The organism is Streptomyces sp. NPDC056486, assembly GCF_042795295.1.
GTDB lineage: Bacteria > Actinomycetota > Actinomycetes > Streptomycetales > Streptomycetaceae > Streptomyces.
This window is the reverse complement of the sequence record NZ_JBHTSF010000020.1, coordinates 1-86670: the sequence shown is the minus strand read 5'-3', so window position 1 is coordinate 86670 and position 86670 is coordinate 1. Positions and strand designations below refer to the sequence as shown.

General features: G+C 69.5%; 84 protein-coding genes and 1 pseudogene. 34 read left to right on the top strand and 51 right to left on the bottom strand.

The window, feature by feature from the left end; translation table 11 throughout:
• Nucleotides 1-19 precede the first annotated feature (19 nt).
• Nucleotides 20-325 (bottom strand): WXG100 family type VII secretion target, encoded by a 306-nt coding sequence (locus ACFQ7F_RS11635; protein WP_361836889.1) that lies wholly within the window; start codon nt 323-325, stop codon nt 20-22.
• 309 nt (nt 326-634) lie between these two features.
• Here ACFQ7F_RS11635 and ACFQ7F_RS11630 point away from each other — a divergent pair, with 309 nt between their 5' ends.
• Nucleotides 635-5335, top strand: coding sequence for an FtsK/SpoIIIE domain-containing protein (locus ACFQ7F_RS11630; protein WP_383269367.1), 4701 nt, complete (start codon nt 635-637; stop codon nt 5333-5335).
• Nucleotides 5336-5395: 60 nt separating this feature from the next.
• Nucleotides 5396-5995 carry a hypothetical protein gene (locus tag ACFQ7F_RS11625; protein WP_383269365.1) on the top strand — a complete coding sequence of 200 codons (600 nt, stop codon included), beginning with the start codon at nt 5396-5398 and terminating at the stop codon, nt 5993-5995.
• An 83-nt stretch (nt 5996-6078) separates the two neighbouring features.
• On the opposite strand, the gene ACFQ7F_RS11620 is transcribed toward ACFQ7F_RS11625, so the two are convergent.
• Both ACFQ7F_RS11620 and ACFQ7F_RS11615 read right to left on the bottom strand, forming a co-directional pair.
• Entirely contained in the window at nt 6079-7758 is a 1680-nt protein-coding gene (locus ACFQ7F_RS11620) for a serine/threonine-protein kinase (RefSeq protein WP_383269363.1), read from the bottom strand.
• A gap of 148 nt (nt 7759-7906) precedes the next feature.
• Nucleotides 7907-8791 carry a menaquinone biosynthetic enzyme MqnA/MqnD family protein gene (locus ACFQ7F_RS11615; RefSeq protein WP_383269380.1) on the bottom strand — a complete coding sequence of 295 codons (885 nt, stop codon included), beginning with the start codon at nt 8789-8791 and terminating at the stop codon, nt 7907-7909.
• A 335-nt stretch (nt 8792-9126) separates the two neighbouring features.
• Between ACFQ7F_RS11615 and ACFQ7F_RS11610 the strand changes: the two genes are divergently transcribed.
• Nucleotides 9127-9330: a cold-shock protein gene (locus ACFQ7F_RS11610; protein WP_018528239.1), complete on the top strand. Its 204-nt coding sequence runs from the start codon at nt 9127-9129 to the stop codon at nt 9328-9330.
• 220 nt (nt 9331-9550) lie between these two features.
• Here the strand turns inward: ACFQ7F_RS11610 and ACFQ7F_RS11605 are convergent, their stop codons facing one another.
• Genes ACFQ7F_RS11605 through ACFQ7F_RS11580 form a run of 6 tightly spaced genes read right to left on the bottom strand, consistent with a single transcriptional unit; the run spans nt 9551 to nt 16027 of the window.
• Nucleotides 9551-10366 carry an ABC transporter ATP-binding protein gene (locus tag ACFQ7F_RS11605; RefSeq protein ID WP_383269361.1) on the bottom strand — a complete coding sequence of 272 codons (816 nt, stop codon included), beginning with the start codon at nt 10364-10366 and terminating at the stop codon, nt 9551-9553.
• Nucleotides 10366-11331 carry an ABC transporter ATP-binding protein gene (locus ACFQ7F_RS11600; RefSeq protein WP_383269359.1) on the bottom strand — a complete coding sequence of 322 codons (966 nt, stop codon included), beginning with the start codon at nt 11329-11331 and terminating at the stop codon, nt 10366-10368. The genes ACFQ7F_RS11605 and ACFQ7F_RS11600 overlap by 1 nt, the downstream gene beginning before the upstream one ends.
• A 3-nt stretch (nt 11332-11334) precedes the next feature.
• Nucleotides 11335-12204, bottom strand: a complete 870-nt coding sequence (locus ACFQ7F_RS11595) for an ABC transporter permease (protein WP_383269357.1) — start codon at nt 12202-12204, stop codon at nt 11335-11337.
• A complete protein-coding gene (locus ACFQ7F_RS11590; RefSeq protein WP_383269355.1) occupies nt 12204-13151 on the bottom strand; it encodes an ABC transporter permease in 948 nt (315 codons plus the stop codon). The genes ACFQ7F_RS11595 and ACFQ7F_RS11590 overlap by 1 nt, the downstream gene beginning before the upstream one ends.
• 12 nt (nt 13152-13163) lie before the next feature.
• A complete protein-coding gene (locus tag ACFQ7F_RS11585) occupies nt 13164-14831 on the bottom strand; it encodes an ABC transporter substrate-binding protein (RefSeq protein WP_383269353.1) in 1668 nt (555 codons plus the stop codon).
• On the bottom strand, nt 14828-16027 hold the full coding sequence (locus tag ACFQ7F_RS11580; protein WP_383269351.1) for a C45 family autoproteolytic acyltransferase/hydolase: 1200 nt from the start codon (nt 16025-16027) through the stop codon (nt 14828-14830). The genes ACFQ7F_RS11585 and ACFQ7F_RS11580 overlap by 4 nt, the downstream gene beginning before the upstream one ends.
• A gap of 121 nt (nt 16028-16148) precedes the next feature.
• Between ACFQ7F_RS11580 and ACFQ7F_RS11575 the strand changes: the two genes are divergently transcribed.
• The gene (locus tag ACFQ7F_RS11575) at nt 16149-17096 is read left to right on the top strand and encodes a MurR/RpiR family transcriptional regulator (RefSeq protein ID WP_383269350.1); all 948 of its coding nucleotides are present in this window, start codon (nt 16149-16151) and stop codon (nt 17094-17096) included.
• A 109-nt stretch (nt 17097-17205) separates the two neighbouring features.
• Here ACFQ7F_RS11575 and ACFQ7F_RS11570 read toward each other — a convergent pair whose 3' ends face one another.
• On the bottom strand, nt 17206-17832 hold the full coding sequence (locus ACFQ7F_RS11570; protein ID WP_383269348.1) for a helix-turn-helix domain-containing protein: 627 nt from the start codon (nt 17830-17832) through the stop codon (nt 17206-17208).
• A 101-nt stretch (nt 17833-17933) separates the two neighbouring features.
• On the opposite strand from ACFQ7F_RS11570, the gene ACFQ7F_RS11565 reads away from it, so the two are divergent.
• On the top strand, nt 17934-18710 hold the full coding sequence (locus tag ACFQ7F_RS11565; RefSeq protein WP_383269347.1) for an AzlC family ABC transporter permease: 777 nt from the start codon (nt 17934-17936) through the stop codon (nt 18708-18710).
• Nucleotides 18707-19021 carry an AzlD domain-containing protein gene (locus ACFQ7F_RS11560; protein WP_383269345.1) on the top strand — a complete coding sequence of 105 codons (315 nt, stop codon included), beginning with the start codon at nt 18707-18709 and terminating at the stop codon, nt 19019-19021. Before ACFQ7F_RS11565 ends, ACFQ7F_RS11560 begins: the two co-directional genes overlap by 4 nt.
• On the opposite strand, the gene ACFQ7F_RS11555 is transcribed toward ACFQ7F_RS11560, so the two are convergent.
• Nucleotides 18987-21422 (bottom strand): AMP-dependent synthetase/ligase, encoded by a 2436-nt coding sequence (locus ACFQ7F_RS11555; RefSeq protein ID WP_383269343.1) that lies wholly within the window; start codon nt 21420-21422, stop codon nt 18987-18989. The genes ACFQ7F_RS11560 and ACFQ7F_RS11555 overlap by 35 nt on opposite strands.
• Before the next feature lie 174 nt (nt 21423-21596).
• Here ACFQ7F_RS11555 and ACFQ7F_RS11550 point away from each other — a divergent pair, with 174 nt between their 5' ends.
• The 3 genes from ACFQ7F_RS11550 (at nt 21597) to ACFQ7F_RS11540 (ending at nt 24364) form a co-directional block, all read left to right on the top strand.
• Nucleotides 21597-22631, top strand: a complete 1035-nt coding sequence (locus ACFQ7F_RS11550) for an AraC family transcriptional regulator (RefSeq protein ID WP_383269341.1) — start codon at nt 21597-21599, stop codon at nt 22629-22631.
• A gap of 107 nt (nt 22632-22738) precedes the next feature.
• Complete coding sequence (locus ACFQ7F_RS11545) at nt 22739-23896, top strand: lipase family protein (RefSeq protein WP_383269339.1); 1158 nt, start codon at nt 22739-22741, stop codon at nt 23894-23896.
• A gap of 132 nt (nt 23897-24028) precedes the next feature.
• Nucleotides 24029-24364, top strand: a complete 336-nt coding sequence (locus tag ACFQ7F_RS11540; RefSeq protein WP_383269338.1) for a dsRBD fold-containing protein — start codon at nt 24029-24031, stop codon at nt 24362-24364.
• 65 nt (nt 24365-24429) lie between these two features.
• Here ACFQ7F_RS11540 and ACFQ7F_RS11535 read toward each other — a convergent pair whose 3' ends face one another.
• Together ACFQ7F_RS11535 and ACFQ7F_RS11530 are read right to left on the bottom strand one after the other, a co-directional pair.
• Complete coding sequence (locus tag ACFQ7F_RS11535) at nt 24430-25305, bottom strand: GyrI-like domain-containing protein (RefSeq protein WP_383269336.1); 876 nt, start codon at nt 25303-25305, stop codon at nt 24430-24432.
• A gap of 52 nt (nt 25306-25357) precedes the next feature.
• Nucleotides 25358-25789 (bottom strand): ATP-binding protein, encoded by a 432-nt coding sequence (locus ACFQ7F_RS11530; RefSeq protein ID WP_383269334.1) that lies wholly within the window; start codon nt 25787-25789, stop codon nt 25358-25360.
• A 127-nt stretch (nt 25790-25916) separates the two neighbouring features.
• Here ACFQ7F_RS11530 and ACFQ7F_RS11525 point away from each other — a divergent pair, with 127 nt between their 5' ends.
• Together ACFQ7F_RS11525 and ACFQ7F_RS11520 are read left to right on the top strand one after the other, a co-directional pair.
• Nucleotides 25917-26783 carry a Scr1 family TA system antitoxin-like transcriptional regulator gene (locus tag ACFQ7F_RS11525; protein ID WP_383269332.1) on the top strand — a complete coding sequence of 289 codons (867 nt, stop codon included), beginning with the start codon at nt 25917-25919 and terminating at the stop codon, nt 26781-26783.
• Nucleotides 26780-27022 (top strand): DUF397 domain-containing protein, encoded by a 243-nt coding sequence (locus ACFQ7F_RS11520; protein ID WP_383269330.1) that lies wholly within the window; start codon nt 26780-26782, stop codon nt 27020-27022. The genes ACFQ7F_RS11525 and ACFQ7F_RS11520 overlap by 4 nt, the downstream gene beginning before the upstream one ends.
• A 17-nt stretch (nt 27023-27039) precedes the next feature.
• Here ACFQ7F_RS11520 and ACFQ7F_RS11515 read toward each other — a convergent pair whose 3' ends face one another.
• Both ACFQ7F_RS11515 and ACFQ7F_RS11510 read right to left on the bottom strand, forming a co-directional pair.
• Nucleotides 27040-27711: a hypothetical protein gene (locus tag ACFQ7F_RS11515; RefSeq protein ID WP_383269328.1), complete on the bottom strand. Its 672-nt coding sequence runs from the start codon at nt 27709-27711 to the stop codon at nt 27040-27042.
• A gap of 159 nt (nt 27712-27870) precedes the next feature.
• The gene (locus ACFQ7F_RS11510; protein ID WP_383269378.1) at nt 27871-28620 is read right to left on the bottom strand and encodes an SDR family NAD(P)-dependent oxidoreductase; all 750 of its coding nucleotides are present in this window, start codon (nt 28618-28620) and stop codon (nt 27871-27873) included.
• Nucleotides 28621-28720: 100 nt separating this feature from the next.
• Between ACFQ7F_RS11510 and ACFQ7F_RS11505 the strand changes: the two genes are divergently transcribed.
• Entirely contained in the window at nt 28721-29329 is a 609-nt protein-coding gene (locus tag ACFQ7F_RS11505) for a TetR/AcrR family transcriptional regulator (RefSeq protein ID WP_383269326.1), read from the top strand.
• 86 nt (nt 29330-29415) lie between these two features.
• On the opposite strand, the gene ACFQ7F_RS11500 is transcribed toward ACFQ7F_RS11505, so the two are convergent.
• Nucleotides 29416-30159: an SDR family oxidoreductase gene (locus ACFQ7F_RS11500; protein ID WP_383269325.1), complete on the bottom strand. Its 744-nt coding sequence runs from the start codon at nt 30157-30159 to the stop codon at nt 29416-29418.
• A 98-nt stretch (nt 30160-30257) separates the two neighbouring features.
• Between ACFQ7F_RS11500 and ACFQ7F_RS11495 the strand changes: the two genes are divergently transcribed.
• Nucleotides 30258-31160, top strand: coding sequence for a LysR family transcriptional regulator (locus ACFQ7F_RS11495; protein WP_383269323.1), 903 nt, complete (start codon nt 30258-30260; stop codon nt 31158-31160).
• Here ACFQ7F_RS11495 and ACFQ7F_RS11490 read toward each other — a convergent pair.
• Nucleotides 31153-32562 carry an MFS transporter gene (locus ACFQ7F_RS11490; RefSeq protein WP_383269321.1) on the bottom strand — a complete coding sequence of 470 codons (1410 nt, stop codon included), beginning with the start codon at nt 32560-32562 and terminating at the stop codon, nt 31153-31155. The genes ACFQ7F_RS11495 and ACFQ7F_RS11490 overlap by 8 nt on opposite strands.
• Nucleotides 32563-32730: 168 nt before the next feature.
• Here ACFQ7F_RS11490 and ACFQ7F_RS11485 point away from each other — a divergent pair, with 168 nt between their 5' ends.
• Nucleotides 32731-33585, top strand: coding sequence for a helix-turn-helix domain-containing protein (locus tag ACFQ7F_RS11485; protein ID WP_383269319.1), 855 nt, complete (start codon nt 32731-32733; stop codon nt 33583-33585).
• Between the two features lie 37 nt (nt 33586-33622).
• On the opposite strand, the gene ACFQ7F_RS11480 is transcribed toward ACFQ7F_RS11485, so the two are convergent.
• The 4 genes from ACFQ7F_RS11480 to ACFQ7F_RS11465 all read right to left on the bottom strand — a co-directional run bounded on the left by ACFQ7F_RS11480 (nt 33623) and on the right by ACFQ7F_RS11465 (nt 40177).
• Entirely contained in the window at nt 33623-34975 is a 1353-nt protein-coding gene (locus tag ACFQ7F_RS11480) for an FG-GAP repeat domain-containing protein (protein ID WP_383269317.1), read from the bottom strand.
• 132 nt (nt 34976-35107) lie between these two features.
• Nucleotides 35108-36736: an alpha/beta hydrolase gene (locus ACFQ7F_RS11475; RefSeq protein WP_383269315.1), complete on the bottom strand. Its 1629-nt coding sequence runs from the start codon at nt 36734-36736 to the stop codon at nt 35108-35110.
• A 98-nt stretch (nt 36737-36834) separates the two neighbouring features.
• On the bottom strand, nt 36835-38733 hold the full coding sequence (locus tag ACFQ7F_RS11470) for an AMP-dependent synthetase/ligase (RefSeq protein ID WP_383269314.1): 1899 nt from the start codon (nt 38731-38733) through the stop codon (nt 36835-36837).
• Between the two features lie 166 nt (nt 38734-38899).
• Nucleotides 38900-40177, bottom strand: coding sequence for an acetyl-CoA C-acetyltransferase (locus ACFQ7F_RS11465; RefSeq protein WP_383269312.1), 1278 nt, complete (start codon nt 40175-40177; stop codon nt 38900-38902).
• Nucleotides 40178-40249: 72 nt separating this feature from the next.
• Between ACFQ7F_RS11465 and ACFQ7F_RS11460 the strand changes: the two genes are divergently transcribed.
• Together ACFQ7F_RS11460 and ACFQ7F_RS11455 are read left to right on the top strand one after the other, a co-directional pair.
• Entirely contained in the window at nt 40250-41611 is a 1362-nt protein-coding gene (locus ACFQ7F_RS11460; RefSeq protein WP_383269310.1) for a 3-oxoacyl-ACP reductase, read from the top strand.
• 400 nt (nt 41612-42011) lie between these two features.
• Nucleotides 42012-42836, top strand: a complete 825-nt coding sequence (locus ACFQ7F_RS11455) for a MaoC/PaaZ C-terminal domain-containing protein (RefSeq protein WP_383269308.1) — start codon at nt 42012-42014, stop codon at nt 42834-42836.
• 10 nt (nt 42837-42846) lie between these two features.
• Here ACFQ7F_RS11455 and ACFQ7F_RS11450 read toward each other — a convergent pair whose 3' ends face one another.
• The 4 genes from ACFQ7F_RS11450 to ACFQ7F_RS11435 all read right to left on the bottom strand — a co-directional run bounded on the left by ACFQ7F_RS11450 (nt 42847) and on the right by ACFQ7F_RS11435 (nt 45545).
• The gene (locus ACFQ7F_RS11450) at nt 42847-43458 is read right to left on the bottom strand and encodes a TetR/AcrR family transcriptional regulator (protein WP_383269376.1); all 612 of its coding nucleotides are present in this window, start codon (nt 43456-43458) and stop codon (nt 42847-42849) included.
• Between the two features lie 101 nt (nt 43459-43559).
• Nucleotides 43560-43997, bottom strand: coding sequence for an arsenate reductase ArsC (locus ACFQ7F_RS11445; protein WP_383269307.1), 438 nt, complete (start codon nt 43995-43997; stop codon nt 43560-43562).
• The gene (gene arsB, locus ACFQ7F_RS11440; RefSeq protein WP_383269305.1) at nt 43990-45114 is read right to left on the bottom strand and encodes an ACR3 family arsenite efflux transporter; all 1125 of its coding nucleotides are present in this window, start codon (nt 45112-45114) and stop codon (nt 43990-43992) included. The genes ACFQ7F_RS11445 and arsB overlap by 8 nt, the downstream gene beginning before the upstream one ends.
• Nucleotides 45111-45545 (bottom strand): ArsR/SmtB family transcription factor, encoded by a 435-nt coding sequence (locus ACFQ7F_RS11435; protein ID WP_383269303.1) that lies wholly within the window; start codon nt 45543-45545, stop codon nt 45111-45113. Before ACFQ7F_RS11435 ends, arsB begins: the two co-directional genes overlap by 4 nt.
• Nucleotides 45546-45620: 75 nt before the next feature.
• Here ACFQ7F_RS11435 and arsM point away from each other — a divergent pair, with 75 nt between their 5' ends.
• A complete protein-coding gene (arsM, locus tag ACFQ7F_RS11430) occupies nt 45621-46388 on the top strand; it encodes an arsenite methyltransferase (protein ID WP_383269301.1) in 768 nt (255 codons plus the stop codon).
• A gap of 59 nt (nt 46389-46447) precedes the next feature.
• On the opposite strand, the gene ACFQ7F_RS11425 is transcribed toward arsM, so the two are convergent.
• Together ACFQ7F_RS11425 and ACFQ7F_RS11420 are read right to left on the bottom strand one after the other, a co-directional pair.
• The gene (locus tag ACFQ7F_RS11425) at nt 46448-47113 is read right to left on the bottom strand and encodes a response regulator (protein ID WP_383269299.1); all 666 of its coding nucleotides are present in this window, start codon (nt 47111-47113) and stop codon (nt 46448-46450) included.
• Nucleotides 47110-48237, bottom strand: a complete 1128-nt coding sequence (locus ACFQ7F_RS11420; RefSeq protein ID WP_383269297.1) for a sensor histidine kinase — start codon at nt 48235-48237, stop codon at nt 47110-47112. The genes ACFQ7F_RS11425 and ACFQ7F_RS11420 overlap by 4 nt, the downstream gene beginning before the upstream one ends.
• 196 nt (nt 48238-48433) lie before the next feature.
• Here ACFQ7F_RS11420 and ACFQ7F_RS11415 point away from each other — a divergent pair, with 196 nt between their 5' ends.
• On the top strand, nt 48434-48793 hold the full coding sequence (locus ACFQ7F_RS11415; protein ID WP_383269296.1) for a DUF6223 family protein: 360 nt from the start codon (nt 48434-48436) through the stop codon (nt 48791-48793).
• Between the two features lie 61 nt (nt 48794-48854).
• Here ACFQ7F_RS11415 and ACFQ7F_RS11410 read toward each other — a convergent pair whose 3' ends face one another.
• On the bottom strand, nt 48855-50120 hold the full coding sequence (locus ACFQ7F_RS11410; RefSeq protein ID WP_383269295.1) for an APC family permease: 1266 nt from the start codon (nt 50118-50120) through the stop codon (nt 48855-48857).
• Between the two features lie 81 nt (nt 50121-50201).
• On the opposite strand from ACFQ7F_RS11410, the gene ACFQ7F_RS11405 reads away from it, so the two are divergent.
• Together ACFQ7F_RS11405 and ACFQ7F_RS11400 are read left to right on the top strand one after the other, a co-directional pair.
• Entirely contained in the window at nt 50202-50978 is a 777-nt protein-coding gene (locus ACFQ7F_RS11405) for an ArsR family transcriptional regulator (protein ID WP_383269294.1), read from the top strand.
• On the top strand, nt 50975-51361 hold the full coding sequence (locus ACFQ7F_RS11400; RefSeq protein ID WP_383269293.1) for a VOC family protein: 387 nt from the start codon (nt 50975-50977) through the stop codon (nt 51359-51361). The genes ACFQ7F_RS11405 and ACFQ7F_RS11400 overlap by 4 nt, the downstream gene beginning before the upstream one ends.
• Nucleotides 51362-51451: 90 nt before the next feature.
• Here the strand turns inward: ACFQ7F_RS11400 and ACFQ7F_RS11395 are convergent, their stop codons facing one another.
• From ACFQ7F_RS11395 to ACFQ7F_RS11375, 5 genes are all read right to left on the bottom strand, one after another.
• The gene (locus tag ACFQ7F_RS11395) at nt 51452-52816 is read right to left on the bottom strand and encodes a dicarboxylate/amino acid:cation symporter (protein ID WP_383269292.1); all 1365 of its coding nucleotides are present in this window, start codon (nt 52814-52816) and stop codon (nt 51452-51454) included.
• A gap of 430 nt (nt 52817-53246) precedes the next feature.
• The gene (locus ACFQ7F_RS11390) at nt 53247-53537 is read right to left on the bottom strand and encodes a DUF4229 domain-containing protein (protein WP_383269290.1); all 291 of its coding nucleotides are present in this window, start codon (nt 53535-53537) and stop codon (nt 53247-53249) included.
• 124 nt (nt 53538-53661) lie between these two features.
• The gene (locus ACFQ7F_RS11385; protein ID WP_383269289.1) at nt 53662-54186 is read right to left on the bottom strand and encodes a GNAT family N-acetyltransferase; all 525 of its coding nucleotides are present in this window, start codon (nt 54184-54186) and stop codon (nt 53662-53664) included.
• 119 nt (nt 54187-54305) lie between these two features.
• Nucleotides 54306-55469, bottom strand: a complete 1164-nt coding sequence (gene mqnE, locus ACFQ7F_RS11380) for an aminofutalosine synthase MqnE (RefSeq protein ID WP_383269288.1) — start codon at nt 55467-55469, stop codon at nt 54306-54308.
• A 62-nt stretch (nt 55470-55531) separates the two neighbouring features.
• Nucleotides 55532-55987, bottom strand: coding sequence for an Lrp/AsnC family transcriptional regulator (locus ACFQ7F_RS11375; RefSeq protein WP_383269287.1), 456 nt, complete (start codon nt 55985-55987; stop codon nt 55532-55534).
• Nucleotides 55988-56120: 133 nt separating this feature from the next.
• On the opposite strand from ACFQ7F_RS11375, the gene ACFQ7F_RS11370 reads away from it, so the two are divergent.
• On the top strand, nt 56121-56249 hold the full coding sequence (locus ACFQ7F_RS11370) for a hypothetical protein (protein WP_383269285.1): 129 nt from the start codon (nt 56121-56123) through the stop codon (nt 56247-56249).
• Here the strand turns inward: ACFQ7F_RS11370 and ACFQ7F_RS11365 are convergent.
• Genes ACFQ7F_RS11365 through ACFQ7F_RS11355 form a run of 3 tightly spaced genes read right to left on the bottom strand, consistent with a single transcriptional unit; the run spans nt 56246 to nt 59319 of the window.
• Nucleotides 56246-56926: a UbiX family flavin prenyltransferase gene (locus tag ACFQ7F_RS11365; protein ID WP_383269284.1), complete on the bottom strand. Its 681-nt coding sequence runs from the start codon at nt 56924-56926 to the stop codon at nt 56246-56248. The genes ACFQ7F_RS11370 and ACFQ7F_RS11365 overlap by 4 nt on opposite strands.
• A gap of 9 nt (nt 56927-56935) precedes the next feature.
• Nucleotides 56936-57859, bottom strand: coding sequence for a menaquinone biosynthesis prenyltransferase MqnP (mqnP, locus tag ACFQ7F_RS11360; RefSeq protein WP_383269282.1), 924 nt, complete (start codon nt 57857-57859; stop codon nt 56936-56938).
• Nucleotides 57860-57861: 2 nt separating this feature from the next.
• Nucleotides 57862-59319, bottom strand: a complete 1458-nt coding sequence (locus ACFQ7F_RS11355) for a menaquinone biosynthesis decarboxylase (RefSeq protein ID WP_383269280.1) — start codon at nt 59317-59319, stop codon at nt 57862-57864.
• An 89-nt stretch (nt 59320-59408) separates the two neighbouring features.
• On the opposite strand from ACFQ7F_RS11355, the gene ACFQ7F_RS11350 reads away from it, so the two are divergent.
• Nucleotides 59409-59723, top strand: a complete 315-nt coding sequence (locus tag ACFQ7F_RS11350; protein WP_383269278.1) for a PLDc N-terminal domain-containing protein — start codon at nt 59409-59411, stop codon at nt 59721-59723.
• A 45-nt stretch (nt 59724-59768) separates the two neighbouring features.
• Nucleotides 59769-60680 carry a LysR family transcriptional regulator gene (locus tag ACFQ7F_RS11345; protein ID WP_383269374.1) on the top strand — a complete coding sequence of 304 codons (912 nt, stop codon included), beginning with the start codon at nt 59769-59771 and terminating at the stop codon, nt 60678-60680.
• Here the strand turns inward: ACFQ7F_RS11345 and ACFQ7F_RS11340 are convergent.
• The 8 genes from ACFQ7F_RS11340 to hemL form a co-directional block, all read right to left on the bottom strand.
• Nucleotides 60625-61560 (bottom strand): DMT family transporter, encoded by a 936-nt coding sequence (locus ACFQ7F_RS11340; protein WP_383269276.1) that lies wholly within the window; start codon nt 61558-61560, stop codon nt 60625-60627. The genes ACFQ7F_RS11345 and ACFQ7F_RS11340 overlap by 56 nt on opposite strands.
• Before the next feature lie 166 nt (nt 61561-61726).
• On the bottom strand, nt 61727-62833 hold the full coding sequence (gene ccsB, locus ACFQ7F_RS11335; protein WP_383269274.1) for a c-type cytochrome biogenesis protein CcsB: 1107 nt from the start codon (nt 62831-62833) through the stop codon (nt 61727-61729).
• The gene (locus ACFQ7F_RS11330; RefSeq protein WP_383269273.1) at nt 62830-64593 is read right to left on the bottom strand and encodes a cytochrome c biogenesis protein ResB; all 1764 of its coding nucleotides are present in this window, start codon (nt 64591-64593) and stop codon (nt 62830-62832) included. The genes ccsB and ACFQ7F_RS11330 overlap by 4 nt, the downstream gene beginning before the upstream one ends.
• Nucleotides 64594-64596: 3 nt before the next feature.
• On the bottom strand, nt 64597-65388 hold the full coding sequence (locus tag ACFQ7F_RS11325; protein ID WP_383269271.1) for a cytochrome c biogenesis CcdA family protein: 792 nt from the start codon (nt 65386-65388) through the stop codon (nt 64597-64599).
• Nucleotides 65388-66017: a TlpA family protein disulfide reductase gene (locus ACFQ7F_RS11320; RefSeq protein WP_383269269.1), complete on the bottom strand. Its 630-nt coding sequence runs from the start codon at nt 66015-66017 to the stop codon at nt 65388-65390. The genes ACFQ7F_RS11325 and ACFQ7F_RS11320 overlap by 1 nt, the downstream gene beginning before the upstream one ends.
• Before the next feature lie 66 nt (nt 66018-66083).
• Nucleotides 66084-67304 carry a hypothetical protein gene (locus ACFQ7F_RS11315; protein ID WP_383269268.1) on the bottom strand — a complete coding sequence of 407 codons (1221 nt, stop codon included), beginning with the start codon at nt 67302-67304 and terminating at the stop codon, nt 66084-66086.
• A gap of 195 nt (nt 67305-67499) precedes the next feature.
• Entirely contained in the window at nt 67500-68183 is a 684-nt protein-coding gene (locus ACFQ7F_RS11310; RefSeq protein WP_383269266.1) for a histidine phosphatase family protein, read from the bottom strand.
• On the bottom strand, nt 68180-69517 hold the full coding sequence (hemL, locus tag ACFQ7F_RS11305; RefSeq protein WP_383269264.1) for a glutamate-1-semialdehyde 2,1-aminomutase: 1338 nt from the start codon (nt 69515-69517) through the stop codon (nt 68180-68182). The genes ACFQ7F_RS11310 and hemL overlap by 4 nt, the downstream gene beginning before the upstream one ends.
• Before the next feature lie 322 nt (nt 69518-69839).
• Here hemL and ACFQ7F_RS11300 point away from each other — a divergent pair, with 322 nt between their 5' ends.
• Entirely contained in the window at nt 69840-70280 is a 441-nt protein-coding gene (locus ACFQ7F_RS11300; RefSeq protein WP_371750165.1) for a hypothetical protein, read from the top strand.
• A 33-nt stretch (nt 70281-70313) separates the two neighbouring features.
• On the opposite strand, the gene ACFQ7F_RS11295 is transcribed toward ACFQ7F_RS11300, so the two are convergent.
• From ACFQ7F_RS11295 to ACFQ7F_RS11285, 3 genes are all read right to left on the bottom strand, one after another.
• Entirely contained in the window at nt 70314-70910 is a 597-nt protein-coding gene (locus tag ACFQ7F_RS11295; protein ID WP_383269372.1) for an FMN reductase, read from the bottom strand.
• 14 nt (nt 70911-70924) lie between these two features.
• Entirely contained in the window at nt 70925-72016 is a 1092-nt protein-coding gene (locus ACFQ7F_RS11290; protein ID WP_383269370.1) for an LLM class flavin-dependent oxidoreductase, read from the bottom strand.
• Between the two features lie 176 nt (nt 72017-72192).
• On the bottom strand, nt 72193-72798 hold the full coding sequence (locus ACFQ7F_RS11285) for a TIGR03086 family metal-binding protein (protein WP_383269262.1): 606 nt from the start codon (nt 72796-72798) through the stop codon (nt 72193-72195).
• Between the two features lie 81 nt (nt 72799-72879).
• On the opposite strand from ACFQ7F_RS11285, the gene ACFQ7F_RS11280 reads away from it, so the two are divergent.
• Complete coding sequence (locus ACFQ7F_RS11280) at nt 72880-73701, top strand: DUF6597 domain-containing transcriptional factor (RefSeq protein WP_383269260.1); 822 nt, start codon at nt 72880-72882, stop codon at nt 73699-73701.
• Here the strand turns inward: ACFQ7F_RS11280 and ACFQ7F_RS11275 are convergent.
• The gene (locus ACFQ7F_RS11275; RefSeq protein ID WP_383269259.1) at nt 73679-74203 is read right to left on the bottom strand and encodes a GNAT family N-acetyltransferase; all 525 of its coding nucleotides are present in this window, start codon (nt 74201-74203) and stop codon (nt 73679-73681) included. The two genes, ACFQ7F_RS11280 and ACFQ7F_RS11275, sit on opposite strands and share 23 nt — an antisense overlap.
• A gap of 100 nt (nt 74204-74303) precedes the next feature.
• Between ACFQ7F_RS11275 and ACFQ7F_RS11270 the strand changes: the two genes are divergently transcribed.
• Nucleotides 74304-74642, top strand: a complete 339-nt coding sequence (locus ACFQ7F_RS11270) for a YnfA family protein (RefSeq protein ID WP_383269257.1) — start codon at nt 74304-74306, stop codon at nt 74640-74642.
• Nucleotides 74643-74708: 66 nt separating this feature from the next.
• Nucleotides 74709-75488 carry an SDR family NAD(P)-dependent oxidoreductase gene (locus ACFQ7F_RS11265; protein ID WP_383269255.1) on the top strand — a complete coding sequence of 260 codons (780 nt, stop codon included), beginning with the start codon at nt 74709-74711 and terminating at the stop codon, nt 75486-75488.
• 8 nt (nt 75489-75496) lie between these two features.
• Here the strand turns inward: ACFQ7F_RS11265 and ACFQ7F_RS11260 are convergent, their stop codons facing one another.
• Both ACFQ7F_RS11260 and ctaD read right to left on the bottom strand, forming a co-directional pair.
• Nucleotides 75497-75886 (bottom strand): hypothetical protein, encoded by a 390-nt coding sequence (locus tag ACFQ7F_RS11260; protein WP_383269253.1) that lies wholly within the window; start codon nt 75884-75886, stop codon nt 75497-75499.
• Nucleotides 75883-77565, bottom strand: coding sequence for a cytochrome c oxidase subunit I (ctaD, locus tag ACFQ7F_RS11255; protein ID WP_383269252.1), 1683 nt, complete (start codon nt 77563-77565; stop codon nt 75883-75885). The genes ACFQ7F_RS11260 and ctaD overlap by 4 nt, the downstream gene beginning before the upstream one ends.
• A 59-nt stretch (nt 77566-77624) precedes the next feature.
• On the opposite strand from ctaD, the pseudogene ACFQ7F_RS11250 reads away from it, so the two are divergent.
• The 4 genes and pseudogenes from ACFQ7F_RS11250 to ACFQ7F_RS11235 form a co-directional block, all read left to right on the top strand.
• A pseudogene (locus ACFQ7F_RS11250) lies at nt 77625-78125 on the top strand (RNA polymerase sigma factor); the annotation flags it as partial.
• Nucleotides 78126-78453: 328 nt separating this feature from the next.
• Entirely contained in the window at nt 78454-79482 is a 1029-nt protein-coding gene (locus ACFQ7F_RS11245) for a CU044_5270 family protein (RefSeq protein WP_383269250.1), read from the top strand.
• 54 nt (nt 79483-79536) lie between these two features.
• The gene (locus ACFQ7F_RS11240; RefSeq protein WP_383269368.1) at nt 79537-80847 is read left to right on the top strand and encodes an acetyl-CoA carboxylase biotin carboxylase subunit family protein; all 1311 of its coding nucleotides are present in this window, start codon (nt 79537-79539) and stop codon (nt 80845-80847) included.
• A 40-nt stretch (nt 80848-80887) separates the two neighbouring features.
• On the top strand, nt 80888-82918 hold the full coding sequence (locus ACFQ7F_RS11235; RefSeq protein WP_383269248.1) for a hypothetical protein: 2031 nt from the start codon (nt 80888-80890) through the stop codon (nt 82916-82918).
• A gap of 24 nt (nt 82919-82942) precedes the next feature.
• On the opposite strand, the gene ACFQ7F_RS11230 is transcribed toward ACFQ7F_RS11235, so the two are convergent.
• Complete coding sequence (locus ACFQ7F_RS11230) at nt 82943-84136, bottom strand: RtcB family protein (protein WP_383269246.1); 1194 nt, start codon at nt 84134-84136, stop codon at nt 82943-82945.
• A 182-nt stretch (nt 84137-84318) separates the two neighbouring features.
• Between ACFQ7F_RS11230 and ACFQ7F_RS11225 the strand changes: the two genes are divergently transcribed.
• The 3 genes from ACFQ7F_RS11225 to ACFQ7F_RS11215 all read left to right on the top strand — a co-directional run.
• A complete protein-coding gene (locus tag ACFQ7F_RS11225) occupies nt 84319-85188 on the top strand; it encodes a DUF3558 domain-containing protein (RefSeq protein ID WP_383269244.1) in 870 nt (289 codons plus the stop codon).
• Between the two features lie 116 nt (nt 85189-85304).
• The gene (locus tag ACFQ7F_RS11220) at nt 85305-86174 is read left to right on the top strand and encodes a DUF3558 domain-containing protein (RefSeq protein WP_383269242.1); all 870 of its coding nucleotides are present in this window, start codon (nt 85305-85307) and stop codon (nt 86172-86174) included.
• Between the two features lie 173 nt (nt 86175-86347).
• The coding region (locus ACFQ7F_RS11215; protein ID WP_383269240.1) for a DUF2637 domain-containing protein at nt 86348-86670 on the top strand (323 nt) is incomplete at its 3' end.

Genomic DNA, 86670 nt, shown 5'->3' with positions numbered 1-86670 from the left:
CGGGTCATAGGCCGGGGTCTTAGCCCTTGCCCTTGACGCCCCTCGCGAGGTCGTCGTCCAGGTCCTCGTACGCCTTCGCGGCGCTGGTCAGGAACTTGCCCATGCCCGTGAGGCCCTCGATGGTGTCCTTGGCGCCCTTCTTGAACTCCTTGAAGGAGTCCTCGAAGGCCTGCGAACCCTTGCGAGTCGTGTAGCCGTTCTTCACCAGGTTCTCGATGAAGCGCTCGAGAGCGTCGAGCTTCTCATCGATCTTGTCCTTGGCGTCGTTCAGCTTGCCCGCCGCGGTCCGCATCTCCTCATAGGTGATATCGGCGTCTTTGGCCATGTGGCTTCACATCCAATCCAACTCGCCGCAGGGCCATCCCCCTTGGCTCCTCAGTGCGGGCCGCTCGAAGGCTGTGCAGCCGCTCGTACGATCTTCCGCTCTTGAGTCAGCAGCTTACGGGTGGGGCAGAAGTGAGCACACCCCGGTTGAGTCACAGCTCTGCTATGAGCTCACGCACAGCCCGTTGCCTCCGGGAAGGGTGGAGCGGCTATCGTCACAGGCACTGTGGACAGTCTCACAGGCACTGTGAACCAGCCATTGTGACCGCGTTTCGGAAGCGGTCGCAGCGGGCTGAACGGGAGGACGATCGTGCGCCTGACTCTGACCGTCGTCGATCCGCTCGGCGGCGCCAACGCCGACGTCGTGCTCGACGCCGATCCTGAGTCCTCCGTGGGGGACATCGCAAAGGAGCTGGCGTCGCACGTCGGGTACGGCGGCGGCGACGCTCAGATCATTCCGATCGGCGGGCATCAGCTCCAGCCGGGCACCGGCCAGGGCGGGGCACCGATCGTCTTCGTCGACGGGTATCCCATCGACGCCGCCGCCACCATCGGGACCTCCCCGCTGCGCGAGGGCGCCGTCGTCAGCCTGCACGATCCCGCGGGCTGCCTGCCCGGCGAGCCCACCGGCCTCGTCGAGTTGCGCGTCGCGGGCGGACCCGTGGCCGGCGCCGTGCACCGGCTCGGAATCGGCCGCTACGACATCGGCAGCGGGCCCGCCTCGTACATCCGCATCGATGATCCGGAACTGCCCGCGCGCGCCCTGACGTTGTCAGTTGCAACCGATGGAACCTGCCAAGTCGCCGTACATGGTGACATAGACGGCGTGACCCTTGAGGGAAAGCCGTTCGGTGAGGTCGAGGACACCGAGAAGGACGAGAAGGGCGATAAAGCCGCCTCTAAGAGCGGTAAGAAGAATAAGGGTGACAAGGGCGCGAAGTCGCGGGACAAGGGCGACAAGCGGGATAAGGGCGAATGGCCCCTCGGAGCTCAGATCGCCCTCGGCAATACCCTTCTCGAACTCGACCGCTATACCCCGCCCAATGCCGCTCTGAAGTGGTCCGACGACGGTTCCGGACTCGATTACAACCGGCCTCCCCGACTGCGTCCGCCCGAGCGGCAGACCAAATTCAAGCTGCCCAATGCGGTACGCGATTACGAGGCCAGGCCGCTGCCCTGGCTGATGGCGCTCACGCCGCTGGTCGGTGCGGTCGTATCGGCGATGATCTTCCAGCGCTGGTACTACCTGATCATGGCGGCGCTCAGCCCGCTGATCCTGTTCGGCAACTACTTCATGGACAAGAAGCACGGGCGCAAATCCCATGCCAAACAGGTCAAGGAGTACAACGAACACAAGGAGCGGATCGAGAAGGACGCCCAGGAAGCCCTCGTCGCCGAGCGGCTCGACAAGCGGCAGGCCATCCTCAGCCCGGCCGGGATTCTCTCGCTGAGCACCGGGCCCCGTACGCGGCTGTGGGAGCGGCGGCGTACCGACGAGGACCATCTGCTGCTTCGCGTCGGCACGGGACGGCTCGACTCCGAGGTCGTGCTCGACGACCCCGAGCAGGACGACCACAAGCGCGAGGTCACCTGGAAGATCGAGGACGCGCCCGTCGCGCTCTCGCTGCGCAAGCTCGGCGTCATCGGCATAGCCGGGCCCGGCGACTCCGCGCAGGCGCTCGGCCGCTGGGCGGTCGCGCAGGCCTCGGTCCTTCACAGCCCGCTCGACGTCCAGTTCTACGTGCTGACCGAGAACTCCGCACGGCAGACCTGGGACTGGACGCGCTGGCTGCCGCACTCGCGGCCCTCCGGGGCGCAGGACGCCAACGTACTGATCGGGACGGACGCCGAGACCGTCGGATCCCGCATCGGTGAGCTCACCCAGATCCTCGCCGCCCGCCAGAAGGCCGCCAAGGAGAACAACAACCGGCAGGGCGGGGCCTCCTTCGGCGACCCCGACATCGTGGTCGTCTGGGACGGCTCACGGCGCCTCCGGTCCATGCCCGGTGTGGTGAAGCTGCTGCGCGAAGGGCCCTCCGTGTCCATGTTCGCGCTCTGCCTCGACGCCGAGGAGCGGTTCCTGCCCGGCGAGTGCCAGGCCATCGTGATCGCCGAGCCGCGGCCCGAGGAGATCAGCCTGCCGACCCGGGGCGCGGACACCGCAGCCCAGGCTCCCGCCGCCCCCGGCGGCTTCCCCTCCTTCCAGGCCTGGCACTCCACCGAGGCCGAGAGCAGCGAGCAGGACGTCGAGAAGCCCCTCGAACTGCGGCTGCGCGTCGAGCAGACGGGCGCCGCCCGCATCCGTTCCGTACGCCCCGACTTCGTCTCCCCCGCGTGGTGCGGGCGGCTCGCACGTGCCCTCTCCCCGCTGCGCGACATCAGCGGCGAGACCGAGGACTCGGCGCTGCCCAGCTCTAGCCGGCTGCTCGACGTGCTCCAGCTCGAACCGCCGACGGCCGACCAGATCACCGCGCGCTGGCGGATGGGCGGCCAGTCGACGATGGCCGTCCTCGGTGAGTCGTACGACGGGCCCTTCGGCATCGACATGCGGCGGGACGGGCCGCACGGCCTGATCGCCGGTACGACCGGTTCCGGTAAGTCGGAGCTGCTCCAGACCATCGTGGCCGCGCTCGCCGTGGCCAACACCCCCGAGAACATGACCTTCGTCCTCGTGGACTACAAGGGTGGGTCCGCCTTCAAGGACTGTGTGAAGCTGCCGCACACCGTCGGCATGGTCACCGACCTCGACGCCCACCTCGTCGAGCGGGCACTGGAGTCCCTCGGCGCCGAGCTCAAGCGGCGCGAGCACATCCTCGCCGCCGCCGACGCCAAGGACATCGAGGACTACCAGGACCTGGTGCGCCGCGATCCCTCGCACCCGCACGTGCCCCGGCTCCTCATCGTCATCGACGAGTTCGCCTCGATGGTGCGTGACCTGCCCGACTTCGTGACGGGGCTCGTGAACATCGCCCAGCGAGGTCGTTCCCTCGGCATTCACCTGCTCCTCGCCACCCAGCGCCCGAGCGGTGTCGTGTCTCCCGAGATCCGCGCCAACACCAACCTCCGTATCGCCCTGCGCGTGACGGACGGCGCCGAGTCCAGCGACGTCATCGACTCCCCCGAGGCCGGCCACATCTCCAAGAGCACGCCCGGCCGCGCCTACGTCCGCCTCGGTCACGCCTCGCTCGTCCCCTTCCAGTCGGGCCGCGTCGGTGGCCGCAGGCCCGGCGCCACCGACCCGGCACTCCTCGCCCCCTGGGCGGGTCCGCTCGGGTGGGAGGACCTGGGCCGCGCCGCGCTCGTGAAGCCCAAGGCCGAGGCGCGCCAGGAAGAGGAGATCACCGACCTCAAGGTCCTCGTGGACGCCGTGTGCGACGCGAACACGACGATGGGCATCCCCGCCCAGCACAGCCCGTGGCTGCCCGCGCTCTCCGAGACGCTGCAGCTCGACGAGATCCCGCTGCCTGCCGCGAGCGACAAGCCCGGTTCCCTCGCGCCCGCTCCGTACGGCCTCGAGGACATCCCCTCCGACCAGGCGCGCCGCCCGGTCGTGGTCAACTTCGAGACCTTCGGGCACCTGCTCATCGGCGGCGCCCCGCGCAGTGGCCGCTCGCAGATCCTGCGTACGCTCGCGGGCTCCATCGCCCGCACGCACTCCTCGGCCGACGTGCACCTCTACGGCATCGACTGCGGCAACGGCGCGCTCAACGCACTGACCCGGCTTCCGCACTGCGGCGCCGTCGTCAGCCGTAACCAGACCGAGCGCGCGGTGCGCCTCGTCACCCGCCTCAAGGGTGAACTGACCCGCCGCCAGGACCTGTTGGCCGACAAGGGCTTCGCCGACATCGGCGAGCAGCGGGCCGCGGCGCCCGAGGAGGAGCGGCTCGCGCACATCGTCGTACTCCTCGACCGCTGGGAGGGCTGGCTGCCGACCCTTGGCGAGTACGACCACGGCGAGCTGACCGACGAGCTGCAGGCGATGATGCGCGAAGGCGCGAGCGTCGGCATCCACCTGGTCATCACCGGTGACCGCCAGGTCCTCATCGGCCGCATGGCCTCGCTCACCGAGGACAAGTACGGCCTGCGGCTCGCCGACCGCTCCGACTTCTCGATGCTCGGCATGAACGCGCGCAAGGTGCCGGAGGAGATTCCGCCGGGCCGCGGCTTCAAGAACGAGCACGGTACGGAGACGCAGTTCGCGCTGCTCGCCGAGGACTCCACCGGCCAGGGCCAGGCCGCGGCGATCTCCGAGATCGGCGAGGCCGCGGCAGCGCGGGACGCGGACGTGCCGCGCTCGCGCAAGCCGTTCCGCGTGGACAGCCTGCCGAGCCGGATCAACTTCACCGACGCCTGGGAGATGCGGGACCCCGACGCCTCGCGCTCCAAGCTCTGGGCGCTCGCCGGTATCGGCGGCGACGACATCATGGGCTTCGGCCCCGACCTCGCGCAGGGCGTGCCGACGTTCGTCGTCGCGGGCCCGGCCAAGTCGGGCCGCAGTACGACACTGATGAACCTGGCGCGGTCCTATCTGACCCAGGGTGTACGCCTCGTCATCGCCGCACCCCGGCCCTCGCCGCTGCGTGAACTGGACGGCCAGGAAGGCGTGCTGAAGGTCTTCGTGGACGACGACATCGAGAGCGACGACTTCAAGGAGGTCGTCGAGTCGGCGACGCCCGATGAGCCGATCGTGTGGATCATCGATGACGGTGAGGTCCTGGAGGACTGCGACGCCGAGCGCGAGTTCAAGCGGCTCGTGCAGCGGGGCTCCGAGCGTGGTCTCGGGCTCGTCATCGGTGGCGACGAGGAGGAGGTGTGCGGTGGCTTCTCCGGCTGGCAGGTCGAGGCGAAGAAGGGCCGGCGCGGCATCCTGCTCTCCCCGCAGGACTCTTCAAGCGGCGAACTGATCGGCATCCGTACGACCCGGAGCATGGTCGGCGGCCCGATCGCACCGGGCAAGGGCCTGCTGTACACGGGCAGCGGGGAGCCGGTCACCGTCACGACGCCCATGTGACGCGGAGACAGAGGACCTGAGGCAGCGGACGGGGGACGGAGGACGGGGGACGGGAAGCTGATGGCCGGTTCGGCGAAGCCTGCGCGGCGCAAGGCCGCGCGAGCGGCGATCGGTGGAGGCGGCGCCTGGCAGGGCAGACGGCCCCGCGAGCCGAAGCGGCAGGGCCCGCAGGAAGGCCGCTGGGGGAAGGCCGGGTTCGCCTGCCTGGTCCTCCTCGTCGCGATCGCGGCGGGCGGCAGCCTCGTCCTCGGCCCCTACGCCTGGGCCGGCGAGATGTGGCGCGACCTCGCGCCGGTCTGGCCGGGCGAGGGATATGGCTTCGCGGTCACGGCGGGGCTGCTTCTCCCCGTGGCGGGCGCGCTCGCGCTGTTGCCGCTGGGGCGTACCGACTGGAAGCAGCAGAAGGCCCGTTCGGCGGCGTGGACGGCGGCGGCGCTGCCCGGCATCGGCGCCTGCGTCCTGATCCTCTCCATCGCCATGCACACGATCCGCCCCAAGCGGAGCCACCGGAACGGCTACTGCTCCGACTCCGGTGGCGAGTACTGCTGGGTCAGCCTGAACTATCCGTACGTATGGCTGGTCGGCCTGGGAGCTACGGTGCTGGGCGCGGTGGCGATCGGACGGCTGTACGGGGCGTACCGGACGCGGCGGAAGGCGTAGAGGGAGGCTTGCCCTCCCTGTCTGCTCGCCCACAAGCCCCTGCGGGGTGCCGGGCGGGCGGGTGGGAGAAATCCGTTCAAGCCTCACGCACGTGAGAGCCGTGCTTCCGGGTTCCCCGACTCCGCGTTCTCCGAGAGGTAGACCAGATCGTCGCCCTTCGGGCGCAACCGCACCGTGTGCGTGTTCTTCGTGCACTGGGCGGCGCTGTCCGCCTGCCCCTTGCCCTTGGCGACGATCTCCTTCTCCGACACCGACTTCAGGACCAGGTCCACGGCGCAGACGCCGCCAAGCTGGTCCGTCTGCGTCATGACCGCGAACCGTTCGCCGACCTTGCCCTGCTCCACCTTGAGCCTGAACGTACCCATCGGGACAGCGCCGTTCGCCGCGACCGCCTGGCCTTCCCAGGTGCCGCGGTACGAGGCGGGCACCTTGCCGCCGGGCTGGTCGCTCGCGGTGGCGGCCGGGGGCTGCGCGCCCGCGTCCTTCGACCCGTCGTCGTTCCCCGGGAGCAGTCCCAGCACGAAGACGGTGCCGACCGTCACCGCCGCGAGCGCGCCCGCGACGCCCAGGACCAGCGTGCAACTGACCTTGCGGCCACGCCCGTCGGCGCCACTGGGCGTCGACGTCGCGGCGACCGAGACGGACACCCGGCCGGGCGAGCCAGAAGAAGGGCCCGACGGTCTGTCCGACGTCTGCGTGGGAACGTACGCGACAGACGGAGAGGAGGCAGCAGCCCGCACCGGTGCGTACGAAGGATCCGGCGGGCCGAAGGCCCCACCCCCCGACGACTCCACGGACCCCACGGACCCCACCACCGAGCTGCCGAACGGCACCGGCCCCGAGGGCTGTTCCGCGACCCCGGCCCCGTCCGTCTCCAGGTCGAGGATCCGCACCGCACTCCGGCTGACCCGCTCCACCAGCGGCCCGGGCAGCCATCCGGCCGCCACGAGTTCGTCCGCACCCGCGGGCGCGAGCCGCCGTGCGATCTCCTGCGGGGTCGGGCGCTCACCGGCGTCCTTGGCCAGACACTGCCGTGCGAGGTCGCGCAAATCTCCGTCGAGCGCGCCGAGTTCCGGCTCTTCGTGTACGACCTTGTAGAGCAGCGATGCGGAGGAGTCGCCCTGGAACGGGGCTGCCCCCGTGGCCGCGTACACGAGGACGGCACCCAGGGAGAAGACGTCCGCCGCCCCGCCGACGCCGCTGCCGAGGATCTGCTCCGGCGACATGTAGCCGGGCGAACCGACGGAGACACCGCTCGACGTGAGCGAGGCCGTGCCGTCCGTCGCGCGTGCGATGCCGAAGTCGATGAGACGCGGGCCGTCCATCGTGAGCATGACGTTCGACGGCTTGACGTCGCGGTGGACGAGTCCGAGCCCGTGCACATGCGCGAGCGCCTCGGCGAGGCCCGCCACGAGTACGCGTACGGAATGGGTGGGGAGAGGGGTCAGGTCCCGTACCGCCTCCGTCAGTGAAGGCCCCGCCGCATACCCCGTGGCCACCCACGGGACCGCCGCCTCCGGGTCGGCGTCGAGCACCGGCGTCGTCCAGTCGCCGCCCACCCGGCGCGCCGCGTCCACCTCGCGCCGGAAGCGGGCGCGGAACTCCTCGTCGAGCGCGAAGTGCGGATGGACGACCTTCACCGCGACCGTACGGCCGCCCGAACTGCGCCCCAGATAGACCCGGCCCATACCGCCCGAGCCCAGTCGGCCGAGCAGGCGGTAAGGGCCGATGACGGTCGGTTCGCCGGGATCGAGCGGGTGCATGACGAAGGCCTCCCCCTGGCGCGCCGCACAGCCGCGGCCACACGGGCCGCGGGCACTGTCTGCAGCTCAGGGTAGTCCGCGAGCAGACCCGGTGGTCCAGGCAAGCCCTACCGGCTCTGCATGCCCTGTCGCCGGCCCCAGTCGCGTACTAGGGCTGCGACCCCAGCAGCTCCACCCGTACGTCCGCGGGGAAGCCTGTCGTCTCCCCCACCCGGCGCGCGAACTCCGCGACGCCCTCCAACTGCGCGCTCCCGAACCGGAAGTCGAGCGTCGTGAAGTACTGCTCCAGGATCTCCGCGTCGAAGGCCTCCCAGCGCGCGGCCTGCTCGGAGACCTTGCCGACCTCCTCCAGGGAGAGGTCACGCGAGGCCAGGAACGCCTTGTGCACCGCGTCGACGACGGCGGGCTCGCGCTCCGCGTAGTCACGCCGGGCCGCCCAGACCGCGAAGACGAACGGCAGACCCGTCCAGTCCTTCCACATCTGGCCCAGGTCGTACACGTCCAGACCCAGGCGCGGGGCGTCGATCAGGTTCGCCCGCAGCGCCGCGTCCCCGATGAGTACGGCGGCGTCCGCCTCCTGCATCATCAGCCCGAGGTCGGGCGGGCACGTGTAGTAATCGGGCTGCACGCCGTAGCGCTCGGCGAGCAGCAGCTGCGCCAGGCGCACGGAGGTGCGCGAGGTGGAGCCGAGCGCGACCCTGGCGCCGTCCAGCTGGTCGAGAGGGACCTGCGAGACGATCACGCAGGACATCACCGGGCCGTCGCAGCCGACCGCGAGATCGGGAAAAGCGACGAGATCGTCGGCGTTCCTGAGGAACTCGACGAGAGTGACGGGCGCGATATCGAGATCACCCCGCACCAACTGCTCACTGAGCTTCTCCGGGGTGTCCTTCGTGAGCTCGAAGTCGAGCAGCGTTCCGGTCCGCGCGAGACCCCAGTACAGGGGCATGCAGTTCAGGAACTGAATGTGACCGACGCGCGGCCTGGGGGTGCGGTGATGGCCGGAGAGCTGATCTGAGCCCTCCCCGGCGATGGTGCCAACGGGAGAATTGTCCACATCGGGGAGGCTAGCCCCCTTGCGGTACGGTGCAGAAAGCGGGGCCCGATCTCGCCCTTGTCAACCCCTCCGGACCTGGTCCGTCAACCCCTTCAGGGGGTACGTCAAACATCCGGGTGACGTGATCTTGCCCCCTATTGCTTTCAGCTGCCTGCGTGCTAAGCTCACCGCAAGTTGCAGTTTGGTTTCCCTTGCAGTACAGAGCCTGCGGAGCATGTGACCCGCGGGCTCTCGTCGTTTTCAGACTTATGCAGTTGTTTCAACAATCGCAGGTTCTGGAGCAGGGCAACCCTTTGGCCCAAGGAGGGCTTATGGCTACCGGAACCGTGAAGTGGTTCAACGCCGAAAAGGGCTTTGGATTCATCGCCCAGGAAGGCGGAGGCCCCGACGTCTTCGTCCACTACTCCGCGATCAACGCGAACGGCTTCCGCTCCCTTGAGGAGAACCAGGCCGTGAGCTTCGATGTCACGCAGGGCCCGAAGGGTCCGCAGGCGGAGAACGTCACCCCCCAGTAGTGGGGCGTCCCATGCGAATGGGATGTGTGAGAGTTCCGGTGACTTGATCCGGACACGGATAGCAGTACCCAAGGAGCCCCGTCTCCCCGCGTAAGCGGAAGACGGGGCTCCTGCCTTTTCCTGGCGTGGGCGCCTTGGTCCTTTGTTCTCTGCGGGTGCGCCTGTTCTCTGCGGGTGCGCCGTGGCTGGGTGCGCAGTTCCCCGCGCCCCTGAAGGGGCGCTAACTCGACGTCAATGCCGCCCTCGCCGTCGTCACGTCCTGGGGGTTCCAGCCCTCGCCCGGGACCGAGGCGAGCAGCAGGTTTGTATACGGGTCTTCCGGTGCCGTCAGTACCCGGTCCGTCGGGCCCTGTTCCACCACCTTGCCGCGGCGCATCACCAGGACCTCGTCGGTGATGTGCTGGACGACGGCCAGGTCGTGGCTGACGAAGACCAGAGCCACCCCGGTGTCCCGGCGGATCTCGCCGAGGAGTTGGAGGATCTGGGCCTGGATCGACACGTCGAGTGCCGCCACCGCCTCGTCGAGGACCAGGACTTGGGGATCCACCGCGAGCGCCCGCGCGATGGCCAGGCGCTGGCGCTGGCCGCCGGAGAGTTCGCGGGGGCGGGCGCCGGCCTCGCGTGAGCCCAGGCCCACCTGGTCCAGGAGCCCGGCCGCAAGCTCCTCGTCCCTGCCGTGCAGACGCAGGGCCGTGCGCAGGCACTGGGACGAGGTGAGGCGGGGGTCCAGGGAGAGGTAGGGGTCCTGGAAGACCATCTGGATCTCCCTGGCCCTGGCAAGGCGTGCGGCGCGCCTCCGGGGCGTACGGGCTTCGCGGGGGCGGCCGTTCACCGTCACCGTGCCGGAGTCCTGGCGGGCGAGGCCCACCAGCATGCGGGCGACCGTCGTCTTGCCCGAGCCCGATTCGCCCACGATGCCTATGGCTCCGCCGGGGTGGACCGTGAACGTGACCTTGTCCGCCGCCTGGTGGCGGCCGCCGCCCGGCAGTGGGTAGCTCTTGCTGAGGCCCGCTACTGCCAGCAGGTCCTGGGGCATCAGTGGCTCACCTCTGTTGTCTCTGTCGTGTCGGTGCTCGGCATCGTGGGCACAACAGCGCAGGCGGCTGTGCCCCCGTCGGCCAGCTTCAGTTGCTCCGGAGTCCACGTCTCGCATGCCGTCTCCGCGTCCCCGCACCGCGACACGAACGGACAGCCATCAAACGTGTCCGACAGGGACGGCGGGCGGCCCGGGATGGGGCGGAGGGTGTGGGTCGTGTCGCCCAGGGTGGGCGAACAGGAGAGCAGGCCGCGCGTGTAGGGGTGGGCCGGGGCCGCGAACAAGGCTTCGGCCGAGCGTTCCTCCATCACCCGGCCCGCGTACATGACGTACACGCGGTCGCAGTACGCCGCCGCCAGGTGCAGGTCGTGGGTGATGAAGAGCAGGCCCAGGTCCCGGGTGGACCGCAGTTGGCGCAGGAGTGCCAGGATCTCCGCCTGCGTCGTGACGTCAAGGGCGCTGGTCGCCTCGTCCGCGAGGAGCAGGCTCGGCTCGGCGGCGAGCGCGCCCGCGATGACCACGCGTTGCAGCATCCCGCCGGAGAGCTCGTGCGGGCGCTGGCGTACCCGGTGTTCGGGGTCCGAGAGGCCGACGGCGTCCAGGAGCTCGACGGCACGCTCGCGCGTCGCGCCCCTCTCGACCAGGAAGTCACCGATGCGGCGCACCGGGTTGAGGGCGGCGCGGGGGTCCTGGTGGACCATGGCCACCGTCCGCGCGCGGTGCGTCCGCAGGGCCTCGCCCGTCAGGGTCAGGACTTCGGTGCCGTTCACACGGACCGAACCCGATGTCTCCCCCTCGGCCGGAAGGAGGCCGAGCGCCGCCTTCGCCGTGGTCGACTTGCCCGAACCCGACTCACCGACCAGGCCCACGACTTCGCCGGGCCGCACGGTGAGGGACACCGATTCGAGGAGTGGCCGGGCCGCGCCCGGCACCCGCAGGGTGAGGTCTTCGATCTCGAGCAGCATGGGTCACTGCCTCCCTAGCCGGTCGGCGGCCCAGACCCCGACCACGTTGAAGGACACGACGACCAGTGCGATGGCCGTGCCGGGGACGAGCGCCGGGAGCAACGCGCCCTGGACCACGGCCGCCTGCCCCTCCTGCACCATCAAGCCCCAGTCGGATGAGGGTGGTTGGGCGCCGAAGCCGAGGTAGGAGAGGGTCGCGAGCGACATCAGCGCTTCCCCGAAGAGCACCACCAGATAGCCCAGGATCGCGCGGCCCAGATTCGGGACCAGGTGCGCGACGCAGATCCGCGCGCCGCCCATGCCCTGCACCCGGTAGGCGTCGACGTACGGCTTGCGGGACTCCGAAAGGGCCAGTGAGCGGACGTACTTGGCGATGGTGGGCGTGAAGGCGAGGCCGAGCGCCAGTACCGACGTCGTCATTCCCGCGCCGAAGACGGCGATGATCAGGACGGTGAACAGCAGGCCCGGGAACGCGTACATCACGTCCGTGATCCGCGAGACCAGCGCGTCCACCCATCCCCCGCGCCAGGCAGCGAGCACACCGAGCGTGACGCCGAGTACGGCCGCGACGGCGAGGAGCAGGATCGGCGCGATCAGGCTCGTACGGGTTCCGTACAGGGCGCGCGACAGCAGGTCCTGGCCTGACGAGTCGGTGCCCAGGAGGTGGTCGCCCGACGTTCCGACCAGTGATGCCGAGAGGTCGATGGCGTCGGGTGCGTAGGGCGCGAGGAGCGGCGCGAACACGGCGGCCAGTACGACGAGGCCGAGCAGGCCCGCGGCCACCATCACCCCGATGGGGCGTCGACGGCGGCGTACGGCCAAGGGCGCGAGCGCCGCGGGGGAAGCAGCAGTAGAAGCAGCGGTGGAAGCCATCAGGAACGTGCCTCCTTGACTCGCGGGTCGAGGAGCGGGTGCACCACGTCCACCAGGGTCGTCACCACGATGTAGCCGGTGACCATGAGCAGCAGGACCGCCTGCGCCACCGGGAAGTCGTGCGTATTGATCGCGCCCACCAGGAGCGAACCGATCCCGCTGATGCCGAACGCCGTCTCCACGACCACCGTGCCCGCCAGCATTCCCGCCATGACGAGTCCGCACATCGTGATGATCGGCCCGAGCGCGTTGCGCAGGACGTGCCGCCGGATGATGTCGCGCTCCGGTACTCCCGAAGCGCGCGCCGCCTCCACGTGGTCGGACGCGGCGGCGTCCGCCATCGCCTGCCGGGTGACCCGGCTGATGATGGCCAGGGCGCCGAGCGCCAACGACAGTGCGGGCAGCGTCAGATGGTGAAGCGTGCCCCCGAAGCCGTCGCCCGAGCCCGATACCGGGAACCACCCCAGCTGCACGCCGAAGAGGGAGACGAGCGCGATGGCCGCCACGAACGACGGTACCGAGGCTGCGAGCGTCGTGCCGCCCACGACCGCCGAGTCGACCCACGTGGACCGCTTCACGGCGGCCAGGATTCCGGCGCCGACGCCGAATACGACGAACAGCACCGTGGCGTACGCGACGAGTTGGAGTGTCGTCGGGAAGCGGGCCGTCACCAGGTCGGCCACCTGGTCGCTGTACTTGAAGGAGCGTCCCAGGTCGAAGTGGACGCAGTCCCACAGCCACCGGCCGTACTGGACCACCAAGGGCTCGTCCAGGTGGTACTGGGAGCGCACCTGGGCCAGGCGCTCCGGTGTCAGCTTGTCCCGGCCGCCCGCGAGGAACACCGCCGGGTCACCGGGCGCCGCGTACACGGCGGCGAAGATGACGAACGAGGCGGCGAAGAGAGTGGCGACAAGCCCGGCGAGACGCCGTGAGATGCGAGCAAGCATGGTCCGTCTCACCTAGCCCTTCTTCGTCTTGAGGCCAAGGTCGGCCGCCCACGGGTAGTAGAGGTAGGCCTGCGACGCGGGCGGGCCCGTCAGCTTTCCGCTGATGACCAGGGCCGTCGGGACCTGCGCGACGGGGATCCAGACCCCCGCGTCCACGAACCGCTTCTGTACGTCGATCGCCAGCTCGGCCCGCTTCGCGTCGTCGAGGGTGCTCAGCGCCTGCCGGACCTTCTTGTCGTACGCCGCGTCCTTGAAGCCGACCCAGTTGTTGGAGGAGTCGGAGAGGCCGTTGTCGTAGAAGCCCATGGGGTCGGCCTTGGAGATGTACCAGTCGCCGACCAGCAGATCGATGTCGGCCCGCGCGGTGGGATCGCTGTAGAACTCCTCGAACTGGGCCGTGGGAACGGTCTTGATCTGTCCCTTGAGGCCGATCCGCTGGAGCGCGGAGCGCACCGCGTTCGCGACGACCGTCCGTCCCTGGCTGCTGTCCGTGCCGATCACGATGGGGTCGGTCGGCGCCCCCGCCTCCTTCACAAGTTCCTTGGCCTTCGCCAGGTCGTCGGCGGTCGGAGTGTCGGGCGCGGACGCGGACAGCTCCTCCTGGGCCGCCTCGAACTTGTCCTTCTCATAGCCCCAGGCGCCCGAGCCGACGGGTGTGGCCCACGGCTGGACGAGTCCGCCGTATCCCGACTTGGCGATGCCCGTCCGGTCGATCGCGAGGGACAGCGCCCGCCGGATCTGCGGGTCCTTCAGGCCGCCGCGGGCCGTCGGGATGAGCACGAGCGACGCCGTGGACGGGCCGTAGTGCTCGTCGAGCCCCTTGCTGGTGCGCAGGGCGGATGCGGTGTTCGGGGATTCCGCGTACGTCCCGTCGGCCGCGCCCGTCTTCAGGGCATTGACAAGCGCGCTGTCCGAGGCCCAGCGGAAGACGACCTGCCGGGTCAGCGGCTTCTTGCCCCAGTAGCCGTCGTACGCCTCGATGGTGATCGAGTCGCCGGACTTCCAGCTCTTCAGCTCGTACGGGCCGCTGCACGCGTCGCCCTGCCCCGGCGTGCCGAAGTCCTCTCCCGATCCGGTCACTTGCTTCTTGTTCCAGACGATGCCCGCGTCACCGGCGAGTGCCTTCGTGAAGAGCGCGTCGGGAGACTTGAAGCGGATGGTGATCTCGCGGTCGCCGGTCTTCTTCATGGACTTGACGTTGACGAACTCGTCGGCCTGTTCCATGTCCGGATCGGCGTGCCGCTTCAGCGACCACAGCACGTCGTCGGCGGTCAGCTTCGACCCGTCGTGGAAGGTGACGCCGTCCCGGACGGTCAGGACGAGGGTCTTGCCGTCGGGTGCGTGGGCCTTCTCGGCGAGGAAGGGCTTCGTCGTCATGTCCGGCTGGAGCTGGTAGAGCCGCTCGCAGACGTTCGTGAGGACGACGCGGCCCGCGCTCGTTCCCTGGGTGTCGAGGTCCAGCGAGTCCGGCTCGTCCTCAAGGAGCCAGTTCGCCTTGTCCAGGGCGCCCTTGGCGGGGGCGGTCGTCGCGCTCAGCTTCAGCTTCGCGGCGTCGGCGGGCTTGCCGCCGGTGGCGGCGGTGTCGGCGCCGCTGCATCCGGCGGCGGCGGTGAGGAGCGTGACCGCGGCCAGGCCGGCGACCACCGGCCGCTTCAAGATCCTGGGGGTGGTCGTCGTCATCTGTCGTCTCCGTACGGGCCGTCGTAGAGGTTCCAGGGCATGTGCTGGTAGTCGCGGTCGCAGGGGGTGCCCGCGGTGACGTGGTAATCGCCGCTGGTCAGGTCCACGCAGGAGGAGACGAGCGTGGCCCAGTGCTTGACCTCGGGCTGCCGCGGGTCGGGGTGGGTGCAGAGCGACTCGGGGTGGCCGAGGTGGTCGGACATGGCCTGCTTGATGAGCTTGCGCGACTCGTCGGCGCCGGTGGAGGAGCGCAGGGCCTTCAGCCCTTGCTCGGCGCGCGGGACGCGGACGAGCGAGTCCGACGACATGGGGCGGTAGTTGGCGGCGATAGCGGCAGGGACGCCCGCCTGGTAGTGGTTGCCGTGCACGAGGAGCCCGTCCGTGGGGTACATCCAGCCGTGCCCGGCGGGCGTCGTCTCCAGGTCGACGGCGAAGCCCTCGCGGCAGGTAAGGAGGGCGTTGGAGGCGATGTGCGCGCGGGTGCGGCAGAGCACGTCCAGGGCGTCGGTGATGGCGTGCTGGTCAAGGACACTGCGGCGTACGACGGTCTGCGGGAGGCCGATCGCGTCGTTGAAGCGCCCGCCAAGGCCGTTCGCGTTGAGCGCGATGCCCGCCGAGTTGGCGCCCTGGCGCCCGATCTGGCCCGCCTCGACCTGCATGATCAGGGTCGGGTGCGGGGGCTGGACGATGCGCAGCATGACGACGGTGTCGGCGACCCCGGCCCGCCAGTCCCAGTTCTGCCCGGCCCAGACGTGGCCGTCGCCGCTGGCCTCTCCGTAGGCGGCGAAGGAGGTGCAGCCGTCGGCGGCCTCCTCCTCCTTCATCTCCGTGGCCTTCTCGGCTTCCATGGTCGCGAACGAGCGGTCGTAGATGACTTCGCCGCGTGCGTTGAGCGCGAGTACGTCGAGGAGGCCGACCCCGGCGCCGTCGGCTATGCCCTGCATCTCGTCGACGAGGTGGGGCGCGTAGTCGCGGACGGGCTCCAGCCAGCGGGCGGCGCGGTTGGTGACCTGGTCCCAGGTCAGGCCGGACGACTGGCCGAACGCCTCCTCGTAATAGGCGAGGGCGGCGCGCAGCTGGGGGCGGACGGCTTCGCCGTACTGGTGGCCGCGCTCGACGGGGGTACCGGATATCTCGACGAGCGGAAGGGAGCGTTCGGGGGCTGCGGGGGCGTCGGGGGCGGTGCGGGGTGCCATTCTTCTCCTCGCGACGGAGAGCTTCCGGTGACCGTGCTGTAACGTCGATTACGGGAAGCTCTCCTTCTGGAATGCGTTGCCCAGGAGAGTAACGGCCATCACACGAGAGTCAATAGCTGTAATGGAAATTTCAGAGGATCAGACGGGGGCGTCGGACGCGTCGGGACCGACGGGGTCCGGTGCCACCGGCGGTGGGGCGGGGCTCGCGCGGCTGCGGGCCGCGGTGCGCGACCAGTGGGAGACGCTCTCGACGTCCGAGCGTGCCGTCGCCCAGTACGTGGTCAGCGCCCCCGCCGAGTCGCTGCTCTTCGCCAGCGCCCAGGAGCTGGGCACGGCGAGCGGCACCAGCAACGCGACGGTGGTCCGCGCCATGCAGCGCCTCGGTTACGCGGGCCTGCCCGCGCTCAAGCGGGAGCTGGCGTCGGACTTCACGTCGGCGGTGCCGCCCGAGGTACGGCTCCAGCAGCGCATCGCGCATGTGGGCAGGGACCTGGACGACATCTGGGGCGAGGTCTTCGACGAGGCCCAGGAGCGCATCGAGCACGCGCGGCGCCTGACGCCGGGCGAGGCGCTGCGGGACGCGGTGGGGTTCCTCGCCGAGGCCCCGGAGATCCACTGCTACGGCATCGCGGCGTCCGAACTGGCCGCACGTCACTTGGCGTTGGCCCTCGGCAGGATCGGCCGCCGGGCCCGCTACTTCGGCGACACCGGGTTCGCCCTCGCCGACCGTCTGCTCGCCGTGCGGCAGGGCGACGCGGTGGTGATCTTCCAGCCCGGGCGCGCCCTGACCGAACTGACGGTCCTGATAGAGCGGGCGCGGGCGGTGGGGGCGCGGGTGGTCCTGGTCACGGACGAACTGGCGGAGCTGTACGGGCCACGGGTGGACGCGGTCCTGACGGCACCGCACACGCCGACCGGCATCACGACGGAGGCGCTGACCGCGCTGGTGGTGGCGGACGCGCTGCTGCTTGCGCTTGCGACGCTGGACGAGGGACGGGCGGTGGAGACTTCACATCAACTGACGGCGCTGCGAGAGCAGTTGCTGGCCCCTAGGGCGCGGAAGGGGTAGCGCCCGGAGGGGCGGGGGGAACTGCGCGACAAGCCACGACGCACCCGCAGCAGACGCTCGGCGCATCCTGGTGCAGCCCGGCGCATCCCGGCGTAGCCGGGCGAGGCGCCTAGCTGTGCTGCATCACCAGCACGAAAGTCGTGCCCCGCTCCAGCGCCTCATAGAGATGCGGGACATCTCCCCGGAACGACACGTAGTCACCGGCGGCCAGCTCCACCGTCGCGTCGCGCGGCCCCACGAGCAGCCGCCCCGTGGAGACGACCAGATGCTCCATGGACCCCGGGATGTGCGGCTCGGACTCTCGCACGGAGCCCGGCTCCAGCGCCGCGTGATAGATGTCGCGCCGGACGCCGGAGGGGCCCGCCGAGAGCAACGTCCCGGCGTACGAGGCGTGTTCGGCGTGCATGGTCGGCCCCTCCCCCGCCCGGATCACCGTCACGGCGGGGGCCGGTGACTCCACGAGAACACTGAAGGGCACCCCGAGCGCCACGGCGAGCGCCCACAGCGTCTCGATCCCCGGGTTACCGGTGGCCGCCTCCAACTGGGAGAGCGTCGACTTCGCGATCCCGGCCCGCTTGGCCAACTCGGAAAGCGAGATCCCCGCCTTGGCCCGCTCCCGCCGCAGAGCAGCGGCAACCCATTCACGGGGGAGGCGGGAGGGGGGCGTGCGGGGGGTGGGGGGTGCCCCCTCGTCGACGCCCGTACCCGACCCCTCATTCGCCCTGCCCCGCACCATGTCCCGTGCTCCCTCGCCTCTCACCGGCCGCCATTCGTTCGCTACAGCGGACAACTCGTTCGGCTTGACGAACGTGGTCCACTCCACCCATCCTACGACGTATGCGTTCGTCAGACCGAACAGACAGCCCACCAGAGCGAACGAACGATGGATTCGTCCGACTCTCCCACCTTCCCCGCGGTGTCCTGCGCGACATCGCCCTCGTCTGGCTCGCCGACGCCGTCGTCGGTGTCTCCTTCGGTGCGATCGCCGTCGCGGGCGGACTGCCCGTCTGGGTGCCGGTCCTGATGTCGCTGCTCGTGTACGCGGGCTCCGCCCAGTTCAGCGCGGTCGGGATCCTCGCCGCGGGCGGCGGTCCGGTGGCCGCTGCGGCGACCGGCCTGCTGCTCAACTCCCGCACGGCGGCATTCAGCCTCGCCGTCGCCGACAGCCTGGGCCGGTCCTGGGCCGCACGGTTCCTGGGCGCGCATCTGATCACCGACGAGACGGCGGCCTTCGTCCTCGCTCAGCCCGACCAGAAGCAGCGCAAGGCCGCGTTCTGGATATCCGGGCTCGGCCTGTTCGCCGTATGGAACATCAGCGTCCTCGGGGGCGCGCTCGCCGGGTCCGCCATCGGCGACACCGACCGCTTCGGGCTCGACGCCGCGTTCCCCGCGGTGCTCCTCGCCCTGGTCCTGCCCGCCCTGCGCGCCGACAGCATGACGCGGCGGGCCGCGGCCGTCGGTGCCGTGATCGCCGTTGTCGCCGCGCCCGTACTGCCTGCGGGCGTGCCCGTACTCCTCGCCCTGCTCGGCCTGCTCGCCGCCCGGCGCGGACCGGGCAGCCCCGCACGCCCCACACGCCCCGCACACCCCGCCTCCCGGAGGAGTGACTCGTGAACGCCTACCTCGCCTGCATCCTCGTCCTCGCCGCGGGAACGTACGCCTTCCGTCTCGCAGGACCCCTGCTGCACGGGCGCGTCGAACTGCCGCCCCGCGTCCAGGAATTGCTGACCGTCGGAGCCACCGTCCTCCTGGTCGCGCTGCTCTCCACCGGCGCGCTCACCGAGGGGCACGGCTTCGCCGGGTGGGCGCGGCCCATCGGCGTCCTGGCCGGCGGGGTGCTCGCCTGGCGGAAGGCGCCCTTCGCCGTGGTCGTGGTCGGCGCGGCGGCCACTACGGCGCTGTTGCGTCTTGCGGGAGTGTCGTAGCCCGCAAGCCGCCCTTCTCGTACAGTCCCTCGATCACCCCCGCGTACCGCTCCGCCACCGCCCGCCTGCGCACCTTCAGGCTCGGCGTGAGCAGCCCGCCCTCCACCGTGAAGTCCTCGTCGAGGACGGCGAAATCGCGGATGGCGGCCGGGCGCGAGACCGTCGCGTTGGCCGCGTCCACCGCCTCCTGGACGAGGGCGCGGACGCGGGGGTCCCGCGAGAGGGTCGACCAGGTCAGCTCCTCGCCCTCCCTCTCCGCCCAGCCGCTGATCTCCTCCGCGTCCAGCGTGATCAGGGCCACGGGGTAAGGACGCTTGTCGCCCACCATCACCGCCCGGGACACGAACCGCGAGCGCTGTACGGCCAGTTCGCTGAGGGACGGGGTGAGGTTCTTGCCGCCGGAGGTGATGATCAGGTCCTTCTTGCGGCCGGTGATGCTGAGATAGCCGTCGGCATCGACGGCACCCAGATCGCCGGTGTGCAGCCAGCCGTCGCCGTCCAGTGCATCGCGGGTGGAGGCAGGGTCCGCGTGGTAGCCGGGAAAGACCATCTCGCCCCGGGCGAGGACCTCTCCGTCATCGGCGATACGGACTTCGCACCCCTCGACGGGCCTGCCGACCGTGCCGTACCGCACCGCCCCCGGATGGTTGAGGCTGATGACCCCGGCCGACTCGGTCATCCCGTACCCCTCGTAGACCGCGATCCCGCAGGCCCGCAAGAAGTCGATGACGTGCGGCGCGATCGGGGCGCCGCCGGACAGCGCCCACCTCACCCGGCCTCCGAGTGCCTGCCGGACCAGGCCGTAGAGGGCCTTGTCGGCAGCCTCGTACGCCTCCCGGAGCTCGGGCGGCAGCACGCCGTCCGCCGCGAGGACCCCGATGCGTACCGCATCCTCGAAGCGTTCACGCCCCCCGTCCTGGGCCTCCGCGAGGGAGAGAACCACGGAGTACACCTTCTCGAACAAGCGCGGCACGGACGGCAGATGCGTGGGTCGTGCCTCGGCCAGCTCGGCGACGACGTTCTCGATCTTCCCGCCGAAGAAGCAGAGTTCGCCGCCCTCGATGAGGGTCGTGAACTCGATGAGCTGGGCGAGAAGATGGGCGAGCGGGAGATAGAGGTACGTGGAGTCGCCGGGGCCGCCCTGGATCAGGGGGAGCGTGGCGGACTGGACGGCGCCGAGGTTGCCGTGGGTGAGCAGGCAGCCCTTGGGCAGGCCGGTGGTGCCGGAGGTGTAGATGATGGTGGCCAGGTCGGCGGGGGTGCGGGCGCCGGCGCGGGCCAACAGGGCGTCCGGCTGGTCGGCGGGGGCGCGGGCACCGGTGCGGGCCAGCAGGAGGTCCGGCTGGTCGGCGGGGGCGCGGGCGTCAGCGCGGGCCAGCAGGGCGTCCGGCGATACCGGTCCGGCGGGCTGATCGGGGCCGGTGCGCTGATAGGGGCCGTTGCCCTGTTCGCCGTCAGTGTGCGGCTCGCGTGCGGCGGCCTGCTGGCGATCGCCGCGCGGCCCGCCATCGGCGCGCGGCCCGCAATCGCCGCCCTGCACGCCATCGGCGCACGCCTCGCCACCGCCGCCCTGCCCGCCACCGGCGCGCGGCCCGCCATCGGCGCGCGGCCCGCCTCCCGCGCCCTGCCCGCCGTCGCCACCCTGCCCGCCATCGGTGCGCGGCCCGCAATCGCCGCCCTGCACGCCATCGGCGCACGCCTCGCCACCGGCGCCCTGCCCGCCACCGCCGCCCTGCCCGCCACCGGCGCGCGGCTCGCCATCGGTGCGCAGCTCGCCATCGGTGCGCGGCTCGCCTCCCGCGCCCTGCACGCCATCGGCGCGCGGCCCGCCTCCCGCGCCCTGCCCGCCATCGCCGCCCTGGCCGCCATCGGCGCGCGGCCCGCCACCGCCGCGCCGCTCGCCTCCCGCGCCCTGCACGTGCTCGGTACCCTCCTCGCCATCCGCGCCCAGCTCGCGGTCCGTCATGAGCAGTACGTGTCGCACGCCGGGCAGGCCGGGCCGCAGGCGCTCGATCTTTGCCGCCTGCGTGGCGTTCTCACAGATCACCACCGAGGTGTCGGAGTCACCGATGACCCACTCGACCTCCTCGTCACCCGCCGTCGGATACACGGGAACGACCACCGCGCCTGCCGCGAAGACGGCGAAGTGGGCGTAGGTCCACTCGGGGCGGGTCTCGGCGAGGATCGCCACGCGGTCGTCCGGGCGGACGCCGAGAGCGAGCAGCTCCTGGCCGACGTCCCTTACGCGGTCGCGCAGTTGCTCGTACGAGACTTCCTCCCACGCCCCTCCACCCGACGCCCCCTCCCCGGACTTGAAGCGGAGGGCGGGCAGCTTGCCGTGGCGTTCGGCCGCCCACTCGGTGAGGACGGCCAGGGTCTCGGGGCGCTCCGTCGGCTGCATGCCTACGACGCTAGGGACAGTGCGGCCCTTCACGGGATGACGGGAAGCGTCAGCGGGGTTGGCCGGTGAGCTCAGCGGGGCACGCGAAGCAGCGGGGCGCCCGAAGTGAGGAGCGCCCGAAGTGAGGAGCGGGCGCCGAGTTCGAGAAGGTGCCGGACTGGGGAAGGTCACCCCATGCCCAGCCGGACCATCACCGTTCACCACGTCCGCGCCATGCTGCACGGCGCCGAACGCCACGGTATCGACACCGTCCCGCTGCTCCGCACCGCCCAGATCCCCCCGCTCCTCCTCGGCGACGACCGGGCCCGCATCACCGAGGTGCAGTTCGCCCGCCTCTTCCGGGAGCTGTACCGCGCGACCGGCGACGAGTTCCTCGGCCTGGGCTCGGCGGTCAGCAGGCCCGGCACCTTCGCGATGATGTGCCACGCGTCCATCGGCTGCCGCGATCTCGGCGCCGCACTGGAGCGGGGCGTCACCTTCTACGGGCTGTTCCCCGGCGGCCCCGACCTCACCCTTGAGCACCGCGACACCGGCAGCGCCGTCTTCGCCGTACGCAACGACCTCGAACACGACTACTTCCTCGCCGAGTGTCTCGTCATCATCTGGCACCGGCTGTGCAGCTGGCTCATCGGGCGCCGCATCCCGCTCCACTGGGCCGAGTTCGGACATCCGCCGCCCCCGCACAAGGACGAGTACGGCCTCCTCTTCGGCTGCCCGGTCCGCTTCGGCGCGCCGCGCACCGGGGCCGGGTTCGACGAGCACTGGCTGTCGGCCCCGCTGATCCGGGACGAGGCGGCGCTGGAGAGAATGCTCCACCGCGCCCCGTTCGACCTCCTCTCACGGCGCGAGTACGGGACGACGGTCGCCGAGCAGGTGCGCCGCGCGCTCGCCCGCGCCCTGCGGACCTCCCCCCGCCTGCCATCGCTCGGCGAGATCGCCGCCCGCCTCGCGGTGAGCCCCGCGACGCTGCGACGACGCCTCGCCCAGGAGGCCACCTCCTACCAGCAGTTGAAGGACGCCGTGCGGCGCGACGCGGCGATAGCGGGGCTCGCCGAGGGGGCGGAGCCGATCGCCGAGCTCGCCGCGCGGCTCGGGTTCTCCGAGGACACCGCGTTCCACCGGGCGTTCCGGCGGTGGACGGGGACGACGCCGGGCGCGTACCGCTATGAGAACCGAGAGAGCCGGGAGAACCGGGGTCAACAAAGCTGAGCGCTCCCGCCAGCGCCGAACTTACTCACCAGTCACTACGGTCGTCGCCTGCACACCCCAGCCACCGAGTCCCTGAGGACCGCCTTGAGGACAGTTGGGAGAGCCGCATGCACGTACGTACCAGCGCAAGAGCCCTGGCCGTGGTGGCCGCGCTCGGCCTGTCGGTCGTCACCCCGATGACGGCGCAGGCCGCACCGCCGGAAGCCACTGCCCCCGGAGACGTCGTCAACTCCGCACCGAGCAGCTTCCACCCCTTGCCTGGCCAGCCCACCAACACCAAGGCCTGGAAGATCAACTACCGCTCGACGACGGCGAAGGGCGAACCGAACACCGTCTCCGGCACGGTCATCGTGCCGCAGGACGGCAGGAAGGGCCCCCGCCCCCTCATCACCTACGCGGTCGGAACGATCGGCATGGGCGACCACTGCGCCCCGAGCGCGGGCTTCCCCAAAGGCACCACCCTCGAAGCCAACCTCATCCAGCAACTCACCCTGCGCGGCTGGGCGGTGGCGGTGACCGACTACGAGGGTCTCGGCACCCCCGGCGACCACACCTACACCGTCGGCAAGGCCGAGGGGCAGGCCATGCTCGACGCCGCCCGCGCCGCGATCCGCCTCCCGGATGCGGGGCTCGGCGAGGACACGCCGGTCGGCATCATGGGCTACTCGCAGGGCGGCCAGGCAGCAGCGTCGGCGGCCGAGCTGCACGGTTCGTACGCCCCCGACCTGAAGGTGAAGGGCACGGCGACCGGCGGTATCCCGGGCGACCTGATGAAGGTGGCGGACTTCAACGACGGCTCGTACGGCTCCGGCCTGGTCTTCATGGCGGCGATCGGCCAGAACGCGGCCTTCCCCGAACTGAACCTGGAGTCGTACCTCAACCCGGCGGGCAAGAAGCTGATCGGCGCCCTGCGCAACAGCTGCGTGGCGGACGGCGCGGTGCTCGGCTCCTTCAAGAAGATCACCGACATGACGGTCAAGAACCCCCTCGACCAGCCGGACTGGCAGCAGCGCCTGCGCGAGTCGACGATCGGCACGCGGGCTCCGGACGCGCCGGTGTACCAGTACCACGTCATCACCGATGAGCTGATCCCGTACGGCGTGGGCAAGCAGGTCCGCAAGGACTGGTGCGCCGAGGGAGCGAACGTGGAGTGGCACACGGTTCCGCTGGGCGAGCACGTCTCCGGGGTGATCACGCAGTCACCACTGGCGGCGAACTGGCTGGCGGACCGCTTCGCGGGCAAACCGGCGAGGGGCAACTGCTAGTCGCTGTACGGATGTTGACCACCCGCTTGCTCGCCTGCCGTCCGCTGGACCCGGCAGGCGGGCAGGGGCACCCTGGAAGCAGCCGGATCCAGCTGGAATCGGCAGGAGACGGCAGCTCCGGAGGTGAGGGTGATGAGCGAGTCCGCTGGGATCACTGGGACCGATAGGACCGATAGGACCGATGGGACCGCTGAGGCCTGGCACGTGGAGCTGAAGTGCGAGGAGGGCGCCCGCCGCACCCGAGTGGCCGCCCTCGTACGTCTCCCCGACGGGAGCGAGGTGCGAGCCCACGGGCACGCGAGCCGCCACCCGTCCGACTCGTTGCTGCCGAGGATCGGCGAGGAGATCGCGGCGGCGCGGGCGCTGAACGAGGTGGCGATGCAGCTGCTGATGAAGGCGCGCGACGAGCTCGACGGACTCGGCGAGGGCGACGAAGGCTCGGGCAGGTCATTGCACGCGCTGAGGTGAGGCGAGGCGAGGCGAGGCGAGGCGAGGTGAGGTGAGGTGAGGTGAGGCGAGGTCGCGGTCACCGCTCAGACGGCTGCCACCGCCCGCTCCACCGGAATCCACAACTCCGAGTCCGCCCGCGCCCCGTCATCGGAGAGACGGACCCGCAGGATCTCGGGCCCCGGCCTGCTCTGGTACGGATTCGACGGGAACCACTGCGTGAACACGTCCCGCCACAGGTACTGAAGCGTCAGCGGAAACGGCCCCGCGCTCTCGAAGACGGCCCAGGCCCCCGCCACGACCGGCAGCACGACCATGTCATCAGGCACGTCCGCGCTGGTCACCACCCCGTGGTAGTAGTCGAGTTCGGTCCCCTCGGCACGGCTCTCGTGCAACTGGTCGCTCACCGAGATGATCCCCTCCGGCTCCTGGTCTTCCGAGAGACTCTCGATGCGCCGCAGCGTCTCCCGACCGATCCCCCGGATGAACTCGGCGATGTGCGGGTTCGCGCCCTCGTGGACGAGCGGAACCCGCGCCTTCCTGCCGACGACACGGAACGCGTCCTTCTCGACGACCTTGTACGTCATGCTGCTGCTCCCCTCGACGATGAGCCGAAAGGACATCCGAGGCTGGGACTGAAGCGTCGCGCCGCCCCGCCTGGCCTCGCCGGGCCCGACCCCGTGCATGCCACGGAACGCCCGCGCGAACGCCTCGCCCGAGGAGTAGCCGTAACGCACGCCGATCTCCAGCAGCGTCCGCTCGCCGCCGAGCACCTCGGCACCCGCGACGGTCAGCCGCCTGCGCCGGATGTACTCCGACAGCGGGATCCCCGCCAACCCGGAGAACAGCCGCCGGAAGTGGTACTCCGACGTCAGCGCCGTCCGCGCAAGCTCAGCCACGTCGATCCGCTGATCGAGACGCCCCTCGATGTGCTCCATGGCCTGGTTCAACCGCTCAAGCACCCCGGCCCCCTTCCCTCTCACTCCCTCACGTTCACTCCCTCACGCCAGGAAATCAGCACGGAGCCAGGGTGAGCAGCTCGGCCCAGACCGTCTTGCCGATCCGGCGCTCCGTGACGCCCCACGTCGCGGCGGTCGCCTCGACGAGACGAAGCCCCCGGCCCGTCTCCGCCTCGGGGTCCGGCGGGCGGAGTTCCGGGACACGGTCGCCCCGCGCGTCCGACACCTCGATACGCAGCGTGCGCGCCGACTCCGCGTAGACGAGGCGGAGCTCGAAGTCCCTTCCGGGTACGTGGCCGTGCGTGACGGCGTTGGCAGCCAGCTCCGCCGTGATGTGCGCCGCCGCGTCGGAGAGGTCGCTGCCGTGCGGGATTCCCCAGAGGTCCAGCTGGTGGGCGACCAGCCTGCGGGCGAGGCGAGCGCCTCTCCGGGTAGGACTGAGGCGCTGCGCGAACCGCATTTGGGGGGTGGAGATTTGGGATTCCATGTCACTGAGCGTGGTCGTTGCGCTCTACGCTGACCAGGGACAGCGCCAATACTCCGCGTAGCTGTATGAGTGCGGTCAGTTGGGCGTATGAGACGTCGACCGTGACCATGTAAGGGCGGTACGGGGTATGACGAACGCAGATCACGAGGCAAGGCCGGAACGGCCCTCGGAGGCGGACGGTACGGCGCATCTCTTTCGGGCTCTGGGCAAACAGATCAAGGTGCTGCGCGAGCGGGCCGGGTTGAGCCAGAAGGAGTTCGGGGCTGCCGTCCACTGCGGGGAGGCGCTGGTCTCGGCAATGGAGCGGGGAGTTCGGACTCCGCAGCCTGAGTTCCTGCTGAAAGCAGATGAGTTGCTCGACGGCCTAGGTGTCCTGGCGGCGGCTGTGGATGACGTACGAGAGGCACAGGTGAAGGCTCGTACCCGGCACCCGGAGTGGTATCGGAAGTACGCCAGCCTGGAAGCCGAGGCTATTGAGCTGCACGACTACAGCAACCAGGTCGTCCACGGGCTGCTGCAAACCGCAGACTACGCACGGGCAATCTTCTCTCAGCGACGCCCGTTCCTGGACCCGGAGACCATCGAGAAGCGGGTGGCCGATCGTCTCGCTCGACAGCAGATCTTCGAACGCTGGCCCGCACCCGTGTGCAGCTTCATCGTGGAAGAGGCCGCGCTCCAACGGCCGATCGGCGGGCACTCCATTCATGAGGGTCAGCTAAAGCAGCTTCTTCGCGCGGGACGGCATCGCACCATTGAGCTCCAGGTGATGCCTACCGATCGCGAGGAGCACCCCAATGTGGACGGCGTGTTCACACTGCTGACAAGCAAGTCGCGACAGCAGGTGGCTTACACAGAAGTCCAGGGATACCCGCGGCTGATCACGGACGTCGAAGAGGTCAGGCTGATTGCAGCCCGCTATAACATTCTTCGATCGCAGGCTCTCAACGTCAGGGAGTCACTGGTCCTCATCGAGAAGATGCTGGGAGCACGATGAACACCGAGCAGCTCAACTGGTTCAAGTCCAGCCACAGCGGCGGCGAGGGCGGCTCGTGCCTCGAAGTTGCCTACGCCTGGCGCAAGTCCAGCCACAGCAGTGGCGAGGGCGGCGAATGCGTAGAGGTATCCCCCTGCCCCCACGCCATCCACGTACGCGACTCCAAGAACCCCGACGGCCCCAACTTCGCCGTCAGCGCAGCCGCTTGGGTGAGCTTCATCACCCACGCCTCTGCCTAATACCTAAGGGCCGGGCCTCAGCCCCGAGGCTCCCCGTGCCACCGCCATGACGTGAGCCGGGGCCGCCCCGACCCCGGCAACTCCCCGCGCCCGGTGGCCCAGAGCAGCGTCGGCCACGGCTCCTCGTCCGACTCCGGCGGAGCGTCCGGGAACAGGCGGTAGAGGACGCGGGCGCACACGTCGGCGGGCGGGGTCCACTCCAGCCCAAGGCCCTCGGCCAAGTCGTACGTGTGGACCAGCGTCTCCACGATCCCCATCGCCGCGAAGCCCTCCGGGTCCGAGGCGCCGAAGGAGTGGTGGGCGCGGATCGTCGCCGGTGCCGTGCGCACCATGGCGATCAGCATCGCGCCGCTCGCCTCCAGGACCTGGAGCAGTCCGGCGGGGCCCGCCGAGCGGTTCGCGTGGATGGCGTTCGCCGGGCCGCCGGGCCTGCGCGGCTCCCAGATGAATGGCACCTCGCCGTCCAAGGGCGGTTGGCGCGGGCCGAGTTGGGCCGCGTACGCGAAGAGGTCGTCGGCGAGGTGTTCCACCGTCTCCCAGCAGTCCCACTCCAGCGTTCCCGCCTTTCCCTCCCACGCCGTCGGCGGCGCCTCGCGGAGGGTGGTGAGGGCCAGTTGGACCGCTTGGTCGAGGTCGTCGGCGGTGACGGGGCCTGGGGTGTCGGGGTCTTGTTCGGCTTGTCGGCGCATACGGGAACGCTATCGGCGCGACGACGGCGACCCAAGGGGATTCCGGCCGGGGGTATCTGGGGGGCGATGCAGAAAAGTCCCACCGAAAAAGGGCATTTCGCCCTCCTGGATGGGACTTTCCTGCAACCCGCTCACCCACCCCATGGAGCGGGGCCGGGGTCAGACCTGGTTCTCGCCGCCGTCCACGTACAGGTTGGATCCCAGGATGAAGCTGCTCTCGCTTGAGGCCAGGAACGCCACCAGGGCGGCGACTTCCTCCGGGCGGCCCATCCGGCCGATCGCCAGACCCGCGGCGAGGTTCACCCTGGCGTCGTCCGCGTTCTCCTCGCCGAAGACGGCCGTGATGCCGGGGGTGTCGATCGGGCCCGGCGAGATGGCGTTGACCCGGATGCCGCGTGGGGCGAGTTCGTTGGCCCAGGTCCGCGCGTAGGACCGGACCGCGGCCTTGGATGCCGCGTACGTGCCGAACGCCTTCGTGCCGTTGTCGGCGGTGGTGGAGGCGTTCAGGATCACGGATGCGCCGTCGTTGAGCAGGGGGAGCGCCTTCTGAACGGTGAACAGCGTGCCCCGCACGTTGACGTCGAAGGTCTGGTCGAAGTGCTCCTCTGTGACCTGCTCCAGGGTCGCGAACGAGGCGCTCGCCGCGTTCGCGAAGACGACGTCCAGGCCCCGGCCCCGAGCGCGGACCGCGTCGTAGAGCCGGTCCAGGTCGGCCAGGTTCGAGATGTCACCCGCCACCGCGGTGGCACTCGCCGAGCCGATCGTCTCGACAGCCACGTCCAGCTCGGTCTTGCGCCGGCCGGTGATGAACACGTGCGCGCCATCGGCTGCCAGCCGTACTGCGGTGGCCAGGCCGATCCCGGTCCCGCCGCCGGTGACGACGGCGGTCTTGCCTTCGAGCTGTCCGATGCCCATGCGAATGACCTCCACAAAGTTCGGTACCGATCGGTACAGAAAGAGACCGTAGCACCTTCCGCACCGATCGGTACAGAAGGGTATGGTTGGCCTCATGGAGATCCAGCGGAAGGCGCCGATCGGGCGGCCCAGAGGCTTCGACGCCGACGAGGCCCTCGAACGTGCCATGCGGGTCTTCTGGGAGCACGGCTTCGAAGGCGCGGGAATCACTGACCTGACCAACGCCATGGGCATCACCCGCACCAGCATGTACGCGGCCTTCGGCAACAAGGACGAGCTGTTCCGCAAGGCTCTGGAGCGCTACGCCGAAGGCCCCGGCGCGTACGCGGCCCGGGCCCTGCAAGAACCGACCGCCCAACAGGTGGCCACCGCGTTCCTGGGCGGCTCCGTCCGGGCAACCACCCGCCCCGACTGCCCCACCGGATGCTTCGGCGTCCAGAGCGCCCTCGCCGTCGGCGACCCCGGGCGCAACGCCCGCGACACCCTCACCGCCTGGCGCGACGAGGCCATCGCCCTCCTCGGCGACCGGTTCCGGCGAGCCGTCGACGAAGGCGACCTGCCCATCGGGACCGATCCCGGACTGCTCGCCCGCTACCTCATGACCGTGGCGAACGGCATCGCCGTCCAAGCCGCGGGTGGCGCGACCCGCGACGAGCTCCAGCAGGTGGCCGCCATGGCCCTGCGAAGCTGGCCACCCGCCTAGCCTGCCCCTAGGCCCTGGGCCCCTATAGGGCCTGTCTTCAAAGTCCCGCCTGCCCTTCGGGCGACGACGCGACTTGCGCAAACGGCCTAGAGCTGCGACGCCCCTCCGTCGACAGGGAACTCCGTTCCCGTCGAGAAGGTCGCACCGAACGCCAAGTACGCCACCGCGGCGGCCACTTCCTCGGACGTCCCCAGCCGCTGCATCGGGATGGTGCTCCGGTAGGTGTCCTTTATCGTCTCGATGACGTCGGCGGGCAAGGAGCGGTCCAGGATGCCCGAGTCGATCGGGCCGGGGCTCACGGCATTGACGCGTATCTTGCGCGGCAGCAGCTCGCGGGCCAGGGTGCGCGTCATCGACCGCAGGGCTGCCTTGCTCGCCGAGTAGATACTGAGCCCGTCAAGACCCAGGACGTTCACCACCGACGTGGTGAGGACCACGCCGCTTCCCTCGCGCAACAGCGGCGCCAACGCCTGCACCGTGAAGTACGGGCCCTTGGTGTTGATGTCGAACAGCGTGTCGTACATCTCCTCCGTCGTCGACTCGAACGGCGCGGAGTCGGTGACGCCGGCGTTGACGAACAGCGCGTCCACCGCACCCAACCGCTCCTGGACCGTGCCGGCCAGCGCCTTGATGTCCTTCAGGGACGCGGCGTCGCTGCGGACGCCGACCGCCTTGTCCCCCAGCTGCTCAAGCGCGGCGTCCAGAGTGGATCGGGTGCGGCCGGTGATCAGTACGTGCGCCCCACCGTCCGCGAACAACCGGGCCGTAGTGAGGCCAATACCGCTGCTTCCGCCCGTGATCACGATCTTCTTGCCGTCATAAGTGGTCATGCCCTCAAGCCAATATCTACCCGCACACCCTGTCCAAGACCTGTTCCGTATGCCGTCATGCCCCAGGCGTATGACGACACGCGACGTACCCTGGGCGAATGGACGTCGATCTCCGGCTCGTGCGCTATTTCACAGTCGTGGCGGAGTTCGGCAACTTCGGCCGGGCCGCCACCAAGCTGCACCTGGCACAGCCGTCGCTGAGCCGCCAGATCCAGCGACTTGAGGCACAGCTCGGTGTCCGGCTCTTCGACCGCTCGCCGCAGGGCAGCAGCCTCACCGATGCCGGTCAGGCATTCCTTCCCAGGGCCCGGATACTGCTCCACGAGGCCGAGCAAGCCGCTCGCACGGCCAGAGCCGCCGTCCAGCCCCGTACCGTCACCATCGGCTGCGCCGAAGGACTGGTCATCACCGCCTGCGTGCAGGAACTGCGCCGCCGGCACCCCGACGGCCAGGTCCGCACCCGGCACCTCGACTGGCGGGACACGCGCGCCCTCGCCGAGGGGCGGGTCGACGCCCTCGTTGTGTACAGGCCCCTGCCCTTCCCCACGGACGGCCTCCGGGTGACCAAGCTCCATCAGGAATCGCGGGTACTCGTCACATCGACGAGTCATCACCTGGCGAACGAGAAAGCCGTCAGCCTGCGGGCTCTGTCGGACGAGGAACTGGTGGCCTGCGTCAGCACTCCGGTTGTCTGGAGCACGCCCAAGCCGGTCGACGACCGCCCGGCACCGCCCCCGCCCGCGATCGACGACAACTACGAGGACAAGCTGGAACTCATCGCCACCGGCCACTGTGTCGCCATCTTCCCTGCCGCCGATCGACGCGCTGCTGTGCGCGAGGACATCGCCCTGGTGCCCGTCATCGACATCGATCCCTGCGAGCTCGTGCTCGTCACGCGCGCCGGCGACCTGAACCCGCTGCTCGGATCCCTGGAAGACGTCGCACGTACATTGCTCGGCACAGCCTCCCGACAGGAGAACAGCACGCTGCCGATCAGCTGACGCCGTCCCTCGGGAGCAGCCATGCCGCCAGTGCCGTCGTCGCGCACAGCAGCAGGCCCACCGTGAGGAGCGCCGCTCGCATCCCGGGGAGCGAGAAGCCCGTACCGCCGCTGTCCGCCGCGAGGAGCGCGCCGAACAGCGCCACCGCCATCGCGCCGCCCGTCTGACGCAGCGCGTTGAGCAGGCCGGATGCCGTGCCCGCACGGTGGGCGGGGACGGCGTCCATCAGGAGGGCCGTCAGCGCGGGGACCGCGAACGCGCCGCCCATGCCGGTCGGGATGAGCAGGACGAGCACCAGCCAGAGCGGGGTGTCGGCGGCGAGGGGCAGGAGCACGAACATGGCGAGGGCGAGTACCGCCTGCCCGGCCACGATGACCCTGCGGCGGCCGATCCGCTCCGCCATGCGCGGCGAGACGAGGTTCGTCGACGTGATGATCACGGCCAGCGGCACGAACATCAGGCCCGCCGCGATCGCCGACATCCCGCGCAGCTGCTGGAAGTAGAGACCGAGCAGGAAGACGATCCCGTAGAAGCCCGCGTTGACGGCGAAGCCGATGGCGAGGGAGACGCTGACCTTGCGCTCGCGCAGCAGGGGGAGCGGGACCATGGGCGCGCGGTGCCGCTTCTCGGCGGCGTAGAAGCCGAGGCCCGCCACGACGGCGAGGGCGGCGGCGCCGAGCACCGGCGCGCTCGTCCACCCCAGGTGCCCGCCCTCGATGACGGCGAACGCGAGGCCCGCGAGGGTGAGTACGGCGGTGGCCTGACCTGCGAGGTCGATGGGCGCGGGGCGGCGGGGGGACGGGGCCGTGCGGGCCAGGACGGCGAGGATCACGGCGCCGATGGGCAGGTTGAGGAGGAAGACGGCACGCCAGCCCGCCCCCTCGGTGAGTACGCCGCCGAGTACGGGACCCGCGGCCATGGCGACGGAGCCGCCCACCGTCCACATCGCGATGGCGCGTGCTCGGCGGCGCGGGTCGTCGTACGCCTGCCGGATCAGCGCGAGCGAGGCGGGCATGACGATGGCCGCGGCCCCGCCCTGTGCCACGCGGGCGGCGATGAGCGCGCCGATGCCGGGGGCGAGGGCGCAGGCGAGCGAGGCGAGGGTGAAGAGTCCGACGCCCCAGGCGTAGGCGCGCCGCGCACCTGCCCGGTCCGCGAGCGCCCCCGCGGAGAGCATGAGGGCGGCGAACATCAGCGTGTACGCGTCCACGACCCACTGCAGGCCCGCCATGCCGCCGTGCAGGGAGGTGCGGATGGCGGGCAGCGCGATGTTCACGGCGGACACGTCGACGGTGATGACGGTGAAGCCGAGGAGCGAGGCGAGGAGAGCGAGGGTGGGGGGTGCGGTGCTGAGGGAGACGGGGGCGGAGGTGGGGGCGGAGGTGACGACGGTGGGCGGCATGGGAGGGATCTCCTGTGATGCGGGGAAAACGGGCGGGTGGGCGGGAAAGGCTCGTTCGGCCCGGCGGCAGGACAAGACTCCGCCCAGGCCCGCCGCCCAGGCAGACCGCAGCGTTCCTGGCCCTGACACGGCCCCCCACAGCGGCCCGCCGCCGGGGACAATGGGGCAATGGCAGCACCAGAGGGAACAGAGCTGGGCCGGTACCTCCGGGCCAGGCGCGCGCAGATCAGCCCCGCCGACGCGGGCCTCCCGGCAGGGACCGGCCTGCGCCGCACCCCCGGCCTGCGCCGCGAGGAACTCGCCACCCTCGCCGGAGTCAGCGTCGACTACTACACGCGTATGGAGCGGGGCCGCGAGACGAACCCCTCCCCCTCGGTCATCGACGCCCTTGCCCGCGCCCTGCGTCTCTACGGCGACGCCCACGAACGCCTGCACGAGCTGGCCGAGCTGGCCTCCGGCCGCCTCACGGAGCCGCACCCCACCGCCGGGGACACGGTCCGCCCGAGCGTCCAGCGCATGCTGGACAACCTGAGCCCGCTTCCCGCGTACGTGGTCAGCCGCTACAGCTACATGCTGGCCGCGAACCCGGCCGGGCGCCGCCTCATGCCGGGCCTGTGGGACTGGCCCGCCGAGCAGCGCAACGTCACGCGCTATCTGTTCCTGCACCCCGTGGGGCGCGTGCTCTACCAGCCCTGGGAGGAGACCGTCGCCAAGTCCGTCGCGCACCTGCGCGCGGTCGCCGGCGCCGACGTGGACTCCCCCCGCCTCGCTGCCCTTGTCGGCGAACTCCTGCTCAAATCACCGGACTTCGCCCGCCTCTGGGAGCGCTACGACGTCAGCGAGCGCGGCGGCGGCATCAAGTCCTTCGACCATCCGAAGGTCGGCGCGATGACGTTGACGTACGAGTTGATGAAGCTGGCGAGGACGGACGGCCAGCGGCTCGTGGTCTACCAGGCCGAACCGGGCACCACGGACGAGGAAGCGATGCTGCGCCTCGACCCGGCCTCCCGCGCCGCCCGCTAGCCGCCACCGGCCGACAGCGGCCGGTGGCCCAGCTTGCCTACGAATCCTCGTAATTGCTGGGGAGGTCCGGGAAGGATGCCTCGTCGCGGTCCGTGCCGTCGGTGATCCACCACCTGCTCCCGCCGAAAAGGGTCAGTTCCGCGCGGCCGTCGCCGTCCCAGTCGCGGACATCGAAGATCGAGCCGTCGCCGGAGAAGCCGCTGTCGCCATCCGGCTCGGAGCGCTTGGTGGCGCGCCAGGGCTTCGACCCGAGCCCGTGCTCGGAGCCGCCCCGCAGCACCTCGATCCGCGCGTCCCCGGTCTCCTTCTTCTTGGTGAGCTGTACGGCGAGGTCGTCGCAGCCGTCGCCGTTGAAGTCTCCGGCGGCGAGCCTGGTGCCGAAGCCCTCCTTGAAGTCGCCGCCTTCCATGGTGACCCACTCCCCCGGCGCCTTCCCGTAACGGACGCTGACCTGGCCGCGCCGGTGGGGTGTGTCGACGTCGTCGTAGTCGTTGACGAAGCTGCGGCCCACGGCGATGTCCTGCCGCCCGTCACCGTCGAAGTCGCCGAAGACGATGTTCTCGCCCTCCGGCAGCCGCTCGGGCTCCTTGCTCAGACCGCCGACGGTACGGGCGCCGCCGGTGAGCAGCAGGGGCGGATCCCACGGGGAGCCGTAGAGCGCGAGATCGGTGGCACGGTCGTCGTTCGCGTCCCCGGCGACCAGCACGGGGTCCCCGGCCTCGTGGACCGGGCTGGGAATCTCCACGGTCCGGGCGGGGGCGCCGGAGCGCTTGAACGGTCCCTCGAGGACGATCAGTTCCCCGTCCTCGAGGGAGGACCTGTAGACCGCGAGGTCGGTGTGGCCGTCGCCGTCGAAGTCGCCGGCGATCGGCGCGGTGCTGCCGTATCCGCTGCCCGGCAATGGGACGCGCCCCTGCGGTCCGCCGGCCTGCGGACCCTTGGGGCCTCCCCACAACACCTGGGCGGCGCCGCTGACGATGAGGTCGGCATGGCCGTCCCCGTCCAGGTCGGCGACCGTGGGCCGCCACGAGTCGTCGATCGACTGGATGTCATCGGGCACACCGAGGTCGTCGCGGGTGAGGACGGTCGTGCGGTCGTCGTCCGGACCCTGCTCGGAGCCGGGCACGACGATCACGTCGAAGTCGGACTCCGTGTCGGGGCTCTCGTACGTCAGATCGACGGAGCCGTCCCCGTCGAGGTCGGGAGTCGCGGGCGGGTCCTCGCGCGCCGCATCGGCCGGTCGGCAGGCGCTGTCGGGCACCGAGCGCACGTCGTCGGAAGGGCGAAGGACGAGGTACGCCACCACCGCCACCGCTATGAGGGAGGCCAGCACGGCGTGCCACACGCGCAGGTGCCGGAAGAACGGACCGCCTGCTGTCGGAAAGTGCATCAGCCCAGTTCACGGGCGTGGACGCGGCCCGCACAAGGAAGCGGAACCTTTTGTTACGGGGGTGATGCACGACGGACCCGCGCACTTCGGAGACCCTCGATACGGGCTCCAGGGCTCTAGGGCCCTAAGGGCCTAGTCCTCATCCGGCCCGCAGGAACTCCCGTTCGGCGGCATCTCGCCGTACAGCAGGAACCCGTCCACCTTCTCCCGCACGCACTTCGACCCGGAGTAACCGGTGTGCCCGTCACCCTTGTTGTCCAGGACGACGGCCGAAGAGCCGAGCCTCTTCGCGGTCTCCTCGGTCCAGCGGTACGGCGTGGCCGGGTCGCCCCGGGTGCCGACGAGCAGGAAGTCGGGGCTCTTCACGTCGCGTACGTCGTCGCGGATGTAGTCCGTACCGGCGGGCCGCCCGAAGCAGAAGAGCACCGGCATCAGCATCGACTTGCCGAAGATGGCGGACGTCGAATCGAACTCCTCCTGGAGCTTGGCGACTTCCTTCTCGATGCTGCCCTCGTCGGGCCGGTCCGGATCGTCCGCGCAGTTCACGGCCATGAGCGCGGCGGCCATGTTGTCGGCGGGAACGTCCTCCGGAGCGCGCGGACCCTGTTGGGCCAGTGAGCCGCCCATCCGCAGCAAGGCCCTCGGATCCCCGTCCGCGAGGAGCGCGCCGAGCGCCTGCGAGAGGGCGGGCCAGGACTGCCTGCTGTAGAGCGCCTGGCCGAGTACGTCCACGACGTCCTGGCCGGTGAACTCCGCGCCGTCCGACGACTGGAGCGGATACGAGTCGAGCCCCTTGATCAGCTCGGTCATGCTTTCACGCGCCGCGCGCGAGTCGGTTCCGAGCACACAACCCGCGTTGTGCGTACACCACTTGGTGAAGTTGTCGAGGGCGGTCTGCCGACCCTCCGCGCTGACCAGGGCCTGCTCGGCGACGTCCTCGGTCAGCGTGTCCACGCCGTCGAGGACCATCCGCCCGACCTTCTTCGGGAACTGGGCGGTGTACACGGCGCCGAGCCGCGTCCCGTACGAGAAGCCCAGATAGTTGAGCTTCTTGTCGCCGAGCACCTCACGCATGACGTCCATGTCGCGGGAGACGTTGACGGTGCCGACGTACGGAAGGACGGGCCCGGACTTCTTCTTGCACTCCTCGGAGATCTTGCGCATCCGGTCGAGTACGGCGCCGGGGTCGTCGGGGTCACCCTCCATCCCCTGCTCGTCGGCACCGGCGTCGCCGCAGCTCACGGGCGAACTCTCGCCCACGCCGCGGGGGTCGAAGGAGACCAGGTCGTATCCCTTGCCGAGATACTCGAACTCCTTCTGCGCACTGAGCAGCCCGGAGACCCCGGCGCCGCCGGGCCCTCCGAAGTTCAGCAGGAGCGAACCCCGGGGTTCGCCACTGGACTTGATGCGGACCATGGCCACCTTGACCGTGTCGCCCCTCGGTTTCTTGTAGTCGAGAGGAACAGTGATCTTGCCGCACTGGATGCTCTTGTCCTTGGGGACAGGGGTGGCGTCCGAATCGGATTCGAGGAGGCCTGCCCCATCTCCTTCGCAAGCAGCCCACTTGATCTTCTGCGTGTAGAAGCGCGAAAGATCGGGCGAAGGCGAAGGTGAAGGTGAGAGTGAGGGTGAAGTTGTCGATGAAGATGAAGGTGAACGCGAGAGGGAAGGAGAAGCCGCCGCGCTCGCGCCCGGCAGCCATACCCCTGTCCCCATGACGGCCAGCGTGGTCACGCCGGCGAGCGCACCAGCTCTGCGCACGGCAACCTCCCAGGATTCCCAGGGTCGGGTCTGCCCCTCGATCACCCTAAGCGCGGGACAGCGGCCCCGCCCGTTCAGGTGACAGCCAGTGACATCGGTTACCTTCCGTGCCCGTAAAGACCCTCGATCTCCTCCGCGAAGTCCCGCTCGATGGCGTCCCGCTTCAGCTTCAGGGACGGGGTCAGATGGCCGCTCTCCTCCGTGAAATCCACCGAGAGGACGGCGAACCGGCGGATGGACTCGGACCGCGACACGAGCTTGTTGGCCTCGTCGACGGCGCGCTGCAGGGTCTCGCGCAGCTCGGCGTCGTCCAGGAGACCGGGACCCATGTGCACCTTCTTCTTCATACGACACCAGTGCGCGATGCCGTCCGCCTCCAGCGTGAGCAGGGCGGTGATGTAGGAACGGCCGTCGCCGACGACCATGCACTGGCCGACCAGCGGGTGGGCGCGCAGCCAGTCCTCCAGCGGGGCGGGCGCCACGTTCTTGCCGCCGGAGGTGATGAGGATGTCCTTCTTACGGCCGGTGATGGACAGGTACCCGTCGGCGTCGAGGGCACCGAGGTCCCCCGTCGCGAACCACTCCCCCTGCTCGGGCACCACACTCCGCGCCTGCCCGTCCCAGTACCCGCCGAAGACCTGTCCCCCGGCGAGCAGCACCTCGCCGTCGTCCGCGATCCGCACCCGCGTGCCGGGCAGCGGCCAGCCGACCGTGCCGAGCCGTGGCTTCAGCGGTGGGGTCGCGGTCGCCGCGGCCGTGGTCTCGGTCAGGCCGTACCCCTCGAAGATCTCGATGCCCGCCCCCGCGTAGAACGCGGAGAGGCGGCGCCCGAGCGGCGAACCGCCGCAGATCGCGTACCGCACCTTGCCGCCGAGGGCCGCCCGGATCCGCCGGTAGACGAGCGGGTCGTACAGCGCGCGGGCCATCCGCAGCCCGAACGTCGGACCGGGCCCCGTGCCGTGCTGCCGCGCCTCGACCGCCTCGCCGTAGCGGACGGCGAAACGGGCCGCGCGGTCGAAGGACGAGGCGCGGCCCATCTTCTCGGCGGTGGCGCGCCCCGTGTTGAAGACCTTCTCCAGAACGTACGGGATGGCCAGCAGGAAGGTGGGCCTGAAGCCCGCCAGATCACCGAGCAGATCCTCGGTCTGAATGCTGGGCGCGTGCCCGAGCCGCACCCGCGCGCGCAGACAGCCGACGGCGACCATGCGCCCGAAGACATGCGAGAGCGGCAGGAAGAGCAGCGTGGACGCGGGCTCCTTGCTGACGGACTTGAAGACGGGGTGGAGGAGTTCGATCGCGTTGTCGACCTCGGCGAAGAAGTTGCCGTGGGTCAGGACGCAGCCCTTGGGCCTGCCGGTGGTGCCGGAGGTGTAGATGAGCGTGGCGACGGAACTCGGCCGCAACTCCCCCCGCCGCCCCTCGACTTCGGCGTCGGAGACATCGCCCCGCCGCCCCAGCTCGGCGAGCCTGCGCACGTCCCCCTTCTCGAAGGACCACAGATGCTCCAGGTCGGGCATCCGGTCCCGCTCGGGCCCGAGCGACGCGGCGAGCGCGACGGTCTCGACGGCGAGGGCGACGGCGCCGGAGTCCTGGAGTATCCACCGGGTCTGATAGGCGGATGAGGTCGGATAGACGGGCACGGTGACGAGCCCGGCCGCCCAGGCCGCGAAGTCGAGCAGCGTCCATTCGTACGTCGTACGCGCCATGATCGCGAGCCGGTCCCCCGGGGTGAGCCCCTCGGCGATCAACCCCTTGGCGACGGCGAGGACTTCCTCGGCGAACGCCGCGGCCGATACGTCCCGCCACCGCCCGTCATCGCCCTTGCGGGAGAGCACGGCTTCGGCGGGGGCCTCGCGGGCGTTGTCGAAGGGGATGTCCGCGAGGGACCCGCTGCGGACGGCGGCGGCGAACGGCGGCACGGAGACTTCGCGTACGACGCCGTCGAGGTAACGCAGGTGGGGCTCTACGAGGACGGGTTGCGGGGTGACGGGGGGCATGGGGGCGGCTCCTTGTGCGGGTGGGATTCAGCCTGTCCGGCGTTTGAGGACGAACTCGGCGAAGCCGGTGATCAACGGTGCGCGGGGTCCGGCGGAGCCGGCTTCGGGAAGGGGCGGGCTTGGGGAGCCAACGGCGAGTCGTCACCCCCCGGCTCAGAAGAAACCCTCACCCCCGCTCAAGAATCGCCGTCACCCCCAGCCCGCCCGCCGCACAGATCGAGATGAGCCCGCGTCCCGGAGCCCCCCGCTCGGCAAGCAGCTTGGCCAGGGTGGCGACGATACGCGCGCCGGTGGCGGCGAAGGGATGCCCCGTGGCGAGCGAGGACCCGGCGACGTTGAGCCGGTCCCGGTCCACGACCCCGAGCCCCCGCTTCTCCCAGGCGGCAAGGGTGGCGAGTACCTGCGAGGCGAACGCCTCATGGACCTCGACGAAGTCGAAGTCCGCGAGCCCGAGACCCGCCCGCTCCAGCATCCGCGGCACGGCGTACGCGGGCGCCATGAGCAGCCCGTCATCGCCGCCGACGACGTCACCCCCGATGAAGTCGACGGCAGCGGTCTCGTACGCGGTCAGGTGGGCGAGCGGTTCGAGCCCGCGCTCTTCTGCCCACTCCTCACTGGCGAGCAGCGCGACGGCGGCACCGTCCGTCAGCGGGGTCGAGTTCCCGGCGGTCATGGTGGGGTTGGCCCCCTTCGCCCCGAAGACGGGCTGCAGCTTGCCCAGCTTCTCGACACTCGACCCCGGCCGCAGATTCTGATCCCGCTCAAGCCCGCGGAACGGCACGACGAGCCCGTCCATGAACCCCCTGTCGTACGCGGCGGCCAACCGCTGGTGGCTGGTCGCGGCCAGTTCGTCCTGGGCCTCGCGCGTGACGCCCCACGCCTGTGCGGTCACGGCGGCGTGCTCGCCCATCGAAAGCCCGGTACGGGGCTCGGCGTTGCGCGGAATGTCGGGCACGAGGTGTGAGGGCCTTACGCGGGCGAGCGCCTTGACCCGCCCTCCTGCCGTCTTGGCGCGGCGTGCGGCAAGGAGGATCTTCCGCAGGGAGTCGTTGACGCCGAGCGGGGCGTCGCTCGCGGTGTCGGCCCCGCCCGCGACCGCCGACTCCGTCTGCCCCAGCGTGATCTTGTTGGCGGCGGCGATGACGGCTTGCAGCCCGGTGCCGCAGGCCTGCTGGATGTCGTACGCGGGTGTGGTGGCCGCCAGACGCGAGCCGAGGACGGTCTCGCGGGCGAGATTGAAGTCCCGGCTGTGCTTGAGTACGGCACCGGCGACGAACTCCCCCACGACGCCGGGGCCCTCGAGCCGGTACCGCTCCACGAGCCCGTCGAGCGCGGCGGTCAGCATCTCCTGGTTGGACGCGGTCGCGTACGGGCCGTCGGAGCGCGCGAACGGGATGCGGCTGCCGCCGATGACCGCCACGCGGCGGGTGGTGGGCAGATTCATGTCTCGACCAGCTCCTGACCCTTGAGTAACCTTACTCTGAAGTAAATTTACGACCGAGCTGGGAGTTGGACAATGGCCGACCGCTATCTGAACTTCACGGGCACCGCACCCGGCCGCTTCCTCACCCGAAGGCTCGGCCTCCCCCAGCCGTCGGCCCTGCGCCGCTGGAGCCCGGAACACCCGCACCTTGAGGGTGAGTTGCTGCACCTGACGGCAGGAGAGTCGGCCCACGAGGCGGAGGTGGCGTCGATCCTGGCGCGCACGCACCTGAAGCCCACGTCCGATCCTTCTTCCTCCCCTTCCACCTCCCCTTCTTCCTCCCCTTCCTCCTCCCGCCCGGCGGCGGTGATTCTGGACGCGACGGGCATAAGCGACACCCCCGCCCTCTCCGATGTGCACGCGGCGCTGCACCCCGTGGTGCGCTCGGTGGCGGAGAACGGCCGTGTGGTGGTGCTCGGCGCACCGGTCTCGCCATCGGACCACCACCAGGCGGCGGCGCAACAGGCGTTGGAGGGCTTCGTACGTTCCCTCGGCAAGGAGCTGGGCCGTGGCCGCACGGCGACGCTGGTCCGCATGCGCTCGGCGGCGGCCGCGGAGTCGACGCTGCGCTTCCTTCTCTCACCGAGGTCGGCGTACGTCAGCGGCCAGGTGATCGAGGTGGTCGGCGAGGCGGGGCCTGACGCCGCCTGCGACTGGGACCGGCCCTTGTCCGGCCGTACGGCACTGGTCACGGGGGCGGCGCGGGGGATCGGCGAGGCGGTGGCGGAGGTACTCGCGCGGGACGGTGCACAGGTGGTCGTACTCGATGTGCCGTCCGCGCAGGCGGATTTGGTACGGGTCGCGGACCGGCTCGGCGGTACGGCACTCCCGCTGGACATCACGGCCGACGACGCCGGGGAGCGCATCGCGTCGGCGCTCGCCCCCGGCGGCCTGGACATCCTCGTCCACAACGCGGGGATCACACGGGACCGCAAGCTGGCCAACATGCCTGCGGACCGCTGGAACCCGGTCATGGACGTCAACCTGACGAGTGTGCTGCGCACGACGGACGCGCTGCTCAAGTCCGGAACGCTGAACCGGGGCGGGAGCATCGTGGCCACCGCGTCGATCGCCGGGATCGCGGGGAACGTGGGACAGACGAACTACGCCGCCAGCAAGGCGGGCATCATCGGCCTGGTGCGTTCGCTGGCGCCGGGTGCGCTTGCGGAGTACGGGGTGACGTTGAACGCGGTGGCCCCCGGCTTCATCGAGACGAAGATGACGGCGGCGGTGCCTCTCTTCATCCGCGAGGCGGGCCGCAGGATGAACTCCCTGGCGCAGGGGGGTCTGCCGGTGGATGTGGCGGAGACTACGGCGTGGCTCTCCGCGGGGGCCTCCGGCGGGGTTAGCGGGCAGGTGGTGCGGGTCTGTGGCCAGAGCCTGCTCGGGTCGTAGCCCTCGTCGTCGCCGGCCTCTGCGTGCCCTGCGGGGCTGTCCTGCCCGGACGGGGTCCCCCACCCACCCGCCCGGTTACCCCGGGTCTTCCTCTGAACGAACAAGCTCTCCCGCCCACCCGCCCGATCACCCCGCGTCCGCCTCTGAACGAACGAGCTCTCCCGCCCACCCGCCCGATTGCCCCGCGTCAGCCCGTGGGCGAACGTGCAGGGGGTGAGCCCCACGCATCTGCAGTCGGCATCGAGACGCGAGGGGGCGTGTCGGTATGTCTGCCCGGAGCACGGTTCGCGGCGCTCCCCCAGCCGAAGCGGGCAGCGACCAGTAGCGGATAGCGAGGACGGACATACCGGCGCGGCCCCGCCCCCAAGACGGACCCAAACCGAAAGGACCTCCACCACCCATGCTCGCCCCCCTGCTCCTCCGCGGCGCGATCCTCTCCCCCTTCAAGCGGCCCAGCCCGGACGCCCCGCTCCCCAGCTCCCGCCCGACCCTCACCGACGTCCGCCCCAGCCCCGCCCACCTGGCCGCCTACTCCCGCCTCTGCGGCTACCGCACCCCCGAGCACACCCTCCCCCTCACCTACCCCCACGTCCTCGGCTTCCCGCTGGCCATGCGGCTCATGACCACCCGCGCCTTTCCGCTCCCCCTGCTCGGTCTCGTCCACACGTCCATCGAGATCACCCAGCACCGCGCCCTGACAACCGCAGACAGCCTCGAACTCTCCGTCCACGCATCCCACTTGTCCCCGCACCGCCGCGGCACCGAGGCCACCCTCGTCACCGAGGCCCGCGTCGACGGCACCACCGTATGGACGTCCAGCAGCACCTACCTGGCCCGCCATCGCACCAGCACACCAGCCACCCCACGCGAAAGCGGAAACGAACGCGACAGCGTCCCACTCCCCACCCAAGCCGAGTGGCAGCTCCCCCCAGACCTCGGCCGCCGCTACGGCGCCGTCTCAGGTGACCGCAACCCCATCCACCTGTACCCCCTCACCGCACGCCTCCTCGGCTTCCCCCGCGCCATCGCCCACGGCATGTGGACCGTGGCCCGCTGCCTGGCGGAGTACACGGACCACAGCACGAACGAAGCCGTCCACGTACACGCCGACTTCAAGGCCCCCGTACTGCTCCCCAGTACCGTCACCTTCTCGGCCGACGGCCCGGCCTTCCAACTCCGCAGCGCCAACGGCGACACGACCCACCTCAGCGGAACCCTCCACTAAGGGCTAGCGACTAAGGAACCCACCGCCGCCCCTCCATCAAATCCCCGAGCCCCGCCCACGCGAAGTTCATCAGCGTCGCCGCGGCTTCCTTCGCGGACACCGACGCGTCCCCGTTCGCCCAACCGGCGAGCGACTCCGCCGCGCCCACCAACGCCTGCGCAAGGCCCGCGACTTCACGCTCCGCGAGCTCCGGCTTCCGGTGCGCTTCCCGTGCCGCTTCCGCGATCAGTGACGTAACGAACGCCACGATCTCCTCGCGCATCACGGCGACTTCGGCCGCGAACGGCTCCCCCTGCGTACGTGCCTGGTTGTGCAGGACGACCCAAGCGTCGGGCTGCTCCGCGGTATGCGTGAAGAAGGCCCGCAGGCCTGCCCACAGCTGCCGGTCGGCGGGGCCTTCGCCGGTCACCCCGCCCCGCACCGCCGCGACCAACGCCGCGGCCTCCCGCCGGATGCACGCGGTGAACAGCTCTTCCTTGGAGTTCAAGTACAGATACACCAGCGGCTTCGAGACCCCCGCGACCTCCGCGATCTCGTCCATCGAGGCCGCCCGGTACCCCCGTTGCCCGAAGATCCGCACGGCGGCGTCCAGCATCTGCTGCTCCCGCACGGCCCGCGGCATCCGCTTCTGCCGCTTCCCCACAGCGCCATCGGCCTTCACATCGCCCACCCCCGCCACCCACCTTCCACACACCCCGCGCACAGAACGACCAGCCTACGACGTCAGGGCAACAGGTCCGCGACGAGCGCTTCGACCCTCGCCCTGATCGCGTCACGGGTGGGCCGTACCGCAGCGACGCCCCGACCTGCGGGGTCGTCGAGCTGCCAGTCCAGGTAGCGCTTGCCGGGGAAGACAGGGCAGGTGTCGCCGCAGCCCATGGTGATCACCACGTCGGATGCCTGAACGGCCTCGCGGGTAAGGATCTTGGGCACTTCGGCCGAGATGTCGATGCCGACTTCGTTCATCGCTTCGGCGACGGCGGGGTTGATGCTGTCGGCGGGGGCGGATCCCGCAGAACGGACCTCGATGCGATCACCGGCGAGATGAGCGAGCCAGGCGGCGGCCATCTGCGAGCGTCCGGCGTTGTGGACACAGACGAACAGCACGGAGGGACTGGGCCTGGGCTTGGGCTCGGGCTTGGTCCCAGATGTCTCAGACACGGGCGGAGCCTTCCTCGGGAGCGGTCGATTCGGCTGCCGTGAGGCCGGGTTGGGGAAAGTATCGGCGAGCCGCGAGGGCGACATGAACCAGGCCGATCAGCACCGGCACCTCAATCAGTGGACCGACGACCCCGGCAAGGGCCTGCCCCGACGTCACACCAAAGGTGGCGATGGCAACGGCGATGGCGAGCTCGAAGTTGTTGCCCGCAGCGGTGAACGCCAGCGTGGTGGCCCGCGGATAGCCGAGGCCGACGGCCTTGCCCAGGGCCATGGATCCGGCCCACATCACGGCGAAGTACACGAGCAGCGGCAGCGCGATCCGCACCACGTCCACCGGCTGCGAAGTGATCGCGTCTCCTTGCAGGGCGAACAGCACGACGATCGTGAACAGCAGGCCGTAGAGCGCGAAAGGGCCGATCCTGGGGATCAGCCGCGCCTCGTACCAGGCTCGCCCCTTGGCCTTCTCTCCCAGCTTGCGGGTCAGGAACCCGGCCGCCAGCGGGATACCCAGGAAGATCAGCACGCTACGGGCGATCTCCCACACGGATACGTTCAGACCACTGGTCTCCAGGCCGAGCCAGCCCGGCAGGACGGAGAGATAGAACCAGCCGAGCAGGCTGAACGCGAGCACCTGGAACACCGAGTTGAGGGCGACCAGCACGGCCGCCGCCTCGCGGTCACCGCAGGCGAGGTCGTTCCAGATGATGACCATCGCGATGCACCGGGCGAGCCCGACGACGATCAGTCCGGTCCGGTACTCCGGCAGGTCGGGCAGGAAGATCCAGGCGAGCGCGAACATCAGCGCCGGGCCGAGCACCCAGTTCAGCACCAGGGAGGAGATCAGCAGGCGGCGATCCCGGGTGACGGAGTCGAGCCGGTCGTAACGGACCTTGGCAAGGACCGGGTACATCATCACCAGCAGACCGAGCGCGATCGGCAGCGAGACCCCGGTGACCGTCACCTTGGCCAGCGCGTCCCCGAGGCCCGGCACGAGACGTCCCAGGCCCAGGCCGACGGCCATCGCGATCAGGATCCACACCGCGAGGAACCGGTCCAGGAACGACAGCCGCGCCCCGACCGGGCCGGCAGCAGCGGACGTAGTCGGCACATCGCTCATGAGGTGACCCCGGCCTGCCCGGCTGACGCCTCTGCCTCTGCCTCGGCCTCTACCGTCCCCGGGCGGGTGAGGACCGCCGCGAGCTTGTCCGTGGTCTCGGGCAGCAGCCGGTAGTACACCCACGTCCCCCGCCGTTCGGAGTCGATCAACCCGGCCTGCTTCAGGAGCTTGAGGTGGTGGGAGATCGTCGGCTGGGACAGATCGAAGGCCGGGGTCAGATCGCATACGCAGATCTCCCCGCCCGCCCGCGAAGCGATCATCGAGAGCAGCCGCAGCCGCACCGGATCCCCGAGGGCCTTGAACACCTTCGCCAGCTCAACGGCCTGGTCCTCGGCCATGGGCGCGGCCAGCAAGATCGGACAGCACCCCTCACCACTACCGGCACCACCGGCACCGTCCTGACCGATCACCACAAGCTCCTGTTTCGACATACTTCTATATTGACGTTTCTCAATCCAACGCGCAAGCTTGAATCGAAGAACATCAATGCAACCCGAGGAGTGGTCATGAGCGAGCAGTCCAACGACCTGCACGGAACAGACCTGCGCGAAACCGTCCGTCAGCGCTACGCGGCCGCCGCAACCCAAGTCACCGAAGGCGGCACCGCCTGTTGCGGACCGGCCGCGATCGAGATCGACGAGAACTTCGGCGGGACCCTCTACGCCGCCGACGAGCGCGACCAGTTGCCCGCCGAGGCCGTCGCCGCCTCGCTGGGCTGCGGCAACCCCACCGCCGTCGCCGACCTCCATGAAGGCGAGCGCGTCCTGGATCTCGGCTCCGGCGGCGGCATCGACGTACTGCTGTCCGCGCGCCGCGTGGGGCCCACCGGCAAGGCCTACGGCCTGGACATGACCGAGGAGATGCTGGCCCTCGCACTCGCCAACCAGGAGAAGGCGGGCGCCACCAACGTCGAGTTCCTCAAGGGCACCATCGAGGCCGTCCCGCTGCCCGCGAACACCATCGACGTGGTCATCTCCAACTGCGTGATCAACCTGTCCACGGACAAGCCCGCGGTGTTCGCCGAGATGTTCCGCGTCCTGGCCCCCGGCGGCAGGATCGGCATCTCCGATGTCGTCTCCGACGACACCCTCACCCCCGACCAGCGCGCCGAACGAGGCGACTACGTCGGCTGCATCGCGGGCGCGCTCTCCTTCACCGAGTACCGCGAGGGCCTGTCAGCGGCAGGCTTCGCCGACATCGAACTCACCCCGACCCACGCCGTCGCCGACGGCATGCACTCCGCCATCGTCCGCGCCGCCAAGCCCGCCGCCTGACCACCCCCTGCCATCAACAAACGTGCCCCTACGAGCCGACAGCCGACAGCCGACAGCCGTCAGGAGTCGCGCGGCATCACCAGACCGGACTCGTAGGCGAGCACCACGAGTTGGGCGCGGTCGCGGGCGTGGAGTTTGGTCATGGCCCGGTTGATGTGGGTCTTCGCGGTCACCGGACTGATCACCATGCGGTCGGCGATCTGGTTGTTGGACAGGCCCTGGGCGACCAGCGTGACGGCCTCGCGTTCGCGGCCGGTCAGTTCCTCCAGCCGCCCAGTGTCGGCGGCGGTGGGGTGCGGCCGGGTGATGTACTGGTTGATCAGCTTGCGGGTGATGGACGGCGCGAGCAGCGCGTCGCCGCGGGCGGCTACACGCACCGCGTGCACGAAGTCGTCCGGCACGATGTCCTTGACGAGGAATCCGGCCGCGCCTGCGCGCAACGCGTCCAGGACGTATTCGTCCATGCCGTAGTTGGTGAGGATGACGACGTGCACCGGAGCCAGGGACGGGTCCGCGGCGATGCGCCGAGTGGCCTCGATGCCGTCGACGACCGGCATCTGGATGTCGATCAGCACGACGTCGGGCAGGTGCTGCCTGGCCAGGGCCAGGCCCTGCTCGCCGTCGGCGGCCTCGGCCACCACCTCGATGTCGTCTTCGAGGTCGAGGAGTGCCCGGAATCCGCTGCGAATGAGCGGCTGATCGTCGACGAGCAGGACACGGATCATGAGGCTCGTTCCACGGGGAGTTCGGCCTGGACGGTGAAGCCTCGGTCGCTGCGCGGCTGCGCATGCAGCAGGCCTCCGAGGGCGGTGACGCGTTCACGCATGCCGAGCAGCCCGAGGCCGGGCGTCGGCACAGTGTCCGGCGTGGCCCTGCCGTCGTCATCGACCTGAACGGTCAGTGAGGTGGCCCGGTAGTCGATACGGACCGACACGGTCGCGGCACAGGCGTGCCGGACGATGTTGGTCAGCGCCTCCTGAACGACCCGGTAGGCGGTCCGGCCCACGGCGGCCGGCACGTCGGTCCGCTGCCCCTTGATCGTCAGCGTCGCCGCAAGGCCCGCTCTGTTGGTCTGCTCCACCAGCTCCGGGATGTGGTCGAGCCCGCGGGGCGGGGTGGTGTCGTCATCGCGCAGCGCCTCCAGGGTGGCGCGCAGCTCGCGGGTCGCCTCCCGTCCGGCTTCCTGGATCGCCAGCAGCGCCTCGGGCACCTGTTCACCCCGCCTGCGGGCCACGTGGACGGCGACTTCCGACTGCACCTTGATGATCGAGATCTGGTGGGTGAGCGAATCGTGCAGTTCCCTCGCGATGTGCAGGCGCTCCTCGTCCGCGCGGCGCCGCGCGGTCTCCTCCCGGGTGCGCTCGGCTTCGTCCGCCCGTTGCTCGGCCTGCCGCAGCGCCTCTCCCGCAGCGAACGCGGCGATCAGCCAGGCAATCTCCAGAACGTGGCGGGCCTGCGCCAACGCCTCGCCCGCAGGCCCGTCATGGAAGAGCAGGGCAGTGAGGAGAAGCACGGCCAGCATGGCCACGGACGCCGCCGCCGTGACGGCGCGATGCCCGGCCCGCACCGCCCCGTACACCGCGACCAGGTACGAGACGGCGAGCGCGTCGAATCCCGCCGCCTGGTATCCCACCGCACACAGCCCGGTGACGGCCAGGACGGTCAGCGGAGCCCGGCGCCGCGCGGCCAGCGCGAGGCCACCGGCCACCAGCAGCGCGTACCCGAGCATGTCGGGCCCCGTACCGGGGTGCTCCCCGGCCAGCCCGGTGCCCAGCAACAGGGCCGCCACGCCGAGGGCGATCACCCGGTCACCGATACCGGGCGGGACGCTGAACCGTCCTATGTCCATGCGCGCACCTTAACCGGGTGCCGTTACCGGCAACTCCTGCTCGTGGACGAGCAGTCGGCTGCCGCATCCGCGGTATTCGCGCGGCTTCTGCTGCGGATGCGGCAGCGCGAAGTGTCTGCGTCTGCGGGACGACCGGCGGTGCGGTCGGCAGCCATGCTCACGGCACAGCAAAGGGCGAACGAAGAGGGGGAGATACGTGAACACGTCAGATGTTCTGATGGCGGCGGCCGAGGGCGGGATCATCGGCGACGGGCGTACCGGCGCCAACCTGGCTCTCGGGGTCGGGCTGGTCGGTGTGGCCATCGGATGGCTGGCCCTGGCCCGCGCCGCCGGGCGTATCAGCACCGGCAACGCGCGCACCGGCGCCGTCTCGGCCATGGCGGCGGGGCTGGTCGGCACGGCCCTCGGCGTGCTGCACCTGGCCACCTCCAGCGGTGGCCCCGGCACCGGCAACGGCCTTGTCGGAGCCATCGCCGCCGTCCCGCTGGGCCTGATCGCCGTCGTCCTCGGCTGCCGGGCGCTGATCCGCTTTCGCCACACCGTGCCGATCGGCTGACCCCGGCTGGCCCCGGCTGACCTCGGCTGCCCCCGTCTGACCGATGCGCGGCCGGACATGGTCAGCCGCGGGCCGCGAGAGCGCGCCGCGTGCTGTAGACGCCGGCCCCAACAGCCAGCACGGCCGCCCCGAAGATCACCGAGGAGGCGGGCAGGGCGAAGGCCAGAATCAGGCAGCCGACCAGCCCAAGGAGGGGAACGATCCGTGCGGGGCGGCCCTCCTGAGGGGTCAGGGTCCAGGCAGAGACGTTGGCGATGGCGTAGTAGAGAAGCACCCCGAAGGACGAGAAGCCGATCGCCCCGCGCACGTCCGCCGTCGCGGCCACCACCGCCACGACGGCGCCGACCGCCAGCTCCGCCCGGTGCGGCACCTTGAATCGTGGATGCACCGCGGACAGGGCGTGCGGCAGATGCCGGTCGCGGGCCATGGCCAGGGTGGTGCGGGAGACGCCCAGGATCAGCGCCAGCAGCGAGCCGAGCGCGGCCACCGCCGCCCCGGCACGGACCACCGGCCCCAGCCCGTCCGCGCCGGCCGCACGCACGGCATCCGACAGTGGCGCCGCGGCATCCGCCAGCCCCTTCGGCCCCAGCACCGCGAGGACGGCGACGGCAACGGCGGCGTAGACGACCAGGGTGATGCCCAGCGCGAGCGGGATCGCCCGGGGAATGGTCCGGGCGGGATCGCGGACCTCCTCGCCGAGGGTGGCGATGCGCGCGTACCCGGCGAAGGCGAAGAACAGCAGGCCCGCCGCCTGGAGCACCCCGCCGAATGAGGCGTCGGGGCCGACGTCCAGCCGGGCCGGGTCCGCCGCCGATGAGGTGAGGCCGGCGACCACGACCGCCGCGAGCACCGCCAGGACGACGGCGACGATCGCCCGGGTCAGCCATGCGGACTTCTGGATCCCGGCGTAGTTCACGACGGTCAGCGCCACCACCGCGGCGACCGCCACCGCGTGGGCTTGTTCGGGCCACACATACGAGCCGACGGTCAGCGCCATCGCCGCGCAGGAGGCGGTCTTGCCGGTCACGAAGGCCCAGCCGGCCAGGTAGCCCCAGAAGTCACCGAGGCGTTCGCGACCGTAGAGGTAGGTGCCGCCGGAGGCCGGGTAGCGGGCGGCAAGACGGGCGGAGGAGGTGGCATTGCAGTACGCCACCACCGCGGCCACCGCCAGAGCGACCAGCAGTCCGGAGCCGGCCGCGCGGGCGGCCGGGGCGAGCGCCGCGAAAATGCCCGCACCGATCATCGAACCCAGTCCGATGAGGACGGCGTCCATGAGGCCCAGCCGCCGTTGGAGCCGTGGTGACGCTGTCTCAGTGGGCTGACGCATGACGTGCCTCCGATTTCCGGCATGGAGAGCCGGGCCCCCGTAAGCAAAGTACATCAATCTCGTTTGATGTACTTTGGATTCATGAGGTCCCCGGATCCTGCCGCCCCGGTGTTCGTGCAGCTGGCCGCCCACCCGCTGCGCTGGAAGCTGCTGAGCGAACTGGCCGCGAGCGACTACCGGGTTCATGAACTGGTGGAACGGGTCGGCCAGCCGCAGAACCTGGTCTCCTACCATCTGCGGCTGCTGCGCGGCGGAGGGCTGGTCACCGCCCGCCGCAGCAGCTTCGATGCCCGCCACAGCTACTACCACCTGGACCTGGAGCAGTGCCGCCACTCGCTCGCCGACACCGGCAGCGCCCTGCACCCGGCGCTGGGTTCCGCCCCCGCCCCGCCGCCATCGCCGCGGACGGCGAGACGCCCCGCCGTCCTGTTTGCCTGTACGGGCAACAGCGCCCGCTCACCCATCGCCGAGGCGCTGCTGCGCCACCGCACCGACGGCCGGGTCGAGGTGACCAGCGCCGGCAGCCACCCCAAAGCCCGTATTCATCCCGACGCCGTACAGGTCCTGCGTGAGCAGCACGGCATCGATGTCTCGGGGCAGCGTCCTCGGCACCTGGACACACTGCTCGGCCGCCGGTTCGACTACGTGATCAGCCTGTGCGACAAGGTCCGCGAGGTCTGCCCCGACTTCGGCGACCAGCCACGGCTGATCCACTGGAGCATTCCCGACCCGGCTGCAGCCGTCGGCCCCGGCCCGGTCGGGTACGCCGCATTCGTCCACACGGCAGCAGAGATCGACAGCCGTATCCGCGCCCTGCTGCCGCTTCTCGTCCCCACACCACAGGAGGTTCAGCCGTGAGTACACCCGACCAGTTCGCCGGCGTCCGGTACCTCGTCGACGACGTCCAGGCAGCCATCGACTTCTACACCACCCACCTGGGCTTCACCCTGCGCACCAGCGCCGCCCCCGCCTTCGCCGACGTGACGCGCGGACCGCTGCGGCTGCTGCTGTCCGGCCCGGCCAGCTCCGGTGCCCGCGCCACCCCCAGCGACCTCGGCGCCGGGGGCAACCGCATCCACCTGATCGTCGACGACCTCGACACCGAGATCGACCGCCTGCGCAGCGCCGGACTCGCCTTCCGCGGCGACGTGGTCTCGGGCCCCGGCGGACGTCAGATCCTGCTCAACGACCCCGCCGGCAACCTGATCGAACTGTTCGAGCCCGCTACAGCCCGGGCATGAGATCAGCAGCCCCTCAACAAACGTGCCCCGCACCCGGAAACGAATGAACGGATCTAGGTACGGGGCACGCTCGCGACGAGCCGGGGGACGTCAGGCGGCGGCAGGCACCGTCTGCGGCTTGTCGGTGGTGGTTCCGTCGAACTCGTCGAGCGGCGAAGCCGACGCGCTCTCGTAGGCGTCGCGGTCCAGGATCTTCTCGCGGGCGGCGACGATCACCGGGATGGCGGCCTGTCCGGCGACGTTCGTGGCGGTGCGCATCATGTCCAGGACCGGGTCGATGGCGAGCAGCAGGCCCACGCCCTCCATCGGGAGGCCCAGCGTCGACAGGGTCAGCGTCAGCATGACCGTGGCGCCGGTCAGACCGGCCGTCGCGGCCGAGCCCACCACCGACACGAAGGCGATGAGGACGTACTCCTTGATGCCCATCTGCACGTCGAAGATCTGCGCGACGAAGATCGCGGCGATCGCCGGGTAGATCGCGGCGCAGCCGTCCATCTTCGTGGTGGCGCCGAACGGCACCGCGAAGGACGTGTACTCCTTCGGCACGCCGAGGCGCTCGGTGACCCTCTGGGTGACCGGCATCGTGCCGACCGAGGAGCGCGAGACGAAGGCCAGCTGGATCGCGGGCCAGGCGCCCTTGAAGAACTGCAGCGGGTTGACCTTGGCGACCGTGGAGAGCAGCAGCGGGTAGACGCCGAACATCACGATGGCGCAACCGACGTAGATGTCGACGGTGAACGTCGCGTACTTGCTGATCAGGTCCCAGCCGTAGTCGGCGATGGCGAAGCCGATGAGGCCGATGGTGCCGATCGGCGAGAGCTTGATGACCCACCACAGGGCCTTCTGGAGGAGAGCCAGAACGGACTCGCTCAGCTCCAGGATCGGCTGCGCCTTCTCACCGATCTTCAGTACGGCGATACCGGCGACGGCCGCCATGAAGACGATCTGCAGGACGTTGAGCTCGGTGAACGGCGTGATGACGTCCGTCGGGATGATCCCGGTGAGGAAGTCGATCCACGATCCCGCGTGGTCCGGCTTGGCGCCGTCCTTCGGGGTGAGGCCTGTGCCGGCGCCCGGGTTCGTGATGAGCCCGATGGCGAGACCGATGACGACCGCGATCAGCGACGTGATCATGAACCACACCAGCGTCTGCGTGGCGAGGCGCGCGGCGTTGTTGACCTTACGCAGGTTGGTGATCGACACCAGGATGGCGAAGAAGACCAGCGGGGCGACCGCGAGCTTGAGCAGCCCGATGAAGGTGCTTCCCACCTTGTCCAGGGTGGTGACGAGCCAGGACACGTCCTGGCTGCGGGCCAGCCAGCCGAGCAGGACACCGAGGACCAGGCCGCCGAGGATCTGCGCCCAGAACGGCAGCTTGAGGAATCTGGGTATCCGGGAGCCGGACTTCGGCTCGTCGGTCTCGGAGACCGGGGATACAGGGGGGTTCGCGGACACGGACACACTCCGGGTAATGGCGGGGGACGTGAGGGAGCGGCGACCGCGAGGGGGTCAGACGGGACGGCCGTAACGGCGCCGCTGCAGTGCAGATGTCACTTGGTGCTTGTCGTTTGCGCTGTTCGCAGAGGACTCGGAGAACTCAGAGACGGCGACGACAGGCCGCGGACACGCAGCGGCAGAGATCGACATGCAGGCGCGCCACGAGCGGAACGCTCATGAGGATGCGGGGCGCGACGGCTGTCTTCATGTCGAACACGTTAACACTTGAACTTTGAGAACATCAAAGGTCTTGTTTGAGGTAGACGAGGCCGATCAGAGGCGAGAGCCCCTCCGGGACGCAAGAAACCCCGGCCCGGAGCGGCTGCTCCAGTACCGGGGTTGAGGTCTTTGTGACGAAGCTGACGAAGCTGACGAAGCCGAGGAAGACTTACGACTGCGCGCGGGCCGCGTCGTCGGCGACGTCCTCCTGGGTGCGGTTCGCCTCCAGGTTGGCCTTGGTCCGCTCCACGCGCTCGACGACCTGGACCGACGCCCGGTCCCGCTCGCCCCGCAGCACCACGAAGCTGATGGGTGCGGAGATGACGAGGGCGAGAAGGAGCACCCAGAGGAGGTTGGAGTCCCCGAGGCCCTTCGGCAGGATCCCGGCGTAGACAAGGCCCCAGACCGCGAAAAAGCAGCCCACGAAGACTCCGAGGCGCATCAGCGTGTAGCGGAACATGTCAATCCACTCTTCCGTTCCGAAATGGGCCCGAGTAGGACGAGCACCTCCAGTGAAGCATGGGAGGGGTCGCGTCCGGCAAGGGGGTGAGCCCTCACGGCCTCGCGGCCCCTTCCGCGAACCGTCAGCCGAGCGGGAGCAGCATGGTGATGTCGTCGCGGTCGTCACCGGGGGCGACGCGGATCGCGCCGGGCACCCGTCCGACCTCCTTGTATCCGCAGGACTCGTAGAACCGGTCGACTCCCGTGCCGCCCCGGCAGGTCAGCCGGATCGCCTCGATGCTGTCGATGCCGCGGGCGGCGTCCGCGGCGGCGGCCATCAGGTCGCGCCCGTATCCCTTGCCCTGGTGCCTGGGGTGCACCATCACCACGTACAGCCAGATCCAGTGCCTCATGAGGCGGTGCGTGTTGTACGCGAGGAAGGCTGTCGCGGCGACGGCGCCGTCCTCGTCGTAGCCGACGAGCAGCCGGGTGTGCCCTTCGCTCAGCTGGGTCAGGCGCTTCAGCCACTCGGGGCGTATGTCCTCGACCGTCACCGGCGGTACGAAACCGACGGCTCCGCCGGCGTTGGACACGTCGGCCCAGAGGGCGAGGACGCCGTCACGGAGGGCGGGATCGATCTCCGGGTCCAGCCGGAAGGTAAGTGCCATGGAGCAAGATTAACCATTACTTACTTCACGCCTCAACCGTGTTTCGCATGCCGGACAACGCGACGAGCCCCGGCCGAAGCAGCCGGGGCTCGTCACATCGTCCGTACGCAGGTGACCCGTCAGACCCGCATCGCCTGCGGGGTCTCACGAAGCGACCGGTCAGGACCCTCGTACTCACGGATCGACTCGTAGCGCGTGTTCCGCTCGATCGGACGGAAGCCCGCCTCGCGGATGAGGTCGAGCAGGTCCTCACGCGTCAGCTTGTTCGGCGTACCGAAGTTGTCCGCGTCATGCGTGATCTTGTACTCGACGACCGAGCCGTCCATGTCGTCCGCGCCGTGCTGCAGCGCGAGCTGCGTCGTCTGCAGGCCGTGCATGACCCAGAAGACCTTGACGTGCGGGACGTTGTCGAAGAGCAGCCGCGAGACCGCGAAGGTCTTCAGGGCCTCGGCGCCCGACGCCATGGTCGTCCGCGCCTGGAGGCGGTTCCTGACCTTGCCGTCCTTCATGTCCACGAAGTCGTGCTGGTAGCGCAGCGGGATGAAGACCTGGAAACCGCCGGTCTCGTCCTGGAGTTCGCGCAGGCGCAGCACGTGGTCGACCCGGTGACGGGGCTCCTCGATGTGGCCGTACAGCATCGTGCTCGGGGTCTTCAGACCCTTCTCGTGCGCGAGCCGGTGGATGCGCGACCAGTCTTCCCAGTGGGTGCGGTGGTCGACGATGTGCTGCCGCACCTCCCAGTCGAAGATCTCCGCGCCGCCACCGGTCAGCGACTCAAGGCCCGCTTCGATCAGCTCGTCGAGGATGTCGGACGCCGACATCCCCGAGATCGTCTCGAAGTGGTGGATCTCCGTGGCCGTGAACGCCTTCAGGGAGACGCTCGGGAGCGCCTTCTTCAGCTCGCTCAGGGACCGCGGGTAGTACCGCCACGGCAGGTTCGGGTGCAGGCCGTTGACGATGTGCAGCTCGGTGAGGTTCTCGCCCTCCATCGCCTTGGCGAGGCGGACGGCCTCCTCGATGCGCATCGTGTACGCGTCCTTCTCGCCCGGCTTGCGCTGGAACGAGCAGTACGCGCACGAGGCGGTGCACACGTTCGTCATGTTGAGGTGACGGTTGACGTTGAAGTGCACGACGTCGCCGTTCTTGCGCGTGCGCACCTCGTGGGCGAGACCGCCGAGCCAGGCGAGATCGTCCGATGCGTAGAGGGCGATGCCGTCCTCGCGGGACAGCCGCTCACCGGCCCGGACCTTCTCCTCTAGCTCGCGCTTGAGTCCCACGTCCATGCGCCGGCCGCCTCTCCAAATGTCTACGTAAATCGGGCCTCGCCCACGGTACGCCTAGCCTCCTAGGACTCTTCCGGCAGCTCCCCGACGCGGTTCTCCCACTTTGTGGAGAGCACGATCGTCGTACGCGTCCTGGAGACGCCCTTCGTGCCGCTCAGTCTGCGGATCGTCTTCTCCAGGCCGTCCACGTCACTGGCCCGGACCTTGAGCATGTACGAGTCGTCGCCCGCGATGAACCAGCAGTCCTCGATCTCGTGCAGATCCTTCAGGCGCCGTGCCACGTCCTCGTGGTCGGCGGCGTCCGAGAGGGAGATGCCGATGAGGGCGATGACGCCCAGGCCGAGCGAGGCGGAGTCCACCGTCGCGCGGTAGCCGGTGATGACACCCGCCGCTTCGAGGCGGTTGATCCGGTCCGTGACGCTCGGTCCTGAGAGGCCGACGAGTCGGCCGAGTTCGGCGTACGAGGCCCTGCCGTTCTCGCGCAGGGCCTGGATGAGCTGCCTGTCCACGGCGTCCATAGGTGCGATGCCTTTCATTATTCAGCGATACCGCGAGTCTATGTGTAGAATCCAAGGTGCAACAGGGTCAACGCCCTGTGAATCTTTCCAAATTTCAGCAGATCAACGACGATCCTTCAGGAGTGAGTCACCCGTGTACTCGATCGAGATGGCCTACGCCCGAATGCGCGAGCTGCAGGACCTGGCCAACCGCTCGCGTGCCCACAAGCCCACCGCGCCCCAGGGCGAGCGCCGCACGAAGCGCGCCGCCAAGAAGCGCTAATCCCCCGGAGAGGCAGAGCCCGAACCGAGCTCTCCCTTCCAGCGGCGGTACAGCTGATGCGGCACCCCTGCCGCATCGAGCGTCCGCCCGGCGACGAAGTCCACCAGATCCTGGATGTGCGTCGCCCCCGCGTAGAACGCCGGAGAGGCGGGCAGCACGACCGCGCCCGCCTCGTCCAGCGTCACCAAGTGCTTCAGCGTCTGCCCGTTGAGCGGTGTCTCGCGTACGCAGACGACCAGCTGCCGGCCTTCCTTCAGCGTCACGCTCGCCGATCGCTGCAGCAGATCCTTCGACAGCCCGAGCGCGACCCCGGCCACGCACGCCGTGGACGCCGGCACGATCAGCATCCCCTTGGTCGCGTACGACCCCGAAGAGGGCCCGGCGGCAAGATCCCCGGCCGCCCAGTACCGCACGTCGTCCACCGGCACATCGAACGTGCCCGGCTTCCCGTCGGCACCGCGCTCCAGCCACTCCCGCAGATCCTCCTGCCAGTGCGCGTCCCGGAAGGCGATGCCCGTCTCGTCCAGGATCGTCAGGCGTGAGGCCCGCGAGACCACCAGGTCGACGCTCTCCCCCGCCGCGAGCAACGCCCGCAGCACGGCGGCGGCGTACGGGGTCCCTGAGGCCCCCGACACCCCCACGATCCAAGGCTTACGCTGCGTATCTCCTGGCTTCACGCTGTGAGCCTAGACGGTCAGACCGCGCACCAGCAGATCGAGCAGGGCGCAGACGAAGAGCGCGATGCCGATGAAGCCGTTGACCTGGAAGAAGGCGCGGTTCAGGCGTGAGAGGTCGTGCGGCTTCACGAGGGAGTGCTCGTAGAGGAACGCGCCCGCCACGATCGCGAGACCGAGCCAGAGGAACGGGCCCGCGCCGGTGTCCGCGGCGTACCAGACGAAGAGCGCGGTGGTCACGAGGTGACAGCCGCGGGCGCCCCAGATGGCGGCCGGGATGCCGAACCGCGCGGGCACCGACTTCACGCCGACCTCGCGGTCCGTCTCCACGTCCTGGCAGGCGTAGATCAGGTCGAAGCCGCCGATCCAGACGCCGACCGCGAGCCCGAGGATGACGGCCTGCCACGACCACTCGCCGGTGATCGCGATCCAGGCGCCGACAGGACCCATGGCCTGGGCGAGGCCCAGGATCGCCTGCGGGAAGTTCGTGAACCGCTTGCCGTAGGGATAGACGACCATCGGGATCACCGCGATGGGGGCGAGCGCCAGGCAGAGCGGGTTGAGCAGGGCGGCGGCGCCGAGGAACACGACGAGCGCGATCAGCGCCCCGGTCCAGGCGGACTTGACCGAGACGGCGCCCGTGACGAGCTCGCGGTGGGCGGTCCTCGGGTTACGGGCATCGATCTCGCGGTCGATGATCCGGTTCGCGGCCATGGCGAACGTCCGCAGGCCGACCATGCAGATGGTGACCAGGAGCAGTCGGCCCCAGTGGATGTTCTCGTCCAGCTTGAACATCGCGGTCAGGGCCGCGATGTAGGCGAAGGGCAGGGCGAAGACCGAGTGCTCGATCATGACGAGGCGCAGGAACGCCTTGACCTTGCCGGGCGGGGCGGGCTCGGGCCCGAAGAGTTCCGGGGTGGCTGAATCAGCACTCATCTTTAGAGCCCGTACTCCTTCCAGCGGCGGTCGACCTTCGACGCCGTCTCCGGGTCGGACTCGACCATGTTCGGCCAGCCTCCGTCCCGTGTGTATCCCTCTTCGGGCAGCTTCTTCGTCGCGTCGATGCCCGCCTTGCCGCCCCAGAACTGCTGGTAGGAGGCGTGGTCGAGATGGTCGACGGGACCTTCGGCCACCGTCAGGTCGCGCGCGTAGTCGGTGTTGCCGAGCGCACGCCAGGACACTTCGTGCAGGTCATGGACATCGCAATCCTTGTCCACGACCACGATCAGTTTGGTCAGCGACATCATGTGGGCACCCCAGATGGCGTGCATGACCTTCTGCGCGTGCTTCGGGTACTTCTTGTCGATCGAGACGATCGCGCAGTTGTGGAAGCCGCCGGACTCCGGCAGGTGGTAGTCCACGATGTCCGGGACGATCACCTTGAGGAGGGGGAGGAAGAACCTCTCCGTGGCGCGGCCGAGCGGGCCGTCCTCCGTCGGCGGGCGGCCCACCACGATCGACTGGAGCAGCGGACGCTTCCGCATCGTCACGCAGTCGATCTTCAGGGCGGGGAAGTCCTCCTGCGGCGTGTAGAAGCCGGTGTGGTCGCCGAAGGGACCCTCCGGCAGCATCTCGCCCGGCTCGAGCCAGCCCTCGATGACGACCTCGGCGTGCGCCGGGACCTGGAGCGGGACCGTCTTGCAGTCCACCATCTCCACGCGCTTGCCCTGGATGAACCCGGCCAGCATGTACTCGTCCATGTCACCCGGCAGCGGCGCGGTCGACGCGTACGTCACGGCGGGCGGACAGCCGAAGGCGATCGCGACCGGCAGCTTCTCGCCCCTGCGGGCGGCCACCTGGTAGTGGTTGCGGCTGTCCTTGTGGATCTGCCAGTGCATGCCGATGGTGCGCTTGTCGTGGCGCTGGAGGCGGTACAGGCCGAGGTTGCGCACCCCGGTGTCCGGGTCCTTGGTGTGGGTCAGGCCCAGGTTGAAGAAGGAGCCGCCGTCCTCGGGCCAGGTGAAGAGCGCGGGCAGCTTCTCCAGGTCGACGTCGTCGCCGGTGAGGACGACCTCCTGGACCGGCGCGTTGTCGGACTTCACCTTCTTCGGCGGTACGTGCGTCATCGCGCCGAGCTTCCCGAAGGCCTCGCGCACCCCGACGAAGCCGTGCGGCAGCTCGGGCTTGAGGAGGCCGCCGATCTTGTCGCTGATCTCGCTGTACGACTTCAGGCCGAGCGCCTTCAGGAGGCGCCGGTCCGTCCCGTACACGTTCATCGCGAGCGGCATCGCCGAGCCCTTGACGTTCTCGAAGAGGAGCGCGGGGCCGCCGGACTTCTGCACCCGGTCGGTGATCTCGCCGACCTCCAGGTACGGATCGACCTCGGCCTTGATGCGCTTGAGATCGCCCTCGCGCTCCAGTGCACGGAGCAGGGAGCGAAGATCGTCATAAGCCATGCGGTCAAGTATCGGTCACCGGCTACCCTTGCCCCGTCACCGGGGGCACGCTCGTCTCCCGCCGCCACCGCTTGGGGGATCGCGCCACCATGCTCAGGTATCTGCCGTTCCTCCTTGTCCTCGCGGTGTGGATCTACGCCTTCATCGATGTCCTGAACACTCCTGAGAAGGAGATCAAGCATCTGCCGAAGGTGGTCTGGGTCATCATCGTGCTGCTCTTCGGCGAGGTCCTGCTCGGACCGATCGCCTGGTTCGTCACGGGCAAGGTGCGCAAGACGCCTGCCGCCGGAGGTGGCCCGCGCGCCGGACGCGGCGGACAGTGGGTGGCACCGGACGACAACCCCGAGTTCCTGAAGTCCCTCAGGGACGAGGACCCGGACGACAAGAACGACGACAAGAAGTAGACGGCAGGAAACAAGGGACAGGGACAAGGGCACGGAGGGCTGATGATGGAACTGCGGCTGCTCGTCACCTTCGAAAAAGTCGCGTCCGTACTCAGCTTCACGCAGGCCGCTGCCGAGCTGAAGTACGCCCAGTCCAGCGTCACCAGCCAGATCCGCTCCCTGGAGTCCTCGCTCGGCACCGAACTCTTCGACCGGCTCGGCAGCCACATCCGTCTGACGGAGGCCGGTGAGCGCCTGCTCCCCTACGCCCGGCAGATCATCGAGCTGACGGACGAGGCGCGGGCCGCGGTCGTCGACGCCGAGGAGCCGACCGGCGCGATCGCGGTCGGCACGATGGAATCGCTGACCTCCTACCGCCTGCCCCCGCTGCTCGAACTCTTCCACCACCGCTACCCGAAGGTGCAGCTCGCCCTGCGCCCCACGCTTGGCGACGAGACCCGGCATGCGCTGCGGCAGGGGACGTACGACGTCGGGTTCCTGATGGAGCAGGAGACCGAGCACGCGGGCCTGGAGACCGAGGTCCTCGCCGAGGAGCCCCTGGTCCTGGTCTGCGCGCCGACTCATCCGCTGGCCGGGCACGGGGCGGATTCGCTCGGCACGGGCGATCTGGCGGCGGTGCAGCTGGTCGGTACGGAGCCTGGCTGCCCCTACCGGGATCTGTTCGAGGACGAGCTGCGGGTGCGCAACGGCGGCCCGCCGCCCTTCATGGAGTTCGGCACGATCGAGGCCACCAAGCGAGGTGTCGCCGGTGGCCTCGGGGTGGCGCTGTTGCCGCGGATGGCGGTGCGCGATGAACTGGCTTCGGGGGTGCTTGTCGCGCTGCCGTGGGAGCCGCCGTTCGTGCTGCACACGCAGCTCGCGTGGCGGTCGGGGAAGCGGCTGCCCGCTCATGTACGGCTTTTCATCGAGCAGTCGGTACGGCTGGTGCGGGAGCAGGCAGCGGAGTCGGCGAAGTAGCGCCGGAGCCTGAACCGGCGACCACCTTCGGTGACTTGGCCCGGTTGACCTTGAGGCTCGCGAGGACGATCAGCGGGACGCCGAGGGCCTGGACGAGTCCGATGTGGTGCCCGTAGACGGCCCAGTCGGCGACCATCGCGACCGCCGGGTACGTGAAGGCCAGTACGGCGATCTTGGCGGTGGGCAGCTTCGCGTACGCCGCGTACATCAGGACGTACATCAGGCCGGTGTGGATGACGCCGAGCCCGATCAGCCAGCCCCATCCGGCGCCCGTTCCGCTCATCGCGCCGAAGTCGGAGAAGGGCAGCAACAGCGGGATGCCGACGAGGACTTGGATGAGGGCGATGAGGTGGGGGCGTACGCCGGTGATGCGCTTGGTGACGAGCGTGGAGAGGCCGTAGAGCAGCGCGGCGATGAGCGCGAAGCCGATGCCGGTCAGCGAGCCGAGGTCACCGGGCCGCACCCCGGAGACCAGGACGAGTCCGGCGAACGCGGTGGCGAGCCACATGAGTTGGTGCCTGGTCAGGCGCTCGCGGAAGATGACCGCGCTGAGCAGCACGAGCAGGAACGGCTGTGTGTGGTAGACGACGGTCGCGAGCGAGATCGAGGTGGCCTCGTACGCCTTGAAGAGGAACACCCAGTTGAAGACGATGAACGCGCCGCCGAGCGCGGCGAGTCCGAGCTTCTTCGGGGTGATGCCGTGATTGCGGAAGTAGCCGCGGGCGAAGGCGTAGGTGCCCAGGGCGAGCGCGCCGAACAGCACCCGGAAGAACACGACGTTGAACGCCGACGCACCGGATTCGACGACGAAGATACCGAGGGTGCCGGAGAGCATCATCGCGGCGGTGAGTTGGGCTGTGCCCTTGTTCTCTGAGGTCATGCCATGAAGCTACGAGCGGACGTATGCGCTGGTCCACGAGCCAGTGGGGCGTCCTGCCGATGGGGTCATCGGCGGGGACGATGACCCCCGTCCGGACGGCAAAGGCCGGTTCCCATGACCTGGGTCACGGGAACCGGCCTTTGTGAGGCGGTGGCGGTACGGAGTGTCAGACGCCGGCGTACGAGTGCTTGCCGGTGACGAAGATGTTCACGCCGTAGTAGTTGAACAGCCAGCAGCCGAAGGCGATCAGGGCCAGGTAGGCGGCCTTGCGGCCCTTCCAGCCCGCCGTCGCGCGTGCGTGCAGGTAGCAGGCGAAGGCGACCCAGGTGATGAAGGACCAGACCTCCTTGGGGTCCCAGCCCCAGTAGCGGCCCCACGCGTCGCCGGCCCAGATCGCGCCCGCGATGATCGTGAACGTCCACAGCGGGAAGACCGCGGCGTTCACGCGGTAGCCGAACTTGTCGAGCGAGGCCGCGGCGGGCAGCCGCTCCATGACGGACGTGGCGAACTTGCCGGGCTGACCGCCCCGCTCCAGCTTCGCCTCGTAACTGTCCCTGAAGAGGTAGAGCACCGTCGCGACGCCACCGACGTAGAAGCACGCCCCGCAGAAGATCGCGGTGGAGACGTGGATCCACAGCCAGTACGAGTGCAGGGCGGGGACCAGCTGGTCGCTCGCGGTGTACAGGACCGTGACGGCGAGACCGAGGTCGAGGAGGACCGTGGTGATCAGCGGCAGGCCGAGCCAGTTGACGTTCTTCTTCAGCAGCATCAGCACGAGGTACACGCCGACGGCCATCGTGGAGAACGTCAGGTTGAACTCGTACATGTTGCCCCACGGCGCCCGCTGCACCGAGAGGGCGCGGGTGAGCACACCGCCGAACTCGATGAGGAACCCGAGCACGGTGAGGGACACGGCGATACGGCCGTAGAGGTCCCCCTTCTCGTCACCGGCCGCGGCGCCGGGACCGTCCGGCACGTCGCGGCGTCCGGCGGCGGAGCGGGTGACGACCTTGGGTGCGCTCTGCGGCCGGTCGAGGACGGCGGTGCCGCCCTTCGCCTTGGCGGTGACCGCGGGCGCCTCGACGGCGGCGTCGGTCTTCGCGGTGATCGCGGAAGCCGTACGGGCGACCTTGCTGCGGCTGCCGAGGATCCACTCGGCCATGTGCGCGAAGAAGGCAAGAAGATAGACGGCCATCGCGGAGTAGATCAGCACATTGCTGATGCTCGCGAGGTTCTCGTTCGGTTCGGCGGCGAGGGTGGTGGCGAGATTCACTTCTCAGCCCCTTCGGCAGGAACAACTTGGGGGGTGGAATCGGCATGGTCTGGATCGGGCGCGCTCGGCGCCTTCTCGTGAAGGTGCGCGGCGAGGTCGCCGAGTTCTTCGGGCAGCTTGGCGGACTCACTGCGGCCGAGCCCGGCCATCTCGACGACGGTGACGCCGTCAGCGCCCCGGACGGCCCGCACCCACACGCGGCGGCGCTGGATGAACAGCGATCCGGCGAGGCCGAAGATGGCGGAGATCGCTCCGATCAGCGCCCACATGCTGCCGGGCTGCTGGGAGATCTGGAAGGTCGCCCAGCGTTTGATGTCCTTGTCGAAGGTGATCGATCCCGCGCCGTTGGGCAGCGTCATCGTCTCGCCGGGCCGCATCCGCTTCTTGAGCAGTTCGCCCTTGGAGTCCTTGAACTTTTGCATCTTGCTGGTATCGAGCTGGTAGACGTTCTGCGGAAGGCCGGAGTCCACACCGAGGCTCCCGTGGTACCCGGACAGCGCGAGCACGGGGTAGTCCAGGGCGGGGAACTGGGAGAACATCTGGCCGTGTCCCTCGCCCGCGAACGTCGGCACGAAGAAGGCGTTGAAGCCGAGCTGTTCCTTCTTGCCGCTCTTGTCGCGGTAGCCGTCGAGGACCTTGACGGCGCCGGTGGCCGTGCCGTTGGAGTCGATCGGCAGGAGCGGCACGGACGCCTTGTAGACGACCTTGCCCTTGCCGTCGCGGACGGTGACGGTCGGGGCGTAGCCGTGGCCGATGAGGTACACCTTCGAGCCGTCGACCTCGAGCGGCTTGTTGACCTCGATGGCCTTCTTCTTCTCCGCGCCGTCGGGGCCCTCGCTGTAGGTGACGTTCGCACGGTAGGTGCGTGCCGTCCCCTTCTCGGGGCCCTTCCGCTCGAACGTCGAGTCGAAGCTGTCCAGCTTGAAGCTGAACGGGGCCAGCTCCTCGGTGTCGAAGAGGCTGCCGGACTTGAAGTTGTCGTACTGGGTGAGGGTGTTGGAGAACCCGTCTCCCTGGACGACGAGCTTGCCGCCCTCGGACTTGAACAGGGCCCCGACGGCGAAGGCCACCAGGAGCACGATCAGCGAGATGTGGAAGAAGAGGTTGCCCGCCTCACGCAGGTAGCCCTTCTCCGCGGCGACCGACGTCTTGGACGTCCCCTGGCCGCCGGTGGTGTGCACCCGGAAGCGGCGCCCCTTGAGCAGCGAGAGCGCGGACTCGTGCACCTGCCCGGGCTCGGCATCGGTGCGCCACGTGGTGTACGCGGGCAGCCGGTCGAGGCGTTTGGGGGCGCCCGGCGGGCGGCCGCGCAGCTGGCCGACGAACTGCCAGGTGCGGGGCACGATGCAGCCGATGAGGGAGATGAAGAGAAGGATGTAGATCGCGGAGAACCACACCGAGCTGTAGACGTCGAACAGCTGGAACTTCTCGTAGATCGGCCCGAGCGTGGTGTGCGCCTTCTTGAAGTCGGCGACCTTCAGCTCGTCGATGCTGGTCTGCGGGATCAGCGAGCCCGGGATCGCACCGAGCGAGAGCAGCAGGAGCAGCAGGAGCGCGACCCGCATCGAGGTCAGCTGCCGCCACATCCAGCGCACCCAGCCGACGACCTCACGGCCGGACCAGACAAGCCACCCGACGGCGCCGGGGGCACGCTTCCCGCCGAAGGATCCGGGCATCGCCCGGTCCACGGGCGCGGTGGAGAGCTGGGAGCCCGCGGCACCCAGTTCGTTCTGCTCTTCAGGGGCTTCGGTCTTGCTCATGGATCAGATTCCCACCGTGTAGCCGTTGGACCAGACCTGCATCTGCTGCACGATGCTGTCCCAGACGCCGGTGACAAGAAGCAGTCCGGTCGCGATCATCATGATGCCGCCGATGCGCATGACCCAGACGTAATGCTTCTTGACCCAGCTGAAAGCGCCGAGCGCCTTGCGGAAGGCGATCGCCGCGAGGATGAACGGAACACCGAGCCCCACGCAGTACGCGACGCTCAGTATGGCCCCGCGCCCCGCGCTCGCCTGGTCGAGGGCCAGAGTGTTGACGGATGTGAGGGTCGGCCCGACGCAGGGCGCCCAGCCGACGGCGAACAGCGCGCCCAGTACCGGAGCGCCCGCGAGCCCGGCGGCGGGCTTCTTGTGGAAGCGGAACTCGCGCTGGGAGAGCCAGGGCATGAGCCCCATGAAGAAGATGCCGAGGACGATCATCAGTCCGCCGAGCACCTTCGTGATGACGCCCTGGTACTGCTGCAGGTTCTGCCCGGCAAAGCCGAAGAGGGCGCCCGTGGAGACGAAGACGGCGGTGAAGCCGAGCACGAAGAGCCCGGCCCCCGCGGCCATCCGCCCCCGCTTGGCCTCCGCGAGATCCGTGCCGCCGACCCCCGTGACGTACGACAGATAGCCCGGCACGAGCGGCAGCACGCATGGGGAGAAGAAGGAGACGAGGCCGCCGAGCAGGGCGACGGGGAGCGCGATGAGGAGCGCGCCGTTCAGTACGGTCTGGTTCGGTTCACCGACTGCGGCGAGGGTGGCAAGACCCCCGGAGGTGACCAGGCTCGACATCACTTCTCCGCGACCAGCGGGTCGATCATCTTGCGCAGCTTCTTCTCGTTCAGCGGCTGCTGCGAGCGCGCGGCGACCTTCCCGTCCCGGTCGATGACGATCGTGGAGGGGATGTAGTTCGGGTTCAGCGTGCCCTTGGGGAAGCGCAGCATGAGCTTGCCCATCGGGTCGTGCAGGCTCGGGTAAGGGACCTTGTAGTTCTTCTCGAAGGCGAGCGCGGGGCCCTTGTCCGTGTCGCGGGTGTTGATCCCGACGAACTGCACGCCCTTGTCCTTGGTGGCGGCGGCGACCTTCACGAAGTTCGGCGCCTCCGCCCGGCAGGGCGGGCACCAGGAGCCCCAGACGTTGAGGACGACGACCTTGCCCTTGTAGTCGTCGAGGCTCAGCTGCTTGCCTTCGAGGGTCTTCCCGTCGATGTCGGGCCCGTCCGTGCGGTCGCCCTTGTCGACGGTGGAGATGCCGTCGGTCCCGGTGATGAAGTTGGTGTTCCCCGAACCGCCCGACGCCCCGCCGGAGCCGCACGCCGACAGGGTCAGCGCGGCGACCGCGGCCCCAGCGCCCAGAAGGACGGCGCGGCTGCGGCTACGGCTGCGGTTCGTGCTGTGTGGGGCGCGGCAGGCGGCACTCATGTGAAAAGTTTCGCATGTCTGTTTCGGGGATCTTCCGCACCCCCCGGGGTTGCGGAAAGTCCCATTTCAGACGGCCTTTCCGAGTCCCTTCCAGCCTGCCGCGGGCGCCTGGCCGACTTCAAGACCCTGCAGGTCGGCGAGGACCTTCGGGTCCTGGACGTCGAGCCAGTCGACGAACTGCTTGAAGGAGACGAGGCGCACATCCTTCTTTCCGGCGATGTGCTTCAGGGCTTCCTCGACGGCGTCCATGTAGATGCCGCCGTTCCACTCCTCGAAGTGGTTGCCGATGAAGAACGGCGCGCGGTTGGACTCGTGGGCCCGCTTGAATCCGGCTATGTAGGACTGGGCGGCCTGCTTGCGCCAGCCCGGGTAGTTGGCCGGCGGGGCCTTCGTGGAGTTCTTCGACTGGTTGGCCAGGATGTTGTAGTCCATGGACAGGACCTCGAAGGTGTGGCCGGGGAACGGCATCGCCTGCAGCGGCAGATCCCAGACGCCCATCTTCTTCTCGGGCCAGCGCTGACGGCCGCCGGGCGACGAGGCGTCGTAACGCCAGCCGAGCTTCTTCGCCGTCGGCAGCAGGTTGTCCTGGCCGAGGAGACAGGGGGTGCGGCCGCCGACGAGTTCCTTGTCGTAGTCGAAAGGCAGCGACGGCAGGTCGGTCCAGCCGGTATTCGTGCGCCATTCCTTCACGAACGAGATGGCCTGGTCGATTTCGCTCTGCCATTGCGCGGACGTCCAGTTGGCGACCGTTCCGCTGCCCGCGCAGAAGTGCCCGTTGAAGTGCGTGCCGATCTCATGGCCTTCGAGCCAGGCCTGCCGGACGTACTTCAGCGTCTCCTTGATGTGCCCGTCGGTGAGATAACCGATGTCGGAGGCGCCGACCCCGTTGTTCGGCGGCTTGTAAAGACGCTTCTTGGACTCGGGAAGGAGATAGAGGCCGGAGAGGAAGAACGTCATCTTCGCGTCGTGTTCCTCGGCCAGCTTCAGGAAACGCGGGAAGAGGCCGTTGCCGACCTCGCCCGCACCGTCCCAGGAGAAGACCACGAACTGCGGGGGCGTCTCACCCGGCTCCAGAGGGACGGGCTTGGCCGGCTGCTTCGGCTGCTTCCCCGTGTACGAGGTCGAACCGTCGCCGATCGGCTTCGCCGGGCGCTTGGCGCCGCCCGTGCCCTGACCCGCGGAACCGCCCGAGTGACCGCTGCCGCCCGTGCCGCAGCCCGCGAGTCCCAAAGCGGCCGCGGACCCGACTCCGAGGCCGAGCATTCCCCTGCGACTGATGTCGCGCATTCCATCCCCATTCGTCGTGCTCGTCGTCCATGCACGATGGACGCCCCGTTAGAGGGCATGACGAACAATGGGGTTCCTGGCAACAGGCACATATTTAGCGCCTGTTACCAAGGGTGGACATTTAGTGGACATTCAGTCGCCGGGCAATTACTCGACGTCGACAACGAAACGAAGGTGGATCGCGGACGGGGTGGGTTATGCGCCGAACGCCTTGGCCTTCCCCTTCACCGGCTTTGCGCCCGCGAGGAGATGGGCGGGAACGAGATCCCGCGCCGGTTCGGTGTACCCCACCGACACGATCTTGTCGCCCCTGTACGTGAACGTCGTCAGCGAGGCGAGCGTGCACTGCCGCTTGCGCGGGTCGTGCCACAGGCGCCGCTTCTCCACGAAGCTCCGCACGATCCAGATCGGCAGCTGATGGCTGACGCACACCGCTTCATGCCCGCGGGCCGCGTCCTTCGCCGCGTCCAGAGCGCCCATCATCCGCACGACCTGCTCGACGTACGGCTCGCCCCAGGACGGCTTGAAGGGGTTGACCAGGTGCTTCCAGTTCTCCGGGTTCTTCAGCGCGCCGTCGCCCACGCCGAAGGTCTTGCCCTCGAAGACGTTGCCCGCCTCGATGAGCCGGCCGTCCGACGCCAGCTCTAGACCGTGCTCCTTGGCGATCGGCGTCGCCGTCTCCTGCGCACGGTCGAGCGGCGATGCCACCACGTGCGTGATGTCACGCGGGGCGAGATGCTCGGCGACCCGGTCGGCCATCTGCCGCCCGAGGTCGGAGAGGTGGTAGTCGGGAAGGCGCCCGTAAAGGATCCCCTCCGGGTTCTCCACCTCGCCGTGACGCATCACGTGGACGACGGTGAGCTCGCTGTCCGCACTCATGCGGTGGCCTCCGTGGTGGATTCAGTGGCTTCGGCGGCCGCGCGCGCGGCACCCGGAAGGGCCGCGGCGATCCGCTCGATCGCCCGCTCGTCATGGGTGGTGGACACGAACCAGGACTCGAAGGCGGAGGGCGGCAGATACACGCCCTGCGACAGCATCGAGTGGAAGAACGCGGTGAAACGGAACGACTCCTGCGTCTTCGCGTCGTCGTAATTGCGCACGTCACCGTCGGTGAAGAAGACGGAGAACATGTTCGACGCGTTCTGCAGCCGGTGCGCGACGCCCTCCTTGGAGAGCGCCTCGGTGACAAGCCCGCGCAGCTGCTCCGATACGGCGTCGACCTTCGCGTACGCCGCGTCGTCGAGCAGCCGCAGCTGCGCGAGGCCCGCGGCCGTCGCGATCGGGTTCCCGGACAGGGTGCCCGCCTGGTAGACGGGGCCGACCGGGGCGAGGTGCTCCATGACGTCCGCCCGGCCACCGAAAGCGGCGGCCGGGAAGCCGCCGCCCATGACCTTGCCGAAGGTCATCAGATCGGGCCGCACTCCGTCGACGCCGAACCAGCCCGCCCTCGACGTACGGAAGCCGGTCATCACCTCGTCCGAGATGTACAGCGCGCCGTTCTCCCGGCACAGGTCGGCGAGCCCCTGGTTGAAGCCCTCACCGGGCGGTACGACGCCCATGTTGCCCGGCGACGCCTCGGTGATGACACAGGCGACCTCACCGGCGTTCGCGGCGAACGCGGCACGCACGGCATCGAGGTCGTTGTACGGGACGACGATGGTGTCGCCCGCCTGGGCGCCGGTGACGCCCGGGGTGTCCGGAAGGCCGAAGGTGGCCAGACCGGAGCCCGCCGCGGCGAGCAGCGCGTCCACGTGACCGTGATAGCACCCGGCGAACTTGATGATCTTGGCGCGGCCGGTGAAGCCGCGCGCGAGACGGATCGCGGACATCGTCGCCTCGGTGCCGCTGGACACGAGCCGCACCTGCTCGACGGGCGCGATGCGCGCGACGATCTCCTCGGCGAGCGCGACCTCGCCCTCACCGGGCGTACCGAACGACGTGCCGCGGGCGACGGCCTCCTGGACGGCTGCGATCACATCGGGGTGGGAGTGGCCGAGGATCATCGGCCCCCACGAGCAAACGAGGTCGACGTACTCACGGCCGTCGGCGTCCGTCAGGTACGGACCGGTACCGGACACCATGAAGCGGGGCGTACCGCCCACAGCGCGGAAAGCGCGCACGGGAGAGTTCACACCGCCGGGCGTCACGGCCGCCGCACGGTCGAAGAGAGTCTGCGAAACTGGGGCGCTATACGGGAAGCTCACATGAACCATGGTGTCAGAGGCTTCGGACATCCTGCGGACAGGTGTTTCACTCGACGTTTTAGCCGGTGACCGTGGGGGAGGTCACTGACACGATGATCGGGTTGCGCGGCGGGGGCCGCTAGGCCTAGAAAAGCAGGGGCGGGCGCCCTGGGAAAAGCAGTCGGGTGGAGATATGCATCGCGGTGGCGGACTGGGCGAGGGGACCGACGACCTGGGTCCGCGGCGTGCCCGGCGGATCGGCAAGCACCGGCGCGAGGCGGAAGCGGCCGAGGCGCAGGCCCTGGCACGGGGCGAGACGGAGCGGGACCGGGCGGGAAGCAGGAGTGGCCGGGTGGGTGGGGTGACCTACAAGTACTTCGGAGCCCCGGACGGCGCGACCGCCGCCCGAGTGCCCATCTCGATGCGCCCTGAAGAGCTCGGCGGCGACGAGCTCGGCATGAACGGCATGTTCACGAAGATCAAGCCGGAGACGGTGGCCGCGATGGTCCTGACCGGCATCGAAGGCATACCCCTGTCCAAGGTGCCCCCGCTCGAACTGGTCGTCCTGCACCCCGACTACGCCGTGGTGAAGCTCCCCATGACGGTCGTCGATCCACTGCGCGGAATCGGCGAGGAGTCGGTCGGCGCCGCTGCGTTCATCTGGTCCACGGTCCCCGACCGCGGCGGCCCGCGCGACGCGTTCAACGTCTATCAATTGCTGCACGAATGGCAGGACTTCAGCCACCGGCTGCATGACGCGGGGCATCAGGCGTACTGCCTGGTGTGGCCGTGACCTAGCCCCGCGTCTCTTTCCCGTGTGCCGGATCTACTCCGGCCTGAGCGCCGCCAGTTGCTGCTCGAAGGGGATCAGCTCCTCGATCAGCTCCTCTTCTTCTCTTGTCGGCGCGGGCCGCATGATTCCGGCCAGTTCGGCCGCGCTCCTCTCGACGCGCCCGTCCAGGCCGTCCGCGCCCCAGTCCTCGGACGCCGCGTAGACGGCCGTCGGTACGACCACCGCCCGCAGATAGGCGAACAGCGGGCGCATCGCGTGTTCCAGGACCAGCGAATGCCGTGGGGTGCCGCCGGTCGCCGCCATCAGGACCGGCGTACCGGCGATCGCGTCCTTGTCCAGGACGGTCAGGACATCGAAGAACGACTTGAACAGGCCGCTGTACGAGGCGGAGAAGACCGGCGTGACGACGATCAGGCCGTCCGCGCTCTTCACCGCTTCCGCCGCCGCGCTCAGCTCAGGGCCGGGGAATCCGGTGACGTAGTTGTGCGCGATCTCCACGGCCAGGTCGCGGAGTTCGACGACCTGGATCTCCACGTCGGCGTGGCGTCCGGTGGCCGCCGCGAGACGGTCGGCGAGCAGCCGGGTGGAGGAAGGGACGCTCAGTCCCGCGGAGACGACGACGAGCTTCATGCGGTTCATGCGGTTCATGCGGTGACCTCCTTGCCCTGAGCGGCGGCCACGCGTGCCGCGTGGGTGGGTGCGTCCGGGACGTTCGCCGGGCGGTTCTTGGCGAACTCCTCACGCAGGACCGGCACGACTTCCTCGCCGAGGATGTCCAGCTGCTCCAGGACGGTCTTGAGGGGCAGGCCCGCGTGGTCCATCAGGAACAGCTGCCGCTGGTAGTCACCGACGCTGTCGCGGAAGGACAGCGTCCGGTCGATCACCTGCTGCGGGGAGCCGACGGTCAGCGGCGTCTGCGACGTGAACTCCTCAAGGGAAGGACCGTGCCCGTAGACGGGCGCGTTGTCGAAGTACGGCCTGAACTCCTTCACCGCGTCCTGGGAGTTCTTCCGCATGAACACCTGACCGCCGAGCCCGACGATCGCCTGCTCCGCGGTGCCGTGCCCGTAGTGCGCGAACCGGCGGCGGTAGAGGTCGACCATCTTCTTGGTGTGCTCCATCGGCCAGAAGATGTTGTTGTGGAAGAAGCCGTCTCCGTAGTACGCGGCCTGCTCGGCGATCTCCGGGGAGCGGATGGAGCCGTGCCAGACGAACGGCGCGACACCGTCGAGCGGGCGGGGCGTCGAGGTGAACGACTGCAGCGGCGTACGGAACTTGCCCTCCCACGTCACGACGTCCTCGCGCCACAGGCGGTGAAGGAGGGCGTAGTTCTCCACGGCGAGGTTGATGCCCTCCCGGATGTCCTTGCCGAACCACGGGTACACCGGGCCCGTGTTGCCCCGGCCCATCATCACGTCGGCCCGGCCGCCTGCCAGGTGCTGGAGCATCGCGAAGTCCTCGGCGATCTTCACCGGGTCGTTCGTCGTGATGAGGGTGGTGGAGGTGGAGAGGGTCAGGTTCTCGGTGCGGGCGGCGATGTAGCCGAGCATCGTGGTGGGCGAGGAGGGGACGAACGGCGGGTTGTGGTGCTCGCCGGTCGCGAAGACGTCGAGCCCGACCTCCTCGGCCTTCAGCGCGATGGCCACCATGGCCTTGATGCGCTCGTGCTCGGTGGGGGTGCGGCCCGTAGTGGGATCCGGCGTCACGTCGCCGACGCTGAAGATCCCGAACTGCATGCCGGATCCGGACTGCATGGCTGACTCACTCTCCGCAGGTTGTTGACGCTTCAACTATACCTACGGAACGGTGGTGATCCAGGGGGTATTCCCGGGTGGGCTCCGGATGGGCGCGGGCCGGGCTCCGGATGGGCGCGGGCCGGGGCTCTTCAGCTACGCCGCAGAGGGCCCGGCAGCTACGCCGCAGAGGGCCCGGCGGGCGTCCAGCGGGGGTCGCGCCCCGTCTCCGCCAGGAGCCGCTCCAGCTCACCGGCCCCCTCGGGCACGGCGACCGGCTCTCCGAAGACGCCCATCTTGCGGGCCGTCGGACCCAGGCCCGCGACCGCTTCCCGCAGCGCGGTGACCACGCCGCTGCTCTCCGGTGCGGCCTCGTACTCCTGGCCGGTGGCGCGGGCCAGGTCCCAGGCGTGCACCGTCAGGTCGAGCAGCGCCATACAGCCGACGGTCCTCGCGGGCATGTCCATCGCGCCCGTGGTGCCCTCGTCGGCGCCGGGCGCGGCCCAGGCGGCGACCAGCTTTCCGGCCTCGTCGGCGAAGCGGTCGCGCCAGTCGGAGTGCTCGGCGACGAAATCGGGGGTCGCGGCGCCGAAATCGGAGTTCTGCTTCGCGGCCAGCGCCTGGAACTGGACGATCACCTGGGAGAGGTGGTTGACCAGGGCCTTCACGTCGTACTCGGCGCAGGGGGTGGGGTCGGTGAGGCGGTCGTCCGGGATGGCGCGGACCACCGGGACGGCGTGGGCTGTGGCCGCCTTCAGGAGGTCGGCGATGCTGTTCTCGCTCATGCGGTGACGGTATGGCGGCGCGAGCTCCCATGGCTTGAAGAAACGCGACACGGGTGCCGGATCCCGGCATACGATCCGGCCATGGCCGACGCTCCCGCCCCGCGCAGCGACACCAAGGGCATCGTCGACGCCGCCGGTCTCTTCACCCGCGTACATTTCCGCCGCCTCGCGCCGGGCGCCGCCTCCTTACGTCCCTACGTGGAGCATTACTGGCTGATCGACTGGGACCTGACAGAGCCGTACGCCTCGCACATCGTGCCGCACCCCTCCGTGAACGTCGTCTTCCAGACGCTCCCCGGGCAGGAGCCCTTCGCCGAGGTGGCGGGGATCGGGCTCGGCCTCTTCACGCAGAAGCTGGAGGGACGGGGGCGGGTCTGCGGGGTCAAGTTCCGGCCCGGCGGCTTTCGGCCGTTCGCCCCGTCGGCGCCGGTGTCCACGTGGACGGGACGGCGGCTGCTGCCTCTGGATGAGGTGTTCGGGGCGGTCCCCGAGGGCGTCCTCGACGCGGTCCTGACCCCCGACGAGGAGCAGGCACGCGTGGCGGCACTCGACGCCTTCCTCCTGGCCGTGGGCCCCACGCCCGATCCACAGGCGGACCTCGCCATGGCACTCGCCGACCGCATCCGCACGGACCGCGGGATCCGCCGGGTCGCCCCGTTCGCGGAGGCGGAGGGCATGTCGGTACGGGCGCTTCAGCGGCTCTTCTCGGCCTGCGTGGGGGTGAGCCCGAAGTGGCTGGTCCTGCGCCACCGGATCCACGAGGCGCTTGAGCGGGCGGAGAACGACACGGAGGTGGACTGGGCGGACCTCGCGGCGACGCTGGGCTACGCCGACCAGGCCCACCTGATCAGGGACTTCACGGCGACGGTCGGGGTGCCCCCTACGGCCTACTCTCCGCACTGACGCTCAGGTCGACGCTCCAGTCGTTGCACCGCATCCAGTGCCCCTTCGGATACTCGAAGTCGTGCTCGCCCCCCGGCGTGAACCCGGCCTTCCTGCACACCCCGTTGGAAGCCGCGTGGTCCGCGGAGGGAAAGGCGTGCAGCCGCCGGTACCGCCCGGCGGCCCGAGCCTCCTCCACCACGAGGCGCGCGGCCGTCGCCGCGATGCCCCGCCCCTGGAACCCGGGCAACACGCCCCACCCCGTCTCCCACGTGAACTCTCCCTGCCAGGCCGTCTCCCAGTACCCGATGGACCCGACGGTGGCGCCGTCGAGCGTTATCCGGAACATGCGCCCCCGCTCCTCAAGGCCCAGATAGCGGCGATGCCGGGACACCAACTGCTCCTGCGTCTCGGGCCCGCCCAAGTGCGCGGTCATCTCAGCGGAGTTGCAGGCGACCAACAGCTCGAAGTCACCCTCCGACCAGGGAACGAGACTCGGACCTACCGACAACGATCTCTCCATGCCCGCCACGGTACGGCGAGGGTCTGACAACGGGCGGCACGTGCTCAGCGCATGCTCGGCACGCACTCGGCACGCACTCGGCACATGCCACGATCTCCCCATGCTCGCCGTCACCCGCTCCGCAGCCCTCTTCGTCCTCGCCGCACTCTTCGAGATCGGCGGCGCCTGGCTCGTCTGGCAGGGCGTACGCGAGCACAAGGGCTGGGCCTGGATCGGCGCGGGCGTCATCGCACTCGGCGTGTACGGCTTCGTGGCCACGCTCCAGCCCGACGCCGAGTTCGGCCGCATCCTCGCCGCGTACGGCGGGGTCTTCGTCGCGGGATCGATCGCCTGGGGCATGGTCGCCGACGGCTACCGGCCGGACCGCTGGGACGTGACAGGGGCGCTGATCTGCCTCGTCGGCATGGCAGTCATCATGTACGCGCCACGGACTCGCTAGGCAGGCGACTTATCCTGGCGGAACAGACGGAACAGCCAGGAACGTACGTACGCCCAAGGAGCAGCCATGACCGCCGCGAACGCCGCGCCCGCCGCCACCCGCATCGCGATCATCACCGGCGCGAGCAGCGGTATCGGCGCCGCCACCGCACGCGGGCTCGCAGCCGCCGGCTACCGCGTCGTCCTCACCGCCCGCCGCAAGGACCGCATCGAGGCCCTCGCCGCCGAGATCACGGCAGCGGGCCACGACGCGATGGCGTACGCGCTCGACATCACCGACCGCACGGCCGTGGACGAGTTCGCCACCGCCTTCCGCAAGGTCGCCGTCCTGGTCAACAACGCGGGTGGCGCGCTCGGCGCCGACACCATCGCCACCGGCGACCCCGCCGACTGGCGCCAGATGTACGAGACGAACGTCATCGGCACCCTGAACGTCACCCAGGCCCTGCTCCCCGCGCTCACCGCGAGCGGCGACGGCACGATCGTGGTCCTCTCCTCCACGGCAGGCCACGGCACGTACGAGGGCGGCGGTGGCTACGTGGCCGCCAAGCACGCCGAGCACGTCCTCGCCGAGACCCTGCGCCTGGAGATCGTCGGCACCCCGGTCCGCGTCATCGAGGTCGCCCCCGGCATGGTCAAGACGGAGGAGTTCGCCACGACCCGCTTCGGCGGCGACACAGAGAAGGCCGCGAAGGTCTACGCGGGCGTGGCAGCCCCCCTCACGGCCGACGACGTGGCGGACACGATCACCTGGGCGGTGACCCGCCCGCCCCACGTCAACATCGACCTCCTGGTGGTCCGCCCCCGCGCCCAGGCCTCGAACACGAAGGTCCACCGGGAGCTGTAGGGCCCCGGTCAGCCGGTGTACACGGCGGCGAGAAGCAACAGGTCCGTCACCGCGAGCGCGGCGCAGCCCGCCAGGCACCAGGCGACAAGGCGGCGGCGCAGTGCCTGGTACCGGCCTTCGTAGGTCCGTCCCAGTTCCTCGGCGCGGTCCGCGGTGCGCTGCCAGGAGACGCGGGCCAGCGCCAGGCACTCTGTCTCCAGGTACCGCTCCAGTTCCTCCCGCTGGCTCCCGGTGAGCCAGTCGAGCCGGGCGGTGACCCGGATCGCCGCCGCACGGCCCTCGTCCCGGGTGGCGCTCAGCAGCAGGTAGCCCTCGACGTCCTGGACCATGGCCCGGCCGTCCCTGCTGCGGTTCGTGCTGCGGTTCGTGCTGTGGTTCGTGCTGTGGTTCGTGCTCATCGGTCCGCCAACTCCCTCTCCCGCGGGGTGACCTCGGCGTGGTGCAGGTCGAAGGCCGGGGATTCGGAGCGGATGCGCGGCAGGGTGAGGAAGTTGTGCCGCGGCGGCGGGCAGGACGTCGCCCACTCCAGGGAGCGGCCGTAGCCCCACGGGTCGTCGACCTCGATCTTCTTGCCGTACTTGGCCGTCTTCCAGATGTTGTAGAAGAACGGCAGCAGGGACGCGCCCAGCAGGAACGAGAAGATGGTCGAGACGGTGTTGAGCGCGGTGAGTCCTTCGACGGCGAGGTAGTCCGGAATCCTGCGCTGCATGCCGTTCGCGCCCAGCCAGTGCTGGACGAGGAAGGTGCCGTGGAAGCCGATGAACAGCGTCCAGAAGGTGATCTTGCCGAGGCGCTCGTCGAGCATCTTGCCGGTGAACTTCGGCCACCAGAAGTGGAAGCCGGCGAACATCGCGAAGACGACGGTGCCGAAGATCACGTAGTGGAAGTGGGCCACCACGAAGTACGAGTCAGAGACGTGGAAGTCCAGCGGCGGGCTCGCGAGAAGCACACCGGTCAGGCCACCGAAGAGGAAGGTGATCAGGAAACCGGTCGACCACAGCATCGGTGTCTCGAAGGAGAGACTGCCTTTCCACATCGTTCCGATCCAGTTGAAGAACTTCACACCGGTCGGGACCGCGATCAGGAAGGTCATGAAGGAGAAGAACGGCAGGAGAACGCCGCCCGTGACGTACATGTGGTGCGCCCACACCGTCACCGACAGACCCGCGATCGCGATCGTCGCACCGATCAGACCCATGTAACCGAAGATCGGCTTGCGGGAGAAGACCGGGATGACCTCACTGATGATGCCGAAGAATGGTAGAGCGATGATGTACACCTCTGGATGGCCGAAGAACCAGAACAGGTGTTGCCACAGCAACGCGCCGCCGTTGGCCGCGTCGAAGATATGGGCACCGAACTTGCGGTCCGCCTCCAGGGCGAACAACGCGGCGGCCAGGACCGGGAAGGCCAGCAGGACCAGGACACCGGTCAGCAGGACGTTCCAAGTGAAGATCGGCATCCGGAACATCGTCATGCCGGGGGCGCGCATGCAGATGATCGTGGTGATGAAGTTGACCGAACCGAGGATCGTGCCGAAGCCGGAGAAGGCCAGACCCATGATCCACATGTCGGCGCCGATGCCCGGCGAGCGGACGGCGTCCGACAGCGGAGCGTAGGCGAACCAGCCGAAGTCGGCCGCACCCTGCGGGGTGAGGAAGCCGGCCACCGCGATCAGCGAGCCGAAGAGGTACAGCCAGTACGCGAACATGTTCAGCCGCGGGAACGCCACATCGGGCGCGCCGATCTGCAGCGGCATGATCCAGTTCGCGAATCCGGCGAACAGCGGCGTCGCGAACATCAGCAGCATGATCGTGCCGTGCATCGTGAACGCCTGGTTGAACTGCTCGTTCGACATCAGCTGCAGTCCCGGACGGGCCAGTTCGGCGCGCATCAGCAGCGCCATCACGCCGCCGATGCAGAAGAACGCGAACGACGTGACCAGGTACAGCGTGCCGATCGTCTTGTGGTCCGTACTGGTCAACCATTGCACGGTCCTCGTGTCTCGGAATCTCTTCACACCCTGCCTGTGTCCGCCCCCGGGCGAGCGGTCACACTCGCACGACGCGAGGAACATCACGGAAGAAGACGCGAGAAGGGTGTGACGATCCCGGCGGTGCCGGACACGAACGAGACATGAGCAACGACGAGACTTTCGCCGCTGCCTATCGCGAGCACTACTGGGCGGTCAGCCGCTATGTCGCGAGGCGACTTCAGGTGCGGACCGACGAGGTGGAGGAAGTGGTGGCGGAGGTGTTCACCGTCGCCTGGCGACGCCGGGACGACCTGCCGGACACGCCACTGCCCTGGCTGTACGGAGTGGCCCGTAACTGCCTGTCGAACGCGGTACGCAGCCACCGGCGACGGCTGAGGCTCCTTGACCGGCTGGGCAACGAAGAGGCCGCGCACGGCCGGGCCATCGTGAGCAGCCCGGACACCGAAGTGCCCGGCGCCTGGGTTCACGAGGCGCTGGGCAGCCTCTCCCGTACCGACCAGGAGGTCCTGCGCCTGGCCGCCTGGGAGGAACTGGACACCGAGGAGATCGCCGTGGCCCTCGGCTGCGGCAGCCGAGCGGCAGCCATGCGCCTGCACCGCGCCCGGCGCCGCCTGCGCACCGAGATCGACCGCCTGCGACCGGCGGCTCGGGCTTCGGCTCCGGCTCCGGCTCCGGCTCCGGCTCCGGCTCCGGCTCCGGTATCGAAGCCGCTACCGGACCCGGACATCGCGAAATCGACGCCCGGCCATGACCAGAACACGGCCGCCGCCCCTGCCGCGTCGGCCGACCGCGGTCTGTCGATCAGCCGTAATCCGTCGACGACCGGCCCTGACGCGACAACCGGCCCCGGCCCGGCGGCCGACCTCGGCGCGGCAACTCCCCCCGGAGCGGCGACCGCACCCGTCTCCGCCGCCCCCTTCCTCCCGACCTCGCTCAGCGTCCGCGTACGTCTTCTCAAGGGTTTTCGCCATGTCTGACGACGAACTCGACCTTCTCCGCCGAGCCGACCCCGTTCCGGCTGCTTCCTCCCGCTTCGCGGACGGTCCGCTGGACGTCCGTGCGGAGCGGCAGCTCGACCGGCTCCTTGGCCGGACGCCGGACGACCCGATCGGCGGTCGGCGTCGTATCCCCTGGCGCACCCCCCGTCCCCGCCTGCTCTGGGCCGTCGCGGCCACCGCGATCGTCGTGGCGGGTACGTTCACCGCGCTGGTCGGCGGGCCGGGGGCGCAGCCCGCGGTGGCTGCGCCCCGGCCGCTGACCGTGCACGCCCGGTCCGAGCCTCTACCGCTCGCTCAGCTCGCCGAACTGGCCGCAGAGGCGGCCGATGACGGCTCACCGCGGCTGCGCAAGGGCACGCACACCCAGTCGTGGGCCCTCGGCATGGCCGACGGCGAGGCGCCCATCACCCTGCCCGAGGAGCGGATCGTGCGCTGGCGGGCCGACGACAGCCACACCGCCCTGGTGGTGGCGACCGACCCGCGCCATCCGGGCAGCCCCGTCCTCACCGACACGGCTCTCGACGCGCACACCGTGCCGGACGGACACGTGATCAGCCGGACCACCTACCCGCCGAGCTGGAGCGACGCGCCGCCGGAGTCCACCCCGCCGCACACCCCGGCCGCTCTGCGCGCGTACCTCACCGAGGTGGTCCACCCTGGTCGGCCGGCCTCCGGCCACACCTTGTCGACCGGTGAGCTCATTGACGCCACCGCGGAGCTGCTGGGGCACTGGACACTCGGCGCCCGCGAAAGCGCCGCGCTGACGCGTCTCCTCGCGGACACCGGAGACTTGCGTCCCGTCGGAGAGGTCAAGGACCGGCTCGGACGACCGGGTCAGGCGTACGTGCTCAAGGACGGCGACCGGGGCAGCCGTCGCATGCTCGTCCTCGATCCCCGCACCGGTGCCGTCCTCGGCCTGGAGACCACGGTCACCCGCGACGATCCCGAGTACGGCCTGCGGGCCGGCGACGTGATGGAGTACACGGCCTGGATGCGATGAGGGAAGCGCGAGGGCATGAGGTGCCCGCGCCCGGGCAGGCGGTGCTTGCGCGGCATGTCGCCGTGCACGGTCGTGCCAGTCACGCCGTCGATGAGCGCACGCGCCGAAATGGAGAAACTGCCTATGACACAGGGCGAACCGGCCACCAGGAACCCGGACAAAGGCTATGTAGCGCTTCTTGGCTGGAGTCTCAACGCGGTGGAAGCCCTCGACCGGTTCGACCGGAGATACGTCGTCGTGGCGCCGGAGTGGGCCGAAAAGTACTGCGTAGAACACGACATTCCCTACCTGCCGTGGAATTTCGAACGGCTCAACGACCGCTCCATGGAGATCGCCGAAACCCTGCAGAACGAGGGTGTCGACGTCGCGATCCCGCTGTACGAGGAAACGGTCGAATGGGCAGGGGCGATCAACTCCGTTCTGCTCGACAACCCGCGGCTTTACGGTCAGGCCATGCTGCTGCGGGACAAGGCGCTGATGAAGCGCCGCGCGCAACTCGGCGGCATCCGGGTCGGAATCTTCGAGGAAGCCCATGACCGGGACGACGTGACCCGCTTCCTCAAGCGCGTCAATCAGACCCTGCTCAAGCTGGACGGCGACCCTAACGACCCGATCCACCTCAAGGCGTTCGACAAGGCAGGGTGCCTCGGGCACCGCGTCATCCGGACCCCGGACGAGGTCGACACGATTCCGGACGAGGAATTCCCGGTTCTCATGGAATCCCACCTCGACGGCTGGGAGTTCGCGGTCGAGGCGTGGGTACACAACGGGAAGATCAAGTTCCTCAACATCTCCGAATACGTCACCCTTGGATATTCGGTGTTCGTTCCCGCAACACCGGAACTGGAGCGGTACCGCCCGCAGATCACGGCGCAGATCGAGAAGCTCATCAAGACGTTCGACATCGAGTTCGGCTTCGTGCACCCGGAGTATTTCGTCACCAGTGACGGCGAGATGTACTTCGGCGAGGTCGCCTACCGGCCGCCGGGCTTCAAGGTGTTCGAGCTGCTTGAACGGGCATACGGCTTCAACGCCTACCATGCGCTGGTGCTGGCGTTCGACCCGAAGACGACCGAGGAGGAGATCGATGCCTTCTTCCCGCGCGAGGTCGTCGACGCGTCAGGGGTCGCCGGCTGCTTCGGTGTCTACCCGCGCCGCCGCGTCGTCAGCGAGCTCGAGATCCCGGCGGAGACCGAGGACGACGACTACTACGAGTCGCACGACCTCTCGACGCCGCTCGAGGAGACTGTCACCAAGAGGACCGCGTTCGGCACCCACTGGGGCCTGGTGTACTTCTTCGGTGATGACCCTTACCGGATGCGCGACCTGTTGAAGAAGCAGGAAGAGCTCGACTTCTACGTCTGACGACCCCGTGGACGCAGAAGGCCAACCCGAGGGAAACCCTTTGAAACCGACCGTCGACGTCAGCAGTGCGGCCACGACGCTGGACAAGCGTGTGACCTCGCTCGACGACGCCATCCAGGCCATGGCCGAAACCCGCGACTTCGGCAAGCACACGAAGCTGCGGCGGGTCCTGGAAGCACTGCGGCGGGTACTCATGCAGCCGGGCGGCGCCGCGGCGGTCCAGGCCAGGGCGCAGGCCCTTGAGGAGGCCGGGCTTTTCCAGGGGACGGACTGGGCGTCACCGGAGATCCTTGTCCCGGCGCTGGTCAGCGGGAGCCTGCACAGCTCGGACGCGGACACCGTCGTCATGGAGGCGACGAGCGAGCTGCGGATGCTCGCCGTCGCCCGCGGCGACTTCGCGCACCCGACGCTGCCCGCCGATGACGCCCGCCAGTTCCTGTCGCAGGTACTGGCGACCAACCTGGAGCTGCTGTTCAGCTCGCCCGGCGAGGCGGAGCGCGTCCAGCAGGGCCGGACCGCGCAGCTCATCCGGGACCTGTTCCGCCGCCTCGCCGACGAGATCGGTTACGACAGCGTTCTGGACAACCTGGTCGACGAGATCTGGCGGATCCTGCGCCAGCGTCCGATCCAGGTCGAGTCGGTGCAGTCACTGATCACCCGGATCGCGGTCTACCGCAACGACCCGGACGTCGCTCTCGGCGTGTCGTCGGGGCAGGGCATCGACCGGCTCATCACGGGCCTGTTCGGGACCACCGAGGCGTGCCGGGACGACCCGGGCATCGACGTCTTCCGCTCCCGCCTGGAGGCGATGGACACCGGCGGCCTGCAGTACGAGGCGACGGGGTTCGCGCGGGCTATGCACGACACCGGCCTGGTGTCGCCGTACCACGCGGAGCTGCTCCGGTTCCTCCTGCGCGAGAGCGACTACCTCCTCGGTGAGGCGCTCGGCCTCTCCGACACCGGCCGGAACTGCCTGCTGCGCTACAGCCAACTGGTGCACCGGCTGGTCGAGGTGGCCGTCCACCCGCAGACCGCGCAGAGCATCTACGGGCTCGCGCTGCTGCTCGACCGCGGCATCCTCTACGAGCCGCCGGTGGTGCCCGCGCTGTGGCGCCAGCTGTCGCTCGAGCTCTCCCCGGTCGCACGGGAGCGGTTGACGACGATCTTCGGCGACGTGCCGGGGCCGCAGGCGCGTCTTGTCGCGGGGGTCCTCTCGATGCTGGGCCAGCCGCTCGGCGTCGGTCAGGGAGACAACCCCACCTGCCAGTCGGCCCGCGCCCTGTCGATGTGGTCCTACAACGACCCGGACTACCTGCTGCAGATGGTGGTCTGGGCGGCCCGCGACGACGAGATCCTCATGCACTTCGAGGGTCAGCCGATCTCGTCGAAGGACAGCGTGTCCGGAGTCGCGAGCACGCTGCCGATGGACCTGGACCCCGTGTCGCTGCTCGTGGTGCCCCACTTGGACCGGATCTACGCCGAGATGGGTCGGCGCTGCGCCGCGCGGCCCGGGGACCCGCACCGGTGGATCAACCCCGAGTTCCACGGCTGGTGGACGGCCCGTGGGTTCCACATCAACGTCGACGTCGCGACCGGAAACCTGGTCGACCTGGACGAGTTCCTGCGGCAGTTCCACGCCGGCTACCACCCGTTCTACAACGGCGAGCAGCCGCTGATCCACCCGCAGCCGGCCGGCGTCGCCGTCACCGACAGCGCGGCCCGCTACGTCGGCTGGCACGCGATCACGATCCTGCGGGCCGCGCCGGACCCGCAGGACGTGATGCGCGTGTATTTCTTCAACCCGAACAACGACAGCGGCCAGGACTGGGGCGACGGCGTCGTCGTCTCCACCGCGGGCAACGGCGAGCGGTTCGGCGAGGCCTCGCTGCCGTTCGACCAGTTCGCCTCGCGGCTCTACATCTTCCACGCCGACCCGCTGGAGCACGGCGAACCGGAGCGGGTGCCCGCCGATGACGTCACGCGGATCATCGGCTACATCGAGCGCAGCTGGGGCAATGACCGGCTGCCCGCGGGGACGCTGCAAGCCCTCGAAAGGCCCACGACCTTGTGAGCCCGTAGGGCGCGGGTTCGCAGCTCAGCCCTTGACGCAGACGACCTGCTTCAGCTTGGCCACGACCTCGACGAGGTCACGCTGATGCTCCATGACCTGCTCGATCGGCTTGTACGCGCCAGGGATCTCATCCACCACACCTGAGTCCTTGCGGCACTCGACGCCCTGCGTCTGCTCCTCCAGGTCCCGCGTCGAGAAGCGCTTCTTCGCCGCGTTACGGCTCATCCTGCGGCCTGCGCCGTGCGAGGCCGAGTTGAAGGACGCCGCGTTCCCGAGGCCCTTCACGATGTACGAACCCGTGCCCATCGAACCGGGGATGATCCCGAAGTCGCCGCTTCCGGCCCTGATCGCGCCCTTCCGCGTGACCAGCAGGTCCATCCCGTCGTACCGCTCTTCGCTGACGTAGTTGTGGTGGCAGGAGATCACCGGCTCGAAGGTCACCTTCGCCTTCCTGAACTCCTTGCGGACCACGTCCTGGAAGAGCCCCATCATGATCGAGCGGTTGTACTTCGCGTATTCCTGTGCCCAGAAGAGGTCGTTCCGGTACGCCGCCATCTGCGGGGTGTCCGCGACGAACACCGCCAGGTCACGGTCGACGAGGCCCTGGTTGTGCGGCAGCTTCTGGGCCACCCCGATGTGGTGGTCGGCCAGTTCCTTGCCGATGTTCCGGGAACCGGAGTGCAGCATCAGCCAGACCGAACCCGACTCGTCGAGACAGAACTCGATGAAGTGATTGCCGCTGCCGAGCGTTCCCATCTGCTTCGTGGCACGTTCCTGACGGAACTTGACCGCATCGGCGATCCCGTCGAAGCGCGACCAGAAGTCACCCCACGCGGACGTCCCGAACCCGTGCAGCCGCCCCGGATCAACGGCGTCGTCATGCATCCCCCGTCCCACCGGAATAGCCTGCTCGATCTTCGAGCGGAGCCGCGACAGATCTCCCGGCAGATCGTTCGCCGTGAGGGACGTCTTCACCGCCGACATGCCGCAGCCGATGTCGACCCCCACCGCCGCGGGGCACACCGCACCCTCCATGGCGATCACCGAACCGACCGTCGCACCCTTGCCGTAGTGGACGTCCGGCATGACGGCCAGGCCCCTGATCCAGGGCAGGGTCGCCACGTTCTGGAGCTGCTGAAGTGCCACGTCCTCGACCGAGGCCGGGTCCGTCCACATGCGGATCGGTACCTTGGCTCCGGGAACCTCCACGTACGACATAACGTCCTTATTCCCCCGTAGTTGAACAGAAGTGCTCAAAGTCTCTTAGCGCAAATACCGGAGCCAAGGTCCACGAAAGGGATGACGGACCGGCGTCCACGGCGTTGCGTGCGATACACATTGTGTCCACCGGTCGCCCACCAGCGGCAACCGAATATCCCCGGCCATAAGGAGCCCACACGGTGCAGCGGAAGGCCTACGTACCGGGCGTCGCAGCCCTCATCGCGGCGCTGCTCGCCGGCTGCACGGGCGGGGGTGCGCTCGGCGGTGAGCCGGACGACTCGAAGCCCGGCGAGACCGGCAGCACGACCGCGGCCGCCGAGCCCGGCAAATACCGCACACTGCGCGAGCCCTGCAGCCAGGTCGACCCCAGCTCGCTCGACTCGATGCTGCCCGGCATCGAGGAGATGCCGGACGAGGATCAGCAGGAGAAGGCGTACGAGGGCGTGCCGACCGTCACGTACGACACCGACCGGCGTGTGGGCTGCCGCTGGAAGGTGGAGTCCTCGGACGCCACCCACCATCTGCTCGTCGACTTCGAGCGCGTCGTCTCGTACGACACCTCCGTGAGCGACGACACCCGCGCGACGGAGGTCTACTCCTCGAAGGCGCAGAAGGCCGATCTGTCCGAGCCTTCCGGCACCGCGACCTCCGAAGAGGGGGGCACCACGGAGGCCGGGCCGTCGGACGGCGCCGGTACAGATACGGACGAGTCCGGCAAGGGTGACGACAAGGGCAAGGGGAAGGGCAAGGGTGACGCGGGCGACAGTGCCTCCAGCGGCAACCCGCAGGAGGCCGTCACACCCCTCGGCCTCGAGCCCCGCATCCTCGACGACCTGGGCGACGAGGCCTTCCTCGACGACGCGCTGACCACGTCCGCTTCCGCGACCCGGCACCGCACGGTGACTGTGGTGTTCCGCACGTCGAACGTCATCGTGACCGTCGAGTACGACGAGCAGCCGGGGCGTCGCACAGACATCCCCGACAGCAAGGAAATGCAGGACAAGGCGCAGGAACTGGCCGGAACGCTGGCCGACAAGTTCAGCGATTAGGGATGGTTTCGGCGGGTGCCCGGCTCTCCGGAACCGGAGTCGTCCGCGTCGGGCACGGCGTACCGTGGCCCATCGAACCGACGACAGCCGTCTTGAGCGACTTGAGTGAAGGAACCATGCACCGACCAGCACAGCGACTCACCCGCATACTCACCTGCGCAGCCGCCGTACCGGTGATCCTCATTGCCTCCGGCTGCTCCTCCGACTCCGACTCGGGCTCGGACGGGGCCAAGAAGGACTCGGGTTCGAAGGCTTCCGCCTCGGCCTCGGGCAAGGGCAAGGACAAGGCCGCGAGCGTGGAGAAGGCGGCGTTCAGCAAGCTGCCCGAGCCCTGCGAGGTCCTGTCGAAGAAGTCGCTCGACGACCTCGTCCCGAAGACCAAGGACAAGTCGGGCAAGGCGGGCACGTCCGACGACACGTCCGCGCGCGGCACCTGCTCCTGGGACAGCCTGGAGAACAACGGCGTCGACGGCTCGCAGTTCCGCTGGCTGCGCGTCTCGCTGATGCGCTTCGACTCGGACGCGTCCCTCGGCAGCGGCGCCAAGCGCGCGCAGAACAGCTTCGCCAAGCAGGTCGCGGACGCGCAGGCGACGGATGGCGCGAAGAGCGTCAAGACGGAGCCGGTGCCGGGGATGGGCGACCAGACGACGGTCGTGCACTACGACCTGAAGAAGGACAAGGAGAACTTCAAGCAGCAGACGGTCGTGACACGCGTGGAGAACGCGGTCATCACGATCGACTACAACGGCGCGGGCCTCGCGGGCGACAAGGCGCCGAGCTCGAAGGACCTGTCGAAGTCCGCCGAGAAGGCCGCGAAGGAGGCCGCGGAGGCGGTCGTCTCCGCGAACAAGGCGGGCGGCGGCTCCTCCTCGGAGGGCTCGGACAGCCCGAAGCCGAACGACTCCAAGTCCAGCGACAAGCCCAAGTCGGGTGCCAAGTCGGACTCCAAGTCGAGCTCCAAGTCGAGCGCCAAGACCAAGAGCTGACACCGGACGCGTAGACCGCGGCACGCACCACGCGTGCAACTCGCGGCGCAGTCAAGGCAGTTGTGGAGCCCGGCCCCTCTGGCGGCCGGGCTCCTGCCGTACCGGCACACCGTGTTCCGCATGCGTGTGCCAGGCTGTCGCTCGCAACAAACCGAACAGGGAGGGGTTCGCGGGTGGCCGCGATGCAGCTGACACGCACGCACCGAATACTCATCGGCGTGGTCGTAGCCGGTGCGGTCGTCATCGCCGCGATCGGTTTCGCGGGGTCGTACACGGCCGTGCGTGACCTGGCCGAGCAGAAGGGCTTCGGCGGCTTCTCGGTGGTCTTCCCGATCGGCATCGACGCGGGTATCTGCGTCCTGCTGGCGCTCGATCTCCTGTTGACATGGATCCGTATCCCCTTCCCGCTGCTGCGCCAGACGGCGTGGTTGCTGACGGCGGCGACGATCGCCTTCAACGGCGCGGCGGCCTGGCCCGACCCGCTGGGTGTGGGCAT

What these genes read in the sequence shown, in the direction of transcription:
- ACFQ7F_RS11635 (WP_361836889.1), bottom strand. Translation starts at nt 325, where the DNA reads ATGGCCAAAGACGCCGATATCACCTATGAGGAGATGCGGACCGCGGCG.
- ACFQ7F_RS11625 (WP_383269365.1), top strand. Translation starts at nt 5,396, where the DNA reads ATGGCCGGTTCGGCGAAGCCTGCGCGGCGCAAGGCCGCGCGAGCGGCG.
- ACFQ7F_RS11620 (WP_383269363.1), bottom strand. Translation starts at nt 7,758, where the DNA reads ATGCACCCGCTCGATCCCGGCGAACCGACCGTCATCGGCCCTTACCGC.
- ACFQ7F_RS11610 (WP_018528239.1), top strand. Translation starts at nt 9,127, where the DNA reads ATGGCTACCGGAACCGTGAAGTGGTTCAACGCCGAAAAGGGCTTTGGA.
- ACFQ7F_RS11605 (WP_383269361.1), bottom strand. Translation starts at nt 10,366, where the DNA reads ATGCCCCAGGACCTGCTGGCAGTAGCGGGCCTCAGCAAGAGCTACCCA.
- ACFQ7F_RS11600 (WP_383269359.1), bottom strand. Translation starts at nt 11,331, where the DNA reads ATGCTGCTCGAGATCGAAGACCTCACCCTGCGGGTGCCGGGCGCGGCC.
- ACFQ7F_RS11595 (WP_383269357.1), bottom strand. Translation starts at nt 12,204, where the DNA reads ATGGCTTCCACCGCTGCTTCTACTGCTGCTTCCCCCGCGGCGCTCGCG.
- ACFQ7F_RS11590 (WP_383269355.1), bottom strand. Translation starts at nt 13,151, where the DNA reads ATGCTTGCTCGCATCTCACGGCGTCTCGCCGGGCTTGTCGCCACTCTC.
- ACFQ7F_RS11585 (WP_383269353.1), bottom strand. Translation starts at nt 14,831, where the DNA reads ATGACGACGACCACCCCCAGGATCTTGAAGCGGCCGGTGGTCGCCGGC.
- ACFQ7F_RS11580 (WP_383269351.1), bottom strand. Translation starts at nt 16,027, where the DNA reads ATGGCACCCCGCACCGCCCCCGACGCCCCCGCAGCCCCCGAACGCTCC.
- ACFQ7F_RS11575 (WP_383269350.1), top strand. Translation starts at nt 16,149, where the DNA reads ATGGAAATTTCAGAGGATCAGACGGGGGCGTCGGACGCGTCGGGACCG.
- ACFQ7F_RS11570 (WP_383269348.1), bottom strand. Translation starts at nt 17,832, where the DNA reads ATGGTGCGGGGCAGGGCGAATGAGGGGTCGGGTACGGGCGTCGACGAG.
- ACFQ7F_RS11565 (WP_383269347.1), top strand. Translation starts at nt 17,934, where the DNA reads ATGCGTTCGTCAGACCGAACAGACAGCCCACCAGAGCGAACGAACGAT.
- ACFQ7F_RS11555 (WP_383269343.1), bottom strand. Translation starts at nt 21,422, where the DNA reads ATGCAGCCGACGGAGCGCCCCGAGACCCTGGCCGTCCTCACCGAGTGG.
- ACFQ7F_RS11550 (WP_383269341.1), top strand. Translation starts at nt 21,597, where the DNA reads ATGCCCAGCCGGACCATCACCGTTCACCACGTCCGCGCCATGCTGCAC.
- ACFQ7F_RS11545 (WP_383269339.1), top strand. Translation starts at nt 22,739, where the DNA reads ATGCACGTACGTACCAGCGCAAGAGCCCTGGCCGTGGTGGCCGCGCTC.
- ACFQ7F_RS11540 (WP_383269338.1), top strand. Translation starts at nt 24,029, where the DNA reads ATGAGCGAGTCCGCTGGGATCACTGGGACCGATAGGACCGATAGGACC.
- ACFQ7F_RS11530 (WP_383269334.1), bottom strand. Translation starts at nt 25,789, where the DNA reads ATGGAATCCCAAATCTCCACCCCCCAAATGCGGTTCGCGCAGCGCCTC.
- ACFQ7F_RS11525 (WP_383269332.1), top strand. Translation starts at nt 25,917, where the DNA reads ATGACGAACGCAGATCACGAGGCAAGGCCGGAACGGCCCTCGGAGGCG.
- ACFQ7F_RS11520 (WP_383269330.1), top strand. Translation starts at nt 26,780, where the DNA reads ATGAACACCGAGCAGCTCAACTGGTTCAAGTCCAGCCACAGCGGCGGC.
- ACFQ7F_RS11515 (WP_383269328.1), bottom strand. Translation starts at nt 27,711, where the DNA reads ATGCGCCGACAAGCCGAACAAGACCCCGACACCCCAGGCCCCGTCACC.
- ACFQ7F_RS11505 (WP_383269326.1), top strand. Translation starts at nt 28,721, where the DNA reads ATGGAGATCCAGCGGAAGGCGCCGATCGGGCGGCCCAGAGGCTTCGAC.
- ACFQ7F_RS11500 (WP_383269325.1), bottom strand. Translation starts at nt 30,159, where the DNA reads ATGACCACTTATGACGGCAAGAAGATCGTGATCACGGGCGGAAGCAGC.
- ACFQ7F_RS11495 (WP_383269323.1), top strand. Translation starts at nt 30,258, where the DNA reads ATGGACGTCGATCTCCGGCTCGTGCGCTATTTCACAGTCGTGGCGGAG.
- ACFQ7F_RS11490 (WP_383269321.1), bottom strand. Translation starts at nt 32,562, where the DNA reads ATGCCGCCCACCGTCGTCACCTCCGCCCCCACCTCCGCCCCCGTCTCC.
- ACFQ7F_RS11485 (WP_383269319.1), top strand. Translation starts at nt 32,731, where the DNA reads ATGGCAGCACCAGAGGGAACAGAGCTGGGCCGGTACCTCCGGGCCAGG.
- ACFQ7F_RS11480 (WP_383269317.1), bottom strand. Translation starts at nt 34,975, where the DNA reads ATGCACTTTCCGACAGCAGGCGGTCCGTTCTTCCGGCACCTGCGCGTG.
- ACFQ7F_RS11470 (WP_383269314.1), bottom strand. Translation starts at nt 38,733, where the DNA reads ATGCCCCCCGTCACCCCGCAACCCGTCCTCGTAGAGCCCCACCTGCGT.
- ACFQ7F_RS11465 (WP_383269312.1), bottom strand. Translation starts at nt 40,177, where the DNA reads ATGAATCTGCCCACCACCCGCCGCGTGGCGGTCATCGGCGGCAGCCGC.
- ACFQ7F_RS11460 (WP_383269310.1), top strand. Translation starts at nt 40,250, where the DNA reads ATGGCCGACCGCTATCTGAACTTCACGGGCACCGCACCCGGCCGCTTC.
- ACFQ7F_RS11455 (WP_383269308.1), top strand. Translation starts at nt 42,012, where the DNA reads ATGCTCGCCCCCCTGCTCCTCCGCGGCGCGATCCTCTCCCCCTTCAAG.
- ACFQ7F_RS11450 (WP_383269376.1), bottom strand. Translation starts at nt 43,458, where the DNA reads ATGCCGCGGGCCGTGCGGGAGCAGCAGATGCTGGACGCCGCCGTGCGG.
- arsB (WP_383269305.1), bottom strand. Translation starts at nt 45,114, where the DNA reads ATGAGCGATGTGCCGACTACGTCCGCTGCTGCCGGCCCGGTCGGGGCG.
- ACFQ7F_RS11435 (WP_383269303.1), bottom strand. Translation starts at nt 45,545, where the DNA reads ATGTCGAAACAGGAGCTTGTGGTGATCGGTCAGGACGGTGCCGGTGGT.
- arsM (WP_383269301.1), top strand. Translation starts at nt 45,621, where the DNA reads ATGAGCGAGCAGTCCAACGACCTGCACGGAACAGACCTGCGCGAAACC.
- ACFQ7F_RS11425 (WP_383269299.1), bottom strand. Translation starts at nt 47,113, where the DNA reads ATGATCCGTGTCCTGCTCGTCGACGATCAGCCGCTCATTCGCAGCGGA.
- ACFQ7F_RS11420 (WP_383269297.1), bottom strand. Translation starts at nt 48,237, where the DNA reads ATGGACATAGGACGGTTCAGCGTCCCGCCCGGTATCGGTGACCGGGTG.
- ACFQ7F_RS11410 (WP_383269295.1), bottom strand. Translation starts at nt 50,120, where the DNA reads ATGCGTCAGCCCACTGAGACAGCGTCACCACGGCTCCAACGGCGGCTG.
- ACFQ7F_RS11405 (WP_383269294.1), top strand. Translation starts at nt 50,202, where the DNA reads ATGAGGTCCCCGGATCCTGCCGCCCCGGTGTTCGTGCAGCTGGCCGCC.
- ACFQ7F_RS11390 (WP_383269290.1), bottom strand. Translation starts at nt 53,537, where the DNA reads ATGTTCCGCTACACGCTGATGCGCCTCGGAGTCTTCGTGGGCTGCTTT.
- ACFQ7F_RS11385 (WP_383269289.1), bottom strand. Translation starts at nt 54,186, where the DNA reads ATGGCACTTACCTTCCGGCTGGACCCGGAGATCGATCCCGCCCTCCGT.
- mqnE (WP_383269288.1), bottom strand. Translation starts at nt 55,469, where the DNA reads ATGGACGTGGGACTCAAGCGCGAGCTAGAGGAGAAGGTCCGGGCCGGT.
- ACFQ7F_RS11375 (WP_383269287.1), bottom strand. Translation starts at nt 55,987, where the DNA reads ATGGACGCCGTGGACAGGCAGCTCATCCAGGCCCTGCGCGAGAACGGC.
- mqnP (WP_383269282.1), bottom strand. Translation starts at nt 57,859, where the DNA reads ATGAGTGCTGATTCAGCCACCCCGGAACTCTTCGGGCCCGAGCCCGCC.
- ACFQ7F_RS11355 (WP_383269280.1), bottom strand. Translation starts at nt 59,319, where the DNA reads ATGGCTTATGACGATCTTCGCTCCCTGCTCCGTGCACTGGAGCGCGAG.
- ACFQ7F_RS11350 (WP_383269278.1), top strand. Translation starts at nt 59,409, where the DNA reads ATGCTCAGGTATCTGCCGTTCCTCCTTGTCCTCGCGGTGTGGATCTAC.
- ACFQ7F_RS11345 (WP_383269374.1), top strand. Translation starts at nt 59,769, where the DNA reads ATGGAACTGCGGCTGCTCGTCACCTTCGAAAAAGTCGCGTCCGTACTC.
- ACFQ7F_RS11340 (WP_383269276.1), bottom strand. Translation starts at nt 61,560, where the DNA reads ATGACCTCAGAGAACAAGGGCACAGCCCAACTCACCGCCGCGATGATG.
- ACFQ7F_RS11330 (WP_383269273.1), bottom strand. Translation starts at nt 64,593, where the DNA reads ATGAGCAAGACCGAAGCCCCTGAAGAGCAGAACGAACTGGGTGCCGCG.
- ACFQ7F_RS11325 (WP_383269271.1), bottom strand. Translation starts at nt 65,388, where the DNA reads ATGTCGAGCCTGGTCACCTCCGGGGGTCTTGCCACCCTCGCCGCAGTC.
- ACFQ7F_RS11320 (WP_383269269.1), bottom strand. Translation starts at nt 66,017, where the DNA reads ATGAGTGCCGCCTGCCGCGCCCCACACAGCACGAACCGCAGCCGTAGC.
- ACFQ7F_RS11315 (WP_383269268.1), bottom strand. Translation starts at nt 67,304, where the DNA reads ATGCGCGACATCAGTCGCAGGGGAATGCTCGGCCTCGGAGTCGGGTCC.
- ACFQ7F_RS11310 (WP_383269266.1), bottom strand. Translation starts at nt 68,183, where the DNA reads ATGAGTGCGGACAGCGAGCTCACCGTCGTCCACGTGATGCGTCACGGC.
- hemL (WP_383269264.1), bottom strand. Translation starts at nt 69,517, where the DNA reads ATGGTTCATGTGAGCTTCCCGTATAGCGCCCCAGTTTCGCAGACTCTC.
- ACFQ7F_RS11295 (WP_383269372.1), bottom strand. Translation starts at nt 70,910, where the DNA reads ATGAAGCTCGTCGTCGTCTCCGCGGGACTGAGCGTCCCTTCCTCCACC.
- ACFQ7F_RS11290 (WP_383269370.1), bottom strand. Translation starts at nt 72,016, where the DNA reads ATGCAGTTCGGGATCTTCAGCGTCGGCGACGTGACGCCGGATCCCACT.
- ACFQ7F_RS11285 (WP_383269262.1), bottom strand. Translation starts at nt 72,798, where the DNA reads ATGAGCGAGAACAGCATCGCCGACCTCCTGAAGGCGGCCACAGCCCAC.
- ACFQ7F_RS11280 (WP_383269260.1), top strand. Translation starts at nt 72,880, where the DNA reads ATGGCCGACGCTCCCGCCCCGCGCAGCGACACCAAGGGCATCGTCGAC.
- ACFQ7F_RS11275 (WP_383269259.1), bottom strand. Translation starts at nt 74,203, where the DNA reads ATGGAGAGATCGTTGTCGGTAGGTCCGAGTCTCGTTCCCTGGTCGGAG.
- ACFQ7F_RS11270 (WP_383269257.1), top strand. Translation starts at nt 74,304, where the DNA reads ATGCTCGCCGTCACCCGCTCCGCAGCCCTCTTCGTCCTCGCCGCACTC.
- ACFQ7F_RS11265 (WP_383269255.1), top strand. Translation starts at nt 74,709, where the DNA reads ATGACCGCCGCGAACGCCGCGCCCGCCGCCACCCGCATCGCGATCATC.
- ACFQ7F_RS11260 (WP_383269253.1), bottom strand. Translation starts at nt 75,886, where the DNA reads ATGAGCACGAACCACAGCACGAACCACAGCACGAACCGCAGCACGAAC.
- ctaD (WP_383269252.1), bottom strand. Translation starts at nt 77,565, where the DNA reads ATGTTCCTCGCGTCGTGCGAGTGTGACCGCTCGCCCGGGGGCGGACAC.
- ACFQ7F_RS11245 (WP_383269250.1), top strand. Translation starts at nt 78,454, where the DNA reads ATGTCTGACGACGAACTCGACCTTCTCCGCCGAGCCGACCCCGTTCCG.
- ACFQ7F_RS11240 (WP_383269368.1), top strand. Translation starts at nt 79,537, where the DNA reads ATGTCGCCGTGCACGGTCGTGCCAGTCACGCCGTCGATGAGCGCACGC.
- ACFQ7F_RS11230 (WP_383269246.1), bottom strand. Translation starts at nt 84,136, where the DNA reads ATGTCGTACGTGGAGGTTCCCGGAGCCAAGGTACCGATCCGCATGTGG.
- ACFQ7F_RS11220 (WP_383269242.1), top strand. Translation starts at nt 85,305, where the DNA reads ATGCACCGACCAGCACAGCGACTCACCCGCATACTCACCTGCGCAGCC.